Origin of the sequence: Nocardia exalbida NBRC 100660 (assembly GCF_000308575.1) — a bacterium.
GTDB classification, from domain to species: Bacteria; Actinomycetota; Actinomycetes; order Mycobacteriales; family Mycobacteriaceae; genus Nocardia; species Nocardia exalbida.
On record NZ_BAFZ01000062.1, the window covers coordinates 1 to 109389 of the forward strand.

81 protein-coding genes, 1 tRNA gene and 8 pseudogenes are annotated in these 109389 nt (G+C 66.2%); 41 read left to right on the forward strand and 49 right to left on the reverse strand.

Translation table 11 applies throughout. The features are described 5' to 3' along the window. The 3 genes from ON29_RS15205 to ON29_RS35840 form a co-directional block, all read right to left on the reverse strand. Positions 1 to 281: ABC transporter permease (locus tag ON29_RS15205; RefSeq protein ID WP_040866994.1), on the reverse strand; the 281-nt coding region annotated here is incomplete at its 3' end. 115 nt (positions 282 to 396) lie between these two features. Next, positions 397 to 555: a hypothetical protein gene (locus tag ON29_RS35835; RefSeq protein ID WP_157172787.1), complete on the reverse strand. Its 159-nt coding sequence runs from the start codon at positions 553 to 555 to the stop codon at positions 397 to 399. Between the two features lie 347 nt (positions 556 to 902). Further along, positions 903 to 1151, reverse strand: coding sequence for a hypothetical protein (locus ON29_RS35840; protein WP_051175232.1), 249 nt, complete (start codon positions 1149 to 1151; stop codon positions 903 to 905). Between the two features lie 56 nt (positions 1152 to 1207). Here ON29_RS35840 and ON29_RS15215 point away from each other — a divergent pair. The 4 genes and pseudogenes from ON29_RS15215 to ON29_RS15225 all read left to right on the forward strand — a co-directional run. Then, positions 1208 to 1603: pseudogene (locus ON29_RS15215) on the forward strand (ABC transporter ATP-binding protein); the annotation flags it as partial. A gap of 314 nt (positions 1604 to 1917) precedes the next feature. Further along, positions 1918 to 2013, forward strand: a pseudogene (locus ON29_RS37765) (zf-HC2 domain-containing protein); the annotation flags it as partial. Positions 2014 to 2046: 33 nt separating this feature from the next. Continuing rightward, positions 2047 to 2658, forward strand: coding sequence for a hypothetical protein (locus ON29_RS15220; RefSeq protein WP_245548968.1), 612 nt, complete (start codon positions 2047 to 2049; stop codon positions 2656 to 2658). 14 nt (positions 2659 to 2672) lie between these two features. After that, positions 2673 to 4931, forward strand: coding sequence for a heavy metal translocating P-type ATPase (locus ON29_RS15225; protein ID WP_040866995.1), 2259 nt, complete (start codon positions 2673 to 2675; stop codon positions 4929 to 4931). Positions 4932 to 4967: 36 nt separating this feature from the next. Here ON29_RS15225 and ON29_RS15230 read toward each other — a convergent pair whose 3' ends face one another. After that, positions 4968 to 6920, reverse strand: a complete 1953-nt coding sequence (locus ON29_RS15230; protein ID WP_051175235.1) for a cytochrome c oxidase assembly protein — start codon at positions 6918 to 6920, stop codon at positions 4968 to 4970. 244 nt (positions 6921 to 7164) lie between these two features. Here ON29_RS15230 and ON29_RS15235 point away from each other — a divergent pair, with 244 nt between their 5' ends. Both ON29_RS15235 and ON29_RS15240 read left to right on the forward strand, forming a co-directional pair. Beyond that, positions 7165 to 8391, forward strand: a complete 1227-nt coding sequence (locus tag ON29_RS15235) for an MFS transporter (RefSeq protein ID WP_217999175.1) — start codon at positions 7165 to 7167, stop codon at positions 8389 to 8391. Between the two features lie 5 nt (positions 8392 to 8396). Next, complete coding sequence (locus tag ON29_RS15240; protein ID WP_217999176.1) at positions 8397 to 9557, forward strand: hypothetical protein; 1161 nt, start codon at positions 8397 to 8399, stop codon at positions 9555 to 9557. A gap of 7 nt (positions 9558 to 9564) precedes the next feature. Here ON29_RS15240 and ON29_RS15245 read toward each other — a convergent pair whose 3' ends face one another. Further along, positions 9565 to 10740 carry an acyl-CoA dehydrogenase family protein gene (locus ON29_RS15245; protein ID WP_051175236.1) on the reverse strand — a complete coding sequence of 392 codons (1176 nt, stop codon included), beginning with the start codon at positions 10738 to 10740 and terminating at the stop codon, positions 9565 to 9567. A 122-nt stretch (positions 10741 to 10862) separates the two neighbouring features. Between ON29_RS15245 and ON29_RS15250 the strand changes: the two genes are divergently transcribed. Both ON29_RS15250 and ON29_RS15255 read left to right on the forward strand, forming a co-directional pair. Then, positions 10863 to 12662, forward strand: coding sequence for a CoA transferase (locus ON29_RS15250; RefSeq protein WP_040866945.1), 1800 nt, complete (start codon positions 10863 to 10865; stop codon positions 12660 to 12662). Continuing rightward, positions 12659 to 14296 carry a class I adenylate-forming enzyme family protein gene (locus ON29_RS15255; protein ID WP_040866946.1) on the forward strand — a complete coding sequence of 546 codons (1638 nt, stop codon included), beginning with the start codon at positions 12659 to 12661 and terminating at the stop codon, positions 14294 to 14296. The genes ON29_RS15250 and ON29_RS15255 overlap by 4 nt, the downstream gene beginning before the upstream one ends. Positions 14297 to 14347: 51 nt before the next feature. Here the strand turns inward: ON29_RS15255 and ON29_RS15260 are convergent, their stop codons facing one another. From ON29_RS15260 to ON29_RS15290, 7 genes and pseudogenes are all read right to left on the reverse strand, one after another. After that, positions 14348 to 15103 carry a metal ABC transporter solute-binding protein, Zn/Mn family gene (locus ON29_RS15260; protein ID WP_217999177.1) on the reverse strand — a complete coding sequence of 252 codons (756 nt, stop codon included), beginning with the start codon at positions 15101 to 15103 and terminating at the stop codon, positions 14348 to 14350. Positions 15104 to 15129: 26 nt separating this feature from the next. Next, positions 15130 to 15972, reverse strand: a complete 843-nt coding sequence (locus ON29_RS15265) for a metal ABC transporter permease (protein ID WP_040866948.1) — start codon at positions 15970 to 15972, stop codon at positions 15130 to 15132. Further along, positions 15969 to 16604 (reverse strand): ABC transporter ATP-binding protein, encoded by a 636-nt coding sequence (locus tag ON29_RS15270; RefSeq protein WP_040866998.1) that lies wholly within the window; start codon positions 16602 to 16604, stop codon positions 15969 to 15971. The genes ON29_RS15265 and ON29_RS15270 overlap by 4 nt, the downstream gene beginning before the upstream one ends. Positions 16605 to 16702: 98 nt before the next feature. Next, positions 16703 to 17263 (reverse strand): annotated as a pseudogene (gene sigC / locus ON29_RS15275) (RNA polymerase sigma factor SigC); the annotation flags it as partial. A 392-nt stretch (positions 17264 to 17655) separates the two neighbouring features. Next, complete coding sequence (locus tag ON29_RS15280) at positions 17656 to 18225, reverse strand: hypothetical protein (RefSeq protein WP_157172788.1); 570 nt, start codon at positions 18223 to 18225, stop codon at positions 17656 to 17658. Between the two features lie 111 nt (positions 18226 to 18336). Then, a complete protein-coding gene (locus ON29_RS15285; protein ID WP_040866949.1) occupies positions 18337 to 18999 on the reverse strand; it encodes a YcnI family copper-binding membrane protein in 663 nt (220 codons plus the stop codon). Between the two features lie 180 nt (positions 19000 to 19179). Next, a complete protein-coding gene (locus tag ON29_RS15290; protein ID WP_083863533.1) occupies positions 19180 to 19815 on the reverse strand; it encodes a DUF8020 domain-containing protein in 636 nt (211 codons plus the stop codon). Positions 19816 to 19961: 146 nt separating this feature from the next. Between ON29_RS15290 and ON29_RS15295 the strand changes: the two genes are divergently transcribed. Then, positions 19962 to 20447 (forward strand): TSUP family transporter, encoded by a 486-nt coding sequence (locus ON29_RS15295; protein ID WP_051175240.1) that lies wholly within the window; start codon positions 19962 to 19964, stop codon positions 20445 to 20447. Between the two features lie 515 nt (positions 20448 to 20962). After that, positions 20963 to 21688 (forward strand): MobF family relaxase, encoded by a 726-nt coding sequence (gene mobF / locus ON29_RS37075; RefSeq protein WP_373283879.1) that lies wholly within the window; start codon positions 20963 to 20965, stop codon positions 21686 to 21688. Between the two features lie 21 nt (positions 21689 to 21709). Here mobF and ON29_RS15305 read toward each other — a convergent pair whose 3' ends face one another. Together ON29_RS15305 and ON29_RS15310 are read right to left on the reverse strand one after the other, a co-directional pair. Next, complete coding sequence (locus tag ON29_RS15305) at positions 21710 to 22399, reverse strand: response regulator transcription factor (RefSeq protein ID WP_040866952.1); 690 nt, start codon at positions 22397 to 22399, stop codon at positions 21710 to 21712. Continuing rightward, positions 22396 to 24171: a sensor histidine kinase gene (locus ON29_RS15310; protein WP_040866953.1), complete on the reverse strand. Its 1776-nt coding sequence runs from the start codon at positions 24169 to 24171 to the stop codon at positions 22396 to 22398. Before ON29_RS15310 ends, ON29_RS15305 begins: the two co-directional genes overlap by 4 nt. Positions 24172 to 24366: 195 nt before the next feature. On the opposite strand from ON29_RS15310, the gene ON29_RS15315 reads away from it, so the two are divergent. The 7 genes from ON29_RS15315 to ON29_RS15345 all read left to right on the forward strand — a co-directional run bounded on the left by ON29_RS15315 (position 24367) and on the right by ON29_RS15345 (position 47883). Beyond that, positions 24367 to 24993, forward strand: coding sequence for a twin-arginine translocation signal domain-containing protein (locus tag ON29_RS15315; protein ID WP_040866954.1), 627 nt, complete (start codon positions 24367 to 24369; stop codon positions 24991 to 24993). Continuing rightward, positions 24990 to 26981 carry a protein kinase domain-containing protein gene (locus tag ON29_RS15320; RefSeq protein WP_040866955.1) on the forward strand — a complete coding sequence of 664 codons (1992 nt, stop codon included), beginning with the start codon at positions 24990 to 24992 and terminating at the stop codon, positions 26979 to 26981. The genes ON29_RS15315 and ON29_RS15320 overlap by 4 nt, the downstream gene beginning before the upstream one ends. A gap of 2 nt (positions 26982 to 26983) precedes the next feature. Beyond that, positions 26984 to 28108 carry a caspase family protein gene (locus tag ON29_RS15325; protein ID WP_051175241.1) on the forward strand — a complete coding sequence of 375 codons (1125 nt, stop codon included), beginning with the start codon at positions 26984 to 26986 and terminating at the stop codon, positions 28106 to 28108. Next, a complete protein-coding gene (locus ON29_RS15330; RefSeq protein ID WP_051175242.1) occupies positions 28105 to 28491 on the forward strand; it encodes an effector-associated constant component EACC1 in 387 nt (128 codons plus the stop codon). The genes ON29_RS15325 and ON29_RS15330 overlap by 4 nt, the downstream gene beginning before the upstream one ends. A 327-nt stretch (positions 28492 to 28818) precedes the next feature. Continuing rightward, positions 28819 to 30213 (forward strand): hypothetical protein, encoded by a 1395-nt coding sequence (locus tag ON29_RS15335; protein ID WP_051175243.1) that lies wholly within the window; start codon positions 28819 to 28821, stop codon positions 30211 to 30213. An 18-nt stretch (positions 30214 to 30231) separates the two neighbouring features. Beyond that, entirely contained in the window at positions 30232 to 31836 is a 1605-nt protein-coding gene (locus ON29_RS35845) for a hypothetical protein (protein ID WP_157172791.1), read from the forward strand. A gap of 9 nt (positions 31837 to 31845) precedes the next feature. After that, positions 31846 to 47883 (forward strand): helix-turn-helix domain-containing protein, encoded by a 16038-nt coding sequence (locus tag ON29_RS15345; protein ID WP_040866957.1) that lies wholly within the window; start codon positions 31846 to 31848, stop codon positions 47881 to 47883. Here ON29_RS15345 and ON29_RS35850 read toward each other — a convergent pair. The 5 genes and pseudogenes from ON29_RS35850 to ON29_RS15370 form a co-directional block, all read right to left on the reverse strand. Further along, entirely contained in the window at positions 47770 to 48615 is an 846-nt protein-coding gene (locus tag ON29_RS35850) for a phytoene desaturase family protein (protein WP_157172792.1), read from the reverse strand. The two genes, ON29_RS15345 and ON29_RS35850, sit on opposite strands and share 114 nt — an antisense overlap. A 497-nt stretch (positions 48616 to 49112) precedes the next feature. Next, on the reverse strand, positions 49113 to 49520 hold the full coding sequence (locus ON29_RS15355; protein ID WP_040866959.1) for a protein-tyrosine phosphatase family protein: 408 nt from the start codon (positions 49518 to 49520) through the stop codon (positions 49113 to 49115). A 319-nt stretch (positions 49521 to 49839) separates the two neighbouring features. After that, positions 49840 to 49968, reverse strand: coding sequence for a hypothetical protein (locus ON29_RS37480; RefSeq protein ID WP_281032536.1), 129 nt, complete (start codon positions 49966 to 49968; stop codon positions 49840 to 49842). A 100-nt stretch (positions 49969 to 50068) separates the two neighbouring features. Further along, positions 50069 to 50868: pseudogene (locus ON29_RS15360) on the reverse strand (transposase); the annotation flags it as partial. A 294-nt stretch (positions 50869 to 51162) separates the two neighbouring features. Further along, positions 51163 to 51636, reverse strand: a complete 474-nt coding sequence (locus ON29_RS15370; protein ID WP_157172793.1) for a hypothetical protein — start codon at positions 51634 to 51636, stop codon at positions 51163 to 51165. A gap of 1322 nt (positions 51637 to 52958) precedes the next feature. Here ON29_RS15370 and ON29_RS15375 point away from each other — a divergent pair. The 4 genes and pseudogenes from ON29_RS15375 to ON29_RS37080 form a co-directional block, all read left to right on the forward strand. Then, positions 52959 to 54971 (forward strand): site-specific DNA-methyltransferase, encoded by a 2013-nt coding sequence (locus tag ON29_RS15375; protein ID WP_040867006.1) that lies wholly within the window; start codon positions 52959 to 52961, stop codon positions 54969 to 54971. Next, positions 54968 to 57511, forward strand: a complete 2544-nt coding sequence (locus tag ON29_RS15380; RefSeq protein WP_040866962.1) for a DEAD/DEAH box helicase — start codon at positions 54968 to 54970, stop codon at positions 57509 to 57511. Before ON29_RS15375 ends, ON29_RS15380 begins: the two co-directional genes overlap by 4 nt. Positions 57512 to 57631: 120 nt before the next feature. Next, complete coding sequence (locus ON29_RS15385; protein ID WP_157172794.1) at positions 57632 to 57964, forward strand: hypothetical protein; 333 nt, start codon at positions 57632 to 57634, stop codon at positions 57962 to 57964. A gap of 216 nt (positions 57965 to 58180) precedes the next feature. Continuing rightward, positions 58181 to 58927: pseudogene (locus tag ON29_RS37080) on the forward strand (DDE-type integrase/transposase/recombinase); the annotation flags it as partial. Positions 58928 to 59128: 201 nt separating this feature from the next. Here the strand turns inward: ON29_RS37080 and galE are convergent. From galE to ON29_RS15420, 5 genes are read right to left on the reverse strand one after another with little or no spacing between them, the layout of a single operon-like run. Continuing rightward, positions 59129 to 60109 (reverse strand): UDP-glucose 4-epimerase GalE, encoded by a 981-nt coding sequence (gene galE / locus ON29_RS15400; RefSeq protein WP_040866964.1) that lies wholly within the window; start codon positions 60107 to 60109, stop codon positions 59129 to 59131. Beyond that, the gene (locus ON29_RS35385) at positions 60106 to 61134 is read right to left on the reverse strand and encodes a hypothetical protein (protein WP_040866965.1); all 1029 of its coding nucleotides are present in this window, start codon (positions 61132 to 61134) and stop codon (positions 60106 to 60108) included. The genes galE and ON29_RS35385 overlap by 4 nt, the downstream gene beginning before the upstream one ends. Position 61135: 1 nt before the next feature. Next, on the reverse strand, positions 61136 to 62464 hold the full coding sequence (locus ON29_RS15410; RefSeq protein ID WP_040866966.1) for a phosphomethylpyrimidine synthase ThiC: 1329 nt from the start codon (positions 62462 to 62464) through the stop codon (positions 61136 to 61138). Positions 62465 to 62481: 17 nt separating this feature from the next. Beyond that, positions 62482 to 63024: a DUF4254 domain-containing protein gene (locus tag ON29_RS33860; protein WP_157172795.1), complete on the reverse strand. Its 543-nt coding sequence runs from the start codon at positions 63022 to 63024 to the stop codon at positions 62482 to 62484. Positions 63025 to 63031: 7 nt separating this feature from the next. After that, positions 63032 to 63211: a hypothetical protein gene (locus tag ON29_RS15420; protein ID WP_040866967.1), complete on the reverse strand. Its 180-nt coding sequence runs from the start codon at positions 63209 to 63211 to the stop codon at positions 63032 to 63034. A 311-nt stretch (positions 63212 to 63522) separates the two neighbouring features. Here ON29_RS15420 and ON29_RS33865 point away from each other — a divergent pair, with 311 nt between their 5' ends. Beyond that, entirely contained in the window at positions 63523 to 64932 is a 1410-nt protein-coding gene (locus ON29_RS33865) for an HsdM family class I SAM-dependent methyltransferase (protein WP_051175245.1), read from the forward strand. 431 nt (positions 64933 to 65363) lie between these two features. On the opposite strand, the gene ON29_RS15435 is transcribed toward ON29_RS33865, so the two are convergent. Then, positions 65364 to 66149: a hypothetical protein gene (locus tag ON29_RS15435; protein ID WP_040866968.1), complete on the reverse strand. Its 786-nt coding sequence runs from the start codon at positions 66147 to 66149 to the stop codon at positions 65364 to 65366. Positions 66150 to 67584: 1435 nt separating this feature from the next. Between ON29_RS15435 and ON29_RS35860 the strand changes: the two genes are divergently transcribed. Genes ON29_RS35860 through ON29_RS35875 form a run of 4 tightly spaced genes read left to right on the forward strand, consistent with a single transcriptional unit; the run spans position 67585 to position 71600 of the window. Next, entirely contained in the window at positions 67585 to 68580 is a 996-nt protein-coding gene (locus ON29_RS35860; RefSeq protein WP_157172796.1) for a hypothetical protein, read from the forward strand. Beyond that, positions 68577 to 69200: a hypothetical protein gene (locus ON29_RS35865; protein WP_157172797.1), complete on the forward strand. Its 624-nt coding sequence runs from the start codon at positions 68577 to 68579 to the stop codon at positions 69198 to 69200. The genes ON29_RS35860 and ON29_RS35865 overlap by 4 nt, the downstream gene beginning before the upstream one ends. Continuing rightward, positions 69187 to 71241 (forward strand): DNA recombination protein RecN, encoded by a 2055-nt coding sequence (locus ON29_RS35870; RefSeq protein WP_157172798.1) that lies wholly within the window; start codon positions 69187 to 69189, stop codon positions 71239 to 71241. The genes ON29_RS35865 and ON29_RS35870 overlap by 14 nt, the downstream gene beginning before the upstream one ends. Before the next feature lie 59 nt (positions 71242 to 71300). Beyond that, a complete protein-coding gene (locus tag ON29_RS35875; RefSeq protein WP_217999179.1) occupies positions 71301 to 71600 on the forward strand; it encodes a hypothetical protein in 300 nt (99 codons plus the stop codon). Between the two features lie 416 nt (positions 71601 to 72016). On the opposite strand, the pseudogene ON29_RS37085 reads toward ON29_RS35875, so the two are convergent. From ON29_RS37085 to ON29_RS15455, 4 genes and pseudogenes are all read right to left on the reverse strand, one after another. Continuing rightward, a pseudogene (locus ON29_RS37085) lies at positions 72017 to 72139 on the reverse strand (helicase HerA-like domain-containing protein); the annotation flags it as partial. 90 nt (positions 72140 to 72229) lie between these two features. After that, a pseudogene (locus ON29_RS37090) lies at positions 72230 to 72403 on the reverse strand (transposase); the annotation flags it as partial. A 344-nt stretch (positions 72404 to 72747) separates the two neighbouring features. Further along, positions 72748 to 73908, reverse strand: a complete 1161-nt coding sequence (locus tag ON29_RS15450; protein ID WP_083863540.1) for a tyrosine-type recombinase/integrase — start codon at positions 73906 to 73908, stop codon at positions 72748 to 72750. Then, entirely contained in the window at positions 73908 to 74354 is a 447-nt protein-coding gene (locus ON29_RS15455; protein WP_157172800.1) for a hypothetical protein, read from the reverse strand. Before ON29_RS15455 ends, ON29_RS15450 begins: the two co-directional genes overlap by 1 nt. 261 nt (positions 74355 to 74615) lie before the next feature. Here ON29_RS15455 and ON29_RS15460 point away from each other — a divergent pair, with 261 nt between their 5' ends. After that, entirely contained in the window at positions 74616 to 74876 is a 261-nt protein-coding gene (locus ON29_RS15460) for a helix-turn-helix domain-containing protein (RefSeq protein WP_040866972.1), read from the forward strand. A 230-nt stretch (positions 74877 to 75106) separates the two neighbouring features. On the opposite strand, the gene ON29_RS34745 is transcribed toward ON29_RS15460, so the two are convergent. The 8 genes and pseudogenes from ON29_RS34745 to ON29_RS15495 all read right to left on the reverse strand — a co-directional run bounded on the left by ON29_RS34745 (position 75107) and on the right by ON29_RS15495 (position 80843). Continuing rightward, positions 75107 to 75538: a YbaB/EbfC family nucleoid-associated protein gene (locus ON29_RS34745; RefSeq protein ID WP_083863543.1), complete on the reverse strand. Its 432-nt coding sequence runs from the start codon at positions 75536 to 75538 to the stop codon at positions 75107 to 75109. Further along, positions 75538 to 75819 (reverse strand): hypothetical protein, encoded by a 282-nt coding sequence (locus ON29_RS34750; RefSeq protein ID WP_083863544.1) that lies wholly within the window; start codon positions 75817 to 75819, stop codon positions 75538 to 75540. Before ON29_RS34750 ends, ON29_RS34745 begins: the two co-directional genes overlap by 1 nt. Beyond that, positions 75816 to 77225, reverse strand: a complete 1410-nt coding sequence (locus tag ON29_RS15475) for a WXG100-like domain-containing protein (RefSeq protein WP_040867011.1) — start codon at positions 77223 to 77225, stop codon at positions 75816 to 75818. The genes ON29_RS34750 and ON29_RS15475 overlap by 4 nt, the downstream gene beginning before the upstream one ends. Further along, positions 77225 to 77521 carry a WXG100 family type VII secretion target gene (locus ON29_RS15480; protein ID WP_040866975.1) on the reverse strand — a complete coding sequence of 99 codons (297 nt, stop codon included), beginning with the start codon at positions 77519 to 77521 and terminating at the stop codon, positions 77225 to 77227. The genes ON29_RS15475 and ON29_RS15480 overlap by 1 nt, the downstream gene beginning before the upstream one ends. 2 nt (positions 77522 to 77523) lie before the next feature. Beyond that, a complete protein-coding gene (locus ON29_RS15485; RefSeq protein WP_040866976.1) occupies positions 77524 to 77838 on the reverse strand; it encodes a WXG100 family type VII secretion target in 315 nt (104 codons plus the stop codon). 395 nt (positions 77839 to 78233) lie between these two features. Next, positions 78234 to 78542: pseudogene (locus ON29_RS37770) on the reverse strand (type IV secretory system conjugative DNA transfer family protein); the annotation flags it as partial. 118 nt (positions 78543 to 78660) lie between these two features. Then, positions 78661 to 79542, reverse strand: a complete 882-nt coding sequence (locus tag ON29_RS15490) for a phosphotransferase enzyme family protein (protein WP_040866977.1) — start codon at positions 79540 to 79542, stop codon at positions 78661 to 78663. Next, a complete protein-coding gene (locus ON29_RS15495) occupies positions 79539 to 80843 on the reverse strand; it encodes an NsdA family TPR-like regulatory protein (protein WP_040866978.1) in 1305 nt (434 codons plus the stop codon). Before ON29_RS15495 ends, ON29_RS15490 begins: the two co-directional genes overlap by 4 nt. A gap of 133 nt (positions 80844 to 80976) precedes the next feature. On the opposite strand from ON29_RS15495, the gene ON29_RS15500 reads away from it, so the two are divergent. The 5 genes from ON29_RS15500 (at position 80977) to ON29_RS35885 (ending at position 87067) form a co-directional block, all read left to right on the forward strand. Continuing rightward, the gene (locus ON29_RS15500; RefSeq protein WP_245548970.1) at positions 80977 to 82122 is read left to right on the forward strand and encodes a Gfo/Idh/MocA family protein; all 1146 of its coding nucleotides are present in this window, start codon (positions 80977 to 80979) and stop codon (positions 82120 to 82122) included. Further along, positions 82119 to 83372 (forward strand): DegT/DnrJ/EryC1/StrS family aminotransferase, encoded by a 1254-nt coding sequence (locus ON29_RS15505; protein ID WP_040866979.1) that lies wholly within the window; start codon positions 82119 to 82121, stop codon positions 83370 to 83372. The genes ON29_RS15500 and ON29_RS15505 overlap by 4 nt, the downstream gene beginning before the upstream one ends. 6 nt (positions 83373 to 83378) lie before the next feature. Beyond that, positions 83379 to 83819, forward strand: a complete 441-nt coding sequence (locus ON29_RS15510) for an NUDIX hydrolase (protein ID WP_040866980.1) — start codon at positions 83379 to 83381, stop codon at positions 83817 to 83819. A gap of 242 nt (positions 83820 to 84061) precedes the next feature. After that, positions 84062 to 86806, forward strand: a complete 2745-nt coding sequence (locus ON29_RS15515) for a tetratricopeptide repeat-containing protein (RefSeq protein ID WP_040866981.1) — start codon at positions 84062 to 84064, stop codon at positions 86804 to 86806. A gap of 114 nt (positions 86807 to 86920) precedes the next feature. Further along, on the forward strand, positions 86921 to 87067 hold the full coding sequence (locus ON29_RS35885) for a hypothetical protein (RefSeq protein ID WP_157172801.1): 147 nt from the start codon (positions 86921 to 86923) through the stop codon (positions 87065 to 87067). Positions 87068 to 87445: 378 nt separating this feature from the next. Here the strand turns inward: ON29_RS35885 and ON29_RS15520 are convergent, their stop codons facing one another. The 3 genes from ON29_RS15520 to ON29_RS15530 all read right to left on the reverse strand — a co-directional run bounded on the left by ON29_RS15520 (position 87446) and on the right by ON29_RS15530 (position 89451). Beyond that, positions 87446 to 88381 carry a site-specific integrase gene (locus ON29_RS15520; RefSeq protein ID WP_157172802.1) on the reverse strand — a complete coding sequence of 312 codons (936 nt, stop codon included), beginning with the start codon at positions 88379 to 88381 and terminating at the stop codon, positions 87446 to 87448. Positions 88382 to 88575: 194 nt separating this feature from the next. After that, positions 88576 to 89046: a hypothetical protein gene (locus ON29_RS34760; RefSeq protein ID WP_157172803.1), complete on the reverse strand. Its 471-nt coding sequence runs from the start codon at positions 89044 to 89046 to the stop codon at positions 88576 to 88578. A 320-nt stretch (positions 89047 to 89366) separates the two neighbouring features. Further along, a tRNA-Leu gene (locus ON29_RS15530) sits at positions 89367 to 89451 on the reverse strand. A 1170-nt stretch (positions 89452 to 90621) separates the two neighbouring features. On the opposite strand from ON29_RS15530, the gene ON29_RS15540 reads away from it, so the two are divergent. Beyond that, complete coding sequence (locus tag ON29_RS15540) at positions 90622 to 91095, forward strand: hypothetical protein (RefSeq protein WP_040866983.1); 474 nt, start codon at positions 90622 to 90624, stop codon at positions 91093 to 91095. After that, positions 91092 to 91742 carry a hypothetical protein gene (locus ON29_RS15545; RefSeq protein ID WP_157172804.1) on the forward strand — a complete coding sequence of 217 codons (651 nt, stop codon included), beginning with the start codon at positions 91092 to 91094 and terminating at the stop codon, positions 91740 to 91742. Before ON29_RS15540 ends, ON29_RS15545 begins: the two co-directional genes overlap by 4 nt. Before the next feature lie 161 nt (positions 91743 to 91903). Here the strand turns inward: ON29_RS15545 and ON29_RS15550 are convergent, their stop codons facing one another. Beyond that, entirely contained in the window at positions 91904 to 92848 is a 945-nt protein-coding gene (locus tag ON29_RS15550; protein ID WP_040866985.1) for a LysR substrate-binding domain-containing protein, read from the reverse strand. A gap of 11 nt (positions 92849 to 92859) precedes the next feature. Between ON29_RS15550 and ON29_RS15555 the strand changes: the two genes are divergently transcribed. After that, positions 92860 to 93927, forward strand: coding sequence for a YeiH family protein (locus tag ON29_RS15555; RefSeq protein ID WP_063825330.1), 1068 nt, complete (start codon positions 92860 to 92862; stop codon positions 93925 to 93927). Positions 93928 to 94071: 144 nt separating this feature from the next. On the opposite strand, the gene ON29_RS15560 is transcribed toward ON29_RS15555, so the two are convergent. Further along, positions 94072 to 94665, reverse strand: a complete 594-nt coding sequence (locus ON29_RS15560; protein ID WP_040866986.1) for a TetR/AcrR family transcriptional regulator — start codon at positions 94663 to 94665, stop codon at positions 94072 to 94074. 70 nt (positions 94666 to 94735) lie between these two features. On the opposite strand from ON29_RS15560, the gene ON29_RS15565 reads away from it, so the two are divergent. After that, entirely contained in the window at positions 94736 to 95560 is an 825-nt protein-coding gene (locus ON29_RS15565; RefSeq protein WP_040867016.1) for an SDR family NAD(P)-dependent oxidoreductase, read from the forward strand. Here ON29_RS15565 and ON29_RS35890 read toward each other — a convergent pair. The 4 genes from ON29_RS35890 to ON29_RS15580 form a co-directional block, all read right to left on the reverse strand. Continuing rightward, positions 95547 to 95966: a TraR/DksA family transcriptional regulator gene (locus ON29_RS35890; protein ID WP_157172805.1), complete on the reverse strand. Its 420-nt coding sequence runs from the start codon at positions 95964 to 95966 to the stop codon at positions 95547 to 95549. The genes ON29_RS15565 and ON29_RS35890 overlap by 14 nt on opposite strands. A gap of 48 nt (positions 95967 to 96014) precedes the next feature. Next, on the reverse strand, positions 96015 to 96602 hold the full coding sequence (locus ON29_RS15570) for a CBS domain-containing protein (protein ID WP_040867017.1): 588 nt from the start codon (positions 96600 to 96602) through the stop codon (positions 96015 to 96017). 294 nt (positions 96603 to 96896) lie between these two features. After that, positions 96897 to 98420, reverse strand: coding sequence for a PucR family transcriptional regulator (locus ON29_RS15575; RefSeq protein ID WP_040866987.1), 1524 nt, complete (start codon positions 98418 to 98420; stop codon positions 96897 to 96899). 449 nt (positions 98421 to 98869) lie between these two features. Next, positions 98870 to 99325 carry a MarR family winged helix-turn-helix transcriptional regulator gene (locus ON29_RS15580; RefSeq protein ID WP_040866988.1) on the reverse strand — a complete coding sequence of 152 codons (456 nt, stop codon included), beginning with the start codon at positions 99323 to 99325 and terminating at the stop codon, positions 98870 to 98872. A gap of 87 nt (positions 99326 to 99412) precedes the next feature. On the opposite strand from ON29_RS15580, the gene ON29_RS15585 reads away from it, so the two are divergent. The 3 genes from ON29_RS15585 (at position 99413) to ON29_RS33875 (ending at position 101399) form a co-directional block, all read left to right on the forward strand. After that, positions 99413 to 100360 (forward strand): quinone oxidoreductase family protein, encoded by a 948-nt coding sequence (locus ON29_RS15585; RefSeq protein WP_040866989.1) that lies wholly within the window; start codon positions 99413 to 99415, stop codon positions 100358 to 100360. Positions 100361 to 100727: 367 nt separating this feature from the next. Then, positions 100728 to 101204: a LysM peptidoglycan-binding domain-containing protein gene (locus tag ON29_RS15590; RefSeq protein WP_051175251.1), complete on the forward strand. Its 477-nt coding sequence runs from the start codon at positions 100728 to 100730 to the stop codon at positions 101202 to 101204. 9 nt (positions 101205 to 101213) lie between these two features. Further along, positions 101214 to 101399: a LysM peptidoglycan-binding domain-containing protein gene (locus tag ON29_RS33875; RefSeq protein WP_051175252.1), complete on the forward strand. Its 186-nt coding sequence runs from the start codon at positions 101214 to 101216 to the stop codon at positions 101397 to 101399. Here ON29_RS33875 and ON29_RS34765 read toward each other — a convergent pair. The 3 genes from ON29_RS34765 to ON29_RS15605 all read right to left on the reverse strand — a co-directional run bounded on the left by ON29_RS34765 (position 101396) and on the right by ON29_RS15605 (position 102827). Continuing rightward, complete coding sequence (locus ON29_RS34765) at positions 101396 to 101599, reverse strand: DUF3140 domain-containing protein (protein ID WP_083863549.1); 204 nt, start codon at positions 101597 to 101599, stop codon at positions 101396 to 101398. The genes ON29_RS33875 and ON29_RS34765 overlap by 4 nt on opposite strands. Positions 101600 to 101603: 4 nt before the next feature. After that, positions 101604 to 101822, reverse strand: a complete 219-nt coding sequence (locus ON29_RS15600; protein WP_040866990.1) for a hypervirulence associated TUDOR domain-containing protein — start codon at positions 101820 to 101822, stop codon at positions 101604 to 101606. 135 nt (positions 101823 to 101957) lie between these two features. Then, positions 101958 to 102827 carry an NAD(P)-dependent oxidoreductase gene (locus ON29_RS15605; protein ID WP_040866991.1) on the reverse strand — a complete coding sequence of 290 codons (870 nt, stop codon included), beginning with the start codon at positions 102825 to 102827 and terminating at the stop codon, positions 101958 to 101960. 143 nt (positions 102828 to 102970) lie between these two features. On the opposite strand from ON29_RS15605, the gene ON29_RS15610 reads away from it, so the two are divergent. Both ON29_RS15610 and ON29_RS15615 read left to right on the forward strand, forming a co-directional pair. Continuing rightward, positions 102971 to 103327: a winged helix-turn-helix transcriptional regulator gene (locus tag ON29_RS15610; protein ID WP_040866992.1), complete on the forward strand. Its 357-nt coding sequence runs from the start codon at positions 102971 to 102973 to the stop codon at positions 103325 to 103327. Positions 103328 to 103499: 172 nt separating this feature from the next. Continuing rightward, positions 103500 to 109389: type I polyketide synthase (locus tag ON29_RS15615; RefSeq protein WP_169332580.1), on the forward strand; the 5890-nt coding region annotated here is incomplete at its 3' end.

Sequence of the window (109389 nt, forward strand, 5' to 3'; positions counted from 1 at the left end):
AGCCACAGTCCCGACCAGCCGGCCGAGGACCGCTGCGCGGCGGTTGCCACCGCGGCGGCGAACATGACGGCCAGGACGAGCACCGCGGACCATAGCTGTGCCAGTGCCGCGGCCAGCACCAGCGCGACGATTCCGAGTTGTGCCGCGCCGCGTATCGCAGCGCGCGGAGCCACCGCCGCCGGTCCCAATCGCGCCACCCGATACCACGCGGCTGTCAGGGCCACCATGACCACGCACAGCACCGCCAGTTCGACGCCGGGCTCTACGGTCGCGTACACCAGCGCCCCTTCCTCGTGTCTCCGCGGCCTGCCGGGCATTCGTTGCCGTGCACCGGCGTGCGTGGGACGCCGACCGGCTTGGGCGATATGCGCAGCGGGTGGTGGGTACGCGGTGCCGTCAGCGGGTGTCGGCGGCGGTGACTGGTTGTGGTGTGGTGGTTGTCGAGGTCTTCCGGGTGTGACTGTAGGTGATTCCGGCGATGAGGATGGCCAACAGCGCGGCGGTGGCGCCCCAGGTGTCGAAGCCGAGTCCGCTTTTATCGTCGGGTTTGGACATGCGCGTCCCACACATTCCGCAGTATCTGCGTTTTGCTCAACGCCATGCCTTTGTGCCGTAACAGGAATTCCAGCAGACCGATTCTCTGGCAGTCAGCGATATCCCCGCGTCACCCTCGGCGCACGACGCGGCGGGCGGGATCGAGCACGAGATCACCCGCGGTCAGCGCTACGGCCGGCCGGGACCTACCCCCGACACCTCGCGCTGTATCCATCCGCCGCCGCCCCATGACTCTGTCGGCTGTTTGCGTTGAGCGACGGTCGGCACCCCACGCCGGTGCACGGCGTGGGGAACCGGTACCCGAACTCTGGATCGTCGCGATGAGCGTCGAACAGTGCATTGCCCCGCTACGCCTCCGCGACCTCACTCACGGTGACCGGCATGGCCAGCCACCGGTAGAACGGTTGGCGAGCGAACACCCGGCACGTCACCCCGACGCGAATCCCGTCGTCGGCGAGCTCCTTCACGAGCGGGTGAGCCTTTTCCCGCAGATGAGCTTGCGACAGATACACCGCCGCTCGGCGCAGGACCTCGTTCTCCTGCTCGAGCAGTTCGGTTGCGGCGCCGCAGTTCCCGCAACTCAGCAGACTCGGCACTGGTCGATCCGGGCTTGTTGCCCTCGTCGATGTCGGCTTGACGCATCCACGGTGAGGTGTCCGGCGGCGAGCGCCAACGCACCCAGATCGCACGAGCACTCGCCCAGCGACCGCACGAACTGCTACTGGACGAACCGACCAACCACCTCGACATCCGCCACCAACTCGACATCCTCGCCCTGGTCACGGCCCTCCCGATCACCAGCTACATCGCGTTGCACGACCTCAACCTCGCCGCGATGTTCTGCGACCGGCTACTGATCCTCGCCGAGGGCCGCATCGTCGCGATGGGATCACCCAGCGAGGTGATCACCACCGACCTGGTCGAACAGGTGTATCGCGTGCGGGCACAGATCACCACCGACCCCGAGCACGGCTACCCGGTCGTGTCGTTTCAACCCAACCTGCCCGACAAGCCGAGCAGATCGGACTTCACGCTCGAAGCGCCGTGATCCGCGAATCACTCACTTCTCCGCCGACGCCGACGCTGCAACCGTCAGGAACGGCGGGACCCGCTCCGAAGGGTCCGCGTTCCGGCTCTTCAAGCAGGTCGGTCAGGACGATTACACCGCATCCGACGACGCGCCAGGGCATGCGACTGGCTTCGTGCGCTACCGCATCACCGACGAAACGATTTACCAACTCTTGCACTGGATCGGCGTTACCCATGCCTCCGAGCCGAGTCAGCTCCGAGGCTTCGGTTCTCGCGGGACGGTAATCGCGGCCCTCGGGGAACTCGACTGCCGGAGTGGACGACAATCTGCACGTGGAGTGCGAAGTTTGCCGGACAGCACTGTCGGCTCGGATCGACGGTGAGCGCGAAGCCGTCCCCTCGGCGCGGGTGGATGAGCACCTGGAGCAGTGCAGAGAGTGCTGTTCCTGGTACCTCACGGCCGTGGAGATTTCGAAGCTCGTGCGCGGGAGCAGATCGCATGCACCCGACCTCACCGACGCGATCTTCGCCGCAGCCGAACTGCAACGGCCTAGGCGATCGATCTCCTCGACTTTGCGCGCAATCGTGCCGAACTCGCGGGCTGAGCTGGTGAGACTGCTGCTCGGCGCACTCGGTGTCGTGCAGCTCGGCCTCGCACTGGCCCAAATGGCAGGCCTCGACTTCGGGATGAGCCACCACGGTGCCGAAATGACTCGCCACCTCCTCAACGAGAGCACCGCCTGGAACCTGGCCATCGGGGTCGGACTGCTCGCCAGCGCGATACGTCCCTCGGCAGCCGCGGGAATGCTGCCCGTGCTCGCCGCAGTCGTGGCCGTACTCAGCGCCTTCGTTGTCGCCGACCTGCATTCCGGCGTGGTGCCGCTGCCGCGCGTCGTGTCGCACGGCGTATTGGTCGTCGCGCTCGCACTCGTCACCATCGTCCACCGCACGCGACGACCTGACACCTCTCCTCCGGTCGGCGACCGCGCACCCGCCGAACTCGTCCTGCCCACCGGCGCCCGACTGGGCAAACGCGCAGATCATCTCCGCTCGACCCAAGATCCTGCCGCTTAAAAAGAGGGACTCGCATGACCATCGAGCTGAACGCGACAACCCACGCGCCCAACCGGCTCTCTCTCGCGGTCACCGGAATGAGCTGCGCCGCATGCGCGAACCGAGTCGAACGCAGGCTGAACAAAGTCGACGGCGTCACCGCATCGGTGAACTACGCGACCGGAGTCGCCACAATCGATGCCGCCGGCGATGTCACCGCCGAAGACCTTTGCGCAGAAGTCGACGCCGCGGGATACAGCGCGATACCGATCACCGACCACGCCGAGGCGATCAGTGCCACCCCCGAGGACGCCGAGGTCAAGGACCTCCTACGCCGCTTGGTGGTCGCCCTGATGGCGTTCTTCCCGCTCGCCGACCTGTCGGTGATGTTCGCGACTCTGCCGTCCACCAGAATTCCCGGCTGGCAGTTCGTCCTCACCGCGCTGGCGCTGCCGGTAGTGCTGTGGTCGGCCGCGCCGTTCCACCGCCGCGCGTTCGCGGGCGCGAAAGTCGGCGCCGCGAGCATGGACACCCTGGTCTCGGTCGGCGTACTCACCGCCACGCTGTGGTCGCTGGACACGATGTATCTGCACCCATCCCGGACCGGAACCGCGCAGGAAGGCGTGTGGGCCGCGATCTGGGCCAGCGACGCCATCTATCTCGAAGTCGCGGCGGGCGTCACCGCGTTCGTACTCGCGGGGCGATACTTCGAGGCGAAGGCGAAGCGCTCGGCGGGCAGCGCATTGCGGGCACTGGCCGCACTCGGCGCCCGCGAGGTCACTGTGCTGACCCGCGACGACCGCGAGATGCGCATCCCGATCAGCGAACTCGTGGAAGGGCAGCGATTCGTGGTACGGCCAGGTGAGACGATCGCCACTGATGGACTGGTCGTGTCGGGCGAATCCAGCATCGACGCCTCGGCCATGACCGGCGAATCCCTTCCGGTCGACATCACGGTGGGTATGGCGGTGATCGGCGGCACCGCCGCGCTGACCGGGCGGCTGATCGTCGAGGCCGCCGCGGTCGGTGCCGACACCAAACTCTCGGGCATGATCCGGCTCGTCGAGCAGGCCCAGACCGGCAAGGCGCGCATGCAGCGCGTGGCCGACCGTGTGTCATCGGTCTTCGTGCCATGCGTATTTCTGCTCGCAGGCTCGACCTTCGGCGCGTGGTGGATGACCGGGAGCGGAGGCGAGCATGCGGCCGCGGCAGCGCTGGCGGTATTGGTCGTCGCCTGTCCGTGCGCGCTGGGCCTGGCCATACCCACCGCGCTGCTGGTGGCATCCGGCCGTGGTGCACAGCTGGGCATCTTCATCAAGGGTCATCAAGCGCTGGAAGCGACTCGCGACGTCGACACCGTGGTACTCGATAAAACCGGCACCCTCACCCACGGGGTGATGAGCGTCGTCGCCGTAACCGTCGAGGGCACGCGCACCGACGGCGAGGTGCTGCGTTTGGCCGGGGCCGTGGAATCGGCCTCCGAACATGCGGTCGCGGCCGCGATCACCCGGCATGCACGACAAATGCACGACACCCTGCCTATGGTCGAATCGTTCGAGGCACTACCGGGACTGGGTGCACGCGGCACCGTCGAAGGTGCGCAAGTGCACGTGGGTAGGCTCCGTCTCTTTCACCAACAGCGCATCGAGGTGCCCCAGGCCTTACTGCGGGAGCTTCGCCGTCAGGAACGAGTCGGCCGCACTGTGGTTCTGGTCGGGGTGGACCGGGTCGCCGTCGCGCTCGTCGCGGTGGCCGACACCGTGAAAGACAGCGCGGCCCCTGCTGTCGCCCGACTGCATCGACTCGGTCTGCGCGTGTTCATGTTCACCGGCGACAACGCGTATGCCGCGCAGTCCGTCGCCGACGAGATCGGCATCGACGAGGTGGTGGCCGAGCTACTGCCCGAAGGCAAGGTCGAGCTGATCGCGCAGATGCAGGAGCGCGGACATCGAGTCGCCATGATCGGCGACGGCATCAATGACGGCGCGGCGCTGGCCACCGCCGACCTCGGCATGGCGATCGGCGCGGGCACCGATGTCGCGATCACCGCCGCCGACGTCATCCTGGTGCGCGAAGATCTCGCCGCGGCCACCGACGCGATCGAGCTGGCGCACGCGACTTTGCGCACCATCAAAGGGAACTTGGTGTGGGCCTTCGGCTACAACATCGTCGCCATCCCGGTGGCCGCGCTGGGTTTACTGAACCCCCTGATCGCGGGAGCGGCGATGGCCTTTTCGTCGTTCTTCGTCGTCTCCAACAGCCTGCGCCTGCGCCGAGCACGTCTGGGCGGTTGATCGGGTGGGCATCGTTGTCAAACGGCTCGGGCAAGATCACCTACGGCTGCGGGCCAGCTGCTCCAGCATCGCGTTGTAGGCGGCGAGGTCGGAATCGCCGTACTCGTCGTCCTTGCGGTCGGTGCGCACCGCGGTGCGCCGATCCTGGGCCGCCCACTGCGTCAGCAACGCGCCGACCACCAGCAGAATCGGGACCTCACCGGACACCCAGGCGATGCCACCTCCGACGTGCTGATCCGCCAGCAGATCGATCGCCCACGGCAACTGAAGATTGCCGTAGAACCGCTGGCCCACAACTGAATTCATCGACATGATCGCGATGCCGAAGAACGCGTGGAACGGCATCACCGCGAACAGCATCCCCAGCCGTCCCAGATGAGGCAGCCTGCGCGGACCCGGATCGATGCCGATGATGCCCCAGTAGAACAGGTACCCGACGATCAGAAAGTGGACGTTCATCAGGACGTGGCCCCAGTGGTAGCGGATCAGGTTTTCGAACAGCGTCGTGAAATACAGCCCGTACAACGAGACGACGAACAGCGCGATCGCCGTGCCGGGGTAAGCCAGGACAGCGGTCGGCTTGGCATGCAACAGTGCCAGCACCCACTCGCGCGGCCCGTGCACCGCGCCCCGCGCCGCCGACGGCAGAGCCCGGAGCAACAGCGTCACCGGCGCGCCGAGCACAAGAAGCACCGGGACGAACATGTTCAAAGCCATATGCGTGATCATGTGCATGCTGAACATCGCGAGACCGTAGGTACCGATGCCCGAGGACGTGGCGATCAGTAGCGCCATACAACCACCCATCCATGACAGAGTGCGCCATCGCGACCAGCGGTCCCCACGACGACGCAGACGCCACACGCCGAGGACATACGCCACAACCGCGACCAACGCCGCCGTCGCGAGCACGAAATCGAAACGCCACGATGCCAGCAGCCGCCACAAGGTGGGCCGATCCGTCAGTTCGAAACCGAGGAATACCTCCTGCGCGGTGAACGACCGGTCGGCGAACGCGGGCGCCGGTTGCACCGCCATCGCCACCAGTACACTCAGTACCACCGCGGAAAGTGCTGCGCTCCAATTGAATACGATTCCTTCATCCGGCACCCGATTGCAGTAGGAGCGCCACAGCGTCCACCCCGCCGCGACGAGCGCCGCTGCCGCGAACAGAGCCAACCTGCCGTATCCGGTCGTGAGCACACACGACCACGGCAATAACACCCGCACGAGCACCAGCCCGCTGACCACTGCGGTCACCGTGCACAGCATCCCGATGACCACGGCGCGCCGAGCTGCGACCGCCGTGTCCGGGCCGCCGCGCCGCAGCTGCGCGGCCACACACCAGAACAACCCCGGCCCCACCGACACCGCGACCTGGAAGAGGATCATCGCGCCCGTGCCGTAATCGTGGTTCGGCCCTTCACCCGCGTTGCCGACCAACGCGGGCGGCAGCACGCCCACAGCCGCCACCAACGTCAGCCAGACCACGCCGATCCAGGACATCGTCAACCGTGCACCGAGACTCACCACAGCGGCCAGCACCGCGACGGCAACCCATGCCTTGGGTTTCTCGCTCGCATCCAGTAACGCCCCGAGCGCGCCCGCGCGCACCAGACCCGACAGACTCAACCCACCGACATCCGCTGCTGTGACCGGTATCAATACCAGCGCCGAGACGAACCAGACCAGGGCGGCACGCTCGGCTAGCCGCAAGCCCGCATAGCCGTCGACCAGAATCCGCCCCTGTGCGGAGACCCGCGTACAGCACACCGCGTAGACCAGAGAACCGAGCGCCACGGCGCCCGCGAGCGCGGCCACCGTCCGCAACAGCGCGTAGCCCAACGCGGACGCAAGCCCGGGATACGTCGTGCCGGCCGCGCGGTAAGGAACCTCACCCATCGCCAGCACGGCACCGGTGACGAGCGTCAGCGACATCACCACCGCGACGATCCGAATGCGACGGACATCTCCGCGATTCACGTCCACCGTTGGATCCACCCGACCTCCGACCAGAAAGTACTGCCCTCCAGGGGAAACAGCTCGCGCATAGTGGTCGGATCGCACGGACGAAAAGTTCCCGACATCAGCGAACCGGACGCCGCCGCGCCGACGACGCGGTGCGACCGGCCGTCCCCAGTCCGCCAGCTGACGGAACCGAACCCGCACGCCGCGCGACTATCTGACCTCAGGGCCGCTGATGGGCGGCGCGGCATGGTCTGGGAGGACGGCAGTGCAGACACACCCCGCGGTAGGACGGGACCGGCTGACGACAGCCTCGGTGACCGGCGTACTGACAGCAGCCATGGCCTTCTCCATGCTGCAATTGTTCGTCCTGGGCGCGCTGGGCCCGCGCCTCGTTCCGGATCTCGGGATCTCCACCACCGCATTGGGGTTGACGACCACCATGGGCTTCGGAACAGCCGCGCTGCTGTCGCCGCTGGCCGGTAGCGCGGTGGACCTGCTCGGTCCACGACGATGCCTGATCGCGCTGCTGCTCACCGTCACAGTGGCCCTCAGTGTCATCGCCGCCGCACCGGCCTACGGCGTCCTCCTCGCCGCGGTGGCCCTGGGCGGCGTGCCGCAGGCACTGGCCAACCCCGCGACGAACAAAGCGATCCTGGCGGCGATCCCGCCGGCCGATCGCGCAGGGGTGACCGGCGCCAAACAGTCCGGTGTCCAACTCGGCGCCATCGCCGCTGGATTGCCGCTCACCGCGCTGGCCGCTTCGGCGGGCTGGCGTACTGCGGTGTGGACGGCGGCGGGTTTCGCGCTGCTGGTAGCGCTGTGGGTGTGGCGTACCCTGCCCGCCGACCCGCCGCGACAGCATCACGGCACGTCCAGCTCGGGCATCGGTGACAAGCCGGAACCACGCGGGAACGACGGCGTCGTGTACTGGCTGGCCGTGTATTCCCTGTTTCTGGGAGCCGCCATGGCATCGATCAACACCTACTTGGCACTGTTCGGCGAACGACGGCTCGGCCTCGGCGCTGCGGCGGCGGGGACCCTCGTGGCCGTGCTCGGGGTTGCGGGCATCGCAGGCCGCATCGGCTGGGCTCGTGTGGCGGGGAACCCGCGCGCGGCCGTCGTCCTGCCCGCCGGATTGGCGTTCGGATCCGGCATCGCGGCGCTGCTGCTGGCCGCCTCCGCACTGATGACCGGGGTGGTGTGGATCGCGGTGATTGCCGTCGGCATCTTCGGCATGGCGGGCAACGCGGTGTCCATGGTGCTGGTGCTCCAGCGCTCGGCCCCTGGACGAGCCGGACGCAACTCGGCATTGGTCTCGGCCGGGTTCTTCGCCGGATTCGCGGTAGGCCCACCGCTTTTCGGCACCGTGGTGCCCTCGATCGGATACAGCAACAGCTGGTTGATCGTCGCGGCGGAATTCGCTGTCGCGGCGGCAGTCGCGGCGTTGTGGGCAGTGCGAGATCGTGAGGCCCGCGTCGAGGAGCGGGCGTGAGGACTATGCGCGACACGCGCTGCTATGAGTTCACGACACTTGCGCCTTCACAGCAGTTTTCATCACGTACAGCTCAAACAGCTGCATACGACGGAATGGGGCGGGGGCACAACACGGTGACGGATTGGGCGTGCGAGGCATTCGATGCCCTCATGAACCGCGTATCGAGCACACACGCCGCTGTGGGCACCCGGTTTCCGCTCTACGCCGGTATTTCCGGCGAATGGACCACCACCTCCCGTGGATCCTGGACCGGCGGCTTCTGGGCAGGCCTGCTGTGGCTGCGTGCATCAGCTAGCGGTCGGCACGAGCATCGCAACGCCGCCGCAGAAGCGACACAACGCCTGGCCGACTGGGTGACATCGGACACCTCCACCCGCGGGTTGATCCTCTGGTACGGAACGGCCCTGGCAGCCGGGCGCGGTGAAGACGCCCGCGCCTCAGCGCTCCGCGAGAGTGCCGCACGCCAGTGCCGTTCGGACTTCGATCACAATCTCCGTGTACTGCCATGGGGTTCAGCGTTCGGTGGCCCACGCCTCCTCGCTCGAGTGGACGGAATTCCCGGCCTGGTACCACTTCTGGCCACAGACAAAGACCCCCGCAGCCCGGATATCGCCCGTGAACATCTCTCAACACACCTGCACCTCTGGCGGACAACACCGATCGGTACCCCAGCATGGGCCTGGTCGGATGGCACATGGCTACCCTCGCCGCAACCGCAGCGAGGATGGAGCCGAGGCAGGGCCTGGCTCCTGCTCGCCCTGGCCGACGCCTGCCGGTACCTGTCCCCGGAATTCCTCGTCGATGCCTGCACACTCCTCGACGCCGACCAACCACTGGTACCCACCGCCGAAAACCATCCTGACGCGCCACCAGACACCTCGGCCGCCGCGATCGAGGCGGTAGCGCTGCTGAAACTTGCTGCAGCGCAAACGAGTACGGCACAATCCTCGGCGATGCGGCTGAGAGCCACCGAGATCACGCGACGGCTTGCCACGGACTTCCTGAACGGTCCCGGCACCCAGCAACCCGGGGGCAGGCTGGGTGGCGGATGCTACGACTTCGGCCGCGGGCTTGCCACCAACCACGAGCTGATCTGGGGCAATTTCTTCTTCGCCGCGGCTCTGGCCATGCAGACCGGGTTGATCGCTCCTTTCGACACCTGACGCGGCCTCAGCGCAACACCGACCTGGCCACGGAGGTGATATGCAGTTCGTCCGGACCATCCAGCAAGCGCGCCATCCGCCCCATTCGCAGCAGTCCCGGCAGCGCGGTATCCGGTCCCAGCCCGGCAGCCCCGTACACCTGGATCGCGGAATCAGCCACTTGTTGCAGCGTCCGCGCCGCGGCCACCTTCGCCAAACCGGATTCCACGCGAGCGTCATGACCTGCGTCGAGGAGCGCGGCCGCCTTGTGCACCAGCGGCCGGGTGCTCCGGATGGCCAGCAGTGACTCGAAAACATGCTGCTGCACCAGCTGGCGTTCGGCCAGCGTTCCCGATGACTGACCGCGCGTGCGAGCTCGCTCGCACATCAGGTCATAGGCCCGCTGCGCCTGGCCGAGCCAGCACAGGCAGCGCAACGTCCGGCCGAGCTGCAACCGCTGCCGCGCGATCGGCAACGCACGTCCCCGCTCGCCGATGAGATGGTCTTTCGGCAGCCGCACTCCGTCCAGGGCGATCTCCCACTGCCCACCCACTCCGAGGACCGGCAGCTCACGCACGAGCCGGAAGCCCGGAGCGTCCGTCGGCACCAGCAGCAACGACAACCCGTCCCGGTCCGGCGCCCGCCCGTCGGTGCGAGCCAGCACAGTGATCACATCGGCGTCCTGGGCGCCGCTGACGAACCATTTGCGACCGGACAGGACCCACGAACCGTCCGGAGCCTCCGCCGCTCGGGTGGCCGTCAACGTCGGATCGGTGCCTGGTGTGTCGGGTTCGGTCATCGCGTACGCCGCATGCAGTTCCCCGGAAACCAGTCGCTTCAGGTACGTCTCCCGAACGCGGTCACCGGCATGACGCTGCAACATCCGCACATCCAACAGCGAGGCCGAGCCGAGCACCGCAGGCCCATGGTCACTGGCGCCTTCGGCCTCGGCCAAGCACACGTACTCGGCGAACGAAAGACCCTGACCACCATGCTCCCTCGGCAGCGGCAACGCCCACAGCCCTTCCGCCCGCGCGGCGTCGGCCAACTGCGAACGGGCTGCCGCAGCAGCGGGGCCACCTGCGTCCAGCAGGATCTCTTGTGGCATCACTCGTTCTGCCACAAAGGCTTCCACACGCTCACGCAGCGACGTGCCGTCGACCCCGGCGGCGGACATACGGGTCTCGGATGCGTACGGGTCCATGCTTCTCCTCGTCTGCTGGGAACTCGACGTCCCCGCGCTGCGACTGCTGTTGTCCGCGGGAGTGGTCGGCGGCGATCGCCACCGAGTTCCCGCGGCGGTCACTCTGTTCGAGAAGGAGAGCCATGACACTCGGCGCAACGCGGACCTCCGACAACCAACTGACGGCGAAACCACTGCAGGGGGTGCAGGTCGAGACCGGCGGACCGCCGGGTCCGGTCTCGATCGCGGCGCAGCACCTGCGGTTGCTGGGCGCCGAACCTTGCGCGGCCGACTGTGACGCGCTGACTCTCACCGACCTCGACGGCGCGACAGTCGAAACCCGCCTGTCCTGGGGCAGGCCGGACAGCGAGGTATGCGATGAGGCGACCGCGCAGGCCGCCGCAGGACTGATGCTCGTGCACGGACGTCGCGACGGCTCACCCCGTGGACTGGCCGTGGACTACGTCTCGACCGCCTCCGGTGTGCTCGCCGTCCAAGGCCTGTTGGCCGCGCTCATCGGCCGCGCGAGGGGTACCTCGGTCACCTCGGCGGAAGTCTCGCTCGATCGCGTGGCGCTGCTGACCGTCTCGCAGTACCTCGCCGCCGCGTGCGCCGAGGACGACGAAGCCAGCCCACTGGCGCCCGGCGGGCCACCGTTCACCACTGCCGACGGCGTTCGATTCGAACTCGAAGCACTGGACGTCGCGGTGTGGGCCGAATTCTGGCAGGCCATGCGAGCGCCGATGCAGGCGGCACGAAAAGGCTGGCGGCCCTTCCAGTTCCGCTATGCCACGGCCTGCGCTCCGATTCCCGACGAGCTTCATCACACCACGCTGGGGGCCACGTGGACACAGGTACAGGCGGCCGCGGCCGAATCCGGTGCCGACGTCTGCCGATTACACACCCTGGTCGAACGCTCGGCGGAACTGCACAACGGCGGAGAATCGACGCTGCCCTGGGAACTGTCCCCGCATCCGAAACCCTCCGCGACGGTACCGGCACGCGGCCGATGTAGCGATGAGCGTCCTCTGGCAGGGTTCACTGTGCTCGAGGCAGGGCGTCGAGTCCAGGCCCCACTCGCCGCGCACCTGCTGGGGCTGCTCGGCGCGACCGTCGTGCGAATCGAGCCGCCAGGCGGTGACCCGCTGCGTGGCATGCCACCGACCTGCTCGGACATCTCCGCACGCTGGCTGGCCCTCAACCGGGGCAAGGACTCCGTCGAAATCGACATCAAGTCCCCCTCCGACCGCCGGCAGTTGCTCGAACTGGCAGCCGACGCCGACGTCTTCCTGCACAATTGGGCACCCGGCAAAGCCGAGCAACTCGGACTCGACGCCGACACGCTATCGGCCGCCAACCCGAGCCTGATCTACGCCTACACCAGCGGCTGGGCAGGACGGCTCCCCGGCGCCCCCATGGGCACCGACTTCATGGTGCAAGCCCGCACCGCAGTGGGAGAGGCGGCCCGCCCAGCCGACGAACCACCGACACCGTCACTGATGACCCTGCTGGACGTCCTCGGCGGCATGCTGGGCACCGAAGCGATTCTGGCCGGACTGCTCACCCGCGAACGCACCGGCCGCGGCGTGCGCGTGGAATCCTCACTCCTGGCCGCCGCGCAACTGCTGACCGCGCCGGCTCTACGTCGGGCGCATGACGGTCTTCCCCTACGTCACCCCGCCGGGTTCCGCCGCCCGTTGCCGACCGCTGACGGGCTCCTCGCACCCGCTGACGAGCACGCCGTCGCGGCGGCCGACACCGCGGCACAGGTGCGTGCGCTGTCCACCGACGACGCCTGGGCGATGCTCAGGGACCGAGGCATCATCACCACCCCAGTGACCACCGATCTGACGACCCTGCCCACCGATTCCCGGTTCGCGGGCGCCATGACCCGCGACGAACACGGCGCCGTCGCCGTGTCGTCGCCTTGGAGGTTCCGATGAGCGTCGCATTACACGATTTAGTCCCCCGCAAGCTACGCAGAACCTGGGCGACCGACGGCAGCTACCCCGACCTCGACCTGTATTCGCTATTCCGGGCACGCCGCTGCCAGCACCCGCACCGAACCGCATTGGTCGACAACGAAGGCGAGGTGAGCTACGCGGAAGTGGACGCTCTGGCGCGGCAGCTGGCCGCCGGTCTGGCCGCCCGAGGTGTACGAGCCGGCGATGTCGTCGGCATCCAGCTGCCGAATTGCCGCGCCGCTGTGATCGCAGACCTCGCTTTGGCCGCACTGGGCGCGGTAGCACTGCCGTTCCCCGCCGGCCGCGGCATGAGCGAGGCCGAGTCGCTGCTGCGGCGATCGGAAGCCGTCGGTGTCCTGGCCGCCGCCCAGTTCCGTGGACACCACCACGCCGCAGATCTCGCGCAGTTGCTCGGCCAATTGCCGACATTGCGTTTCGTCGTCGCCGTCGGTACCGACTTCGCGCCGGAAAGCTGTGTGCCTTTCGTGGAGTTGTTCCCTGGCGACTACGACGATTTCGTCCCGGATCGCCCCGATCCGGACGCGGCCGCTCGCATCCTGGTGTCCTCCGGGTCGGAGTCGGAACCGAAAATGGTCGCCTACTCCCACAACGCGCTGGCAGGCGGCCGCGGCAACTTCATGGCATCGCTGTTGACCGACGACCGACCGCCCCGCAGCCTGTTTCTCGTACCGCTCGCCACGGCCTTCGGCAGCAACGGCACGGCTGTGACGCTGGCCCGCCACGGCGGCGCGCTGATTCTGCTGGACCACTTCTCGCCGGTGGAAGCGTTGGCGTCGATCCAACAGCATCGTCCCACGCACGTGCTCGGCGTCCCCACCATGATCCGAATGATGCTCGACAACGGCGCAGTCGAGACCGACACCTCCGCACTGACGGCACTGGTGCTCGGTGGTTCGCAACTCGACGCCACGACCGCCCGGGAGGCACAACAAGCATTCGGATGCACGGTGGTGAACCTCTACGGGTCGGCCGACGGCGTCAACTGTCACACGGATATCGACGAAATCGATTCCGGCGACGAAAGTTCGGGAGTCCTGGTCGGGCGACCCGACCCGCGGGTGGCGCAGATCCGCATCGACCGGGTCGACACCGGCCGGACCGCGGCGCCAGGCGAAACCGGAGAAATAGTCGCCCGGGGCCCCATGACGCCGCTGTGCTACGTCGCGGACCCGCGATTGGACTCGCGATATCGCACGAGCGACGGCTGGGTACGCACCGGTGACCTCGGCGTCCTGGACCCCGCAGGCCGCCTGCACGTGGTCGGGCGGCTCAAGGAGATCGTCATCCGCGGTGGCGCGAACATCAGCCCCGCCGAGGTCGAACGCATGCTGGCCACGCATCCCGATGTCCGCGATGTGGCGTGCATCGGCGTCCCCCACGACGTGCTCGGTGAGCGACTCGCGGCCTGTGTCGTGCCGCGGCCGGGCAGCGTGCTCGACCTGGAAGGACTGTGTGCTCATCTGGCGGCCAACGGCATGGAGCGCGGCAAACACCCCGAATCGCTCCTGCTGCTCGATGCCCTGCCGTTGACCCCTGCGGGCAAACCCGACCGCGCGGCTCTGCAAACAAGGTTCACCACCGTCAGGCACTGAACACTGCGGGGCAGCCGTTTCCACGGCTGCCCCGCCTTACGATCCGCCGAGTCAGGACCCGGAGAGCGCCTTCTTCAACGCGGTTGCCGCACCCCGATAGACGGACAGAAGATCCTGGCCCTGCTCGGGATAGTTCACGATCGATACCTGTTCGACGCCCGAGTCCGGCAGCACGACGCCGGTTGACATGTGCGCGTTGTCGAGAACGAACTGCGGCTTCTTCGCACTCAACTCCGCCAGCTGACCGGGCGTGACGGGTTCAGGACCATAGGAGCCCACAATCTGCGCACCGGCCAGCTCGGCCGCCCACGTCGAAAACACCTGGGCGATGACCGTCGGCTGCTTACCACCCGGCCATGCCGAGCGGACGTCCCCGCTGAGCTTGTCGAACTCGGTGCTGAACGTCGCGGTCCACGCCTGCGCCGCCGCGGTGGTGCCGAAGCGCTCGCCCAGCGCCTGCACTTGGGCTTTCACCTTGGCCGCGGAGTTGTCCAGATCGACTTCGATCAATTCGGCCTTCGATCCCGCGGCTTCCTTGATCTTGGCCGCGAACGGCTCGAACGGTGCGTAGAGCACGAAGTCCGCTTCCGCCACCGCGGTCAGATCCGACGGTTTGGGGTCGTAGTCCGGAGCATGGTGGACCGATGGCGGCACGATGACTTTAACGTCCTCGGCGCCTGCGGCTTCGGCGAACGCAGCCTCCCAGGTGGTGGTCGCCACGACCACCGGGTGGGTGTGGCCGCGGTGGTCGTGCTGCTCGCTTTCGGAGCTGGCACACCCGCTCAGCAGCACGGTCGCCGCGACCACGCTTGTCGTCAGGCATATACCGGCGATCAATGGTCGAAAGCGCGCCATGAGAGTGTTCTCCGTTCAGGAATCAGATGGGCCGCGAAGGCGACTGCCCCCGCGGTGAGGACCAGCACCGGCCCAGGAGGAAGATCGAAGGCCAGCGCCAGCACGAATCCCACGGAATTCACCGCAACGCCGATACCGACAGCCCAGACGATGATCGAAATCAGTGAGCGGCCCAACCGCCGCGCGGCCAGCGCCGGGAGCAAGGTGAGCGCATCCACGAGCAGCGCACCGGTCAGCCGGATCGCCCCGGCCACCGCAACCGCGATCAGCACCAGCAGAATCAGCGTGAGCCGCCCCACCGCCACACCGGAAACCAACGCCAGCTCGCGATCATGCAGCAGCAGCGCCAAATCACGTCTTCGCCACCAGAACAGCGCAGGCACCACCACCGCCAGCGCCGCCAACACGACGACGTCCTGAACCCGGACCGCGAGAATCGAACCCCACAGCAGCGAAAACGCAGCCGAGGCATTCACTCCCGCCACCGCGAGCACCAGCAGCGCTGCCGCGACGGCCAGACTCATCAGCAAACCCATTGCACCGGAAAGTTTTTCCGGCGTGCGCGCCAGCGGACTGATCCCCGCCCCAGCAACGGCACACGCGAGCAGACCGCACAACGCCGGATCCCATCCGGTCAGCATGCCGACCGCAGCACCCAGCAGCGCTACGTGCATCATCGCGAACCGGACCGGGATGATATCCAGCCCCACGATGGCCACACCGACCACCGGCAGCCCGATCGAGCCCACCAACAGCGCCACACCGGCCCGCTGCACCGATCCCATTCCGAGCAGATCGAATACCTGCGCAGGCCCGTTCACGACAACTCCCGCAGTCGGCCCGCGGCCATCTCCAGCACTCGGTCGCAACGCCGCGCCATGGCGCGGTCATGGGTGACCACGACGAGGGTTACAGGCAGCTCCGTCAGGACGTCGGCGGCCTCCTCCTGTCCCGCGAAATCCAATGCAGCCGTGGGTTCGTCGGCCAGAACGACGCTCGCACCAGCTGCCACGCACCCCGCCGCTCGGGCTAGGTGCATACGCTGCAGCTGCCCACCCGAGAGCGTGTCGAGTGGTCGGCCGAGCAGCTCGCCCACACCCAGCCGTGTCGCCATCGCCTGCGCCTGACGGACGTCTCCGCTACTGGCCAAGAGCTCACCGGCCAGCAGCGGGAATCGGCCCGCGGCGGGCCGCTGGGGAATCCACCCGCACACCCGCCGCCGCCACGCATAGTCCGCCGATGTGCGGCCGCCACGGCCTCCGACGGAGATATCGCCGCGCACAGCCGCATGCAGGCCGATCACCGCGCGCAGTAGCGTCGTCTTGCCGGAGCCGTTGGTACCGGTCAATGCCACCCGTTGACCGGCAGATATGTCGAGGTCGACATCCCTGACCACGTCGACACGTCCGTGCCGGCACGACACCCCCCGCAAGCGCAGGTCTAGCCCTGCCATCACCCCACCTCCTTACCGGCCGTCACCCGCACGCCGACCGGTGTGCCCGGAAGTAGTCGCACCACCACGCCCATCGGTTCCGCGACATAATCGCCGTCGGCGGACCCGTCGCTTCCGCGCACCACCGAGACGAGGGTTTCGCGGGCACGCGCCACCCGAGAACGAATCGTGCCGACCGGACAACCCACCGTCTGCGCCGCCTCGGCGTAGGACATGCCCAAGACCTGGGTCAAGACGAACGCCTCGCGCCGCTCTTGGGGCAGACTGCACAGCAGGTCGTTCAGCGCCACCTCCTCGGCGAAATCCGGTGTACGCCGATCAGGCCGCTGCTCGAGAACCTGCGACCATTCCGGCACCTGCGTCGTCTTCGGACGAGCGGCGACACTGCGGAACCGGTCCACCACCACGCGGCGAGCGATCGACAGCAGCCAGGTTCGTGCGGTCGAATTCCCGGCGAACCGCGGCAGACTGCCCATGGCCCGCAAGAACGTCTCCTGGGTCAGGTCGTCAGCGGATTGGACATCGGTCAGGTGCGCGACGAAACGCCACACATCGCGCTGCGTCGATCGGATGAACTGCTCCAAAGCCTTTCGGTTGCCGGCACCGGCCGACAACGCCAGCGCGGTCAGGAGTTCGTCGGACATCCGCGGCCTCCACATCGACGCATCCGGCACACGAGAAAGCGCCCAGCGCTCAGAGCCGATCGAGGAGAAGGACCGTCGCCGCGGCAGGCAGCCGACAGCAGAAAAAGAGACAACATTCGCACGATTTCTTTTCGCGACACCACCATGCGGTGGTGCGGAGAGACCGGCAGCCGGACGCGCACAGTGCGCACACCGGCGTAGAGGACCGACTGCCGCTGGACGGGAAGCCGGGCGTGCGCACCGGCGTCGCGGCAGACCCTCACGGCTTGCTCACGCGCATAGATGACACGAGCGGCTACGTTCGCCCCCGGAATACCGGCAGCGCTGAATCGCGGCGATCGACGATCGACCGGGCAGCACTGCCTCCACCGGCAGCACAAGGCGTGGCTGCCTCCGATGGCGAACTCTCAGAACCGAACCGCGCCCACTGGAGGCCCACGCCGCGCCATGACGTGACGCAACACGCCTTCGCGCAACGTCTCGATGCGATGGTCGACTTCCACCACGGTTCGGGGCTCGCTGTCGACCGACGGATGCACCAGAACGAGAAGCAGAGGCGCCAGAATCCGTGTATACAGCGTCGCCAGTAGCGCGAAGAAGGCGACTTCCCCGCGCCACAGCCACACCGCGCACACCAGCGCGGCCGCCGCGTGCGCAGCGAACATGCCCGCATCACTGTGTGGATCAATGGTTTGGGAAGCGGCGTGAGCGGCCGACATCGACGATATGCCGAACCACATGTGCAAGACCGCCTGCATCACCGCAAGCCCACCGCCGATGGCGAAGAAGCCACGCTGACGATCGGCCAGCGCCCACGCCATCGAACCCGTCGCGGCAAATGCCACGATGAAAGCCGACAGCGACACGCTGTGCCCCGCCGAGGCCCCATGCCCCAGCGCCGACAACCACACCGCGATCCCCGCGAACACGATGGAACGGGCAGCCCGCGCGTTCTGGGGCGCGGGCACAGTGTTCATAACGCCGTCCATCATGACACTCGTATGCCGACACTGTCCCGCGGGGTTTCGATCACGGCCTCGCCGCAGGCTGCAAAACCGACGAACTGATCATCAAGCGGCCGAGCATGATCAGGACCTGCGACGAGCCACTCCCATACCGAGCGCCGCAAGCAGGCCCAGAGCGCCCAGAGCGATACCGATACCGCCGAGCCAGCGCGCGGTCGTATCGCTCGATGAACTAGAACTGGACGCCGCCGACTGGATGTCACCATGGTTGTCGACGCCACCGGACTGCTTGGCGGCCAACGTCAGCGAAGGAGCTGGACGCTCCGGCTCGGATCCATCACCGTCCGCGTTCTGGTCCCAGCGTACGACTTGACCATCCGCGTAGGTCTGCACCGCGGGGATCGTCACCGTCTCCGTGTCCGGCAACCCGTTCGCCAGCACGGAGAACTGCCCGAACTGACTCGGCCCGATGCCACCCCCGGCATCAGCCGTCCAGGTGATGTCGGTGACGTTCCGCGCAGCGTCTTTCCGCACTACCGCTTTCCATCCCGGCGCAGCTTCGGTATCCGCCGCCGTCACCCCCGGAATCTGCACCGCAACCTCGACCGTGGGGCTGCCAGTGCCCGATTCGTTCGGCACCCGGAAAACCAGGACCCCCGACCCGCCCCGAGACGCGTCAGGCCCAGAGACAGTGATGTGCGCAAGCGCGGGAGCGGCCGCCACAGTCGCCACGAAGGCCGCGGCAGCGCCTGCCGACGCGGCACGCACCAACCAAGAACTGTTCATCGTCGAGACCTCTCCTCACGGTGAGAAAACGAACGCAACAGATGCTCGCCGACGACGATATGCCACTACCGCGGCAGAACCGCGCATCTCCGGTCGCAGTCGTGGCGAAGACGGCGCACCGCGAGCTCGGCGTCGTGGAGGGTCCGGCACCCGACCACGACTTCCGGACCTACCGATTGCTCAGTGGGTGTCGTTCCAGAACTGGATACCGGCTGCGATCAACGCCGGGACGCCGACGATGACGGTGCCCGCGACCGCGCCCATGCCTGCCAGTGCGGCGCCGGTGATGAGGCAACCGCCGATCGCCGCCGGAACCGCGAGCAGACCGATCGACACCACACCCCCGGTCGCTCCACCGACGATGCCGCCGGCGACGCAGCCGATGCCGCCGCCGATCGCACTGCCCAGCAGGCTCCCGACAGTCGCCGCAGCCATCATCGACATGCTGAAGTTGCCAAGGGCCGCGTTGTAGTTCGGATGAGACAGTGCATCGATCTCCTGAGCTGTCGCTGCGCTGACCGGGCGCGCGTCGGCGGGATCGGTGCTCGGGGTCAACGTGACCATATCGCCGTCGAGCTGCGCGGCGATCGGCATCGCACTGCCGCCGTGGACGTAGGTCAGCGGAAGAGTCGCGACGGACGTTCCGCTCCGATCGATGAACTGCAGATGGTCATCGCTGATGGCGAGCGCCCCGGCATCCATCGTGAGCACAACCGAGCGGTCGACCACGTTGGCCTGGAAATGGACATCCGGAGTCTCCTGCGTGGGATCCGCCGTCGCGGTTCCCGCCGAGATACACAAAGCCGAGATAGCCATGGCGGCCACCGCAGCGCCCTTACGAAACATCACTGTCGTCTCAACTCTCGATTTCGTTGTGGCAGCGTGGGTACGCAGCCGACAAAAGGTCGGAGAAGTTGTCGAACCAGTTCCTGATGTGACGCACAACACATATCGATAGGGGTGTGCGATCTCCGGACGCCACCACGTTCAAGCTGATGGCCGCCGCCCCGCTGCTTCCCCTTGGTCTATGGCTGTGCATGCGCACCGCCCGTCCCGCAGTGGCCCACCACCCCCGCCCGTCCAGCCGGTTCATCACCAGTACGGCGCTGGCCGTCGGCGTCGTGGGCGGCATCGGGGGAGGCTCGCTACTTAGTCCGGTCCTCGCGGGCCGAGGCATTCCACTCGCCGAGGTCGCGCCCGCCGCGCTCACCTCGACTCTGCCCAGGTCGATCGTGGGCGCGGGCACCTACATCATGCTCGCTGCCATCACCGGGGAAGTCCACGTCGCTCCGGACTGGGCGATCGGTATTAGTTGCGGCACAGGCGGACTCGCCGGATGCTATCTCGGCGCACACTTGCAACCAGTCCTGCCGGAGTGGGCACTTCGATTCACCCTTGGCGGGTCGGCAGCTGCGACTGCGCTGGTCTACACAATCCAGGCGCTTTGATCCGGCCGCACCATCCATCTCGGGCTTCGCCATTCGGCGGGGACTGCCAACTGAGCCCAGACGCGACGGTAGCTGGCCACTCCAGTTCTTGTCGGCACCGCACGCGGGTGCGCCGCTGGTGGCCACTCCTATGGCGGACCGGTCACCACCAACCCTGCACTCCTCCATCGCCCCCCACACACACCTCCACCGCACCCCACCTCAACCCCCTCATTGCACCCGCCAAACCCCCACATCTCTCCATCATCCCGACCTCCTCTGCCGCCATTCACCAAGCACACCTCTTTCATCGAGGGTAACAATGTTATAACGACCAGGGATTTCATCGAATTCCACGCAAAATCAGACACGGAAACCCTTGGCAAGGATCGCGCAATGTGTGCTTGATGGATGTATGACCGCGACGATTCACAAAGTTGTGGCAGGCAATGGCTATCAGTACTATATTCGAGACACACAATATCTCACGCGGATCAGATCCGCATGACGCTATTCCTGATGTCGAACGGGCACGCATGCGCACTGCGGTGGCGACAAAAATGTTCACCGAAGAATACGGTCGCGCACCGATAGATGCGCGCGAGTTGTCCGGCTGGGTGGCGAAGAACTCACGCCCGAACACCGCCGCGGTGGCGGGTTTCGACATCACGTTCTCACCGGTGAAGTCGGTGTCGGTGCTGTGGGCGCTCGCGCCTCGCAGCGTTGCGGAGAAGATCGAGGCCGCCCACCGCGCCGCGATCGATGACGCCCTGGCGTGGATGGAACAGCACGCGGTCGTCACCCGTCTGGGTCGTAGCGGTGTTCGGCAGGTAGATGTCGAGGGCATCGTGGCCGCCCGGTTCACGCACCGCGATTCCCGTGCCGGCGACCCGGACCTGCACACCCACGTGCTGATCGCCAACAAGGGCTTTTCGTTGCTTGGGCCCCACGTCGGCCTACTAACCGGGTCATGTCTCCCGATCGACTCTCTCCGATCGTGCCTGGTAGGTCGTCGGGTCGGGCGTCATGTTCGCCGTGGCGACTGCATCAACACGGCGCGAGCAGCTCTCGCGGTGGCGACGCGGCGGCTGGCCCGGAGGATAGCGGCCAACGGGTTTGGACTCGTCCGCCTACAAGGGCCGCAACGTCGTCGAAGGGACCTTCAACAAACCGAGCACTGGCGTGGCGCCGCCACCCGATACGACAAACTCGCCACGACTACCGCGCCGGGTTCGTCATGGCATCGACGGATGAATGACTGAAGCTATTCGGTGCGCGGCGCCTCACTCCGGCGTCGAATTCGTGCTGCGCAGGAAGGTGAGGGCGGCCAGGACGCGCTGGTTGTAGAGCGAGCCGTGCCGGTTCAGCCCGGTGGTCTCCGGCAGCGCCAGTTTGCTGTTGATCGTGGACAATTGCTTCTCCACCGTGCTGATCTTGGTGTGCAGCGTCTGCGCGATGCCGCGGTTGGAGCGGCCCTCCGCGACCAGCGCGAGGATGCGCCGCTCGTGGGGCGTCAGCTTTTCCAGCGGATCGGTCACCCGATGGCGCGACATCAATTTGCTGATGATGTACGGGTCGATGACCACCTCACCTCGGACGATTCGGGTGAACGCGTCGATGAGCTCGTCCAGGTTGCCGAGTCGTTCCTTGCCGAGATAGCCGACGGCGCGGGGGATCTCCTCGATGCTGAGCAGACGCTCGGCGTACGCGGCCTCCAAGTAGTCCGAAAGCAGCAACAGACCGACGTCCGGATAATTCGCCCGGACGAGCTCGGCGATGTCCAGACCGTCGGTGTCGTGGAAGGCGGTGAGCCGGATGTCGAGCAGGGCGAGATCCGGTGCGTGCTCGTCGATCAGCGGCAGCGCCTCCGGCCGGGTCGATGCCTGGGCGAGTACGTCGATGCCGCGACCGCGCAAGGCGTCGGTGAGCAGATCCAGGAACAGGCCGCGATCTTCGACGATGACGATTTTCATGACGTCGCTCCAGTCTCAGGCGCCTCGGGAAGCCGAGCGCGTAATGTCGTTCCGCGACCGGCGTCACTGATGATGGCGAGTTCGCCGCCGACACCCTCCACGCGATGGCGTAAGCCGGTCAGGCCGTCGCCCGGGCGGGCGCCACCGTGGCCGTCGTCGGTGATTTCGATGACGAGATGCCGGTCGTCCTGGTGCGCTCGCACGTGCGCACTGGTCGCCCCGGAGTGCTTGTAGACGTTGGCGAGCGCTTCGCTGATCACGAAATAGGCTGTGATCTCCACGTGTTTCGGCCACCGTCGCGCGGTCAGCTGGAAAGTGACCGGCAGCGGGGCGCGATCGGCCAGGTTCTCGATCGCGGGGCCGAGGCCGTGTGCGATCAGGACGGTCGGATAGATGCCCTGGGTGAGGTCGCGCAAGGCGCGGATGGTGTCGGTGAGTTCGGCGTGTGCGGCCGAGACCGCGCGCTGCGCCTGCTCCGGTTCCGGTCCCTCGCCCGCGGCCAGCGCGCGGTGGGCGCTGTCGAGCAGCATGAGGATGCGGAAGAAGCGCTGCTGAGAGCCGTCGTGCAGATCCCGTTGGATGCGCCTGCGTTCGTCTAAGGCGGTCTGCGCCAATCGCAGGCGCGACAGGCGGAGCTGTTCCAGCTGCGCCTGCTGGGTGGCGTAGAGGCGCGCGTTGTCGATGGCCAGGGCGACGGCCGTGATCGCCGCGTCGGTGGCCTCCGCCTGCCTGTCAAGCGCGGCGTCGTGCTCGATGACCGCGATGGGGTCGCCGCGGCGGCGCACTGTCGTCACCGAGCGGGCCGGGGTGCGGTCGGTCACGGTTACGGGCTGGCCATGAATGTCCACGTACCGGCCGTCGCCCAAGACGTAGGCGATGGTCAGCGTGGGATCGCCGAGGGAGCGTCGCAGCGCGGCCTGCAGCGCCCCGGGATCGGAGATCGAGGCCAAGTCGCGTTCGATGTCGTTGAGCAGATCGACCACGCCTTGGTGGGCGAGCTTGCGCACCAGCCAGCGAACCAGATACAGCAGCGGGACGAGCACGATCACCGCGACGGTGAACACCGACGCGAGCACGGCTTTCGCCTGGACGGGCGCGGGTATCACGGTGACCACCGCCTCGGCGATCTTGATCGCCGCGGTCGCCCCGATGCCGATCCAGACCGGACCGGCAGGCCTGCGGCGCACCGGTGCGGCACCCGCCCAGCGCCGCACCACGATGGCAACAGCCGCGACGCCCATGACGACGCCGAGGACGCTGCCGGTCGCCCCCCAGAAGGTGACCGGGCGGTGGATACCGATCGCCCACGGCGGTTCCGGGTGATCGACGAAGTACCGCACGACCTGGGTGCCCGTCGCGATGACGTGCGAGGCGATCACGAAACCGCGGTCGAACCTGCTGCTCAATCGACCGGTGGGCCAGGCCAATAGGACGTGCGCCGCGATACCCATCCAGCTGTAGGCGAGGCAGAAGCCGATCGCGAACAGCACACCGTCGGTGGCCCTCAGGTACTGCAGGTAATACACGGTGGCGCCGAGCACCATCAACCGTCCGATGCGCGGCGAGGGCAGACGAACCCAGGCGACCACACCGGCCGCGATCACCACCGAACCCGCGCTCCGGGGCGGGATTTCCTGCCACCAGTCCGGCGTCCACACCGACCAGGAGACGGCCATGGTCCAGCACGTCACGCCCAGCGCCGCGATCCCGGCCACGGCCGCGGAGGCCCAGCGCGGCACTCGCGCCGGACCCGCATCGCTGTCCACAACCATGCCCCTCACCGCACGATCTCCTCGTTTCCCCCGCTGGCCCGATCATCCACGACCACACCGCAGACGCAACCAAGGTTTCCACCCGCCCGCGCCCGAGTTTTCCCTCGCGCGTGCGGCGGATCACCGGGACGGCGGACGCCACGCGGGCCACGACAATATCCCTGTCGGCACAGCCGAATTCGAGGGGAAGATGCCATGAACGAGTACTGTTCGAGTTTCCGTGCCGTGCGCCTGCGAGCGCGTCCGGTGGACCGCAGACGGTTTCTCACCCGAGCCGCGGCGGCGGGAGCCGGTCTTGCGCTCGGCGCGACGATGTCGCCCAGGACCGTCTCGGCCGGAACCAATTCGGGGTTCCGGTGGTGCAGCCGCTGCCAGAACATGTGGTTCGCGTCGGGCGACGACCAGGGCCACTGCCCCGTCTCCCACCTCTGGGACCACAGCCACTACCAGGACGGCAGCGCGGTCTATCGGTTCGTCGACGAACAGCCCGAGGTCGGCCAGGATCGCGCGGGCATGCTGGGCCTGAAATGGTGCCGCACCTGCAAAGCGGCGTACTTCTCCTTCGGACGGGGCGTCTGCCCGAACAACTCGGAGGGGCATACACCGTCGGCCGAGACCTATCGCGTCGAAACGGATCTGCAGCCACCGCTGTCGGACTTCCCGAAGCAGCCCGGCTGGAACCGCTGCGTCGAATGCCAAGTCCTGTACTTCGGCCCGAATTGGATCGACAGCCACTGCCCGGCGGGCGACCCGCACCACGGAGCGGCGGTCGACTCGGGTGCGGGATGGCGGTTCGAAGGCTACTTCCCGAGGATTCGATGAGCCACCGGACACCGCGTGACGACACCGGGACCGCGGGCGTGCTGCCTGCGGGGTTCTCGGCGGTCGAAATGCTGGACGACGACGTGGTCGCGACGGTGACGGCGATCGCCGACCGCGACGGCCACGAGGCCGTGCTGATCCTTGCCAAGGCGCCCGCGCCGGACCAGGGGCGCACGGCGTTCCGGCGGTGGGCGAAGGGACTGCTCGACATCTCCGGCCGCCCGCACGTCGCCCGGATGATCGCCGCCGACATCACCCCGGACGGACGCCCCTTCCTGATCGTCGAGAGCGGGCCCGTGCTCGCCGACCACCTCGACGAACACGGCCCGCTCTCGGTGCGCGCCATCCGCGATGTCGGCGTCGCCATCGCGGACGCGCTGGCCGCCGCGCACTCCGTCGACCTCCCGCACGGTGCGTTACAGCCCGCCACGATCCTCCTGAGGAACGACCGGGCGGCATTGGCGGGCTTCGGCATGAACGCTCCGGGCTTGGCGGTGGCCGCGGCCGTCGACGCCTACACCCCGCCCGAGGATCTGCCAGCGGCGCTGGCGGGCCGGATCGTGGCCGGGCCGGCGGGTGACGTGTACCGCCTCGGCGTCACCCTGTATGTGCTGCTGGGTGGCGAAATGCCCTGGCAAGAAGCGCTGTTCGACCTGGCGGCGCGCAGCGTCGCGCTGCCGGAGATACCGGGTGTCGCCGCCGAATTGGTGGCTTTGCTGCGGGCCGCGACCACGGCCGATCCGCTCGCCCGGCCGAGCGCGGCGCAATTGCGCGACTGGTTGGCGGGGATGGTCATCGATTCCGAGCACCGCGCGACCGGAGCCATCCCGCGTGAGCTCCTCACGGGCAGCGGAGTGCGCAAGGTCGGACGGCGCAGAGCGGCGTTGCTGGGCGCGACCGGCCTCGGGGCGGGGGCGGTGGCGGGCACCCTCGCCAGGCATGCGAGTCCGGGTACGCCCGCCGCGCCGGCACCCATCGCACTGCCGAATCTCGCGCCGGTGCTTCCCGCGGCGGCGACGGCCGCCACCGGTGGGCTGTCGTTCATCACCGTCGTGGTGATCACCGTCGTCACGGTGACGGTCGGCGTGGTCGGCGCGATCACCGCTCCCCGCATCCTGCCCGACGTCTTCGGCGGCGCGCAGCCGTGCGACTCGGTGGTCGGCGACCGTCCCTACCCCGATGTGCTGGCCGGCTCGGTGCAGTTCCTGAACGACAACGGCTACAACTTCGTCTTCAAGTTCGCCACCGAGGCCAACGCCCGCGGATCGGCCGACCTCCGGGCCCGCACCGCGGCCTTCGTCCTGGAACCACCGGGCAGATACCAGGGGGAAGTGCGCGTGGAAGGTGACGACCTCCTGCTCAGCGGACCGGTGGGCGGAACGGCTCCGGGCACCTGGACCCGGCGCTCCGTGGCGACCAACCCCATCGCCCGCGCCGTTCTCGGCGTGCCGGGAATCGCTGGCGAGACACTGCGCACGGCGGATCCCGTCGAGCGCGACGGATGCGACTTCACCGGGCAGGTGGACGTCGGCGCGCTGCGCGCCGCCACCGGGCAACCGGCCGGTACCGGCCGCGCCGCCTTCGAAGCCGGAATCCAGGACGGCACCGGTGAATTGCGCTACTTCAACATCCGCGCCGGTAATCCCGCGCAGGACATCGAGCTGAGAGTGGAGCGCTCCGCTTCCCCCGCGGCGCCGGGTGACCCGGGGCCGCGGAAATCACGCACCGATCTGTCCGGCAGGTGGACCAACAACGAGTACTCCTTCCTCACCAACGGCTCCGTCGCGGGGCTGATGATCGGCGACCAGCCCGCGTGCAAGTCGACGGCAGTGCGTTCCGCCGGGACCAGTATGGACATCGAGTTCGACTGCCTGCCCGGGACGCAGCTGCCGCGATCCGTCGCCGTGCACGCGGAGCTTCTCGACGACGAGCACCTCGCGCTCACCGGGAGCGCGGCGCTCAGCGGCACCTACCGGCTGGCGAGCTGACGATGACGCGGCTTCCCGATCCCCTTCGATCGCGCGCCGTCCTCGTCGGTGCGAGCAGTTATGCCGACCGAGACCTCGCCGACCTGCCCTCGGTGCGCGCCAACGTGACCGACCTCGCGGAGATCCTCACCTCCGATCGCGGCACCGACCTGCCCGCCGCGCACTGCACCGTGATCACCGAGGATCGGCCCATCGCCGACCTCGGCGCACGAGTCGAGCGAGCGGCCGAGGATGCGGAGGACCTGCTGCTGTTCTACTACGCGGGGCACGGTCTGCCGGACAACTCCGGCGGGCTGTATCTCACACTGCCGTCCACCCGGACGTCCACCTTGCGGTGGACAGGCCTTCCGTTCGAGACGATCCGGGAGGCGTTCGCCGAATCGAGGGCGCGCAATCGGGTGGTGATCCTGGACTGCTGTTACTCGGGACGCGCGATCGGAGGCAGAATGTCCGGCGGCGCAACGACTTTGGCCGGACAGCTGGACGTCGACGGCACCTTCACACTGACCTCCACCCCGCGCAACGAGCTGGCGATGGCGCCGCCGGGCGCGATCCACACGGCCTTCACCGGTGAATTGATCGCGCTGCTGACCGAAGGCGATCCGGAAGGACCCGAGATGCTCACCCTCGGGCACATCTACCAGCGGCTCCGGTGGACGATGGACCAGCGCGGCCTGCCCCTGCCCGAACGCTGCGGCACCCGGACGGCCGATCTGCTGGCGCTGGCGCCCAACCGGGGAAATCGCGGCGCGCCGACCTCGGCGACCGAGCGCTACGCCGAACAGGTCCGGCAGCGGACCGCGGCGCTCGGCCCCGACCACCTCGCGGTACTGGCGATGCGGGACCGGCACGCCTTCGCGGTCGGAGAATCCGGCGCTGCGGCGGAGGCAGCGCGCCTATACGCGGGCCTGGCCACCGATTTCGCCCGTCTGCTCGCCGCCGACCACCCGGAGACGCTGCGGGCGCGGGAACAGCACGCCCGGTGGACCGCCGCCGCGGGAGACCAGGCCCGAGCGGCGGAATTGCATGCCGGGCTGCTCGCCGACCGTACGGACGTCGGCCGAGCCGTGCGCAGCGGACCCCGGGCGGTCGGCCGGTCCCGCGTACCCCGGAAGGAGACCCCATGACCTCCCACCTCGCCCGCCTTCGGGTCGTCGTCGGCGACTACGACGACCTGCTGTCCCTGCGTTCCTGGCTGCGGGACGAGGACGCCCTGCGCGGCCGGGTGGACCTCGTCCGGGCCGCTGCCGCTCCCGACCGCATGGGTAGCCTGTCCGATGCTTTGATCATCGCGCTCGGTGCGGGCGGCACCCTCACGGTGCTGGCCCGCGCCATTCCCGACTGGCTGCTCGGCCATAAGAACGTCACCATCGAGATCACCGGTCCGCAGGGGAAATCCGTCACGATCTCCGCGACGGGCGTTCGCGATCCGCGTGCGCTGATCCGGGAAGTGCTCGCCCGCAACGAAATCGAGTCCACACGGCAGGGCCTGCCGGACGCGGATCAGTGATCCGCTCCGCCGATCATCCACGTGTTGAAGGCGCCTTCCAGCGCCGGGTTCGCTTCCGAATCGAGGGCATGCCGGGGCGATCGAGGCCGCGGCGAGTACATGAGCGTTCCACATCACCGGCCGGTGGACTTGCCATGGCTGGTGAATATAGGCATTGCGCCGGGGCGCGAAGTGCGAAATCTTCGCCTGAGTACATTTCGGATCCTGACGACGAACCGATTTCAGGCGATTTGTGGGAACTTCTCATGCACTGCTCGCAGTCGAGGTCGCGCGTTCGCGCCGCCGTGGCTTCGGCGCGTTCGTCGTCCCCGGAGCACGGAGAGTGCCGTGACGCGGGCCGGGGATGAGGATCTCGCCGGGTTGGTCGATCGGATCGCGGATGGGCTGCGTGCGATGGCCGTGCCCGGGTGGCAGCGGCTGGAGGCGTGGTTCGCGATGACCGTTGTCGCCGAATCGGCGGTGTTGACGGTCGAGGACGGTATCCGGTCGTTCCGGTGCCCGGTACCGGATGCGGTGTGGGATGCGGTGCGCCGGCATCGGCAGGTGTCGGCAAGGGCCGACAACGGGCCGTGGTGGCGGTTGCTGGTGCGCGTCGATGCCGACGGTGTAGAGGCCGCTGCCGATCACGGTGCCGTACCGTTCCCCGGCGAGCAGTTGTTCGCGCCGGCGGCCTATCTCGCCGACTTGGAACGTTATCCCCGGGATCGGCTGCCGGTGTGGCTGGCGGCCTACCTCGGACACGGAGAACGCCGAACGCGGACGCCACGCGCCGCCGCCGAGGCAGTGCGTGCGGACCAGCGTGCGGGGTTGCGCGCGGTGGCCGTGGATGGCGAACTGCCGGAGCTGGCTGTGTTGTGGGCGCGGTGGGCGGTGCTGGCGGCAGCCTTCGTGGCGGTCGGGTCGAGGCAGGGGCCGCGGATCGGTCCGTCGGTGGGCATATTCGAAGGCGCGGGGCGCAGCGGTTCGACGCTGACGCTCCTGCCCGGCGACCGTGCCGTGCTGTCGGGTGGTGTGTGGGATGCGCCGGTCCTGGACGCGGCGTACAACGGCGGTGCACCGATGCCGGAACTCTTTGCGGGAGCGCCCGAATGGGTGTCCGATCCGGTGCTCAATCCGCGGGTAGCAACCGGTCTGCTGTCGTTTTGTTACTGGTGGGAGTCCGGTCGGTGGTACCGGGGCGAGTCCGCGCCGGTGGCGGAGTGTGCGCCGGCGATGCCCGCGGTGTGGACGGTCGGCACCGTTGCGGGTGTCGTCGGCAGCCTGCTGGACGACCGGTCGGGTGGTATGTCCGACGCGGCCGAGTTGTTGGTGTCGGCCGCGCAGGCCGGCGCGGTGACGCGCGAGGCGATCGTGCAGGTCTTCGGTGACGGCACCGATATCGACATCGACGGAGCGATGTTCCAGTTCGTACTCGCGGATCTGGACGCCGGACACGCCGAGGGGATCGGCGAAGCTGATGCGCTCGACCTTGTCCGGGACCACGTCCTACGACAGGGATACGACACCACGGGATACCCGCTGTCGACGCTGCGGGCCGAACGCATCAGCGTGGGCTGGATGGTACGTTCGCCGGTGCCGAACGGCGAAATCGCCTTGGACCGTGCGATTTTCTATGTCGCCGATGACGGAGTGGTGGAGCGCTCGACCACGTCGGTGCCGTTGTCGGTGTTCGTCACCGGTTTCGAGCGGCGGTTCCGGTTGCGCGGTAACAGCCGAGCCTGACCGGAGGGGGATCGCGACGTGAACGGTGAAGTTCGGTTGGATCCGGACCGCATGCGCGAGCGGGGAGCGAGACTGGCCGAACTCGGGGATCGCGTAGGGCAGACCTATGCGGGACTGCGCACTTCGCTGGCGCACGCCGAGGGCACGTGGGGTGACGATGATCTGGGTGTCGCGTTCGCCAGGGAGTTCAAGCCGCATGCCGACCAGTTGCTGGCGAATCTGCGGGCAATGGAGGAGAGCCTGCACAGCACGGCCGCCGGGATAGTCGACGCCGCAAGCCACTTCCAATCGCAGGACCGGCTCGGCGCCAGCCGGGTCGCCACTTCCGCCGACGAGCTGAATCCGATCGGCGAGCCGGCGGCGCCCTGGGCGGACGGCAGCGCGGGCACGTCCTCGCCCGCGGGCGCGCAGCCACCCGTGACGTCCCAACCCGCTGCGACCTTTCCGGCAGGGGTAGACCCGGCGTCTTCCACGCCCCCGCCGTATCCAGCGAACCGGGCTGAGCCCTCACAGAGTGCTGACCCCGCCGAACGATCCATCCCCAGCGGGCCGCGGACACCGGACGCGTCGGCGGGGCGCACCACGCCGGAGGGTGGTCCGCATCGGGACCTTTCCGATCGGTCGGCAGGCCGTGAGGCGGCCCAGGGGGGAGGCGGCCCGGGCGGCGCCACCCCCGGCAAGCCCGCCGGAGATTCCGGTCGCCGTCCTCCGGCCTCCGCGGTGTTTCCGCCGGCCGCCACGCGGGACTCGCCCCGTGCCCCAGCCGGGCGGCAGGGAGGAGTCGGCCCACCGGGTGGTGTGGGACGGCGGGACACGCCGTGGTCCGGGCAGCCGCCGAGGACGGCCGGACCACCCGCCGGTGCCCAGCCGAGACCCCAAGGCTCGCGGTTCGGTGCCCCGCCGCGGACGCGCAACCCCGCCGCCGAATCACCGCGCGGGCGCGATCGGCGTCGCTCCGGCGCGCCCTCGGTCACCCATCCCGTGGTCGGCTGGCTGGCGCGGATGCTGACCGAGCGCCACGGCGTGCGGGTGACCGGCTTCGACACCCCTGGCCTGCAGGTACCGGTCGTGCGGAGATTCGTGGCCGCGGTGGACCGCGTGCTCACCGACTATCCGGTGATCGCTGTGGATGTCGTCGCGGTCGCGGAGTTCGATGCGGAATCGGGGCCGGTGTGGTGGAGTCCCGAACCGCGCGATACGCGCGGCACGGGCACCGGCCGGTCGATCACCCTCGACCAGCGGACCGCGCAGGAGTGCAGGCGAGCGACGGTAACCGCGGAGTCCGACGCCGAGGCGGCGGAGCCGGAGATCTACCTGGCGACACTCCGCGAATTCGGCAGGGCGCTCGATTTCGTCGGTGGCGGTCTCGCGCGCAGGCAGGCGCAGCGCGTCCTGATCGCGGAGTACCTGCGTCTGGAGGCGGGACGGACGAGCACACTCGCCGAGGTGGTCAGCGGATACCGGCGTTGGCGTGCCGAGCTGGCCGGGGACGCGGGAGAGTTCGATGCGAGCCGGGCCCTCGGCGTGGCATTGGCCGATGTCGTCCTGCGCGGGGACGAGGCGAGCCGCCAGGCGCGAGCACTGCACGCGGTGCTGGTCGATGCCGCGTCGCGGCGGGGGTAGGCGGTGCCAGTGGACGGTTCGTGGTCGCTGAACCCGGTCGTGGAGCTGCGCATGCTGTTCGAGAGTTTGCCCCCCGTGGCGCGGCGCCCGATCGAACTGGTGGTCTTCGGGGGAAATCTGCCGCGCGCCGATGTATCCGGAATGCGGTGGATGGCTGCGGAACTGAGGGCCAAGGCCGCCGCTATGAAGAATCACGGTGATGACGCGGAAAAGATTCTGGCACAGGAGGATTCGCTCGGCGCGCTGGGTGACCGGGTACGCGAGATATTGCATCTGCACCGCGAGGGCGCGGCCAGGCTTCGGGAGGAAGCGCTGGCCTTGGCCGATCAAGCGCACGCTGCCGCCAACGATGCGGAGAAGACGCTGTGCGTGATGTTCGCGTTCGGCATCGAGCTGGCCTGGCGCATCATCACGACGCTGTCGGCAGCCGCCGCTGCCGGTCCGGCCGGAGAGGTCGCGGCGGCTCCCGTGGTGGAGTCGATGCTGATCGAGGGCCGAGGCACGGTCGCGTTGATGCGCGCGGGCCTGGAGCAGGCCTACAAGGTGGGCGCGGCGAAGACGGTGGCCCGGCTGTCGGCGTTGGGGCCGTACCGGCTCGCGCTCGCGGTCGGCACGGCCGCCGCGGTGCCCGCGAGTGTGGATCTCGCGGCACAGCTCATGCAAGTCGTGTCCGGTGACCGGAATCCGACCGTCAAAGGCCCGAACGGGGAGAACCCGAGGGGTATCGATCTGCAGTCGATCGAAGCCGCAGGAGTGTCGGGCGCGGGTGGCGCGGTGGGCGGCCTGGCCGCGGGCAAGTTCGCGCCCAGAGTCGTTCCCCGTCTGGAGACCGGCCGCTCGGCGCTCGGACTGGTGCAGGGAGTCGCGGGCGCGGTGTCCGGTCTGGGTGCGGCGGCCTTGATCACCGGCTGGCCGGAACACTTCGAAGACGTCCTGGCGTCGCTGCTCAGCGGCGGATTCGCCGGAGTCGTGGATGTCCACGGCGGCGGCCACCCGGATCTCGGGTCCCCTGCCGGAAAAATGGTCGACGGCAGCGGGGCCTACGTTCCTCCGGACCCTTCCACCGTGAGTCTCAGCAAGGATGCCGTGATGCGGCTGGCGGGGGCTCCTCAGGACACGAAATCGCTGACGCCTGCTCTGGTGGACGGCAACGACGGCGCCACTCCGCAGCCCACGAACTCGGCTTCGCCCGGCCACCCCACGGACGCCGGAGTATCAGGTCCGCCCGGAGCGACGGGCGAGGGCCAGTACGAGCTGGGAGACTCGGCGCGGCGCCTCGTCGACTCGAGGTCGGGTGAACAGACTCCCGCGCTGGATGGCCACTCGAACGGTCAGGCGCGGGTGGACGGACAACCGGGAGACACCGATTCGCCTACGCGAGGAGGACACGGAGCGTCGGCAAATCTTCCCGGCGATCGAGCGCGCGGTGTAGACCTTCCCGCCGGTGGTGATGAAGCCTCCGGTGGCACTGCTCAGGCCGGTGAGTCTGCGCAGGGCCGCAGTGGCGATGCGCAGATCGCTGACCCCGCGTACCCCGGTGATCCTGCACCGGATAGCGCTGGAGCGCATGACCGTTCCGATGCCCATGACGGTGGCGCCCACCATGGCGGCGATGCCCAGAACGGCGGCGATGCGCGGGTCGGCGGCATCGACAACACGCGAGCCGGCGACGGCGGCCAGGCCGGTAGTGGCGGTGCGCACGGTGTCAACGCGCAGGCCGGTGGCGTTCCCGGTGCTGATGGGACTGCGCAGCTCGGGAAAAGTGTGGCTGCCGGTGCGGTCCTGTCCAGCGCGGACGGCGACCACTCCGGTTCGCCACAGCAGCGATCGGCAGATCACGGCGAGGACGGCGCGCATGTGGTCCACGGGCGGAGCGCTCGGGCGCCGATCGTCGACGGCGCCCCCGGTCATGAGCCGGCGGTTGCGCGGCCGACCCCGGGTTCGGCGAAGGTCGATCCGCCGGTAGGGGTGGGCGATGCGTCCGGCCGCCACGGTGGGGGCGGTGCTGGCCCGGCACGGGTTACGGCACCGAAACCGACGGAGGTACCGCCGGCACACGAGCCGCCGTCGGCGGCGCACTCCGAGAATGCCGCGCCCGCCGACGCTCGCCCGTCCATGCACGACGGACCCGAGCACCCGGCGGAGGGGCTGTCAGAGGCTCTGGCGGAACTGTCTTCGGCGGATCCGGCGACGAAGCAGGACCTCACCGCCGAGCAGCAGACGCAGTTCGAAGTCGCGGCGAAGAAAGCGCTGGCGTTGTATCGGCTGCGGCGAGAAGAGCTGGCCGGTGAGTCGTGGGAGCAGCGCAGGCACGTGATGGAGCACGGCGATCGGGTGGAGTCGCTGCTGCGCTACATCGACGCGATGCGCGAGGGCACCGGGAAGACGCCGCGGTGGAACCAGCTGCAGGCATTCCTGCTCGGCGAGCACGGGTTCATGCGTCAGATGGGCACGGGGCAGGGCAAATCCATGGTCGGTGCGCTGGATACGTTGTGGCAGTTGTCGCGTGGCGAGCCGGCGAGCGGTGATTCGGTGCGGGTGCATCACGTGATCACCACGACCGAAGTGCTGGCCAACGAGGGGGTCCGGGAATTCGCGCCGATGCTGCGAAGTCTCGGGTACGAGGTCGCGCGCTGGGATCCGCACGACCCACCGGGCGAGCCGGACCGACCGACCGTCTACTACATGACCTACGACGAGCGCGCGACCGCCGAACTGTTCGACCGGCCGCCGCCGGGGAAGACCGCGACCATCGACGAGGCGGACGCGGTACTGGTACACAACCAGACGGTGCACTACCAGTCCGAGGGGCAGCGGGAGCTCGCCTCGGACGTGGAGGCCGCCGGGGTGAAGCGGGTGCGTGACTTCTTGAAAGCCGTCCTGCGCAGCAGGATCACGGCGGCGAATGACCTGCCGGTGCATCTGGAAGAGGCACTCCATGATGGGCCGTTGACCGCGGAGGAGGCCGGGGCGGTGCGGTCGCTGTCGACGGAAGAGCTCGCAGCGGCACGAACTTTGACGGCACGGTTGCTGCGCGAGCAGCCCGAGCGATGCCTCGACACCGTGAGCCGGTTGTGGGAAGGCCACACCGGTCGGAAATTCACCGCCGAGGAAACCGAGATGGCCCGTGCTTTCCTGGACGTCAGGGCGGGCCGGTTGAAACTGAATCGGGATTTCCAGATATTCGGACAGGGTTCCGAGAAGAAGGTGCAGATTCTGGACGAGTACGGGAAGCCGCGAAGCGATCCGAAGATCGGCACCGAGAGCCGGTGGTTCGGAGGCCGCCACAAGATGGTGGAGGCCATGTTCGGCGCCCCGGTGTATTCCGATGGAACGGGATCGAAACAGGTCACCGTGGAGGACGTCCTCGCCGGTTACGAACATCTGCATCTGATGTCGGGCACGCTGGAGCGGACCGCGGCGGAGATCAAGGAGAACTTTCCGGTCGAGGGTGGTTTGGCGAAGGTGGAGGACTTCGGCCGGTCGAAACTGACGGGGGAGGAGGATCGGATCTTCCTGCGCGAACCGGATAAATTGCGGGACGCGGTGGGCCGGGTGCAGCAGTTGCAGGCCGAAGGACGGCCGGTGCTGGTGATCTGCCCGTTCAACGATCTGGCCCGCAAATTCTCGCTGATGCTGACCAAGGCGGGCGTGGAGCACAACGCGATCGACGCCCGATGGTTCGCGGAGCACCGCGACAACAATGCCGCAGAGGAGCACCTGCTGTCGGTCAAGGACGCCGCAGGTGTCCGGGGCGCGGTCACCGTCGGCACGGGGATGCTCGGCCGGGGTTTCGACGTGTCGATCAGCGACGAGGTCGATCAGCTGGGCGGGGTGCACGCGCACATGCTGGGGCGTTCGCCGACCAACCCGGACGAGGATCATCAGTGGTCGGCCCGCGCGGGCCGCAACGGCCGCAACGGCAGCTTCTGTTTCAACGTAGCCGCGTCCGACCGCCTCTACAGCGAAGCGCGACAGCACGGTGCGCAGGTCGCGGTTACCCACTATCGGACCGCGGTGGCCGAGCATGCCGAGGCCACCGCGCAATACATCGAAGCCGCTCGTCACGCGGGTGACACGAATCCCGCACGACCGGGGGAGGCCTTGCGGGCGGCGCGGACCAAGGTCGCGGCCACCGCGGCCGACGTGCACGCGGCCGAAAGGGAGATGCGCAGCCTCATATCTCCCCTGCAGAACAACGCGGCCGACCGCGCGTACCTGCAGCGTGCGATGCGTCGCGCGCACCAAGCTCACGCGCCCCCTACCGCAGACGTTTCCGCTGCGACGTCGGCGGTCTCACCACGGACCGCCATCGCTGCGAGCCTCCTCCAGACCGGGCCGGATACCGTCCACAACGCGACGGGTCTCGGGCAGGCCAGGACGGAACTCGACCGTGCCGCGATGGAAGCCGTGCACGCCGCGCCTGACGCCGTCCAACCCCACCTGCGGGGAGACCGGTTCGCGCGGCTGGCGGGGTGGCTGGGAATTCCCGCGTCGGTCCAGGCGGCCGCGGCGGTGTTCGACACCGGCGATGACGACGACCCGTTGAGCCGACTGCTGGAACGAGCAGGCGTCTCCTCCGCTGCCGTGGAAGCGCTGAACCAGCACCTCGACCACGCCCCACCCGCCGCGGTGCTGCGAACGGACGCCTTCACCGACGAGCAAGCGCTGAATCATCTAACGCCGCAACGCAATCGGCTGGCCGCCGAACTCGGCTGGGACCCCGCTCAGGTCGCCGGTGCGGAGGGTGTGCGCCAGGTCGGCGCCGCCGTCGAGCAGGCCCGGAAGGAACTGGCGGCCCTGTTGGAGATCGACGCCACCGCGGTGAACGCGGCCACCGCACGCGACGGGATCGCCGACGCGGTCGCCCGCCTGCTGGTCCGCGGCGAAACCACCGGCGACCCGGCCACCGAACGCCTCGTTCACGCCGCCTCCACCTTCTCGGCCATCACCGCACTGCTCGACCTCATCGTCGCTGTCCACCAGCGAAGTCCGAAGAGCTGCGTCAACAATGGTGTGACGATGATGCGGGTGCTGTACCCGGAGAACCAACAGGCCTACCGCATGCCCGACGACATGCCGCTGCGGGGTCACGACGCGCAGGACACCGAACAGGCCTTCGGCGGCGCCTTCCAGACCTTCGGTTCGCTGGACAAGGCCGCGGCATCGCTGAAGGACAGACCCGGAGGTAGCCAGGCGCTGGTCTACAAGTGGATGAACAAGGGGGAAGTCGAAAGCCACCTGGTGCTGCTGGTCAACGACAGTGACCGGGCGGATGCCCCGAACCTGGTCGTCCTGGACATCGCGGCCGCCCCCGGAGAGGCTCCGATCACGCCCGCCGATCTGGCCGGATCCCGCGCGCTGCTGAACAAAGCCGTGCCCTTCCAGCAGTGGCAGCGCGAACAGCAGCCGTTCATCGACCAGCTCGGCGAGGGAGACCGGGACGTATTCGCGATCGCATTCGACAGTGCGGGCGAACCTCTCGCCCGCCTGTCCACGGCACAGCGTCCGGTTGTCTCCGCCCGAAGCCCCGGTTTGTCCCCGCCATCAGTGTGGTCGAGTCGCGCCCCACCATTTCGACGGGACCAGTTCGCACTGGCAGGCCATCGCCTACCCCGTGACGGTCAGCCTCGGGACAGCATCCGCGCGGCCACTCCCACCCCCGATGCCCAGCGGGTAGCCGAGACTGTGTCGCGGCCGAGTCGAGACGTCGTTCCCATCGGTAGCAGACCATCGTCGGATCCTGAGGATGGCGCCGAACGGGAAACGCCGGATGCCGGTACGCCGGAACCGGCCCGGCCTATCGATGTCGGTGAACTCGGCAGGGCGCTGGCCGAGCACGGCGTCGTCGTGGGACGTGCCGCGGCGGCGCGGGTGATGGGTTCGGACTCGGCGGGTGGCCGAGATGTCATCGAACTGTCGGTTCCGGAGTGGCTGTACCGGCGGTGCGAGGCCGAAGGCTGGGCACAGGACGACGAACAGCGCTCGGTGTTGACGCGCGGCCGGTTCCGGGTGTCGGTAGGTTGGCCCGGTGCCGAAACCGGCATCGTGTCACACGAGGACCTGGCCGACCGGTCGTGGCAACCTGCCGGGGGCGGACCGCGGGTCGCTCTCTTGGCCGACGTCTATGCCTGGACACAGGAGACGCAGGACCTGGCTTCGGCCGACCGGATCAAGGATCACCTGCTGAGTCCGGCGTGTGTGCCGTTGCCCGCCGAGGTGATCGCGCGCGAGATCGAGGAGGTGACCGAGATCTTGCGGGCGCGGGTGTCGCCCGAACAGCTCGCCGATCCGGAGATCCGGCGCGGGATACGGCTGGCAGCCGAGGGGCTCTTCACCAATCGGACGCTGTACGGCCATCCCGACATCGGTCGCGCCAACCATCTCCACGACGACACCTTCGAACTGCGCGAGTTCGGGGTGGCCGCGCTGTACCACAACGGCATGAGCGTAGCCGAGGACGTGCGCCACATCGTGGACAACGGTGTCCTCCAGGGCGCGGACCTGCGCGAGATCGTCTTGGCGATAGCCGCCGACACATGGAGCGATCTCGTCTACGGCGGGGGGCGGCGCGGCGACAACCCCGAGGGCTACGACGAGTTGCGCTCGGCTCGATTGCTCCATGACCGCGCCTTGTCCCACGGCTGTGACGCCGGTACCGCCCGAACGCTCGGATTCGCCGTGAACGGCACCGGATTCGATGAGCGGACCGGAATCCAGATGATCGCCGCACCGGCGGCGGTCGAGGAGATGCGGCAGCGCTGGGGTGAGATGACCGACGGCGAATTTCACACGGCGACGCGAGTGGCCCGCTGGGTCGCCGCCGCGGACTTGCAGACGTTGTCGGAACCCGACGCGGTCGTACAGAGCATCGAATTGGCGCTCGAGGACCTGATGTCGCGCCGCTTCGACCCGGCACGTGTTTTCGGGCGAGTCCTGTCCGAATGGGGCGTTCGGGTCAACGCCGTCGGCGAAGCGCTGCGGCTCGCGGACCGGTTCGGGCGCCTGATGCCCGAACATTCTCACCTCACCGTTCGTCAAGCCCTGATCAACCGTCTCCGCGGCAGTGCCGACTTCGTACATCCCGACAGCGGACACCGTCCTCCCGACGGGTGGCTGCTGGGGAATCGGGACCTACGCCGGGAGCACGCCGCGAAGCTGCGGGAGATCGCCGACCGGTTGGCCGGCGACTCGGTCTACACGCCGATGGACGCCTATCGCGACGCTCGCACGCATGCGGCCGAGATGCGGGAGAAATACAGCGGTTTTCGTTGGCAGGTGGTCGTCGGGCCCGGCGCTCACCCGCGGGACCCCGCGATCCTGGCCGCCGCCGTCGCGGCTCGACTGCCCGAGCTGGACTCGTCGGGGATCTCGGAAGGCGTGATCGAGGCGATACCGCGGATCGCGGAGATCGCCCGCGCCCGGACAGGGGATGCCTCTGTGATCGTCGTGACTTCCTCGCAGGACACCGACGGCCGGCCGCGATTGGTCGCTCAGCTCGACTACACCCGGCCGGAGGCCATCGATCCGGATCCTGGTGTGACGTCGGAGGAACTGCGCCGCGAGCTGTCCGATGTGGACTGCCGCATCGACATCGAGACCGCTGATCCATTGCCTCAGGGCCGAGTCTGGCATCGTCTCCGGCTCGACTTCACCAGACAGCGGATTCTGGTGTGCTGCGGCCAGTGGGGGTTGGGCGGAACCGGCATGGCCACGTTGACCGTGTCGCTGTGCCAGGCACTGGCGAAGGCCGGGCATGCGGTGACGGTCCGGACAGGAGAGGTGGGGCGCGCTCCCCGGATCCCTGGTGTGAAGGTGATCGGCCCCCGCGAAAGCGGGTCGTTGGCGGTCACGCGTGAGCGGATGCTGTCCCACTGGGACGAACTGCCGGAATTGATGGATCTGGTGATCGTGCATGACTCGGGCGACGGTCTCGCCGCTGCGCTGGCCGCCGAGGAGCGGTACCCCGCAGCGAAACTCGTTCGCATCAACCATCTGACGCCGATGCTGTTTCACACCCTCGGCAACAACCCGGAACGGGGCCGAGCCAAACTCGCGGCCGATGTCTATTTGGCGCGGCGGGCACATCTGGTGGCGGGGCTGGGACCGGTGCTCGCTGCCGACGCGCTGTCCTCGGCGGTCATGGCAGGGCACGGCTCGGTGCACGAACTGCAACCGGGCCTGGTACCGGCCGCACAGCCGCCGGTCCCCGCGCCGGGTGCACCGGCCCGGATTCTGTTGTTCGGCCGTGCGGACGACCCGTTGAAGGGCGTCGCGGAGATCGCCCGCGCGGTGCGGCGGCTTCGGGCCGCAGGGCGAGACGTGCGGCTGATCGTGCGCGGCTATCCGAGACGCGGCCTCGCGTCGGCCCGCGCCGAGTTGGTCGCGCTGGTCGGCGATCCGGATGCGGTCGAGGTGGCGCCACGGACGTCGGATCGTGCGGCGCTGCAAGCGGATATCCGTTCGGCGACGGTCGTGGTGATGCCGTCGCGTGCCGAGGGATTCGGCTTGGTCGCCGCCGAGGCGATCGAACAGGGTGTGCCGGTCGTGGTGCCGTCGTCCAGCGGAGTGGGCAGGTTTCTCACCGAGTTGGACGAGTACCGCGAGCAGGCGGAACGGTTCAACATCGTCGAGCAGCATCTCGGGGCGGCGCCGGAGATCGAGACCTGGGCCGCTGCAGTCGGCTCGGTACTCGACGAAGTGCCTGCCGCCTGGGCTGCCGCCGGCCGGCTGCAGCGACTGCTGAAGCCGTTCACCCGCAAGCGCAGCGCGAAGATGCTCGTGCATGCCGCCCTGAACACCGATCTACGCCCTCGCCGGGACATCCGCCCCTCTCGCGCCCAGGTGACGCTCGAAAACGGGCATGTGGTGGTGCGCGGCGAAGGAACCGACTACGAACTGATCCTCGACGTGGCCGACGCGATGGAAACCGATCCCGCGGTACGGCGTGCCGTCATGGGCTACACGGTCGTGAAGTTCGCGCCGTCGCGGGACCCGCTGCCCATCCGGCTCGCCGCGGCGCGCGTGGACGAGTGGCTGTTCGATCCGTCCGCGGCAACCGCTGCGCGGAGTCACGGTTCACGGGCCGACATTCTGCGGGCGTTCGTGGCGGTGGTGTCGGTGCAGGGATTCGGCGCAACCACGATCGATGACGTCTGCCGGCGCGCGCGGATCCCTCGGGACGTCTTCCACGATCACTTCCCGACCACCTCCAGCGCCTTTGCCGATGCGCACCGGCAGGCCCGGCGCAATCTGAATCAACTGGTCGTCGACGAGTTGGGCGCCGCGCCGGCGCCCAACCGCGCGGCCCGTGTCACCACCGCGGTGAACACGTATGTGAGCGCCCTTGCCGCACGTCCGGCCACGGCCCGCCTACTGCTGGTCGAGGGATTCACCGCCGACCCGGGAGCGCGCGCCGAACTCACCGTGGGCATGATCGAGGAGATCGCCGCCACGCTCGCGACCGTGTTCGAGGAGTCGATCACGCCGACGCGGGAGCGCCGCGCCTCGGCGGCAGCGATCTACGGCGTCCTCGCCGACTGGGCCGTGACCGGCGACGCCACCGCCGTGCCCGCCCTCCGCCGAAATCTCGTCGATCTGCTTCGCAATGGCACGCCGACCCCCGCGGTGGGCTCGGCGGCCGACGTCCCGGCCGAGTCCGCGAACTCGTCTCGGGAACAGCGCAGCCGCTCGGCGCGACAGGCGGAACCCGAGGAGCGGGAACGGATCCTGACCGGTTTCGAGGCCGCGTACGCGGCAGCCGTCGAACGCCTGCGGACCGCCACCCGCGCCGCCATGCCGGAGGCCGCGGCCGACGATCTGCCGTCACGGCTGCGGGCCGCCATCAACGCCTACCTCACCGCCCTCGCAGCGCATCCGGAAGAGGCCCGCGTGCTGCACCTGAACCTGCTCGCACCCGGCCCCGGAGCGTACGGGCCGCACGACCGGCACCGGGCGATGCTGGCCACGCACTTCGGCGAGGTGGTCGGGGAGATCGACGCGCGCACCGCCCGGCTGCTCGCCTCCGCCGTCGCGGGGATCGTCACCGATCGCATCCTCTCCGGCCGCACCGGAAGCCGACGGTCCGCCGACGGCGAGTCCGAGCGGATCGCGACCCTGCCCGCATTCGCACCGATGGTGACGGCCACGGTCGGATCTCTCCTCCCCGGCAGCGGCGGGACGCGGGCTGCTGACAATGACGCTCCCGGCCACCGGTCCACCGGACCGAACCGGATCGACGGCTATATCGGCAGCCGTCCAGAGGAATTCGCGTCGCGGCCCGGCGGCCGGTCACGGAGTGAATCGGCCGTGTCGGCACCGGATATCTCCGGACAGCAGGTGCCCGCAACGGTGGCGCGGCGGCATGAAGAACGATCCGACAACCAACCCACGACAGGGCGGAGCGAAGGTCCGGCCGGCCTGATCGGTAGCCGGCCACGGGAAGAGAATCCGTCCGGCGGCGACGCGTCCGCCGGTCCGGAGTTCCAGGACCTGGTGCTCGCAGGCAGGGAATCCGGTACAGCGGAACGTTCGCCGGTAGAGGATGCGCCGGGAGTACGGGTCGATCGGGTGACCTTCGGCAACGGCACCCGAGTGTTCGCGGAGACCTACACCGATCCTGTCGTCGCTCTCGAGCAGGTACTGCAACGGAAGGTCGCCGCGATCATGGACGCGCCGGTAGCGCGTACCTGCCTGATCCTGGAGGACGACACCGTCTATCGGGAGATCGTTCCCGGGCGGCCGGGCGACAGCCCGCGGGCACTGGACCGCGAGATCCTCGACTCGGGCTCGGCCGCGCGACTCGGCCTTTTCGATGCGGTGACCAGGACCAACCGTGCCGCGCGAGACTGGAGTGTGGGTCCGGACAACGAGGTGAGAGGTGGTCGCGCCCCTTCCACGATCAACGCGACGCCGACCGGTGCATTCGCCGCGAAGTTCGTGCGGGAGATCGACGGGCGCGAGACGTGGCAGCACCACGGCATGACGAGGTCGGAACTGGCCGGCATTCGGGAACAGGTGGCCTACCTGCAATCGTGGATCTCGGATCTCCCGATACCCGACCAGTACAAGCCCGCGCTGCATCACATACACGGCCGGTACATGGACGCGCTGGCGGAGATCGAGTGGCACGCCGCGCGCACGCCGGGCGAGGTATTGCGCGACGCCGGGCTGGACGCCCGAGCGCAGGCCAAGGCGCGGTTGGTCGAGGCGTTCAATCTCGACTACCCACACATCACGATCGCCGGGTTCGAACATCCGGATGTTCCTGCCCACGTCATCGAGGAGATTCTCGGCGCGCTGGCCGAGATGTTCACCAGGTTTCCTGGCCGTACCAACATCAGAGGTCTGTGGATCGACCACCTGGGCAACGAGAACGCCGGAGCCGCGTCCTTCGCCCAGCGCGACTCCGAGTCGACGTTTCGAACCGTGGCAATACAGTTCAGTTTGCGCAATGCGAGCAGGCCGGAATGGACTGTCGAACGCGGTATCGAACTGCGCGAGCGCGGTTTCAATCCGGTCGGTGACCGACCGTTCCACCACGATGCGGTCCACGAATTCGTCCACGCGATCGATGCCACGGAGCTGCTGTCGGGCAGCCTGCGGCAGGTGCTGCAGGACAGCTGGTCCCGGCTCCACGAACTCGGCCTGATCCGCGAACCGGAGCAGACCTGGCTCGCGCGACTGCCGGTGTACGCCTTCGTCGACGAGACGAAAGCGACGCTGCGAGAATACGAGGCCCTTGCCGTCGGATTCGCCGAGACGGACATTCACGGCGCGGCGGTCGGCACGCCGCAGTGGGTGATCCACGAGTACGTCACCGCCGGTCGGCCACCACAGATCACCCCCGACCTCGTCGTCGATCTCCCCGCGCAGGAAAATCGACCCGGGAACCGGCCGGACCCGGGCAACCACGGATTCATCGGCAGCAGACTGTCGAAGTCCACCCCCGAGCGGCAGGATCGGGCGTTCACGAGCGATGCCCGTGTCCTCGACGACGAGGTGCGACCCGGGCAAGGACCGCTTCGTGGCGAGCATTTCCCGGTGCCGGGGTTGCGGATGAAGAGCAACGATCCCGGTAGGAACGCGGCCTTGCGCATGTTCTCGCTCTGGCAGGCGCATGTGGCCAATCGCGGATTGGGAAAGCTTGTCAGCCGGTGGGATTCGGTCGTGACTCCGGCCGGGGGCCGAAGGGCGCTGGCGGAGCTGTACTTCTGGATATCCCACCAGCGCTACCTGCGGCAGGTCTGGGCCGTCGAGCGTGACCCGAGCGTGGTGGGCGAACACGGGGAAAGCCATCCCGACTACTTCCGCACCAGGCTGGGCGACGACGCGCCCAACCTGGACATGGTCGGGCACCTGCCCGGTCTGCGCGCCGGGGTTCGCCGCGATCCACGAACCGGCAAGTGGCACGGCGGCGTCGGGACACCGGCGTTCTGGACCACGCTCGCGATCGGACGTCTCGTCCGAAGCCGGATGGACGTGGAGTCGCCGGGTGACACGGTGTTGCAGAACGTTGTGGAACTGCCCGGTGGCGAGCGCGTCGACGGGAATGTCCTGTGCGCGCTCGAGCGTGGCCGGTTCGTGATCGAGACGGCGCGGGCCGGCGACCAGCGGAGGATCTTCGATGCCGCCCTGGCCGAACTGGCCGCGGCTGTCGACCAGCGGTCGCCGGAACCGTCTGCCGATGTGCTGCGGCGTTTCGCGGACGCGGTCTATCTGCTGTTCCAGGCGCCGCTGATGACGCGGGGCAGCGACGCGACGATTCGGACGTTCGCGGCGACCGTGTTGACCTTCGCCTTCGGCCGGCCGATCCGCCTGCCGCACGACATCGATCTGCAGGCCATGTCGAGGCGGCAGTCGGACTTCGTCGAGTGGTTCGCCGCAGCGCTCGATCGAGGTCTGCGCGGGACCGGCGGATCGGACGCACCAGGCGAGACAGGGGACCGTCCGTCCGGCTTCATCGGGAGTCGGCCCGGGGAACAGTCCGATCCGTCGGTGGACGCCTCGCGGGGCGCGTGGCTGAAGGCGTTGCGGCTCGAACAGGGCAGGAAGCAGAAGGAGGTTGCGCAAGCGGCGGGTCTGACCAATGCCGCACTGTCCAATATCGAGAACGGGCGACGGACAACCCTCGGCACCTTCCAGCAGGTCTGCCGCGTGCTGGGAGTCGAGGGTGTGGAACTGGCCGAGGCCACTCGGCGGTTCTACCCGGACGTCGAGCTCGAAACCGATGCTGCGGCGCATGATTCGCCGGGTGGGTGGGTGGCCGCGCATCGCAACAACCGGGGCATGACGAAGACCGACCTCGCGCGTGCCGTCGGAGTGACGCCGACCCGGATCGGGGAGATCGAGAACGGGGACCGCCCGCCACCGAACGTGTTCTTCCGGATTGCTCGCGCATTGGGCGTGGAGCAGCAGGCGCTGGCGCAGGCCACGCGTAGCCTCTATCCGGATCTCGTGCTCGATCTCGACCCCACAGCGCACGATCCCGCCGCACCCGGTAACTGGATCATGGCGCTGCGGCACGCCAACGACTCGCCCCAGGCCGAGGTGGCACGAACCGCGGGCACATCGGCGGGATACCTCGCTGGAATCGAGGCCGGGGAATACACTCCCAGCTCGATCATCTTCCGGCGGCTCTGCCGGGCACTGGAAGTCGCGCCGGAACTTCTGCGCACGGCCACGCACCATTTCTACCCGGATCTCGTGCTCGGTGTCGGCCCGACGGCACACGATCCCGCGGCACCCGGCAGCTGGATCGTGGCTCTGCGTCACGACCGGGATATGACGAGGATCGATCTCGCGAACGCGATCGGGCCCGGCTGGGGTCATCTCGGCCATATCGAAAGCGGAAACTACGTGCCGAGATTCGCGGCTTTCCGGCGAATCTGCGAGGTTTTGGGGATAGATGACGAGTTGCTGCGGGTGGCAACCCGGCACTTCTATCCACACATCGATCTCGACCTGGAACCGGCGGCACACGACCTCGGCGGCTGGATCACCGCGCTGCGTAACGATCGGGACATGAGCCGCGCCGAACTCGCCCGCGTGTCCGGTCTGTCCACGAAGTACCTGGCACAGGTCGAGACCGAGAACCGGCGCCCGCTGTTCGGCACATTCCGGCGGATCTGCCGAGCGCTGGGCGTCTCGGGTGGCTTGCTGATCCAGGCGGTGCGGGACTTCTATTCGGATATCACCGCCGATATCGATCCCGCCGCACACGAATCGCTCGGGCGTTGGTTCGTTGCGCTACGTCACGACGAAGGAATATCGGCGACCGAGCTCGCGCGCCGAGCGCGGATGCCTCGCAGCACTCTTTCCAGTATCGAGAACAATCGCTATCTGCCACGGTTGAGAAAATTGCGGCAACTGTGTCGAGCGCAAGGCGTCGGCGGTGAATTGTTGCTGGAGATCGTCGAGCGATTCTATGCGGATCGATACGAGCGGTCCGGCCATCGAGACGAACAGGAACTGTTCGAACAGTATGTCGTGACTCGGGTGGGTTCGCCGGAAGAGAAAGCGGCCCAGGACAAGATTTTCGAGAGATTCGCGTGGGTGCCGAACGCGGTGGCGCGTCGCGAAGCTCCGGACATCCGTGACGACGCCGAACAGGCCGCCTGGATCGGAATGCTCAGCGCGATCAGCAACCACGTTCCGTCCGCCTCGTTCGCGGCTCATGCGTGGGCCAGTTGCCGCGGCGCGGTGTTCCGGTACCGTCTCGCGCTGCGATTCCCCGATCTCGACAACCGCACGCGGAAACTCGTGAGCACGGTGGAAGCGCAGATCCACAGGATGGTCGCCGCGGGTGCGGCGCTCGAGGACACCGAGATCGCGCGGGGAGCGGGAGTGAAGCCGGCCGATGTCGCGTTGGCCCGGGAGATCCTGGCCCGGCCCACGCTGCGGCTCGATGCGCCGATCAGCAGCGACGACGGGTCGCCTCGCCTGGAGGTGGCCGATCGGGTTCCTGCGGGGTTCCCCGACACCGACTTCGCGATGACGGTCCGCTCCGCGCTGGCCGACCTGGCCGACCCGGCCATCGCGGAGCGGCTGGTCATGCTCCATCTGGTCGAGGGCATGTCCTTGACTCGCGCCGCCGGGGGCCTGGGGTTGCCTGTCGCTGCCGCGGCAGACGTTCTCGCCGACGCGGTCGCCCGGTTGCGCGGTGCATTCGACCATCGTGAACCCGCCGACGTCTCCACGACCGAGCAGAATCGGCCGACGCCGTGGAGCAAGACGAAGGCCGAACCGGATCAGCCGCCGACTCCGCCGGTGTCGCAGGGTGATTCCGCGCCGGAGGAGGGCACGACCAAGCCGGGCGGATTCATCGGGAGCAGACCACCCGAACCGGGCGAGTCTTCTCGTAGGTCTGCATCGGGGCAGTCGCCGCGGACGACGCCATGGTCACGGGTCTCGGACGGTGACGCCCACGATGGTGTCGCCGGCCCGACCGAGGAGGTCGCCACCGATCCGCCCGACGGGGCCGCTCGAGCCGCGGCGTGGCCGACACCGAACGGCGCCGAGCCGTTCCGGCGGTGGTTGAAGGCTGCTCGCCTGGCTCGCGGACTGACCCAGTCCCGATTGGCCGCTCACATGGGCGTGGCGAATTCGGCGACATACATCGGTTCACTGGAGCGCGGCGTGGCGATCACCAGGGAGATGGCGGTGCGTCTGCTGGAAGGCTTGGACGCTCCCGACGAGGTGGCCGAGACAGTTCTCCGGGAGTATTTCCCGGACGAAGACGGCGAATTTCCCGATCCGCGGTCCGACCGGTTCCTCGACCCCAAGGACTGGATCATCGCCGCTCGTACGAGTAGGGGACTCTCGCGCGCGGAGTTGGCCGCACGAGCAGGCGTCGGCCTGACCGGATTGAGTCAGAAGGAGCGCGCGCACAACCCCCGAGGCGAATCCGGCATCAGCGCGAGTTACGCGCTGCGCCTACTCGCCGGACTGGACGCCCCGGGCGATATCGCCGCGGCGTTCATGAGTCGCTTCTATCCCGGCTGGGAAGGCGAAGCGGACCGGCGAAGAAGCTCCCCGATCTTCTCGTAGGGCCGCGACTGCGGCGTTGTATCCACTCATCCCGTGCGCTCCTGGTCCCGGTGGGACGGCGGCCGAGCAGATGAACATCCGGTCGGCTATATGGTAGGGGCGCCTGGTGATGCGTGGTCCGCCGAAGACCAGCTGGCGGACGTTCTTGTCGCCGGTGAGGATGTCTCCGGCGACATAGTTGGGGTTGTAGGCCTGCATGTCGGTGGGGCCCACCACGGTGGTGGCGAGGATCCGGTCTCGGAATCCCGGTGCGAACCGCTCTACCGCACCGAGCAGTACTTCGGTGATGTCCTCCGAATACCCGTGCGGGACATGAGCGTATAGGTCGATCGGGTGCACGTTCCCTCGTGAGCGTGTCGGATCGGCGAGGTACTGTTGTCCGACGACGATGAAAGGTCGGTCGGAGAGCCGACCTTGATGCACCGCGTGTTCGGCGCGGACCACGTCGGCCGCGCTGCCGCAGATGTGCAGACTTCCCGCCTTGCGTGCGTGGGGGTGGGTCCACGGGATGCCGCCTTCGACGGCCAGGCTGACCTTGTAGGCGGCGGGCCCGTGCCGGAATCGCCGGTACGCTCGAGAGACTCGCGGCGGCAGCCGGTCACCGGCGATGTCGGCGATCGCGGCCGGGGCGAGGTCGAATATCACGAGGTCGGTCGGCGGCAGTTGGTCGAGCGACTCGACCCAGAGGCCGGTCTCGATCTTTCCGCCCAGATCTGTCAATGCGGCCGCCATGGCGTCCGCGATTGACCTGGGACGAACTCGAGCTGACGGCGGCATGCCAAGGTGAGCCGATGCGGTGGGAGGCCAAACACGACCACGACGCGTTCAAAGAAGTGTGGCTGCTGTTCTGCGACCGATGCCGAGCGCCTTGCGCGTCGCATACAGGCCATCATTCGCTTCTTGATCCGACCGGTGAACGGCCCGAACCGCTCAGCTTCGTTTCTTGGACACAGCGGACCCCTCAGCGCCTGCGGCTTCCAACGTGATGATCGAGTGTCCGAAAACCGAACGATTTCCGACACGGGCGTGCAGGTGTGACTGACCGCGATATCTGTTCACCGAACGCGCGATGGACGATTCACGGGTGGTTGTCGGGCGCATAGGCCGGAAATCCGGCACTCGGGCCGGCCTCACATCAGCGAAGCCGGAACCAGTCTGCTGCTCACTGGAGCTGATGGGCCGAATTCCCACGCGGCAAGCCCGACAACCTACACCGCTACTTCACACTCTCACCGGCGTGTTTTGGCCTCGCCTCCATCAGTCGCCGATGAGACAAGTCCAAGCAAGCGGCTGACGTTGTTCGTACCGGCTGCCAGCGACACTTTACGAGTGTTCTTGAACGTCCAGCCGCCGCCGGACGTGAACTCCGTCAGCCACTTGAATCCGGAGAGGGTCGTTATCCACACCTCGTCGGTGTCCCAGAATTCCTCGCTGGTAGTGGCGCCGGAGTCCAGACCGAAAAGGTAACGATACTTACCGTCGGATCTCCGGAGGATCGCAATGCTGACGGGGTAATCGTTGTGGATCCTGGCTCGCGCCGCACGAGATGCGTCTGGTGTATCGGGCTCGTCCCCACCCATCTCCGACCACGGCACGAACAGATCCTCGCCTTGGCCTTCCAAGTCGAACTCAGTCACTTCGCCTCCCACGGTTGAGTGCTCTCGAACAAGGAATCAGCGGCGCGAACGCTGGCCGGATAGCGTGGAGCCGCGCCAGCTTGGTGGTGAACACCCGGCCGAACAAGTATGAGCCCGGCTCACACCCCAGCGGCCGTTTCGGTGAAATAGGGCACCAGCCCCCGGCGCCGACGATGCGAAGCTCGCCAAGATCGGAAGTAGCGGACCCTATACCGACCTTGCAGCCGATCATGCGCCTACTTGCGACGGGACTCCGGCGTGCCGGCTACGCCGCTCCGCGTGGCACCGAGTTCCAAAGAAATCCGACCGGGCACGGCGGCTAGGAGCCCATCACTCTGGGGCCGAGCACTCCACTGGTGGTCAACCGCCACTCGACGACCGGATCCACCGGCGGCAACTCGAGCATCGCGGCCCGGTCGGCCTGCCAGCGGACCGAAACCAGATCCACCGGACTATTCGACAGATACCGCCGACTACGGAGTTGGGTCTGTCCAGTCATCGGCTCTGTCCCACTTTCGGCTCTGTCCCACTTTCGGTGGTAGCCCTGGCTATCCGAGCAGGATGCGATGTCGGAGCAGGGGGAAGCCTGCGCGGCCGTACATTTGGCGTTTGATTAGCTTCGTCTTCGTGTTCACGCCCTCGGTAGGTCCGCTGCTGTAGGGCAGGGTCAGCCCGGCGACGACGGCGTCGTGGTCCTGGTCGAGGCCGGTGAGGAACGGTTCGAGCTCGATGAGACCAGCCTCTCGAACCTGCTTGATCCAGGCGTCGATCTCGGTGCCGCGACGTTCGGTCATCAGCTGCGCGAACTCGCGAACCAGATCGGCCAAGGCGGTCATCTCGGGGCAGGCGGCCAGCAGATCATCCAGGTGAGAGCGTCGTCCGTCGGGCAGGTTGTCCGGGCGGGTCAGAATCCAGCGGGTCACCCGCCGTGGCGACGGTGTGATCCGGTCGCCCTCGAGGCGACCCTGGTTGATGTACCGGTAGAGCAGGTTCTGGCCACCGGTGTAGCCGAGTTCGGTGATCTCGGCGAGCAGCCGCAGCACCGGGACGCCCGGCTCGGCGGCGCGGCGAGCGCGCAGGTGGTCGCGGTAGGGGTCGACCAGGCAGGCCCGGTACTGGGTTGGGCGGCGCAGCCGCTGCGGCTCGGGCACCCGGGAGTAGCGTTTGACCGTGTTCAGCGAAAGCCTCAGTCGCCGTGAGCAATCCAGCAACCCGACTCCCTGATCGAGAAGGTCGTGAATGGCATGCCAGCGTTGATGGTGCTTTCCTCCCGGACCAGCGACTGCCGCTTCGGGCCCGCGGCGGCCCAGCAACTCGAGTGCGCGGCGACCACCTTTTCGGCCGCCTCGCCCCACGCCTGTTCGACCAGCTTCCAGTAGCCGCTGTAGGTGTTGCGGGAGCCAGCGGGCACTGATGCCGAAACGTGGGCGATGTATTCGCGGATGGTCGGCGTGGGCCGTCGATCGTGCTTGCCGTGAAGGACGATATGTTCCAGTCGGTCGATGGTGCGTCGTAGGGGTTCGGGTAGCTCGTCGGGGTTCATGCTGTCCTGTGCCGTCGGTTCGGTCGCCTCAGCGGCGAGCTGTCGCCGGGACGAGTGTGCAGGTGGTGGCCGGCAGTTGCGTTGTCGAGGGAGCCCGGGTTAGGGGTTTCTGCGAGTCCACAGGTGTGGATGTTGGCGGTGGAGTATGAGATGCATGCTGGTGGGCGGGTAGAGCACCAGGAGTCGATGTTCGGGCGCGGCGACAGCCAATAGCCGGTCACCGGACTGGATGCGGTAGGAGCGGCGGACCTCAGCGGGCAGGTGCAGATGATGCTGGGATGTCACCGAATAGGGACCCTCGCTGCTCTCGGTCACGACGATCACCTCATCGACCACCTCGATCGACACAGCCTGATTCGGTCCCCAGCCAAGCTTTTTCAGCGGCGAGCTGTCGGCCAAGCGACCGTTGGCGCCGATGGTGGTAACGGTGTAGTACATCGCCGCAGCGCCCGCGGGCGCGACAGGTGGCCCAGGCTTGCGCAACGGGCGGAACACCGGCTGCTGGGCGGCGACGGGATCGGCGGGCTTGGAGCTGATGCCACCGTACATCCCGGAATCGACTGGCCAGTTCACGCATCTCCTCGTCGACCGAGATCATCGGATGAATCCCCCAGCGCTGCCACGGGTGCAGGCAGTGTTCTTCCAGCATCCACACGCCCGCCAGCGTGGTCAACCGATACAAACCCCCTTGAACACGGGCCCGACGCGGACAACCGCTGCCGACTTCACGGTCGTGTCCGGGCAAGTCTTCAAACACCCAAACGGGGCACCCATGCCCTGAAACAGGGCGAAAGACGTCCGAACATGTGCGAGGACACACACTGGAAGCAACAAAAAAACACGCATTCAGTGCATAAATGCACTGAATGCGTGTTTTGCGTGTCCGGAGGGGGAGTCGACCACTACGCACACGTGCTGTACCAGCGAAAACTACTGGTCGTGGAAGGCTGACTCTTGCAGGTTGGGACCCTTGGCGGGATACACAAACATGGGCAGCTGGGAAACGCCAGATCATCGCGGATTCCTAGTCGATCCGACGCCCACGGACCGCCGGGGCGGATAGGTCCCCGTTCGAGCTGGGAATTACGTTCCGGTCAACTGGTGGTTGAAGCTAACTTCGTTCTCGGATGAGACCTTAGCGCGGCTGGGGCCGCTTGTGCGGCAGGGTAGCCCGGCGGCGGCACTTTGCCATTGTTCGAGTGAGGTAGAAGCACGCGCCGCCGGGCTAGCCGCTACCCTACCTTCTCCTTGTCGATGTCGATGGTTCCGCCATGCCGTGTACGCACAGCAGTCCTGCCACTACCTTCCCGCGCGGTTAGACAAGGTTCTGATCACGCCGTCGTTGTTGGCTGGGCGTCATTCAGCTCTGGCGGGTTCAAGCTCTGAGCCACATTGGACTCACCATGACGCTCAGGGGCAGGGGCGAGTCAGCATCGTAGTAGTTTCGCGTTCACAGTCGGGACATGCCGGCCAGATCCAGATCACCGACCCATCAGGAACGGTGATGACGTGTACGTTCAATCTACGAGCAGGATGTTTGTTCAGACCGCCATAGGCCCCCTGGTCGATCCTTCCAGTTGGTCGGGGTGGATGTTGATGACAGGATGACAGTGGGTCGGTGATCCGCTCGGTGCGGATCACTGGTGGCGTCCACGCTCACATGCTCGCGCTCGGTCAGGTGCGCGGACTGCAAGACGCTGCCAAGGCGGCGTGCGCTCACGCTCTGATGTTGCAGCCCAAGACCTCCCAGGCCGCCCATCATGGCGGCTGGTCACACTCGCCGCCACTCCACGACTCGGAAACGATCAGCGACCGTGGTCGGCCTCTGTCCCAACGCCAGATAGGCTGCGTACCAAGGTCGCGAAAAGAGTCGGAAGTGCGGAGAGGTGCAGCGCGTGGCGGATGAGACCAACATCCTCGATCAGCTGATCGGTCGAGTTGGTGATGAATCCCTCCGAAACCGGATTGCTCGGGAGGTCGAGCTACTACGAGGGTCGCGCCGCTTCGGGCTGGTTTTTGATCGACACCTGCCTGAGTCCGTTCGGCTCACGAACTACAAACTCCGGAAGGGTGTCCGCGTCACCTGTCGGGATGAATCCACCACCGCCATCTGGACTGTTCTCGGCTTCACCGATCAGTCCAGAACAGTGGCGATCCTCGACGGAGAGGGTGGCGAGCGGCCAGTCGACGAGCTCGTGGTGGTTCGCGAGTTTGGGGAGCCGATCTACCCAGGGCTTCGATCACTCGAACGCATTGAACGCGGTGCGCAGGATGCCCCGTGGCATGTAGTCATCAATGGGGAGAACTTCCATGTGCTGCAGGCGCTTCGCGCGACCCATCGGCGGAAGGTTGATCTGATCTACATTGACCCTCCCTACAACACTGGTAACGAGGGGTGGGTGTATAACGACCGCTATGTGGACGCCAATGATCGTGGGAAGTCTTCAAAGTGGCTCTCCTTTCTGGAGCGCCGACTGCTAATCGCGCGCGATCTACTGAAGGCTACAGGGGTGATCATCGTAGCGATTGGTGATGAGGAGCACCACCGGCTTCGAATGCTCCTCGACCAGATTTTTGGTGATTCGAACTTCATCTCAGATGTAGTTTGGCAGGGCGGCCGTAAGAACGACTCCCGCTACGTCTCCAACGGTGCGGACTACATGTTGATCTATGCGCGGGACGAGTCTGCTTTGGCTGCCCGTGACACGCGCTGGCGCGAGCCTCGCAAAGCGCACGGTGAGATGCTGGCGGCAGCACGGGAGTGCTGGGAAAAGTCTAAGCATTGTCCAGAGCAGGCCACCAAGTTGATGAAGGCCTGGATCAGGTCTTTGCCGGATGGTCACGATGCAAAGGTAAACAACCGATTCTATGAGTTCGACGAGGACACTGGCCGGGTCTTTCGCAAGAAGGATGTCTCCTGGCCCGGAGGTGGCGGGCCTCGGTATGACGTCATGCACCCGAAAACCGGGCTTCCTGTTCGCGTCCCTAGTCGAGGTTGGGTATACGCGGATCCTGCGACGATGCAGTCTGAGATCGCGAAGGGAAACATTCTTTTCGGCGCTGATCACACGTCCTACATCAACCGCAAGTTGTACTTAGACGACGCAGACACCATGGCAGCAGAGTCAGTGTTCTTCAGCAAGCGAACGTCAGTCAGCAAACGCATGCAGGAACTTCTGGGAGATAAGCGTTTCCCTTTTCCGAAAGACCACGAGGTCCTTATGCGGTGGATTAGGCTTGCTGCACCGCAGGATGCTGTGGTTCTTGACTTTTTTGGAGGTTCCGGATCCACTACTGAAGCTGTTATGTGCCTGAACGCCGAGGACGGCGGCACTCGTCAATCAATTCTCGTCACCAACAATGAGGTCGGCGTGAAGGCAGCCAAGGAGATGCGTACCGCCGGATTTTATCCAGGGGACCCTGAGTGGGAGGCGCGTGGCGTCTTCGAATATGTCTGCCGTCCGCGTATCTCGACGGTAGTAACAGGCAAGCGTCCCGACGGTTCGAAATACTCGGAGGGATTGGAGGCGAACGTCGAGTTCTTCGCTCTGACCTATCTCGACCCAGGAAGGGTTCGCCGAGGTTCGGAGTACGAGGCAGTAGCTCCCCTGATGTGGCTCGAAGGTGGTGCTCGGGGCGATCGGATCGAGCAGATACCCGAGGCTGAGTGGGCTCTTACTGAGTCGTACGGAGTTCTGTTTTCTATCGACGCCCTGAAGCCGTTCGCTGCCGCAGTTGCAAAGGCAGCCACCGGTTCCCGTGTCCCGCTCGTCGTGTTCATCGTTACGGACTCGACGACGGAGTTTCAGATTGCGGTGGAGCAACTACCCGTCGGTATTGATACAGTGCAGCTATACGCGGACTACCTGAAAAACTACACCATCAACATCGACGGGAGGGCTCGATGAAGTTCACGCTGGAGGACTACCAGAGCCGGGCCGTTGAAAAAATTCTCGTCAGTCTGGGGAAAGCCCGTGCTGGCTATCTCGAGGACGGTGAATTGACGGCGGTCGGTTTGACTGCCCCGACCGGCGCGGGCAAGACCGTGATCGCGACTGCTGTACTCGAAGGGCTGTACCTTGGGACACCTGATCGTGAGCCGATTCCTAACCTGACCGTGCTTTGGGTCACCGATGACCGGGCGCTGAATGCCCAAACGATCGAGAAGATTACGAAGGCGTCGGGCGGCGACATTGACGTGAACAGAGTGAGATCTCTCGCTGAGACTGACGAGCGGACCCTCGAACCGGGCTACATCTACTTTGTGCACATCCAGGCACTGCAAAAGAACTCTACGCTGCATGCGGTACGTGCGGACGGAACTTCGAACGACAAGAGGACATTTGGTGCCTGGGACATGATCGCGAGTACCGTCAAGGAGCGTGGCGCAGACTTCCTGGTCATCTGGGATGAGGCGCATCGCGGATCTGGGACGACGAAGACTGAACGGAAGTCCATCGCTGGCACGATCGTCAATGGCGGGCCGACGAATATCGGCACGAACCAGCCTCCGGCGCCGGTTGTTCTGGGAATCTCGGCCACGCCGGACAAGTTCCACGCCTCCATGGCGGCGGCGGGCCGAACCCCTCGTCTTACCGAAGTACAGCCAGGCGAAGTCCGCGAGTCCGGCTTGCTGAAGGACCGCATCCTTCTAAAGAATATTGCCGAGTCACAGACCGCGGACAACACCATGCTGGGCCTAGCAGTCAAGGACCTTCGGGCGGCCGATCAGGCATGGAAGGCTCACCACGAAGCCACTGGTGATCGACTCGTCGAACCCCTGCTGGTCGTTCAGGTTGAAGCGAAAGTGACTGAATCGCGCCTGGCCGAAATCCTGTCGGTAATCGAAAGCGCATGGCCAGAACTGACCGATTACTCGGTTGCCCATGCCTTCGGCGATCCACACGGTCCACTGAAGGTCGGTGACCGACATATTCGCTATCTGCCGCCCGAAGCGATCGCCGGTGACGACAAGGCGAAGGTGGTGCTGTTCAAGTCCGCTCTGACGACCGGCTGGGACTGCCCGCGCGCAGAGGTACTAGTGTCGTTCCAGGGTAAGGAGTCCTATACCGAGATCGCGCAGCTGATCGGTCGGCTCGTGCGGACGCCCCTGGCGAAGCGCGTCGATGGCGGTGACGACCGCCTGAACGAAGTTGTGGCGTACCTTCCCGGTTTCAAGACCGAACACGTCGTACGGGTTGTCAACGCACTCACTGAGGACGAGACCGTCAAGGTCGAGATTATGATCACGCCCGAGGTGTGTGGGCGCTCCACGACGGTTCCGGGCGCGGTTTTCGACCTGCTAGACACGCTGCCATCGTTCACTCGCCCAAAGGCGACGTTCACGACACGCACAAAGCAGTTGCTGCGTCTTGCTGCGGCACTTAACGAACACGGCCTGGTGACGAGCGCCTCGGCTAAGGCGCGTGCCTGGGTGGTAGACCAGATGCGCGCCGCCGACAGCCAGCGTCAAGACGAAATCGACGCTCAAGTCAAGAACATCCTGGCGCTCACAGTCAATACCACCGCAGTGAGTTATGGCGACGCGATCATGCTCAGCGTGGGTGAGGAAGAAGCGGATACCTCCGAGCGTGATTTGGACGCCTATTTTACCCGCGCGGAACGGTTGATGCCGGATGGTTCAGCATCCTGGTACTTCAAGGACCTATGCGAACGCGGTTACGACGAGGTTGATGCCGGTGTTCGCGTGACCGCGGTGGCTCAGCTCGGCTTCAAGAACGTTGTGGAGGAGCGGGCTGCCGAATTGATCGAGACATGGAGAAGCGAGCACCTCGCCGCGGTGTCGCGGATGCCACGTACCGTTCGAGAATTAATCGAGCCACTGTGGTACCTGGGCACGTCACCGATGCACCCGACGACGGTCGAAGCTCGTGAGGTCTACCCAGCCTCGACCGAGAAGATCAAGGGCGACACTGTTGCGCCCATTCCGACGTATCCGCGCCACCTTTACGTCATCTCGGACGGGAAGCCCAACGCAGGACGATTCCCGGTTGATACATCGGTTTCCTCCTGGGAGGAGGCCGTGCTCAGGGCCGAACTTGAGGCCGACACACTCGTTGGGTGGTACCGAAATCCGTCGTCGGGGCGAAACGCCCTCGCCATACCGTATGAGTTTGGCGACAAGTACCTGCTCATGCATCCTGACTTCTTGTTCTGGCATGACGACGGCGACGGGGACTATGTCATGGACATTGTCGATCCGCACCGGCATGATCTGGCAGACACGTGTGCCAAGTGGGCGGCACTTGCACGCTACGCGCACGATCACGCGGACCGTGTCAGGCGATGCTTCGCGGTGATCAGGGTCGGCGACAACCTGCGTGCCTTGGACCTGACCGTGGCTGGCATCGCTGACCGGATCGGTGGTGCCACGAACAAGAGCCTGGTTGAAAAGATATTCGAGGCGGAGGGGATGGACTACAAGTAGGGCGCGGGATTCAATCGTTTACCAGCAGCGAACCTTCCGACACTGAGAACCACCACGTGTGGGTAGATCTCGTTTCTGAGTATTTCCACGGTGCCCAGCGCGGCGTCGGATGCTGATGTTATGACTCAAAACCGCTCCACCGGTTCCTCCGCAGATACGGTGATCGGAGCCGCCTTCCTGGTGCTGCTCTGCTTCGTCGCGAGCTCGGTCGGGTTGATGGCCGCATTCTTCGAACTTTCCAATACGACGTGCGGTCAGCGCGGCTGCTACACACCGTGGGTCAATCGCGGTGTGATGGTGGCTTGGGCAGGCGCTGAGGTGGCGATGATCGGCTCATTGATATTCTGGTTCGCGCTAGGTATCGCCAGGGGCTGGCGGGTCGGCTACGTACCCGTCGTCGGCGGTGTCGTTGTGGTCATCACCTACCTGGTTGATGCGGAAATCGCTACATGAGCTTGAGACGCGGGCCGCTGAGGTTGTCGCAGTCGCAATGATCGCTCTGTGGAAGCAGTTGTACAGGAGTCCATGCCGCCCGCCCATCGTCGGCACGAGCAAGCACGGACATGATGGCCACGGCTATGGGGGCCACGACTGGAGCCCTTTGAGCAGGTCCAGCGGTTGTGAGAGTTCCGATGCACCAGAATGGGTACAGGAGGAGACGATCACACCATGGCACGACGTCGGCACACGCCCGAGCAGATCAGCCGCAAGCTGCGCGAAGGTGAGAAGCTGCTGGGCGAGTACTTCTCGGTCGAGGACGTGTGCAAGCATCTCGAGATCGCCGAGGCGACATGACACTGGCAGAACCAGCACGGCGGCATGAAATCTGATGACGCCGAAAGCCTCAAAGAGTTGGAGAAGGAGAATGCGCGGCTGAAGAAGATGGTCGCCGAACAAGCCCTCGACATCGACATGCTCAAGGAACTGTCGCGGGGAAACTTGTGAGCCCCGACCGGCGCCGCAGGGCCGTCGTGGTGCTGCTGATCGGCCCCCGCCGTCATCAACGCTGCGGGCGTCGAGGCCGGATCAGATGTGGGCGTTGGATTTCCAGGTCGACGTCACCGTCGACGGTCGGCAGATCCGGTTCCTCGACATCGTCGACCAGTTCACCCGTGAAGCTCTCGCCATCAGAGCTTTCCGCTCCTGTACGGCCGATGCGCTGATCAACGTGCTCGACGAGATCATCGCGGCTACCGGGCGCAAACCCGAGCACGTCCGCATGGACAACGGCACCGAGATGACCGCCCACGAGATGACCGACTGGTGCCGATTCACCGGGGTCGATGCGGCGTTCGTCGAGCCGGGATCGCCGTGGCAGAACGGGTTTGCGAGTCGTTCAACGGGCGTTTCCGCGACGAATTCCTCGCCTGCGAGATATTCCATTCCCTGACCGCGGTCCAGGTCCCTGCCGAGGACTGACACATCGAATACAACAACTACCGGCCACACGGATCGCTGAGCTTCCTCAGCCCACCGCATTCCGGCAGCAATGGTCACCGACCGGGTTCAACCAACCACTGCAACTCACATGATCGGCGGACCTGCAATCGGGGCCCAGTCAGCCAGCGGCGCGCGATGCCAGCTCGGCGGGTTCCTCTGCGCGCCGACGCATTGGACCTAATGCATCGAATGCCGATTGTGGAACTTCCACGCATCGTGCACGATGTCGGTGATGTCTGGTTTCTGTGGTGTCCAGCCGAGTTCGCGTTGTGCAAGTTGGGAGGAGGCGTAGAGGGTTGCGGGGTCTCCGGGTCGTCGTGGTGCGGTTTCGACGTCGAGCGGTGTTCCGGTGACGTCGCGGATGGCTTGGATGACTTGGTGGTTGGAGTAGCCGATGCCGTTGCCGAGGTTGTAGATCTTGTGTTCGCCGGGGTGGATGTTGTTGAGGGCGAGGAGGTGGGCGTGGGCGAGGTCGGTGATGTGGATGTAGTCGCGGATGCAGGTGCCGTCGGGGGTGGGGTAGTCGTCGCCGTAGAGGGTGAGTTTGTCGCGGTGGTCGAGGGCGGTGTCGAGGGCGAGGGGGATGAGGTGGGTTTCGGGGTTGTGGCGTTCGCCGATCATGGTGCCGTCGCCGCAGTCGTGGGCGCCTGCGACGTTGAAGTAGCGCAGGGAGATCGCGCCGAGCGTGGAGGCGCGGGTGTAGGTGGTGATGGCCTTGTCGATGGCGAGTTTGGTGTCGCCGTAGGTGTTGACCGGGTTGGTGGGCGAGGATTCGACAAGGGGCAGATGGGTGGGTTCGCCGTAGACGGCAGCGGTGGAGGAGAAGACGAGTCGGCTGACGTCGGCGGTGCGCATGGCGTCGAGCAGGGCGAGGGAGGCGCGGGTGTTGTTGTCCCAGTGCCATTCGGGGTGGTGCATGGATTCGCCTGCGGCGATGAGGCCGGCGAAGTGCAGGACGGCGTCGTAGCCCGCTGCGGGGGTGAGAATTTGAGCGATGTCGTGGACGCGGAGTTTGATGAACTCGGCGTCGTGGGGAATCTGGCGGTCGTCGTTGCGGGAGAGGTCATCGATGACGGTGACCGTGTGTCCGGCGTCGAGGAGCAGTCGTGTGACGGTGGCTCCGACGAATCCTGCACCCCCGGTGACCAGGATTTTCATCTGACCTGCACTTTCATGGCGAGTAGGTGGTCGTGGATGGTCTGTTTGTGCGTCCGGAAATGGTCTTCGGGGCTTTCGCGGGGTGCGCTGCCGGTCCAGCAGGTGATGCGTTCCCAGGCGCGCTGCTTCACCGTAGTCAACGCGATCGGGTCGGGTGTGGTGTGCCATGCGTCGGCCATGGCGCGTGCGAGGGCGTGGACGGTTTGGTGGTGGCGGGCGACGATTCGACCGCTGCTGGTGACGGCGTAACGGGTGTAGTTGACCGCGTCGGGGCGGGGTTGTCCGAACTCGGTGTCGAACCGGGTGAAGGCGTGATGGAGGTAGGTCCAGAATCGTCCCGGATCCATCGGCGGCTGGTTGGGGTCGGCTCGCCAGCGCAGCTCGGCGCGCATCTGTTCGGCGAGGTGCGGCGCCATGCGACCGAAGTCGTGGTGGGCGTAAGCGCCGTCGAGCATGGCGGTAGCTCGCAGGATCTTCACGCACAGTCTGCTGACGAGCAGGTGGAAGTGTGTGGAGGCCGTTCCGGCGGACCATTGGTCGTGGAGGCCGAGCCAGAAGTAGGCCTGCGTGTAGTAGAGCAGTATTTCGTAGGCGTCGCGGACGTCGAGGGGGACGGGGTGGTGTTCGGGTAGGCCGCGGTCGGTGACGGGCAGGCCGAGGTTTTTGAAGTCGTGCCCGAGGGAGGTTTGGATGGCGCGGTAGTCGCTGAGCGGCAAGGTCATCAAATCCACTGTGGTGAAGTGTTTCTCGGCGAGGGACACGAGTTCGTGGATCTGGGTTGAGGGGTGGTCTCCGTAGTGGACGTAGAGGAGGTCGACGTCGCTGATCAGCAGCGGCTTGCCGTCGTGGCGGATGAAGGTGGGTTCGCCGCGGGCGAGGGAGCCGCCGACGATCAGCCAGTCGTCGGCGGGTACGCAGTTCCCGAGCGTGTGGAGGTCTTTGGCGATATCGAGGGCTTCCTGGGCGACGGCGCTGGCGTGGGGGAGTCGGGCGGTGATGCGTTCGGCCAAGGTGGTGGTGTCCATCTCATGCCTCCGGTTCGCTGGAAGGCGTGGGCATGGGCAGCAGGACGGGTCGGGGCTGGTGGGCGGGGACGGGTGTTTCCTCGTGGGTCTTTTTCGCGGTGATGTGTGGGCACAGTGAGCCGCAGATGGTGCAGGGCGCGCCTTTGCGCAGGCCGTGGGTGATGAACGCGTTGCCTGCCAGGCCGGGGTAGAGGGCGTGGCCTTGTTGGATGTCCCAGTCGTTGGCGCGGCGGGCCACGCTGATCGCGCGTTGCCGTGCGATTTCGGGTTCCCAGCCGCGTACGAGGTCGAGCGCTGTGATGGCGACACGGACCATGCGGATGGAGGTGGCGGTGTCGGGCGCGGTGGGCATGGCGTAGTGCTCGTTGTGGGTGATGGAGGCGAACATGTCGCCGCCGCACTGTCCGGCCGCGGCGACACCGAGGGCGTTGACGGTGTCGTCGAGGGTGACGCCGTTGTCGATGACCATTGGTCCGGCCAGCCACAGCGGCGCACCGCCGAGCGCTTCTTTGTAGGCGGGGATCAGTTCGGGAATGCGGTGCAGCGGCATGTGCCCGCCGCTTTCGCACAACACCTGCACCCCGGCGTTCAACGCGTCTTTGCGGAGTTCGGCCAGCAGTTGGATTTCGCGCCATTTCAGGTCGTCGCCCGCATCGGCGGTGGCACCGGGGCGGAAGATGTCGCCGAGGTCGAGGACGACTTCGTGGCGGCGGCAGATGTCGAGGATTCCGTCGAAGTACTCGATCAAGGGGTTGTCGCAGTGGTGGATGCGCATGTAGCGGGCCAGCAACCCGCCGCCTCGTGAGGTCGTGGGCATGATCCGGTCGGATTCCTCGCTCATCTGCGCGAGGGCGGGGTTGATGCCTGCGTGGATGAGGACGAAGTCGACGCCAGCGGCCAACCCGAGCTCGAATCGGTCCAGGAATTCGTTGCGGCTCAGCTTCTTCCGCGGGTCAGCGAACAGGTCGTATGTCAGGCATGCGCCGAGCGGCACGCCCATGACTTCCTTCAGATCCGCGCGCAGCGCCACCCCTTCGGGGTTGGTGGTCAGGTCCATGACAGCGTCGGGTCCAGCGGCGAGGATGACCGCCATGCTTTCCACGATGGTCTGCCTGTCGCGGTCACGCGGCCCCAGTCCGACGAGAGCGGCGACTTTGCGGCGGGTGTCCTCACCAACGAGCAGCGGTTTGAAGGCCGTCATGTGCCGGCTCGCGTGCGACCGCAGGAACACCAGGGTGCCGCTTTCGACCCGGCGGGCGGCGGTGTCAGAGTCGAGGTCTTCGGCCAGACAGGTGGCGATGAACTGAGGATCTGTTGCGAGGGTGAACATTTGGCGTGTCCTTTCGATCAGGGACGTATCGGAGTGGTGGGCCCGGTAGGCCGCGGTGCGGGCGGTTGGCCGTCGACGACTTCGGTAATCAGGTCAGCCCAGTCGACAGCCAGGGCACTGACGTGGATCCATGCCTCATGCACGGCGGGGTCGGACGCGTGCTCGGCAGCCGCCAACGTCAGTTCGGCATCGACGTACGCGGCGGCCAGCCCATCCACTGCCGGTCCTATGCGTTCGATGCCGCGTCGTGGCTGAATGTGGGTGCTAACCCAGTTGTCGATCAACGTGACGACATCCTCTCGGCGTCGGTCGACTTCGGCCGCGCGTTCGGAGATGACGCGGCGTGTGCGGTGCAGATGCGCCATCGCCTGCGCCCACCGCGTGATCAGATGGTCGCCCGGGTTGTGGCCCGTCACGCCGCGGAAAGCCGCGCAGAGCTGGTGCCAGTCCGGAATCCGAGGCAGCCGAGAATCCGGCCCGGAGAGCGAGACACCCTGTCGCACAGCCGCTGTCATCTGCGATGAACGCGCGAGTATGGATGTGGGGCGTTCGGTGCGCATGCTCGGGCTACACCTCGGTTCCGAACGAGTAGGCCATCGCCGCGAGGTAGGGAAGACATCCGCCGCCGTGGGCAGCGTGAGCGTGGAGAATGAAGCGGGCGCGGTCCAGATCCAAATCGATAGGTTCGACCGCGCAGTCGCGATACTGCACGGCCCACAGATCCCGTGTGTTCTGCGAAATTCTCACGACAGCTCCCTGACAGCCGGTGGGTGGGCACGCCGATGCCGGGCCCAGTCGCACAGCGTCCGAATCCGGCTCCGCCCGTCGCTGATTACTTCCGAAGGGCGGAACAGCCTCGACCGCATGCCCCGGCATCGGGTGCTGGTCCCAGATTCGCGGCTGCGCCTTGCCGTCCCAACGCCCGACGGGACTAGCCCCACTGGGGCTTGCGCATCGCACACAACTGGCTGGGATCAGGCGAAAGGATCATTTGTGCACGTAGAAGCCATCCACCGCATACTGTGAGACAAACTGCGGTCAACCGACTGAGGTGAGATATGAATACTGGGGGACGTATCTGCCGCACATGCCGCACGGCACTGCCCACAAAACACGCCGGAAACCTCTGCGCCGACTGCGCCTGCGCTGCCGGGTTCAAGCACGCGCTCACCGCCAACTTCTTCGACGATCCCACGATCCTCGCGGCGCTGGCAGACCACGACTTCAGCGTCGTGTTCACCTTGATTCGCGAAGCAACCGGCCTCTCACAACTTCAGCTGGCCGCGTTGCTCGACCTCACACAGTCCAGAATCTCAGCCGTCGAACGCGGAGAACGCCGTCTCACCAGCGCCAAGCTGGTCGCCAGAATCGCCGATACCTTCGAGATCCCCGCCTCGCTACTCGGGTTCGGCTCCGGAACTGCGAGTAATCTGGCCCGCGAGGAGGTGACGTGGGTGGAACGCAGAGACTTCATCACCCTGGCAACCGCAGCCGCACTCGGTTCCCATCTTCACCCGCAACTCGACCGGCTGGGCAGCATCCTCCCTGACCGACTCGAGCCAGTCACCCGACCACACATCGGATCCGCCGACATCGACGCCATCGAAGCCATCACCGAAGGATTCCGGCGATGGGACCTCGCGCACGGCGGCGGACTCTGCCGGACCGCGGCACTCACCCAACTGCACCAAGTCCGCGCCCTGGAAGGCGCCGCATGCACCACGGACGTTCGAACACGTCTGTGGATCGCCACCGCCGACCTGGCAAGCATGGCCGGCTGGCTGGCCTACGACATCGAAGAACACGACTCGGCCCGCAAACTATGGACATACGCCCTGCAAACCGCGCACCGCGGCCAAGTGGCCCAGCGGCCTCGCCAGCGAGTGTCACTAGTGTTGTCGGACCCTCCCTTCGGTGTGAAGCACGCCAGGCCGGTCGGATCCGAGGCGGTACAGCGGTCCGGCGGCGGCACAGCACCGCAGTGGTGGGTCGAGACGAGCAACCAGGCGCTGAACTTTGTGCAGCAGGTGTATTCGCTGCTGCGTATTGGCGGACGAGCAGCGGTTATCATTCCGGACAATGTGGTATTCGCGCGCGGTGTCGGCGAAACAGTGCGGCGATCACTGCTGCACGAGTGTGATGTACATACCATGCTCCGTCTACCTGCAGGCCTGTTCTATGGCGTCGGAATCAAGGCCAATGTCCTGTTCTTCGACAAGACAGGCCCCCGTGGCAAGTTCCCGGCTACCCGGAAATTGTGGGTCTACAATTTGCGCAGCAGCGCACTGTTCACCAAGGATCGGCCGTTGAGGCAATCGGATCTGGCCGATTTCGTCGAGGCATACAAGCCGGGCCAGCCCAGGGCATGCCGGTCCGAGTCGAACCAATTCCGTGTGTTGAATTACGACGAGCTGGCCGCCCGAGAGCATTTCAACCTCGATATCCTGTGGCCGGTTGGGCAGGGTTGACAACTGGAGTGCGCAGAGCCGCCGATGTCGCAGTATGCCTGGCGACAGCGCCGTCGGCCGCGAGAATTGTTGTCGGCCAGGAGGATATTTGCCGTCGGTGCATTGGCCGCTTGCTACTGACGGGACTCCGTCGATCCCTCGCGGTCGACCGATCCCTGGGGCATCGTCACGCATACAACTCGCGATGCTTGCCGATGAACCCCATCTGTGAGGCCGCGGAGTTGACGTCGATGACGCCGACCAGCGCATACAGCGACAGTCGGAGCAGAGATCAAGCCATTTCTGACCTAGCTAGTGTATTGAGTGGTTGTGTTCGGTGACGAGGAAATCGACATACAAGTCATGCGCTGTGGCATGAAGGAACAGCAGGGCCTGTCAGTGGATGGATGATTTCCACTTCGATGTCAGTTGTGAGGGTGAACCGGCCGCCCCTACCGGTTGTCCAGGTCCACGGGTTGGGTCGGGGCGCGGTTGGTCTTGAGGTACTCGTTGTTCAGGTAGACGACCTTGCGGGGGATGCGCTCGTTTCTCCAGCGGTCCGGCACGACCTTGGCGATCTCGGTGCGCACCAGGCGCAGTTCCTCGAGTTCCATTATCCCGCGCTGCCAGGTGTCGTCCTTGATCAGGTACTCGCGGCGATCGGAACGGCTGACGTGGGTGCCGACGTGGTCGTCCTTGCCTGCCAGGATCAGGCGAAGGATCAGGTAGACGAACAACGCACGCGCGGAGATCACCGCGATCCAGCCGTGGGACCAGAACTCAAGCGGCACAGTGATGTACGGGGCCCGCCCGGGCGGCAGGTGGGTGACCTCGATCTTGTAGCCCTTGCCAGGCTCGCGCACGCGAGTGACCCAGCGTGTGTTCGCAGTGGGCCCGCTGTCGGTCAGTCTGCGCATGGCGCGCTTGATCCGCTTGGTTCCGGCACCGGCGATCAGGCGGGTGTGGTCCTGCTCCTCGTATCCGAGCATTTCGGCCCAGTAGTGATCGGCGACCCTGTCGTGCAGGTCGTGGGGCTCCGCGCAGGTGAGCAGCACCAAGGTGAGGTACAGCTTCATCGGGGCCTCGCCGCCCTCGAACATCGCCGACAGCGGGGTCTGGGTCTGATCCGGGTCCACCTTGCGCACGAACCGCCCGGGCAGCTGCACTGTGGATCGCCTGCCCGAGCGCTTGACCGCGTCGCGCAGGAGGCGGTCGGCGGTGACCGTCCGTGTACCCATTACATCCCTTTCGAAGATTGCCGGACCCATTTGAGCGGACCACCGGTGTCCGGGGGTCCTGTGCTATTGGGGTCATGTACTGATGCCGAATCACCAGTTCAGAGCAGAATTCTTGGTGGCTCGAATGGGTACTGTCAACCGCTTATTCGGTATGTCGAATATGCCGTTATAGGTCACTGGCCTATGCCGAAACAGGTTTGAGGGCACCGCTGAAACGTCCCTCATGGCCGGTTGTTGGGAGGGGTTGCCCTGGGCTGTGATGAACGCATGACGCGATGACCTTGGCCGGGCTGCGCGTCCTACGTCCGGTACCCGATTCCCCAGGAAGGAGGTGATGCTCGTGAAGCGTGGATTTCGATTGACCGTTCGGTGGACCCGGGGGTCCTTGTCGATCACGCTCGAGCCCTACTAGCTGAGGGAGCCCTCGCTGCCCGTGCGGCGGGGGTCTCCCTCAGTGTGGACATCCCGGCGTCGCGGCCGCAACCCCGCGCTCGCCGCGCGCGCGGCCACGACACTCGGCGCGTAAGTGCGTGGCCGCGCACGACCCGGCCCGCGGGGTGCTCACTGTGCATCCCACGCCCATTACGGTTTCCGGGGCGCGCTGGCGCCGACACTCTGGCCGCGCTGGGCCGCTGCCTGCGACCAACCTCGCCGGAGCAGGTGGCCAGTACCGAGCCGGCGTCACGGGCGGTGCTGGCCTGGATCCGCGCCGACCGGATCCGGCACCTGGTGGTGCTTCGCGCGCACAGTCTCACCGCCGATCAACTCGCCTGGCTGCTTCGGCTGCGCCGGTCCAGCAGTCTGCGCCTGTCCTCGTCTGGCACTCGCCACGCCCAATCTGGTGGGGACCTGTCGGGCTCGGCGAGTTGCCGCATCGCCTCACCGACGACGTCGGCGAAATCCTCGCCGCGCTGGCCAGATCCAGGCCCAGCAACTCGGACACCGCCGCGGACGAGGACACCGACCTGCCGCCGGTGCCCGAGACCGACGCCCGCAGTTCCTCACCAATGCTACGTCGCAGCCGTCGCTGGTGGTCACGGCACATTCGATACGAAATGCTGCTCCTCACCAGCGAGTTGCGGCAACGAGGTAGCCCAGCAGGAAAGGTTTGCTCGAGCCCGGTGGCGCTCGGCCCAAAACCCCAACTACTGCTTGACAGAGGAGCAATCCACAGTCTCGCCAGTTGGGGTCGTCCTCGTGTTCGGATTGGTGTGCCGCTCGATCTGTCGCTCAGATTCCCTCTTGTCGCGAGATCGCGGTGGGTGTGCGGCTTTGCGCACGCCGGTTATGAGCCTGGCCTCGTGCCTGACTGCACGCAAGGTTGTCAGTCTCCGACATGTCAGTCGGCGATCGATCGCTCACTACATCGGAAGTCCCACGGATCCCGTCTTCCTCGAATAGGGTTATGGGTCGTGCATGTGGGGTGGTGGTGCTTATGATGCCGTCGTCGGATGTACTGTTCCGTCAGCTGGAGTTCAACGCCGGGACGGTGGCTGGCGCTCGTGTGGTGTTCCAGTCTCTCGTCACCGAGCTGATCGCTCTCCGCCATCCTGCGGCAGACGAAGTGAGTGGACCGGGTGGCGGAGACTGGGGGATCGATACCTACGTCGGTCGCCTGGATCAGTCGGTGGTTGTCTGGCAGTCGAAGTTCTTTCTCTCGTGGACCGGTGAGGATCAGCGCGGGCAGGTTCGAGACTCGTTCAAGCAGGTGAACGAGAAGGCCAAAGCCGAAGGGTTCCGGTTGGCCGCTTGGATACTGTGCGTCCCATGTGTTCTTGGGCCCGCGGAGCAGAAGTGGTGGGACGGCTGGGCGGCCCGCCAAAGCCGTAGCACCAAAGTCAAGATAACCCTGTGGAACGGCGTGAAACTACGGCGGCAGCTCATGCAACCAGACGCCAACGTCGTGTACCGGACCTTTTTTGGCGACGGGACGACATCACCTGTTTCCCGCCCAGTCCAGACCCACGATGACGTCAGCGGATTCAACGACGCGCTCTTCGTTCGTCAGCTTGAAGAAGCTGGCATGGCAGAAACGGATGCAGCGCGCGGCTTGTTCTTTGCGGCGGAGGCATTGGCGCGAGATCTGGCATCGGGAGGCAACCGGGTCGGTATTGCGGCGTTGAAAGAGTTACATCTTGAGGTGCATGCGCTGTGGGAGACACACTTCAACGCTCGCGTTGGCGCCGCCGATCCAGATGGCCGCATCGCCAGGCTCGTCGAAGACGTAATGCTCGCCGCAGCGGCATGTGCCGATCCAGACGAGCTTCGACTGAGACCAGCGCATCGGAAGGGAATCGTGCACCGTCTCGTCGAAGACTCGCGTGCTGGCTGGGTACGCCACTGGCGAGACATCGCTGAATCTCACCGAGGGCGACCTGCAGGCGAGGTGGCCAAAGCGATTCTTGCCGGGGTAGAAGACGGAGGATCGTGACCGAATCCGAACGAGAAAGTTTTCACGAGTCACGGCCCCTGTCCGCGGCCGTACCGGACGGGCCCGACGATTCACAGGTGTTTCGTCTTGCCCAACTAACCTTGCTGCTCGAGACAGCTGACATCGAAGAAGTTCCCGTCCGTACGGTCGACCGTCTTGGGTTCTACGACTTCTTCTCAGCGAATCCGTTCGTCGTCACTGCCGGCGAGGACGAACGCGATGCCGCTGATCGACTTGCACTGAGGCTGGCAGGATTCAGCGACCGCCAACTATCCTACGCATCAACCGGCCAGCGATTCGTCAGTCGGCGACGACGACTCCAACACGACCTGGCTCGGTTGGTCGCGTACGGACTGGTACGCATCGATAGCCAGGGCTATGGACTCACCGCATCGGGCCGCGAGTTGGCCGCCGGACTGACCTCCATCTATGCGGAGGCGTACCGAGAGGCCGCTGGAGTGGTGCTACGACGGTTGAAACGACTTTCAGACCGGCAGCTGACCCAAAACGCAGAGACCTGGTTGGGGCGGTCGTGGTTGTTGATCGACCTATTCGACGACGTTGCAGAAACAACACCCCGCACCGCACACACCCGAAGGAGACACCGTGGCCACCAGTGATGCGAATCGGGGTATCCGGCTGGCCGAATTGCGACTCGGCGGTCTTGCTGCGACGAGTCGCTCCTACCAGGTGGACTTCCGGGACAGTGACCGCGTCTCATGGCGCCCCCTGTCGGTAATCGCGGGTCCTAGCCAGACGGGAAAGACCTCCGTCATAGACTTCGTCCGGTATTGCATGGGCGACACCGAGCATCCGCAACATCCTGAAGTGCTCGCAGCCGTGCGCGCGGCACTTTTGGAGACGAGCCTCGCAGGTCGACCGGTCACCATCGAACGAGCTGCTACCGGTCCCGCATCGAAGTTCGCATCGGTCTGGCAAGCTTCGCTCGATAGTCTCACCGATACAACCGAACTGCGCCTTCCGATAGAGCCTACTTCGGAGCCCAGTGGCTTGTCCCAATTTCTCTTGGCTGCATGCGGTTTGGACAATGTGGAGCTTCCTACGTCGCCTAAGCAACCAGAGTCGGCAACACAGATGCTGAGCATTCGTGACCTATTTCGCGTCATGTGGCTGCCGAACGAGCGCCTGGACAGCAAGAACCTGCTTTTCGAGCACTCGAACTTCGTAGTGCGCCAGAAGCTTCAGCAGACCATCGATGTCATGTTCGATGTCCACGACGCCGACGGCAACGATCTTGCGTCGCGGCTGAAGATGGCAACCGATGCCGCACGTGAAGCTGACCGCGCCGCGAGTGCCCTTCGCGCCATCGTCCAGGACGAGCATCCGCTGGGACCACTCGTTCTCGAAACCGACCGAGAGAGAGCAAAGCGTGAAGCCCAGGCGATAAGCGCTCAACTCGCCCAACTCGATCGCAGCCATACGGCGCGAGGGGAAGGCATCACCGAGCTACGCCAGGCCTTGGCCGAAGCACAGGTAGCTGCCCGCGACGCAGCTGTACGTGTCCGCAATCGTGAGAGCCTGATGGAGCGGCTGGCTGCCCTTCGGGGCCAGTATGCCGACGACAAGAAGAAGCTGACGTTCCTCAAAGAGGCAGAGCGTCTATTCGACCCGCTGCAGGTCAGCGTCTGTCCTGTATGTCTGTCCGAGTTGGAGAACGGCCCAGTCATCGTCGATGGGGCATGCAGTCTCTGCGGGCACAATCTGCCGGACGGGGACAGTGCACAGAGAGCCCCCAGTGTTGGATTGGCGACAACGGGTCACGAGGATGTCGGCAGCGATACCGGTGGGAGGAGCTTCGGTGCGACTGCGGTGCTCGAGGCGGAGCTCAAGGCCACGACTCGCCGCCTAGACGAACTGAACGACTACTGGAATCGTTTGGATCGGGATCTATCGGCACTTCGGTCAGCACAGGAGATAGCGAACTCTGCCGCACAGATGGCATCGGCCGCGGTCGACAGAATAATTGACACGCCGGCCCCCTACCTTGCAGTTCGTGATGATCTAGGCCGCCGACGTTCAGACGCACTACTTCGAGAACAAGAAGCGGCGGCGGGGCTGCGTTTGTGGGAACGGGTTCGTCGAGCCGAAGAGGTAGCAGAGCGGCTTGCGGGGCAAGCTGCCAGGCTACGGGCGGAACGGTCAGCGACCATTGCACGCCCGGATCGAACTGCTGTCGTACAGCAACTGTCGGCTCGATTCGGTGAAGTCCTTGCAGCAATCGGCTACCCAAAACTCAGCGACCCGAGGCTCGATGAGCGACTGACACCCTATGTGCGAGGTCTTCCGTATACGGCGGCCAGTAGTGGCGGCCTGGTTTTGATAAGCCTGGCATGGTATCTGGCTCTGTGGGAAGTGGCCTACGAAACAGGTGCCCGTGCACCTGGACTGCTCATTATCGATAGCCCGCAGAAGAACCTTGGCCACGGAGCCCATCCGGATGAACCCGATTTCGCTGATACGCGCCTAGTGGAAAACTTCTATCGCCACGTCAAAGACTGGCTTTCAGGACCGGGCGCGGGCGCCCAGTTGGTCGTCGTGGACAACAGCCCACCGGACTTGGTCGCAGAAGACGTGGTAGTCCGCTACTCCCGCAACCACGCAGTGCCTCCATACGGTCTGATTGATGATGCCATTGACTGACGATGCAACAAGAAATACCGGTTGGCTGCGGAAACGCTAAGTTGCTGGCAGGAGTCACGGTGGATGGCTTTGCCTTCCATTACTCGTTCTTCGCGGGTGTCGGATCGGGACGTCGGGATACGCTGCTGGCGATCACGCACAATCGCTGGATGGCGTCGATCGACTGGTCAAGGATTTTCCGTCTCCAATCTCGCAGGAGAAGAAGGAATGAAAGAGACTTTCGACGACAAAACCGGACGGTAGCAACACGGTTCGACAAGCTCGCCGTCCGCTACCTGGCCATGATCAACATCGCAGCCATCAACCTATGGCTCCGAGACGAGCGATGGTGGCACAGCCCGCAGCGCGCCTGGTGTTGATCACGAACGTCCCGCCCCGCAACACCTAGCGGACGCGGAGCGCCGTCCCGGTCTGGGTACAGCATGGCGCTTCCTTGCTGGACCGGGCCTACGTATTCGCGCCCTCGCGTCGGTGCCGATCCTGCGTGGCGACCGGGCGGTAGGTGATGCTCGCCGACAGCGTTGCCGATGTCGAGTTCCAAGCCGTTCGGCCGCCGGTACCTCCCGTTGCCGCAACTGAGCCGCGCGCCGGGTGATGTTTGCGCTACGGCGAGGGGGATTTGGCGTCGTCACGGGTTCGCAGCGGGGCTACGCGGCAGGACTTTCGCTGAACAAGTGCCAGGGCGCTGGCTGCTCCGAGCGCTGCATGACGACACACTGACGACGTGGGACGTCCCCGCAGGCGTCTACCACGGCACCTATCGAGTTCGACCTTGTCATTTTGCCAGCCACGGCAGGCTGGCGGCGTGCAGGCCTTCGAGAACATGGCGCACGGTTTGCGATTTGCCGGATCCGGTTGCTCCGGCAACGAAGCCGTGCCGGTTGAGGGTGTCGAGGCTTACTGGTGTGACAGCCTGGTGGGTTGCTGGGCTCGGTTCTTAGCGTAATGGGCGCCCTCCATCTCGGCGGGTGGTATGCCCCCGCAGTATCAGAATTGCGTTGGCGCACTCAAGTTCTGAGTCCTCCTGCCGCAACCATTTCAGCTCCGGGGACTCGTCAGAAGTGACGCCCGGGCGGTTACCGGCGTCGATCTGGGCCTGACGCACCCACGTCCGGACCGTTTTCGGATGCATGACTCCCAGCAGTTCCGCGACCGCCCGCATCGCGGCCCACTCCGACGGGTGCTGGGCCCGTCGCGCAGAAGCGTTCCGCAAGGCCGCAATGGACTCTGCGATCGCCTTCGGCTTTCGGACGCCACTATCGGGCCGATTTGGGATCGGTAGACGGTCGCCGCGGAACCAGGGAGCATCCATTGATGGGGCCAACTTGCCTGGATGTGGCGGCTCCGCTCCTATTCGGCGCCGACCCGTAGATGAGATACGCTGCGCACGTCTCTGCGGCTTGCCTAGCGTGTCGCTCACGAGCAGCATCTGGAGTACTCCAAACAGTTTGGCCGGCAGGCCACCCGGTTCATGACGAAAAGCCGCGTAGACGGCTCGCCCGATACTCACCGTGCACCTGTGCTGTTGGACCATGGGTGCCGGTTGTGGATCGCGGATTGGGTAGGTGCTTGTGTGGATGCGCGGGCGAGGGGGTGGGGTTCGTTGGTGAGTGCGGCGAGTGCGCGGGCGACTTCTTCGTGGGTGGCGCGGATGTAGGTGGTGGTGGGTGTGGTGTCACTGGCGCTGTCGGTGTGGCCGGCATAGGCGCGGGCGACGGCGTAGCCGAAGTTGCGTTCCACCCATGTGAGGGTGGTGTGGCGCAGCCAGTGAGCACTGACGTTGTAGGCGGCGACCCAGGGGAGGTGTTCGCCGATACGGTTCCAGAGGTTGTCGTAGCGGCGGTCGGTGAGGCGTCGACCATTTTGGTAGCGCAAGACGGATGCGTCCTCCGGCTTGCCGGACCGAGCGGTCTGGTGCGGTGGGCGTTGACGGGTGTGGTCTTGCAGGTGGTGCATGAGGGTGGGTGAGATCGGTTGCCAACGGGCGGTTTCGCCCTTTTCGCGGAGGTAGATCTGGCTGTAGTGCGGGTCGAGGTCGCGGATTCGGAGGGCGAGGGCTCCGCCGCGGCGGCAGGCGGTTTCGATGTGCAGGCGCAGGATGAGCGCGTCGAGCTCGCGGTCATTGCCGGTGGTGGTCGCGGTGTGGAAGATTTCGGAGAGTTGCTGGTCGTTGAGGGCGTAGCGGGTGTTGGGTAGGCGTCGGGGTTTGGGGACGCGGAGGGCAGGGTTGTCGGTGAGGTAGCCGTCGTTGTGGGCGTGGCGGTAGACCCGCCGGATCGCGGCGAGCATGTGCTCTTGAGCGCTTCGTCCGCCGCGGGAGTTGCGTCGCACCACTGCGTGTTGTTTGGTGTGTTCGGTCAAGGCCTGGATCTCGAGGGCGGTGGGTTCGGTGATCAACCGATCGCCCCATGCCTGGACAAGCCGCCGCCAGTACGGCCCATAGTTCCGCCGCGAACCCGCAGACGCGGCTGCCTCGACCAATGCCACGTAGGCAGCGAAGGTCGGCACCGTCTGGGCCGTCGGCTTGCCGGCCAGTGTTGGCGTGGCACTGGTCAGCGCGTTGGAATGCGGTGAGCTCGTTGTGTTTGCGGTATCGAGGAGGTGTTCAGGGCGAACACCGAGCTGGTTGAGAAGCAGACGCGCAGCAGCCAGCGCAGACTCATCCATCACCTCGACACCTCCGTCGCTTCACCGCCGTGAGCCGCGAGGATGGCCGCGAGTAGGTGCGGGGGATAGATACAAACCGATGACCGAGTCACGGACCCGACCAGCAGCACATCGTCGCCGGGATTCAACAGGCACCCTCGGCGGATGTCGATCGGCAGGAATACCCAGCCGTCGCGGGCGGTCACCGATCGCGGCGTCGGACCTGCGGTGAAGACGACCGTCCCGGCGTTGACAGTAGCAGCCAGTGAGCGCAGATCAGACCAGCCAAGTTCGTCGAACATCCGTTTCATGCAGACGCGACCATGGGTGTTCATCCTGGATACGGCATAGTGCTGGCGCTCGCCACGGATCGGTGCCAATGCAGCCAAATCCGGCAGTGGGATCGGCGAGATCACCGGCCGCACCGCAACTGCGATCGCGCCTGGGGGCCGGGCGATGGGTGTCACGCAGCCTCCTCGGGGGCGGCGCCCACTGTGTGCATCTCGAGCTCCGATCTCGTCGTCGGGAACGGACGTGCATCTACTGCAAGGTTGCCAAGAAGTCGCCGCAGGAGGGCGGTGAGTCGAGAAGGCGCCCACACGAAGAACTCTCGTCGAGGTGCGTGTGGCCGCGGTCGAGGATTATAGGACGGTTACGCATGGGATGGAAGTGGATAGGACGATTACGCTCTGGATCAATACGCGTGGGACGTATGTGCTTGGGCGTACATGTCCAGGCCAGGCAAGCCCGCGCTCAATCCGACCGCTGCGGCGTTCGGGGCACGGCTGCGCGCCCGTCGCACCGAACTGGGCTGGAGCCAGGAGGCCGCCGCCCATGCCTGCGGCGTCCATTGGACATATCTCGGTCAGGTCGAACGCGGGCAACGCAGTCCACGGGTCGAGAACATCATGAAGTTTGCTGCGGGTCTGCAGACAACCCCGGGACGGCTGATGGACGAGCTGCCCATCCCCGCCGACGATCTGACATAGCAGTCCCAGACCGACCATGCTGACCACAGCGCCCTGCCGTCGGCTTTTCAGCGCGTTCGAGGACGGCAGTGAGAGGATGCTTGTCGCGGTGACGCGACCGCGTTGGCGATGAGCTATGCGGCGTGTTGCGGTCGAAGATGGTGAGTCCTTCCGGGACCCGACGTATGCGGCGCGAGCAGCAGTCTGGGCAGTGACGCGTGGTCTCCTCGGATCTTGGTGTGGCTATGCCCTTACGTGGGCCAGCCCTGGCGGTTCATGCGCTCGAAGTATGCGTCGTCGGCGGCTTGGATTTCTGCTTCAGTCATCGCTGGGCGTCGTTCAGTCGGCTCGGCCTCAGTCACGTTCCGTAACTGTTGTAGCTGGGCTTTGATCCGAGGATCAACCGGGTGGGCTACTCTTTTGGCTTTGGCTGCCGCGTCCGCTTGTGCCTTTTGGTGGCACTCCATCAGGGTATTGGTTAGCTGCGTACTGGACCATCGCATCGCGCCTGGCGCTATGTGCAGGCTAGTGATATCGCCTTTCACGTTGACTTCGATGGTTACGCCGTGCGCTTCGCAGCGGCCCCGCACGGCCTCGATGGCTCGAGCTGCGCGCTGGCCGTTGCGGCGGAGTTCGGCGAGTTCGTGCTGGAGTTGCTGCTCCCAATGCTGCAGATCGGCCATCAGTTCTCGGTGCCTTGTCGTGGAGTGTTGGTAGGGTCGACCAGTCGTTGACCGATTCGAACGTGATCAGCGTCGCGCCGGTCCACAACGAGGGTGAATTCTCCTGGTTCACGGCTGCCGTGGAACTCGAGACCGAGTATTCGCACGGTGGCTCCGCTGGCGGAGTCCTGGAGGACGTCTCCAGGGCCGACGGTTCCGGAGGTGAGTCGGCCGGTCACCAGGAGGCCGCCGCGGTGTGGCAGGTCCCAGAGGTGGGTGACTGTGAAATCGACGGGCGTCATCGCTGCGCTCCTCTGAATCGGGCGAGGGGGCCGGCTTCGCTGGCGTAGGCTTCGGCTTCGACATCGCGCAGGGTCTGGGAGTTGATCGTCAACCCTTCACGGATTTGTCGGGTATGGGTCACTTCGTGCGCGATGGTGGCGACCATGGTTTCCTCGTCCATGAATGAGGCTGGGCCGAAGATGATCTGGCGTCCGCCCAATTCATGCGGAGTCTGCGCGCACGCGTCCCAGTAATCGAAGTAGCGGGCGGTTTCGGCGTCTCTGGCGACGACGATCTCTACTCCGGTCAGGTCGATCCCAGCGCGCTCGGCGAGCGATCTGACTGCGTCCTCGGTCATCGGGACCAGGTTGTCGCCCTTTTCCAGGACTTCGATGTTGGTGCGTGCGGCGCTGCGGGAGAACAGTTGGGGCGCGGCTTCACCGCTGCGCCAGATCTTGGCCACTGCCTGGTCGAGCCACCGCCCGAGTCGGGAAAACATAGCCTTGAGCGTGGTGCCGATAGCACCGGTTACCCGCCGAGCGACCGCGGCGGCTTTGGTGGCCAGTTCGGTGATGATTCTGCCGATCCGCGCGGTGTACATGCTGATTCGCGCGACAACACCGACGTTGCCCAGTTCGGACAGTCCGGCGGTGAAGAACGCTCCGACCTGGATGGCCGCTTCGACAGCCGCGGTTTCGATGAGCATCTTGCGGAGCTCGTCGAGGATCTCGTGGTGAGCGTCATCGAGATGTTGCGCGTACTCACCGCACGCATCGCCGATCGACCGGAACGAGGCTGCCAACTGGCCGAGGTCGACGCCCATCTCGTTGCAGGTACGGACAGCGTTGGGGATCTCCGGTGATTGCTGATTTTCCAGCATGCCAACTGCGTAGGTGATCGGAGCGGCGGAGTCGGCGAGTGCGGCGGCCGCGTCGTACCAGACTGTCTTGGCGGCTCTGAGTTGGTCTTGGTGACCGTCGGGCCACACCAACCCTGCCACCGCTTTGACCAGCGACCACCCAAAAGGCTCCGGCCCGGCGGTCCCGGAGGATGATGGGACGAAGAGCGCGAGACAGGGCTCGAAACCCAATGTTGGTGTCGGTGGCGGAGTTACCGAGGAGGGATTGGCGGCAGCCTCGCCAGAGGCGTGGTTGTAGGCACCTGCGGTGAGAAGGTCGCCGGTGCGTGCACACGCCGACACCAGTTTGGCCGAGGTCTGCAGGGCCATCCCTGCGGCCTCGTCGTAGGCCTTGGCCCATTCGTGGCCTGCGTCGTCGGTACCGGCCATCCCGCCGTAGCCGGTCAGCGTTCGGACCAGCGCGGAGTGAACTTCGGTGCTGCCGTCTCGGATCGAAGCGAAAGACTCACCGGCCGAGTGGTACTCCTGATGGCGACACACAATTATGGGAAATGTGGGTGGGGCCATCAGGGCCACATTCCCAAGTTCGTTTGAGCGACTCCGGTATAGCTGGTGTGGGCGCGGCGGGCTACCTCACGTAGTTCATCGAGGTTTTCTCGCATCTCTGCCGCGCCGGCGACCCATCGGTCGTGGGCGGCTTGCTGAGCTTGGGCTGCCTGGCTCGACCAGGACAGGTGCAGATCGGCAATGTGCTGATCGACCTCCTGTAACCAGCCCTCGACCTCTCTGCCGAACTTCTCCATCATCGTGATCGCGTCGTCGAGCTGCTGGAGGTCGACCCGATAGCTGTAGTCGTCAGCCATGGCTACACCTGGTTTCTCAATTGGGTGATCGCATCACGGTTGGTGGTATCGCGCTGCTCATACCGGTTGGCGGCGTCGGCGAGATTCGTCGCCGAGGTCTCGAGTGCTGCGACGATATCGTCGGCGCCTCGCTTCCATTCGACCCATGACTCGTCATAGGCCGATGCCGCTCTACCACGCCAGCCGTCGGCAAGGAGTTCTTTGCCGATCGTATTGTCGAGTTGGGTAATCCGATCCCGGATGACCTGCGCCTTATCGGCGATGAACCGCGAGGCATCGCGCAGGCGATCGACCTCGACCTGGAGTTCATCGGACATGCCATCTCCCCTCGTACCGACATCTGCAGATCGCCTCTGGACTATAGGACGCACGACGCCCGCGGCTGGTTCCATCCCCACACAGCACTCAGAATCGGGTAGGCCCCCGAGCTGCTGAGCAGCGGCCGAGTGGTCGCTGGCTGTCAGTCGCCTGCCCTCCTGCAGGAGGGTCGCCCATGCAAGCACCCGAGGACTTCGGCGCGCTGGCCGCTCACCACGTCTACGTGAACTTGATGCGGATAACACCGTCCAGCCGTTTGCCTCCGGTGTCACGCTGCTGCCGCCCCCGCCAGAGACGAGTGACCTGAACGAAATCCGCCGCCTGGCTCGCGAGCGTTACGGCCAGCCGCTGGACGAGATAGAGGCCGGATTCGCCGAACTGCTTGATCAGGTCAGCGGCGACACGCGTTATTTTGGAATGCGTCCAGCATCGGCGTGGGCTCTCTTCTGGTACTGGTGCGCCATGTGGAACCCGGCGCGCAGGCTGCGCGCGGTGGCGAGCGCGTCGCCGAGGTCGGTCGGCAGCCGTAGGTAGTCCTGCACCTCGTCGATGTAGACCATGACCGGGGTGCGGGTGTCCTCCGCCGGCCCGTTCCCGGATCGCCTGCCACAACTCAGCGAGCACGATCGCGCCGAGTAACTGCGCCGCCTCCGGCTCGATGACGCCCTAACGGCACCAGCAACACTTTGTTCTCGCGCAGCACAAATTCCGACATGAGCTGGATCGGGAACGACTGTGGAAACGTGAGTAGAGGCGGACAGTTGTCCAACGCGTGGTGAGCGGTGTCACCAGGATGGGGCTACCGAACCCTCCGCCTCCGCTTATAGCGCCTCCCACCGCCATGGCCGCGTTACCTCACCGCGCAGGCACTCAATCCGATGCTTTGCCTGTTGTGCAGCTGCCTCGCTGGCTCCGGCTTGTCCGATGGCAAAACCCACCCACCGAAGCTCCTGGATGTCGGCGAAAAGGCGAAAGAACGACCATGTCGTGACGTCGTAGCCGCCATAGGCATTCACGAAAGAGAGGTAGTCAGCTTCGGGGACTCGCGCGAAATCCGTGTAGTCGACCGCGAGTTGAATGAGATCCCATTCCGGTCGGCCAAGCGACACCTTGTCGAGATCCAGCACCGTCGGAATACCTGACGGCGGCACGACCAGGTTGCCTTGCCAGGCATCACCATGAACCACCGCGAGCCGTAGGGGATCCGGCAGCTTGTCATATTGCTGGCGTAGCTCGTCGTAGCGCGTCAGCAGCCACGTTCGGTCACCGTCGTCCGCCGTGCCCGCAGTCGCCAACCGGGCAGGAAGATCACCGAACGGGTCGTATCTCGGCAGGTCGGAATCGGCCGGCGGTGGCAACGAATGGAGTGCTCGGAGCATGGCTCCGAGCTCGGCAGGCGTGGCTGGCCGATGGTCCGGGATGAGGCGCCACCAGGTGACGGGTCGGCCGTCGACAACTATCGGCTGAGGCAGCTCCGATACCGCCTCCACCGTTTGGATGCCGGAACTGTTGAGCCACTGCGACACTCGCAGCTCCCGTTCGGCATCCTTCAGGCTGCCGCGCCTTCCGATCCGCGCGACGATGTCACCAACCCGGTAAATGGCGTGGGATCCTTCGCGGATCACCTCCGGGTGATGCAGCTCAAGCCCGGCTTGTTGGGCGGCCCTCGCCAGTACTTCCTTAGATGCCGTCGTGGCGGTCATAGTGCTGCTTTCGCCGCAGATCGGCGGGTGATGACCTCGCGTAGTTCGACGACGTCGCTCATTCGCCGATGAGGTGACGAAGCAGCGGCCAATCGCTGCAGTTCGTTGTGGATGCGATGGGAATCAAGCTGGCCTGCCTGTGTGGCAGCACGGATTCCAAGGGCCACTGCTTCCTTCGGATCGCCAAGCTGCATGGTCAAGGTAGCCAGTCGCGTGAGCGAAAACGTTTGGGAACGAGGGTATTCCGCAGCCTGAAGCTCAACGGCTTGCCGAATCCTGGGTGCCGCCAATTCGATTCGGTGCCGAGTGTGTGCGATCGGGATCAGTGCCTTGCCGGTGCTGCCGAGGTGCTCCGCCTCGTCGTAGAAGCACAGCCAGGGAGCGTCGGTGGCGGGGCTGCGCTGGGCGAAGTATTCGTCGGCGCGTGCCACCTCGAAGAGTGCTTCGTCGGGTCGTTTCATGGCGGCCAAGTATTGGGCGCGTAGGGCACTGAGCATGGCGCGGGTTGTGGCGGACAGCCGGTCAGACCGCACCTGCGCCAACTCGATAAGCGACAATCCGCCATCAGCGTTGCCGATATATGCCATCTTGCGCGCCATGTCGGCGAGCGCGCTGGCACGCAGCTCCCAGGATCCGGCGGTATCGGCGCACCACAGAGCGAGCCGGAACCTCCGCTCGGCCGCCGTGTGGTCACCGATGTCGAACGCGGCATATCCGGCGACGCTGCCGAAGTTGCCAATCGCTTCGAGTAGGGCCCGGCGGGTCCCTGGCGATGCCTTTCCGTCGAGTAGCCGGATGAAGCAACCAAGTTGTCTGCCCGCGACAAGGCTGATCGAGCCGCCACCACGCAGGTTCTCCGCCGACGCGATGGTGCGTGTTGCCGTTTGCACGTCGATGACCTCGGTCCTGCCGACACGGCCGATCGGCTTGTTGTCGGAGTACCGGCCGATGTAGTCGGCAGGACCGATACCGGGATCGAATGGGCTGAACAGGTTTATTGCTAGCGTGCTATCCGCCTGCGCCGCTTCGCGCCGCCGTCGATCCGGTATGAAGCCCAGTTCACTGTCGGTGGCCTGCAGGATGGCGCGGAACGCTTCCCGGTAGAGCCCGTTGGGCCAGCGGACAGCGCCACGCTCGTAGCGGGCGATGGTGCGGGCATCGAGTTCGCGCCGCTGACCGTGCTGGCGCCAGATGTAGGCGTTGACGGCCTCCGCCAGCTCGGCGCGGCCCATTACCTGACCAGGTGTCACCCGCGACGGTGTGGCTTCCCGTCGCTGCTGGAGTTGCACGTTCGGTTGCATGCGTCCCCTCGCCGATATCGGTCGGTTCAGTCTATCCAGCAGCACCGGCGCTGGGTCGGGGCAGACGATCTGCCCCGCAACTTGCCCTCTTCTAGAAGCGCCGCGTGCGTGAGTCTGGGACGACGGCTCCGATATGCAGGGCCGTCTGCACAACGATCAGTTGGGGGATCGAATGAGACACTGTGAATCGGTCCGAGGCGCGCTCGGTGCAGCACCGCTGTCGCGCATCGCCCGCCCGGACATTGAATCCGGATGGCGCACATCGCGCCGTGTCGCTGACCGCAGCACAACACTGCGAGCCGGTGTAGTGGGCCTCGGGCGCCAAGCAATCAACGATCACCTACCAGCACTTGTGGCCTCGCACCACGTCGAGCTGGCCGCCGTCTGTGATGAGGACGCGAGTGTCGTGCGCGAGCAGGAAACACTGCATCAGGTGCCTGGCTTCGCCGATTACCGCGAAATGTTCGAAGCCGAGGCCCTTGACCTTGTAGTGGTCTGCGTGCCGCATGATGTCGGCCGGGCGGTGATCGAGTCTGCCGCGGAGCACAAGGTCCACGTCCTCAAGGAGAAGCCGTTCGCCACCGACTTGATTGAGGCGATCGAACTGGCGGAGTTGTGCGAACGATCCGGCATCAAGCTGATGGTCACGCTGCAACGGCGATTCAATCCGATCTATACGAGCTTCCCGCAGCTCGCTGATCAGATCGGCACCCCGTTTCTGATCGACGCCCGCTACACGGTGCATGTCGATGACCCTTCTGAGGGTTGGCGCGGGCAGACCGCCAAGGCGGGCGGTGGCTGCGTGATCGACATGGGCTACCACCTCATCGACCTGCTCCTGTGGTACTTCGGATTGCCCGACAGCATGACAGGCGAGCTGTCGGTCGGCGCGCGACCGGACCGGCGTTACGACGCCGAAGACACTGCGCTTATTCACTTCTCGTACGACAGCGGCCTCTACGGCTCGTTGCTGCTCTCGCGGTTCATCGGGCCGAAGACCGAAGAGATCCGGCTCGTCGGGTCCGACGGCGTCGTGCATCTGGAACGTGGCCGCATCCGCCGACTCACCAACAGCGGCGAGGTCATCGAGTCGCTGCATCGTGAACAAGCCTGGCCCTCAGCCGCAGCCTGCCAGATCGACTACTTCCACCGCGTCATCGACGGCACCCGCCCCAACCTCAGCGGTCCCGCCGAGAACCTCGCTCACATGGCCTTCGTCGCCGCCTGCTACGAGGCCGCCCGCACCCACACCCACGTCAATCCCAAGGAGCTGTTGTGACCTCACCACTGGCGCTGCTCGGCGGCCCACCCGTCATAGCTGAGGCAGCGCCGCATTTTTCATGGCCGCCACTGACCGAGGCCACCAGCATCGCCATCCTCGATCAGCTCGATGAGGGCATCTCGATCTACGACCGCTCCGGTGTCATCGCCCGACTCGAAGACGCACTTCAGCACTACTTCGGTGCCCGCTACGCCATCCTCACCAGCTCAGGCACCGCTGCGCTGTATTCGATGTACGCTGCCTGCGGAATCGGGCCAGGTGACGAGGTGATTGTGCCCGCCTACACCTTCTTCGCCACCGCCACACCACTGCTGCACCTGGGCGCGACCCCTGTCCTAGCCGATTGCGACACCAGCGGCAACCTCGATCCGGCCGACGTGCCGCGACGCCTCACCGGACGCACCAAAGCCATTGTGGTAACGCATATGTGGGGGATGCCAGCTCAGGTTCGACGCCTGAAAGCCGTGGCGGATGCTCATGGCGTGCTGCTGCTCGAAGACGCTTCCCATGCTCACGGGGCAAGCATCGGTGAGCAGAAGCTCGGCACGTTCGGGCGGGCTGCCGCTTTCAGCATGAACGGGCCGAAACCGCTGTCGGCAGGGGAGGGCGGATTCGTTCTCACCGATGACGAGGAGGTGTACCACCGCGTCTTGCTGCACGGCCAGTACAACAAGCGTTGCCGAAACGAAATCCCAGCGCGTTCCATCCTTAGTCGCTACGCCGTGACGGGAATGGGGCTCAAGCATCGCATTCACCCGCTGGCCGCAGCCTGTGCGCTGGAACAGCTTTCACGTCTGGATGACTACCTCACAGGGCGTCAGCGCATCGCCGGGTACATCCACGATGAACTTCAACGAGAGCCGGGTCTGACTGTCTCTTGGCACGAAGCGCAGACGCGACCAGCCTGGTACGGATTCACGATTCGCTACGACAGTGAATTCTTCGATGACGTGCCGGTCGAGCGCTTCCACGCCGCCTTGCAGGCCGAGGGCTGCAGCGAGTTCGACCGGCCAGGATCAACCTGCCCCCTCAATCACCTGCCGCTCTTCCAAGAGCCAGGGCCACTGTTCCCGGCCTTCACTGGCAAGCTGGCCTACGCCCCCGGTGACTACCCGCGGGCCGAAGCGCTGCACCACGCAACTCTCAAGCTCCCCGTTTGGCATCGAGACGAGGACCTGCCGCTCGTCGACCGCTACATCGAAGCGCTCTACAAAGTGATCACCCACCACGCGGACCTGAAAGGATAGGGCTCGATGATCGAGACAACACTGCTGGAGAAGTTGACTCTGGAAGCCGACCGGGACGAGGTACAACAACTCGTCGTCGGTGCCGTCGTCCAGCACGGCGGCAAAGTCCTTCTGCTGCAACGCCCCGCCGAAGATTTCATGGGTGGAATCTGGGAACTTCCGAGCGGCAAGGCCGATCCGGGTGAAGCCATCGACCAAGCCCTGATCCGGGAAGTCAAGGAAGAGACCGGCCTCGACGTCACCGCCATCACGAACTACCTCGGCGAGTTCGACTACCAGTCCGGCAGCGGTAAGAAAAGCCGACAGTTCAACTTCGCCGTCGAGGTCGGTCATGCCGAGCCTGTGAAACTGACCGAACACGACGCATACACCTGGACCAGTCTGGCCGAGGAACCGCCTGTCACGGATGCCGTAAGGCAGGTTCTGGCGCGGTACCGGGAGAGCTGACGGGCACAATCGATTCGGCCCCGCACCGACGGATAGAACTGAAAGCCTCCGCAATGTCAATAGCCCGCTCCCGAAACGGAGCGGGCTATGTTGATGGTGCAGTTCTGGGTCGCGGCCGAGGCGTGGTGGGCGTAACGTCCTGGTGCCTGTCGGCGACGGGGAGGGGGCAAAGGCACTGCTGCACCACACAGGTAAGTCGGTGCGTAATCGAAGGTGCGGGAATCCGAGGTGACGGAGGCAGAGTGACGAGTGACGGTGGCGCAGTCGCCGCGTTTGGATTCCGATTCCAATATCTCGTCACGGTCGAAGAGTTCCTTCGCACCGTGACCGAGTACTCGGGTGATTTGGGTGCCGTCGTTCTGATCGTAGAGCCGACACGACACGACATCGGGGTCGGCAACGACGATGACGTCATCGACTTTGCGATCGAGCGAGACGGACGAGTCGAACGCCATGTGCAGGTCAAATCGTCGGTGGTGCCGTCCGAGTCGAACACGCTCGGATATGCCGAGGTTGACAAGATCTTCACCAGAATGGGCAGTGAGGGGGAGGAGGCAGCCGTCCTGACGAACAGGCCGCTAGCGCCGAAACTCGTCGGTGCCTGCGGCACAGCGTCGAGGTCGGCGGACGGCAGACTGGTCTATCCTGTCACGGCTGCGGAACTCACACAGGGCGAGCCGTCGCCGCGCAGGATGGTCATGCGGGATGATCGCGGCACCGTGGCAATCAAGGAATCGATTCTGGCGTTGATCCGTGGGATCCGACGCGACCGTGCGCTCGGTCAAGGCGAGAGTACTGCGGGGTTGCTTGCCGCGCTGCTGATGGATGCCGTGTTCGATTCGGCCGCGGACCTGGCCGCACGCCGGATCAGCACCGCTGACATCATTGATCTGGTGTGTACCCCGGATGCACGAATTGCGCATGCGCTGCGTCGCTTCGACTGGGGTGTGCCATTGCTTGAGGTTCCACGCCTTGTGTCCCCGGTGGCGCGGACAGCGGAACTGATGGAGCTGACCGCCTTGTTCACCGACAGCGTCGCGTCGCGGTATCCGCGCGCTGCGGTGCTGACTGGTGTGACGGGGTTCGGTAAGAGCACGATAGCCGCCGATTTCTGTCACCTGAATCGGCATTTCTACGAGCACGTCTGCTGGATCGACTGCCGCACACAGGGATTGATGGAAGCCAAGGCGAAGACCATCCTCGTCGCCGTGGGAGTCGACGTGGAAGCGATCGAAGATCTCGCGGCAGCCTTTCGATCCGAGATGGCCCGCCTCGGTGGTCCGTTCGTCCTGGTCTTCGACGGTGTCGGCACACGGCAGGAAATAGAGCCGTATCTCCCGTCGAGCGGATGCGGGTTCGTCATCGTCACGTCCACCAACAGCACTGGATGGTGGAGCGCAGCAACGCAGCTGCAGATCGACGTATTTACGCAAGAGGAAGCGGTCGCGTGCTTCGAGGCATTCGCTCAGCTCGAGTCAGGTGCCCACAGGCCCGCGATCATCGAGATCGTCGAGCGGCTAGGCCGGGTGCCCCTGGCGATCGCGATGGCCGCGTCGTACTTCCGCAATGCGGACGAGGACGTCTCCCAGCTGTCGGGACAATACTTCGCACGGCTCGACGCGCTGTCCGAAGCGACGGCAGTGCCCGAGGGTTATGACAAGACCGCGTTCGCGGCCATCCGATTCGCTGTCGCGCAGTTGGGGGTCGGCTCGAGCCCCGAGCGCAGGAATGAGACACGGGCGCTGATCTACCATGCCGCTTTCATGGCACCTGAGCTCATCCCGGTGAACCTACTGCTGCAAACCGTGTCCGAGACGACGACGATCAACCTGCTGGATCCCCCCACACCGGAGATCGCTGATCAAGCACGCCGCAACGGGGTGCTCACTAATCTCCGGACTCAATCGATCGCCCAGCGACGCCACTACGTGGACTCCTCCACGGTCGCCAATCCGGCCAGCGACACCATTAATATCCACCCACTCGTTCACGAGATCCTCCGGGAGATCCACCGGCGAAGCGCGCCGAACGAGTACGTGGTGGATCTGCTTGGGCTCCTGATGACTTGCACGATGGGATGGATCGGGGCACTCCGTTCCAAAGGTCAGTTCTTCGCCTTGGAACAGCTTATGGTGCACGCACGGTGGATTTTGGAGCTTGTTTCGACAGTTCCGCTGCCCAGCACTGCCGCCCCCGGGAGGGTCTATGTATTTCGATGCGCGAGGTTGTTTCTCCGATACGAGATCGCAACCACGCACGGATCCCGCGGTCACTACGACAAGAGTGTGAGCGAGATCGAGTTCGCGCTCGACGAGGTCAGCGATCTGAGCTTGAGCCGTGGTGCTCAGCACCTTGCCGCTACGGCGGCGTGCGCGGCACTCACTGACACCGTGCTGGGCAGCCTGAGCCAACAGCGCTGCGCGATGTGGGCCGATCGGGCGCTGGCGGAGTTGATCAAGTTCGATGCGGTGGGCGGACCGGAACGCGGTGATCTGGTGGTCCGGCTGGCGATCCAAGCCGCGCAGTCCATCGGCCGGTCACATATCGAGTGCAAGCAGGACCTCATTGACAAGTTCGGCGAAATAGCTTGCCGTCAGCGTGTTTCGGCGGTTCCCGAGGCAACGCAGATTGCGAGACTTCAAGAGCTTGTCGTCCGGGGCGAGTTTGCAGCGGTTCTCGAACTCGTGCAGCAGATGCGGGGTTCGGAGCCATCTGCCGACGAGCAGGTCATGTACGACCACTTCGACGCCATTGCGTACCTTCATCTCGGCCGATTCTCGGACGCCGAACAGGCAATCGACCGAATCCTGCAACTTGCGGGAGGATGGTCGTACCTCCATACGTCACTGAAACTGGCGAGCAATGCGATCAACAGAGCATTGCTGCAAACATGGCCGGAATGGCAAGCTCAATCAGCTCGACTTCAAATCCAGCACGTTGCGTTGCAGCAACTCCTGGATCGCCTGTCCGCCGAGAATGCGTCCTAGTGCCGCGTCCAGGAAGGTTGATGCTTTGACCGTGACCGTGACCGTGACCTTGACCGGGGTGGCGGGTTGATCATCGACGGGTGAGCGGCAATGCTGCCGGTGGAGGGGATGCCGGTGGCTCGGAAGCCGGATGTGTTCATCGGAGCGGTGACCCCGCAGGAGGGCGGCAAGCTGGCCCAGCTCGCCCGGCCGGGCAGGCAGCCGGTGCGGATGCGGCGGGCAGTGGTGGTGGCATCGGCGCAGCATCAGTCGGTGGTTTGATCGCGAAGCTGCTGCAGGAGTCGGAATCGTATGTGCGGCAGGTGCTTCACGACTTCAACGAGAAGGTTTCGACGCGCTGGACCCAAAATGGAGAAGAGGGAAATTGGTGAAGACCTATTGACGGGACCCCATTGATCGGTCCAGAGAATCTGGGCCCTGCTGGTGGGTTCCGCTCGGGACTGTGGATTAACGGTACCTCTCTGCTATTCGAGGCTTGACACAGAGATGAGCCGTTAGATCCACTCTCCCTCGGCGTCGACGTATCGGGAATCTCGGCACCGATCCCATGATCTGGGTGTTGTGCTGGTCGCAGTCCCGGACTTCCTCGTACGAGTAGGAGCCGCAGGACCAAGCTATCTCGGCGCTTGCGTGTCGCTGTTATCGCTCGGAGAGCCCAGGAAATGGGCCGCGTGCGAGGGGGTGTTCTTCTCCGGTGAGGGATTGCAGTGCTCGGGCGACGTCGTAGATGCCGGGGCGGTTGTAGGGGAAGAGGGTGTTTCTGCCGGTGCGGCGGTGGTGGCCGCCGTAGGCGTGGGAGACTGCTTTGCCGAACTGTCGTTCCACGTAGTTCAGTGTGGTGTAGCGGATTCGGGTGACGGTGAGGTGTTGTTCGGCAGCCCAGGGAAGATGCTTGCGGTATCGGCTGTGGAGGTTGTCGTAGCGGCGGTCGGTTACTGGCTGGCCTGTGTGGTCGCGCAGGACCTGGGTTGTGGTGCGGGAGCCGCCCCGGGCGTCGATGTGTTCGAGCAGATGCTGCAGGAGGGTGGGGGAGATGGGTTGCCAGCGCAGGTCGCCTGATTCCTCGCGAAGGCGAAGGGTGCAGTCGTCGCGGATGATGTCGTGGATGTGCAGGTGTAGGACACTGCGGCGGTGACAGGCTGTTTCCATGTGCAGGCGCACGATGAGTCCGTCGAGTTCGCGGTCGTTGCCTGTTGTTTCCGCGACGTCGGCGAGTTCGTGGAGTTGCTCGATGCTCAGCGGAAGTTTGGATCGGCGCGATTGCGGTGGCCGGGGGACTTTGCGGGCGGAGTTGTCCGAGGGGTCGATCAGGCCGTCGTACTCGGCGTAGCGGTAGAGGCAGTGCAGGGCGTCGATCAGTCCGCCGGCGCCACGGGCCTGGGTTGCGTTGATTCTGGGAGCAGCGCGGCGTTGGTGCTGCTTCACCAGGTCGGTGATCTCTGCGGTCGAGGGCTCGTTGAGGCGCCGGTCGCCCCATGCCTGTTCCACCACCCTCCAGTAGCCGCTGTAGGTGTTTAGGGTGCCGTCGGGCACTATTGCGGATATCCGCGCGATGTACTCGCGCACCGTCGGCATGGGCCACCGGCTGTGCCCGCCGCGGTGCACGACCAGCTCCAGTCGCTCGATGGTTTGTCGTAGGGATTCAGGTAGCTCGTCGGTGTTTATGCTGTCCTCCGCCGTCGGTTCGGTCCCCCCGAGCGGCGAGCTGTCGCCGGGGCGGTGAGCGTGCAGGTGGTAATGGAAGTTGCGTGGGTCAGGGGAATTCCAGCTCATGGTTTTCGAGTCCACAGATGTGGGTGTTGACGGTGCAGCATGAGATGCAGGCTGGTGGGCGGGTACAGCGCCAGGAGCCGTTGCTCAGGTGCGGCGACAGCCAGTAGCCGGTCACCGGCCTGGATGCGGAACGAGCGGCGGACCTCGGCGGGCAGGTGCAGATGATGTTGGGATGTCACCGCGTAGGGGCCGTCGCGGCACTCGGTCACGACGATCACCTCATCGGTCGTCTCGATCGCCAGGGCCTGATTTGGTTCCCAGCCAAGCTTTTTCAGTGGCGAGCTGTCCGATAACCGCCCGTTGCCGCCGATGGTGGTGACCGAGCAGTACATCGCCCGGGCGTGCTCGGGCACAGCGGGTGGTCCCGGCTTGCGGAACGGGCGGAACACAGGCTGCTGGGCAGCGACGGGATCGGAGCGCTTCGGGCTCGCGCCACCGAACATTCCAGAATCGACTGGCCAGTTCACACGTCTCCTCGTTGGCCGAGATCATTGGATGAATCCCCCACTGCGCCGCCTCCGACAGGCAGCGTTCCTTCCAGCATCCAGGCCACCGACAGCCTGGTCAACCGATACAAACCCCGATCCGCCCCATCCCCGAGCAGGCTGGATGCCGACAACAGCTTCCTGATTGCCCACACGTGTCCGGACTCGACTTCAACCACACGAATAGGGCACCCATGCCCTAGATCAGGGCAGGAATGCACCGTACCGGTGCGAAAAGGCCCACCTGAAGCAACAAAAAACGCGCATTCAGTGCATAGATGCACTGAATGCGCGTTTTTACGTGTCCGGAGGGGGACTTGAACCCCCACGCCCGATAAAGGGCACTAGCACCTCAAGCTAGCGCGTCTGCCATTCCGCCACCCGGACCGGTGTGCTCAGCAAGATTATCGGATCACTCCGCGTGGACCAAATCGCGGCTGGACCTGCGGATTCTCGAGCATGTCGGGATGGGTGGTCGGATGATTATCCGTGCGGGCGGGAGGCCGATGAGGCGCCGTTCGGTTTGGTGCGTCGCCGGCGTGTCGGGCTACGCGATGGAGCTGCTGACGTGTGGCTCGACCGCGCGGCCGAGGGTACCGAGGGTGACCGGGATGCCCGTCCGCGTGATCGCTCGCTGGTCGGACCCGTTGTGCTGCAGATACGAGTAGCCGGCACTCGGTCCCTCGCTGCCATGGGCCCAATGCTCGCCTCGGCCGAAGGCGCGTCAGCCAGCACGGACCGATGGGCGAGCTGCTCGGGAAACACCGCGCCTGTGCACAAGCGAACGGTGAATGCCAGCTATTCGCCTGCTCTGATCGGCCAGCGCGAGACGGGTCGGGGAGGGTGATGCCGTACCGAGTTGAGGAGGCGTCGCTAGCAAACAAAAACCCTCTGAGCTGGTCCAATGATGGGCTCTTCGGTGAGCTGATCCTTCCTGGGGCGACTATCGAGGGGCCGAAGCCGTAGAGGATCGCAGGGAATCAGGTAGGTAGCTACTCGCGTCACGAGGAAGATGTGCGCCCACACTCGACTGGATCCTCGAGGGCATACCGGCCTCGGGGGGAGGTGATCATGAGAAACGACTCGCAAGCACTTCTTGTCGCGGTGGCCATAGCAGGCCTGTTCGGCGCCGTGCCGGTATCCGTCGCGGCGCCGGAGCCGATTCCCACCGTGCCCGTCCCGCCCAGCACGGCGGGGCCGGTGTGGCCGGTGAGCACGCCGACAGATAGCACGCCGCCTTCGACTGGGGAAACGGAGCCGCAGACCACCACCAAGACGCCCGATCCCACGGCCACGGGGACGAATCCTGAGCCGACAACCACGACGACCGGGCCGAATCCGCCGACCACCACAAGCGAACCGCTCCGGACAACTGCGCGACCATCGAGTGCCGGCCCGACCCCCGTACCGTCCGAGAGTCCCGCGCCCGCGCTCGTCGCTCCGGCCACCGCAGAACTCGGCACCGCTATCACCGTGCGGGGCGAGCGCTGGCCCTGTGACCTGGTGCGGGCCTTTCCGGACTGGTCCGGATCGGTGACTGCCCAGGTACGAGGTGGCGTGTTCGATGTGCGCGTCGATGTGCCCGAAGGGGTCCAGCTGGGTTCGCACGCCATTTCCGCCGCGTGCGTCGGAGCCTCCCAGGGCGTTGCCGCGCGGACATCCATCGAGATGATCCACGCGCGGCTGGTCACCACTACCGACGAGCGCGCGAACACAGAGCCGTCCGGCGAGCGTCCACCGTCGCCGGGGCAAGCCGAGGACAGGGATCAGGACACCGGCATCGGCGACATACTCGGCCTCGGAGGGTTCCTTCTCCTCCTCGGCGCCGCGGCGCTGGTTGTACGCGGTCGCCGGAAACGCCCGAATGAGGCGCCGCGCAAAAAGGATCCGCGTCTTCCGCAGGTACACGTGCGGGTGGTCGCGGACGTCCCCCCGATGATCCACGTTCGCCAGGTCACCCGTGCTCCGGACGTGCGGGTACGGCTGCGGGCCTGCGAACCGTGGCTGAACGTCAAGGAGGTGCTCGGATGACGAGTCCAGCGTCGATGAGTGCTCGGTCGGTTCTTTTCCACAACGCCCCGCATGATGTCGAGGTGGGTGAGCTGGCCGAGCGCCTGCACGAAAGGGGCGCCGAACACCTGGCCCTGCGCCGGGCGCCGGCCGTGGCCCCGACACTGGGGTCGGTGGCGCTGCACGAGGTGGCCGAGACCATCGATGGACTGCTCGAGGTCGACCTGGGCAGTGTCGCGATCGGGGGTTGGCGCCGCTACGACCGGTTGCGCTCGGCGGCGATGCGAACCCGCGCCGGTGGAACCGAACAGGTCACGCTGTTCGAGCACGAGATCACCCAGACCTACAGTCCGTGCCTGGACGTCACCATCGACGGAAATTCGGTCGGGGAGTTCACGATAGAATTCTGCGTCGCGATACTGCTCCAGCCGCTCGCCGCCACCGTCCGCAACGGGATGCTGGCGGCACTGGGCCCCGGTGACTGCACGGTGGCGGTTTCGATCGGCGCGCCGGAACTCGGGCCGATCATGCGGCGCGAACGCAGACTGCACACGGCGACGATGATCGACCTTCGACGGCCCATACCCCTCGTCGAGCTGCCTTCGACCTTGCCCGTCGGGCGAGTATCCACGGCGCGCCCACCGCAAGCACGGTGGGCCGGTGGGTGAGTTCGACCGACTCCTCGCGGTCGGTGAGGAGCTGCGCAGTGTGGCGGTGGCCAGTGCCGTGCATTCGGCGCTGTTTCCGGCCGTCAGGAACCGAGCCCGTTCACGCGTCTTCTACTCGAGGTTTCCCGCGGTGCGCGGATACGAGCGCCGAGTAGTTCAGATCACCGATGCGGGGGAACGGGAAGGACCCCGCGGGCCCGCTCGATCCGCTCCGCGCATCGCACGAGAACTTCCACCGCGTCCGTTGGAGGGGTCTCCCGCCGCCAGATGGCGCGGAACCGGCGGGTGAGCAGTGCGGCGTCCGCGACGGGCACCCGCGCTACCCGGCCTGCGGTCAGCTCGGGTCCGGCGATCAGAGCGCTGAGCACCGCGGGCGCCATCGCGCCTCGGACCGCGCCGAGAATGGCTGCGGCGGAACCGAGTTCCGCGGCCGGGGGAGCGGGCGTGCAGTGCGCGGCGAGCATCTCCCACACCGTATCGCGAGTGCCGGACCCCGGCTCTCGCCACAGCAGCGGGGTGGCGGCCAGTTCGCGCAGCGTGACCGGCTCGGTGCGCCGCGCCCACGGATGGTCCGGCCCCACGATGACGACCAGGTCGTCGGTGCCCAACACCCGGCCGCTCAGACCGGCTGGTGGGTGTGGGCCCTCGACGAAACCGATGTCCGCAGCGCCCTCGCGCACCATGGCCTCCACCTGACGGCTGTTGCCGACCTCCAGCGCCACCACGGCGTCCGGCCGGACTGTCCGCAGGGCCGCCAGCCACTGTGGAATACGGTGATCGGCGATAGTTTTGGAGGCAGCGATGCGCGCCCGCGGAGCCCGCTCGGCATGCAGACCCGCGACGGCGTTCGTGAACACCTCCGCTGCCGCGAGCACCGTCCGCGCGTGCTCGACCACGGTGCGGCCCGCGTCGGTGAGCGCCGAACCGGTCGGGCCGCGATCGAGCAGCCGCAGCCGTAACCGGCGCTCCAGCGAACTGATCCGCATGCTGGCCGCCGGCTGGCTGATCCCCTGCCTGCGCGCGGCCGCGCCCAGACTGCCTGTCTCCGCTACCGAGACCAGCAGGTCCAGCACGGTGAGATCGGGAGTTTCTGGGCTCAAGGTCATAAGCCGAGCTTATGATGTCGGTGGTAATCGCGGTCTACCAGGCGGGCGCCGCTGCGGCCACCATCGGGCAGGTGAACACGCTGCACCGATTCGTCCCGGGCCTGGCGCTGGCCGCGTTCCTCGCTACTCTGTCCACCGTCGCCGGGCGCCTCGTTCCAGTGGTCGGCGCGCCGGTGACCGCCCTCACCGCCGGCATCCTCGTCGGCGCGCTCGCGCGCGGCGGGGGCACCGACACCGGGCGGTTCGCGCCCGGCCTGGCGTTCACCCGCGATCGCGTGCTCGCCTGCGCCGTCGTGCTGCTCGGTCTGGACCTGCCCGTCGACGCGGTACTCACCGTCGGCCGCGACACCGCGGTCGTGCTACTGGGCACGCTGCTGGCAGGCGCGGTCGCGGCGGTGTTCGTGGGCCGATTACTCGCACTGCACCGCGAGTCGGAGATCCTGATCGCGGCGGGCACCACCATCTGCGGAGCATCCGCCATCGCGGCGGTCACCGCGGTCATCGCGCCCGCACGGGACCGGGTGGCGTACGCGCTCGGCACCATCTTCGTCTTCAATATCGTCGCGGTGCTGGTCTATCCGCCACTGGGTCGGATGCTCGGCCTCTCGCAGCAGGCGTTCGGTCTGTGGGCGGGCACCGCGATCAACGACACCTCCTCGGTGCTCGCCGCCGGTGTGGCGTTCGGACCGGTGGCCGCGTCGTTCGCGGTGATCGTCAAACTGACGCGCAGCCTCATGATCGTGCCGCTGTGCATCGGGCTGCACTTCACCGAGTGCCGGCTGCCCCGCCCGGACGCCGCTGGAACAGCGCCGATGTGGCGCACCATTCCGCTGTTCGTTGTGCTGTTCCTCGCCGCCTCGGTGATCGCCGGAACCGGGGTGCTACCCGAGGGATGGACTGTCGCGTCCACCACGGTGAGCGGCTGGCTGGTCGCAGCGGTGCTGGCCGCCGTCGGCGCCTCGCTGGACTGGCGGCGCATGCGTGCCACCGGCCCGCGCCCGCTGCTCTACGGCGGCATCCTCGGCCTGGTGCTCGCCATCTCCGCCCTGCTGCTGCTCGCGGCGACCGGATGGACCTGATCACGTATACGGCCCTTCGGGCGAAGTTCGACGGCGAGAACTCGACGGCCTCGGCTCGAGAACGGGGTAGTGGGCCGGCGTGTCCCGGCTGCCGTCGACTCCGCCACCCGTCGATATGCCCCGCTGATGTACGAGCAGGCGGATTCACCTTCGGAGTACGGGGGTCAGCAGCGCTATGATCCGATCGGCGTATGCCGGGTCGAGTTGCGCGCCGCTGACGAGCAGCCGGTAGTAAAGAGCCCCATAGATCAGGTCGATGACGGCGTCGGTGTCGAGATCGTCCGGGAGTTCGCCATTGTCGATTCCGGCGGCGATGAGCACGCCCACGTCGGCGCGCCGGCCGTCGAGGAACCGTTCGCGTAATGCCGTGGCCAGTTCGGGGTCGTGCTGAGCGGCTGCGATCAAGGCGACGAACGGGCGCCTGGCCTCGGGGGTGTTCATCAACTGCGCCACGCGCCGGAGCTGGATCCGCAACCGGGTCAGGGCATCGCCGTCGGCGGGAGCCTCCATCCGGTCGGCGAAGGCGTCGGTGAAGGCATCCATCAGCACCGCAGCCTTGGTCGGCCACCACCGATAGATGGTGTTCTTGCTGACACCGGCCCGCGCGGCGATGTCGTCCATGCTCAGCCCGGGCAGCCCTCGGTCGGTCAGTAGTTCCCGCGCCGCGGTCAGTACCGCTGTGCGTGATCGCTCACTGCGTGGCCGTCCCGGCCCGCGTGCAACCTTCTGCTCTGCCACGGCGCAATCATATACTTTCAAATACGATATGGTCAGTATCGTAAATATGAGATGGTGAGGAGTGATGATCATGAGTGATCGAGTGTGGTTGGTGACCGGTGCGTCATCGGGATTCGGCTATGCGATATGCCAGGCCGTGGCGACGGGCGGTGGCCGGGTGGTCGCGACGGCACGCACCCCCGAGCGGTCGCAATCCCTGCAAGAACTGGCGGCCGCCCATCCCGGTCGCGTTCTCGTCACGCCGCTGGATGTCACCGACGGCGAACAGGGGCGGCGGGCGGTGGCGCAGGCGGTGGAGGCGTTCGGGCGCCTGGATGTGGTGGTGAACAACGCCGGTTACGGCGTCTTCGGCGCGCTGGAAGAGATCCCCGACAGCGCGGTGCGGGGCGCCTTCGAGACGAACGTGTTCGGATCACTGAACATGATTCGCGCATGCCTGCCGGTGCTGAGGGAGCGCAAGCGCGGCCATATCGTGCAGATCTCATCGGTGGCGGGTGTCGCGGCCCCCTCACCGGGCTTGGGTCTCTACGCGGCCACCAAGTTCGCCGTGGAAGGTATGAACGAAGGCCTGTCCAAAGAAGTCGCCCACCTGGGTATCGGCGTCACGATCGTCGAACCCGGCATGTTCGGCACGAATTTCGTTGCCGCACTTGATATCACCTCCGTCCAGCACCCCGACTACGCCGCCAGCGTCGAGGCGGCGCGCGAACGTCTGGCCGACCTCGACCCGAATGTGTACGGGGATCCCGTCCATGCGGCACAGCAGATCATCGCCGCCGTCGAATCTCCCACGCCCCCGTTGCGGCTGCCGCTGGGCCGGGACGCGGTCGCCGCGATCCATGCCAAACTGACCGAACAACTCGCCGAACTGCCCGAACCGGTCACTGTCGCCTGATCCTCGGCGGCCGGGTACCGCCCCTGCGTCGCAGCGAGCGGGAACCGTCGAAGGCAGACAGATGCCGTCGGCAATCCAGGCACCACTGGGTAGTGGGAATCACTCGAAGTAGGTGGATCGAGATCTCGCTGTCGCAGCCGCGGCAGCGGCCGTAGCGGCCTGAGGTGATGAGGCTGATGGTTCCATCGATGTCGGCCAACGCGTGCCGTGCGGCGACGGCCAATTTCTCGGCGACCTGCCGCCTGGCCATTTCCGCCGCGTCGGTGGGTTCGGCCGCACGATCGATCTCGGCTTCGAGTTCGGCCAGTTGTCGCACTCGGAAGCGACGTTGCTGATCCAGTCCGGCTCGCAGCGCCGGTAGGTGATCGGATAGGCGTTCGGGTGAGGCGGTGGGTGCGGAAGTCATCCGGGTCTCCAGGGCTCGTGGTTCGGAATGTGCTGGGCCGAGTCGGTGTCAGTGCGCGCCGGCGGCCGCAGCGGCCCGTCCGGCAGCGACGGTCACGGCGCGGATCCCGGGCACCGTACGGGTCAGGGCGAGGGCGATGCGCCGTTCGGATTCGTCGGCGAACCGGCCGGAGACGGTGGCGTCACCCTCCTCGACAGTGACCTGCCAGCGCCGTGCGCCGGTGTACTGGTCGAGCAGCGTCTGGGCATCGGCCGCGAGTGCGTCGTCGGGGGTGAGCATGATTCGTAACGCGTCGCCGCGGCTGAACATCCCGACCACGCGGCCGTCGGCATCGACGACCGGCAGACTGCGCAGTCCGGGACCCACCAGCCTGCTCATCACCTCGGCCAGCGCCGCGGCGCCGGGGATCGACACCGCCGGCGTGGTCATCACCGCACCGACCGTGTCGTCGAGTTCGCCTGCCCGCAAGAGATCACCGCTGGTGATCACCCCGATGAGGCGATCGGCCTGGTCGAGAACCGGCAACGCCTCGTAGCCCAGTTCGGCGAGCATCAGCGCCGCGGCGCGTGCCGGATCGTCATGCCGCACAGCAATGATCGGCCGTTGCATGACCTCACATACCTGCATGTTCCTCATGCCGTTCAACTCCGCTTCAGCTAGTACCGGTTCGGCTCCGAAGTCGGAACCGTTGTCGCTCCCGGCCGGGTGGGAAGTGTCGTCAGGGACGGGCCGAGCCGGCGCCGCCCCTGACGACGCGCAGGCCCTGGTGCAGGGCTGGTCTCAGTCGCTCGGACCTACCGGCATCGCCGACTCGACTCTTCCTGCCTTGCGACTGCTGCTCGATTCCATGATCGTTCGGTGTCGAGAAGTTCGGTTGCGCTGATCCGACAATCGAGGAGCCGGGATTTGTGGCGGCAGGACAGCGCGGACTCAGGCGTGGTCGGTGACGGCGAGTTCGATCATCATGGCAAGCCGTTTGCGGGGGTCGTCCAATCCGAGGTCGGTCACCTCGGCCATCTTGCGCAGCCGGTTACGCACGGTGTTCTCGTGCACGCCCAGTTGCGCACCCGCCTCTGCCGGGTCGCCTTGCGCCTGCAACCAGGCGCGCAGCGTCGCCACATATCGGGTGGAGTTCGTGCGGTCGTGGCGCCGCAACTCCGAAATCGGCCCCCGCGTGGGGGCGTGCCCGGAAAGCCCTGCGGTGCGCAACCGTTGGAGCAGGATTTCGTCCCATGACTCGTCGTAGGCGGGGGGCGCAGCACCCGATGATCGGGCCTCGTGCAGCGCCAGGCATTCGTCGGCCTCTCGGCGTGCCGAGGCCAATTCTATGGCCCGGGCAACACCGCTGATCCCGGCCAGCACCGTCATCTGGGTGGGCAGTGCCGCTTGTCGCTCGCTTATCCAGCGGCGTGCCGTCGCCGCCTGACCTGCGGGCAGCACGGTGTAGATGACGTCACCGACCAAGGCGCTGCGGCTCGAACGCGACCAGCCGAATCCGGATGTCGCTCGCTCGAAGATCAACAGCAGCGCGGCGTGCTGCTCGTCTGCGATCCGGCCCCGCAGCGCGAGCACCCGCAAACCCTCCGGCGCCAACCCCAGCCTGCTGGCCACCGTCGCCGCGTCCGCGGCGCCTTCCAATAAACGGATCACCAATTCGGATTCCACCTGACGTTCCAGGTCCGCGCTGGCCCGCGACCGCAGCAGATGCAGGGCCACCGTGCGCGCGCCGTCGGTCAGCGCCTGGTGTCGAGCCCCGTGTAACGGCGCGGGGCATGACACCCATACCGAGCCCAGCAGTTGCCGGCCCACGCGCACGGCCACGACCATCCGCCCCGTCATCGCGCGATCTTCCTGCGCGGGCACGAACAACGGTTCCGTCGAATCCGCCAAATGTGCGAAGACACCCTGCGTTTCGAACACCGCGCGCAACCACTGTGGCATCTGCCGCCCCAGGATCGTCTCCACCCGCGCGGGATCGAGGGGCTGCTGCGGCCGTGAATACGCCAGCACCCGAGACAGGCGGTCCTCGATCGTCACTGCTCCGCCGACCGCGTCGGCCAGGCTGTCGGCCAAGGCGAACAAATCGGTCGGACCGCGACCGGCTTCGGTCTCGCGTCCTTCCAGCACCAACCCGTAGACCACCGCGGCCACCTCACTCCAGGCCACCGCGGGGTCGATCACCAGCACGGCGACCCCCTCGATCTTCGGCTCGTCGTCGGTTTGCTCATCCCCGCGGAAGAGCACGACGACAGCCCGCGCCGCCACCGCCCAGTCCACCACCTCCGATACCGAGCGCGCCCCGATCCCCAGCAGCACGTCGCCCGCTTCCATCGGGTCATGCTCTGCTCCGTGAATCACCACACTGCGTAGGGGGGTGGACCGGGCAACCGAACCCAACCGCACACGGACCCCATAACCACCCAACACGTTCGCCAACCGGTCCAACGTCACCATGAGCCCCTCCGATCTCGAACTCGGCGCGACTGGTGGAAGGTCGTGGACGCGCAAGCCGGACCGCTCCCTCGGCCGGTGCATCGCCGTGAGCGCCGACGCGCGCCGGTGCAGGCGACCGACGCCCCGCCGACAGCGGCGAATACGGCCACGTCGCCGATGTCGGCGTTATCGGTGCCGGTCAGCAACGCGAGGGTGCTTCGGTCGGCTGGTTCGAACCCGTGGGTGCGCACGGCAGCACTGCCCGGTGCGGTCGGACCGTCGCGGTCGGCGGCGGATTCGTCGAACGATCGCGGATCGTGGCCGTACCGAGCGCGCGGGCCGACAGAGTCTCAGCGCAAACAGCGCCGGCACGAGCCCTTGCCACATATCGAACGGTACGCCTGCCAGGAGACCCAGCTGGTGAGATCACCTACTCCGCTCTTCGGTTCCGGCCTGCCGGTATGGCCGGGTCAGCCGCCGTGACCGGTCGAGGTTTGTTCGACGAGGGTTGCGGTGGCACGGTCGAGGAACTCGCAGAACCTTCTGTGCTCGTCGGGGGTGAAGCGGTCGGTGAGGGCGCGTTCGAGCACGATGACTTCCTGGTAGGCACGGTCGAGCAGGCCATGGCCTGCCGGGGTGAGAGTGGCGATGAGGACTTTGGCGTGCACCGGGGACGGTTGCCGGTCGATGAGTCCTTTGTTCTGCATGCCGGTCAGGACGGTGGCCATGCTCTGCTGGGTGACTCCGCACGCGCGAGCCAGTTGGGCGCCGGACATGGCGTCCTCGCGGGACAGAGTGAGCAGCACCGTGTATTGGGTCATGGTCAGCCCGTAGCCGCGCAGCACCGCCTCGTGGTGGGCCATGAGCGCTTGCTCCGCGCGGCGTAGCCGGGTGCACACGTATTCCTCGACAGGCACATCGGCCATGACACAACTCCCTAAGTTGACTCAGGTATCTGATAGTGACTAGATTCCTATGTCAGGATACTGAGTCAACACAGAAAGTTGTATGTCATGAAGGCTGTTGTGCTGGACACCGATGACACTTTCCGGATCTCGGAGATCGATGAGCCTGTGGCCGGACGGGGTGAGGTCGCCATCCGCGTTGCCTATGCGGGCGTGCAGTACGGCGACGTGCTGGTGCGCACGGGGCATTTCCCGATTCCGCGCCCGTTCGTGCCGGGCTTCGAAGTCGCGGGCGAGATCATCGCGGTGGGGGAGGGCGTGGACGACGACAGGATCGGCGAGCAGGTCGTGGCGCTGGTGGGCGGGGGCGGTTACGCCGAGGTCGTGACCGCGCCGGCGGTACTGGCGATCAATGCCTCGGGCGTCGACGCACGCACCGCGGGCGCGTTCGGCTGGGTGACTCCGACCGCGTACGACCTGGTCGATACCGTCGCACGAGTACGGAAGGGGGACAGCGTCCTGATCCATGCCGCCGCCGGTGGTGTCGGGTCGCTGGCTGGGCAATTCGCCGCCGCCGCGGGCGCGAAGAGGATTGTCGGAGTCGTCGGCAACGCCGGTCAGCTCGATTACGCGCGCCGGTTCGGCTATCACGAGGTGCTCGAACGTGAACAATTCCCCGACGCCTTGGGCGAGGAGAGCTTCGACGTGATCCTCGACCCGATCGGCGGGCCCACTCGGGTCGCGAGCCTCGCCCGGCTCGCGGCGCACGGCCGGATCGTGGTCTACGGCAACATCGCCACCTTCGAGCCGGTCACCGTGTCGGCCAACGATCTGCTGATGCATGGTCAGTCGCTGATGACCTACAACAGCAATCTGGCCGGCCAGACCCACCCGCAGCGGCTCGCCGACAGTGCCGCTCGCGCGATGGCGCTGGTCGCCGACGGGTCGGTGCGCGTGGATGTCACCGCCGAATACACCCTCGCCGACGTCGAGACCGCGATCGCGAACCTGGCCGGCGGAGTGACTCACGGCAAGAGCATCGTCCGCATCGAATGAATCGCGTCCCCGATCCGGCCGGGACACTCCTCAACGATCCCGCGTCGGATCGGCGCCGTGCCGTCCGGCCACCGCATAGGGCCCTCTTGATCAAGCCGGCGGGTGAGCGTAGTCCACTACTCATTTGCGCGCTTACGCCTCGCGTCGCGCCGTGCGGAAAACGCTTACCGAGTAATACCGGCACCGCCGCCGCGCAGAATGACTCGGTGAGCGAGTAGGGAACTACCTGAATTCCAACTTATCGGACCGAGTACTTCGATTATCGTCGTGCCGACTGTACGCTGAGATCGTCGATCCGGAATCCGGCGTCATTCGCCGAATTCTCGACATTCCTACGAAATCCGCAGTTGCACGAGAGGGTCACTCGATGATCAATACACACAAGGTAGCCGCAGGAGACACTCTCTCCGCGATTGCGAAGAGATTCTACGGTCAGGCAGCGCTTTTCGAGCTCATCGCCGTGGCCAGCGGCGTTCCGGATCCCGATTCGATACGGGTCGGGACGGTGCTGATCATCCCCGAGGTGAACCGCAAGCACACGGTGGTGCGAGGCGAAACACTGTCTGGATTGGCAGGGCATTTCTATCGCCCGCAGAACTCGCATCTGTTCCCGTTGATCGCCGCGGCGAACGGGATCGACGCTTCCGGCCAGATCCACCCTGGTCAGGTACTGATCATTCCCGGCATCTCGTACGAAGTCGTTTCCGGCGACACGCTGTCCAAGCTCGCCAAGCGCTTCTACGGTGATGCCACGCTGTTCCCGCTGATCGCCGATGCGAACGAGATCCTGGACCCCGACGTGATTCACGTCGGCCGAGAATTGATCATTCCCCCGAAGAACTAGGAGAAAACCATGGCAGCCGAATGGCATACGGTCGTCGCAGGCGAGACCCTGTCGGGAATCGTCAAGAAGAAGTACGGCGATCTGCGATTCTTGCAGAGGATTGCCGACATCAACGGCATCGAGAACCCCGACTTCATCAGAGTCGGCCAGCAGATCATGCTCCCTTTGCGGTCCATCCTCGCCTCGGCGGGCTAGACCGGATGCCGAGTCGTCCTCGAAATCGCGGCGGCCTCCGATCGCTCACCTCGGGACAGCAAGGGCCACTCGCCGCCGCCGTCCGATTTCTGTCCCACCGATTTCGACTCGTCGGTGTGGAGCCAACGACGTAGTTCTTTGGCCGTCATATTGACGATGTTGTCGAATTCCGCACGCGTGCCCTTTTTGTCTGTCGTCATGATTTCAATCGTCCTGCCGATGAAGAGCGTCGGGTTTGTGCACCGCGTCACGACCGCTTTTCGCACTGCGCACGCGGTACTGCGGATCTTCCTCGGATGCCCGGACGGTCCGGCCGGCAGCTTCGGTGTCGGATGTGATCACCTCTTCCACCTCGCCTTCGGCGGTACTGCCGTGGCTCTTCCATTCCACTTTGTCACCTTTGCTGAAGGATCGCTTGCTCATGGCAGATTCCTTACCTATTCCCGCTTCCGACGTGCATGCGGTACCCCCGCTGGGACGCCGCAAACCGATAGCTGAAGCGATGCTGCATCGTTTGGGCGCGGGAGGAATCGCGGAATTCGAAGCCTGACGTGCGGGTCAGAGGAGTTCTTCAAATGTTCGTTCGAATCCCAGCGCGCCGCGACCGTCGGCGACCTGACGGTCGAGAAGGTTTTTCAACGGGGCGACGAAGTCGAGGGTGACGTTCGCGTCGCGGCTGGCGCGGCTGATCGCGTCCATTGCGGCTTTGTGGAACGCGATGGATTGGACCGGGTCGGTGTAGGCGGCGGTGTCGATGACGGCCCCCTGATGTGGCAAGGACTGGGCCATGGCGCCGACCCACGCGGCGGCTCGTCGGCCGAATTCGGCGGCGGGGACACCGACGGAGCGCATCATGGCCGCGCCGTGCAGGAAGCCGCCGAACATGGCGTACATGGTGGCGAGCAGGGCGAAGTCGTAGGTCGAGGCGAAGCCCGCGTCTTCGCCGAAGTATTCCGCGGCAGCGAGCAATTCGAGGGTTTCGCGGTGTGCGTCGAAGACCGTCCGGGAGCCGCTGTAGAGAATGGAGGCGCCGGGTTGGCCGATCATGGGTGGCACCGCCATGATTCCGCCGTCGAGGTAGTCGCAGTCGTGTCCGGCCGCCCAGGCGGCGAGTTCGCGAGCTTCGCCGGGGGCGGTGCTGGTCAGGTTGATCAATTGTCGGCCGGCCAGTCGCGCGGCGACCGGGTCGAGGGTGGCGCGCACCGAGGCGTGGTCGAGCAGTACGGCGATGATCGGGCCGTCGGCGCCGATCGCCTCGGTGACGGTCGCGGCGGTGGCGGCTCCGGCCGCGACGAGTTCGGCGTCTTTGCCGCGGGTGCGGTTCCAGACGGTTGTCGGCACGCCGGCCTTCAGGAATGCGGCGGCCAGCGCCTGGCCCATCGCACCGAGGCCCAGGATGGTCACCGGGGTCTTCGTGGTCTCCGCCATTGCGGGTTCAACTCCTTGGGTTCGAGAAACGTCCTGGTCAGCGCGCTGTGACCAAGAGTGCTCGTTGCCCGGCGGAGAGGCAAGTACCTACTATTTTGTCCGGTACTTACCAATTGGTTTGTGAGCAGGTAGCGAGGTGGACGGTGGGTGCGAAGCGATCGGGGCCGTACTTCTGCGGTATCGATGCCGCGATGGATGTGGTCGGCGGCAAGTGGAAGGCGCTGATTCTCTGGGAGCTGGATAACCACGGCGTGCGGCGCTTCGGCGAGCTGCGCAAGGGGCTGCCGGGAGTCTCGGAGAAGATGCTGATCCAGCAGCTGCGGGAGCTGGAGGAGGACGGGATCGTGAGCAGGACCGTCTACCGCGAAGTGCCGCCGCGCGTGGAGTACCGGCTGACCGAGATCGGCGTCGCGCTCAACGCGGCACTGGAGCCGCTGGGCGCCTGGGGACGGGACCGGATCGATCGGATCGGGGCGCCGCGAGTACATCAGGAGCCCTGAGGTGAATCCTTCAAAAGTGAATGTTTCACCCGGGCAACATCGTTCAGCGGAAGATCAAGCTACTAGTTGGTAACTTTGGTTACTTTCGTGCACACCCTGTGCAATTGACGCATAACCGAGCCCGTCGTATGTTCCACGTCACAACTTTTGCAAGATGTGGGTGGCAGCGCAGATGTCGGATGATGGGTATGACCTACGGGTCTTGCTGACGCGGGCGCTCCGCCGGATACAGGAGTTGGAGGCGCGGCCGCAGCGCGAGCCGATCGCCATCGTGGGTATCGGCTGCCGTTTTCCCGGCGGTGCGGAAACACCGCGGCAGTACTGGGAACTGCTGTCCTCGGGCCGCGACGCGATCATCGAGGCGCCGCAAAGCCGTTGGGCGGTAGCGGATTCGGCTCCGCGGCGAGCGCGGCGGCGGGCGGGCCTGCTGACCGGTCCCATCGATGCCATCGATGTCGAGTTCCTCGGCATCGCGCCACGCGAAGCGGCGTCGATGGATCCGCAGCAGCGGCTGGCGCTCGAAGTCGCCTGGGAGGCAATGGAAGACGCGGCGCTGGCACCGGACACTCCGGCAGCGGCCCGCACCGGTGTCTTCCTGGGCGTCAGCTGGCAGGAGTATCAGCGCACGATCACACCGGATTGGGTGAGTTCGGTGGACGCGCACACGCTCACCGGGACGATGTCGAGCATCGTCGCCGGGCGGGTGTCCTATGTGCTGGGGTTGCGCGGTCCCGCCGTGGCGATCGACACGGCGTGTTCGTCATCGCTGGTGGCGGTGCATCAGGCATGTCGCAGCCTGCGGGCGGGGGAGTGCGAGGTGGCGTTGGCGGGCGGGGTCAATCTGCTGCAGTCCGAACTCACGTCGGAGGCGCTGGCCCGCATGGGTGCGCTTTCCCCGGACGGGCACTGTCGTCCTTTCGACGCTCGCGCCAACGGGTATGTGCGCGGCGAGGGCGCGGGAATCGTTGTCCTGAAGACGCTTTCGCGAGCGATCGCCGACGGCGACGCGATCAGGGCGCTCATCCGCGGCTCGAGTGTGAACCACGACGGTCGTTCCATGGGGTTGACCGCGCCGAACCCGACGGCCCAGCGCGAACTGCTGCGCGACGCGCTGACCGACGCCGGATGTGCCGCCGACGAGATCGGTTACGTGGAGGCGCACGGCACCGGTACGCCGCTGGGCGATCCGATCGAGATCGAGGCGCTGTCGCGGGTTCTCGGTGCGCCGCGGGCGGATGGGTCGGTGTGCCTGCTGGGGTCGGTGAAGTCGCAGATCGGTCACCTCGAGGCCGCCGCGGGCGTCGCCGGGCTGATCAAGGTGGTGCTGCAACTCGAGCACGAACGCGTTCCGCGTCAGCACGATTTCGCCACGATGAATCCCAAGATCACGCTCGACGGCACGGCGCTGGCGCTGCCGACCCGCGATGTCATCTGGCCGCGCACGGAGCGGACGCGGCTGGCGGGCGTGAGCTCGTTCGGTTTCGCGGGCACCAACGCGCATGTGGTACTGGAGCAGGCGCCCGCACCGCAGCCGCGTGCGGACCCGGAAGGACCGGCGCTGCTCGCCCTTTCGGCGCGCACCCCGTCCGCGCTCGACATCCTGTCTCGCCGCTACGCCGAGCAGTTGGAGCGACCGGAGGTGCCGCTCGCCGATGCCGCCGCCACCGCGGCGCTGGGACGCACGCATTTCGTGCACCGTCGCGCGGTCGTGGCGCGAACGGCCGAGGAGGCCGCGCGCCGGCTCGCAGAACCTTCACCTCGATCGACGGACTCGATTGCGGGCAAGCCGCGGATCGCGATGCTGTTCACCGGACAAGGCGCACAGTATGCGGGGATGGGTGCGGCACTCGACCGCAGATATCCGGCTTTCCGCGCGGCGCTCGACCGTTGTGACGAGTTGCTCGGACCGCTTCCGGGCGGAATCCGTCTGCGGCCGCTGCTGTTCGAGGCGAACGAGGAGAAGCTGACCCGCACCGAGTACGCGCAACCGGCTCTGTTCGCCATCGAGTGGGCGTGCACCGAACTGTGGGCGGCGTTCGGCATTCGACCCGATGTCGTGCTGGGACACAGCCTCGGTGAACTGGTCGCGGCGACGGTCGCGGGGGTGTTCGACCTCGACGCCGGGTTGCGACTGGCCGCCGAACGCGGTCGGTTGATGCAAGCGGTGCCCCAGGGCGGGGCGATGGCGGCGGTCTTCGCCGCACCCGAGGAATTCGGAACGCTGTGGGAGGAACTCGCGGCGAGTGTGTCGGTGGCCGCGGTCAACAGCCCCGGACAATTCGTCGTCTCCGGAGCGGCGGACGCGGTGGAGCGGGTGATGCGAGCCGCCGAGGAACGGTCGATCCGCACGGTGCGGTTGCCCGGCACGACGGCGTTCCACTCGCCGCTGTTGGAGCCGATGCTGGCGGACTTCGAGTCCCGGGTTGCCGAGTTGGTGCCCGCCCCGCGCGTGGCGGCGATTCCGCTGGTGTCGAACGTGACCGGCGCGCGGCTCGAAGGCCCTCTGGATGCCGCGTACTGGCGTGCGCACGCTCGCGGCACCGTCCGTTTCGCCGAGGGCGTGCGCGCGGCCGCCGAGTTGGGCGTGGACGCTTACCTCGAGGTGGGACCGCATCCGGTGCTGCTGGAATTCGGGCGGCACGCCGATCCTGACGCCTTGTGGCTGCCGAGTATGCGCCGCGCGGCCACCGACGATGAGGTGCTGCTGACCGGTCTCGGCGCGCTGTACTGCGCCGGCGCGGAGGTCGAGTGGACCTCGGTGGTGCCCCCGGACGCGCGGCGGCGCAACGGTCTGCCCACCTATCCTTTCGAGCGAGAGCGGGTCACTGTGCCGATCGCGGGCACCTCTGCGCGCACCGGATACCTTGCCGAGCACCGGTTTCGGGACCGGGCGGTGGTGCCCGCGGCGGAACTGGCGCTGCGCGCGCTGCGCGCGGCCGGAGGCGCCGACGACGAGCTGATCGATTTCGTCGCCGCCCGGCCGGTGCCGCTGGAGGAACTGGCCGAGCCGCACGTGTCCGTCGCGGGTGACCGCACCGAAGTGCGCTTTCACGTCGACAACGGCAGTGTCACCGCGGTATCCGCAGCGGTTCGCGCCGTCGCGGGTGAAACGCGCGACCCCGGCGAACTGTCCGCGGCGCGGCTCGCGCCGACCACCGAATGGGATGTCGAAGACTTCTACCGTCGCTGCGCGGACGCCGGATTGACGTTCGGTCCACGATTTCGCTGGCTTTCGCGGTTGCAGCTGGGCGAGGGCAGCGTGCTGGCCGAATTGAAACGCCCGGCGGCACTGGCCGACGAACCAGACGCCTGGCTGCCCTGTCTGCTGGATGCCGCGGTGCAGACCGGTCTCGCGTTGGTGTCCAGGGACAGCGATACGGCTCGACTGCCGATTGGTATCGGCCGTTTGCGTTTGTCCAGCGTGAACGCGGGCGCCACTGCGTGGGCGCTGGCCGAGCGCACCGACCGCACGGTTCGTATCAGTGTTTTCGATACCGCCGGCGCGGTGGTCTGCGATATCGAAGACGTATGGTTCGCCGAGTCCGGCACTGCCGGGCAGTCCCAGGATCGGGATCGCATGTCCGGCCTCACTCACCGCCCGCTCTGGGAACCCGCCGTGGTGTCGCCGACCGGACCGGGCCCTGCCGCCGTGTTGGTGATCGGCGTCGGGCAACAGGCCGACCGGCTCGCCGCCGCCTTGCGTGCCGCGGGCACCGATGCGGTGGCAGTGGAGCGCACGACCGATCCGGCCCGGTGGCCCGCCGACGAGCGGGCAGTGATCTACCTGTCCGATGCCGATGCGGACGACACTGCCGAAGCGGCGCGTGTGGAAACGCGATTCGCTTTGAATGCTGTGCAGCGGATGGCTCGGGCAGTCACCGACGCGCCGCTGTACCTGGTGACCGTCGGGGCAACCGGAGCACTGTCCGGCGAATCCGTGCGCCCGGCCGCCGCGACCATGTGGGGACTGGGCGCGGTGGTGCGCACCGAGCTTCCCGAGTTGCGCTGTCGCCTGATCGATCTGCCCGACGGCGCGCGCTGCGACGACCACCGCCTGGTGAGCGAAATCCGTTCCGATGCGGCGGACTTCGCGATTGCTCTGCGCGGACGCCACCGCTACACGATGCGGATGCGGCCCTCCGATGAGTTCGGGGCAGTGCCTCAGCTGGATCGCGGCGGGGCGTATCTGATCACGGGCGGTCGTGGTGCGCTGGGGTCGACCGCCGCGCGCATCCTGGCGGAGGCCGGTGCGGGCATGGTCGTGCTCGCCGGTCGCAGCGCCCCTGGCCCGGAAGACGAGCAGGAGATGGCGCGGATCGCGGCCTCGGGGGCGGATGTCGAGACCGCGGTGGTCGACGTAGAAGACCGGGAGGCGTTGTCCCGGCTGATCGCTCGCTTCGGTCGCGAGCTTCCGAGGCTGGCCGGGGTGGTGCATTGCGCGGGTGTTCTGGACGACGCCCTGCTGATCGAGCAGACCCCGGGCCACATCGATCGGGTCTTCGCGGGAAAGGTCGGCGGCGCTTGGCACCTGCACGAGCTGACCGCGGACAGGTCGCCGGATCTGTTCGTGCTGTTCTCCTCGGTCAGCGCCGTGGTGGGCACGGCCGGGCAGGGCAACTACGCCGCGGCGAACGCGTATCTCGATGGCCTCGCCCGCCTGCGTGCGGCGCAAGGGCTGCCTGCGGTGAGCATCGCGTGGGGTCCGTGGGCGGGTACCGGCATGGCCGCAGGACTGAGCGACACGGCCCGCCGAGCGTGGGCACGCCACGGCGTCGCCGAACTGGCGGCCGAGGACGGTGTTCGAGCGCTGCGCTCGCTGCTGTCGGCCGAAGGAGTCGTCGCGGTATTCCCCACCGTCACGGACGTTCCGGCGGAGCGGGAGGCGATCGACCAGGGCGACTCGCAGGATGTTCGAACCTCGCGTGAGCCCGGCGAGCTGCTCGATCTGGTGCGCACCCACGCCATGACCGCACTCGGCCGAACGACAGCCGTTTCCGACCGCACGCCCCTGCGGGAACTCGGGCTGGATTCGATGATGGCCGTCGAGCTGCGCAACGCGCTCTCCGCTGATCTGGGAGTACGTCTTCCGGCGACCCTGCTGTTCGATCATCCGACCGTCGCCGCGGTGTCCGAGGAGATCGCCCGGCTCGATGCGAAGTCAGCGCCGGCGCCCGGTCGCACGGGTCGAGCGCAAGCCGCACAGCGACCGACCACGCGCACCTCTGAGCAGCTCACGCCCCCGGTATACCCACCCGAACTTCCGGTTACACCTAGTACACCGAACGTGGCGCAGCTCACAGCGCGCGAAACGAGCGCTGCCGCCGACGATTACGCCGACGCCATCGCGATCATCGGCATGGGCTGCCGCTATCCCGGTGGCGTGCGCGGCCCTGGCGACCTGTGGCACTTGCTCACTACCGAAACCGACGCGGTGACCGAGGTGCCCGCCCAGCGCTGGGATGTGAACGCCGTCTTCGATCCGGACCCGGACGCCGAGGGCAAGACCTACACGCGGTGGGGCGGCTTCGTCGACGGTGTCGAGGATTTCGATGCCGGATTCTTCGACATCTCCGTCGGCGAGGCGCGGATGCTCGACCCGCAGCAGCGGCTGCTGCTCGAAACGTCGTGGGAGGCCTTGGAACATGCCGGTTATCCCGCGAGCCGACTGGAAGGCAGCCGGACCGGCGTCTTCGTCGGTCTGATGTCCAATGACTACGCCGAACGGATGGCGCGAGCCGGTGTCGCGCCCGACGCCTGGTTCGGCACCGGCAATCTGTCCAGCGTCGCCTCCGGGCGGCTGTCGTACTTCCTCGGCGTGAACGGTCCGAGCCTCACCATCGACACCGCGTGCTCCTCGTCGCTGGTGACGGTGCATGCGGCGGTGCGCAGTCTGCGCAGCGGCGAATGCGATCTGGCGTTGGCCGGCGGTGCCACCGTAGTGCTCACGCCCTCGCTCGACATCTACTTCGCGCGGGCGCGCGGCCTGGCCGCCGACGGCCGGTGCAAGACCTTCGACGCGCGTGCCGACGGGGTGGTCTGGAGTGACGGGGCGGGGATGCTCG

Bases quoted from the DNA above. Each gene is read 5' to 3' on its own strand.
- ON29_RS35835 (WP_157172787.1), bottom strand. From the start codon at position 555: ATGTCCAAACCCGACGATAAAAGCGGACTCGGCTTCGACACCTGGGGC.
- ON29_RS15225 (WP_040866995.1), top strand. From the start codon at position 2,673: ATGACCATCGAGCTGAACGCGACAACCCACGCGCCCAACCGGCTCTCT.
- ON29_RS15240 (WP_217999176.1), top strand. From the start codon at position 8,397: ATGCGCGACACGCGCTGCTATGAGTTCACGACACTTGCGCCTTCACAG.
- ON29_RS15245 (WP_051175236.1), bottom strand. From the start codon at position 10,740: ATGGACCCGTACGCATCCGAGACCCGTATGTCCGCCGCCGGGGTCGAC.
- ON29_RS15250 (WP_040866945.1), top strand. From the start codon at position 10,863: ATGACACTCGGCGCAACGCGGACCTCCGACAACCAACTGACGGCGAAA.
- ON29_RS15255 (WP_040866946.1), top strand. From the start codon at position 12,659: ATGAGCGTCGCATTACACGATTTAGTCCCCCGCAAGCTACGCAGAACC.
- ON29_RS15270 (WP_040866998.1), bottom strand. From the start codon at position 16,604: ATGGCAGGGCTAGACCTGCGCTTGCGGGGGGTGTCGTGCCGGCACGGA.
- ON29_RS15280 (WP_157172788.1), bottom strand. From the start codon at position 18,225: ATGAACACTGTGCCCGCGCCCCAGAACGCGCGGGCTGCCCGTTCCATC.
- ON29_RS15285 (WP_040866949.1), bottom strand. From the start codon at position 18,999: ATGAACAGTTCTTGGTTGGTGCGTGCCGCGTCGGCAGGCGCTGCCGCG.
- ON29_RS15290 (WP_083863533.1), bottom strand. From the start codon at position 19,815: ATGGCTATCTCGGCTTTGTGTATCTCGGCGGGAACCGCGACGGCGGAT.
- mobF (WP_373283879.1), top strand. From the start codon at position 20,963: ATGCGCACTGCGGTGGCGACAAAAATGTTCACCGAAGAATACGGTCGC.
- ON29_RS15305 (WP_040866952.1), bottom strand. From the start codon at position 22,399: ATGAAAATCGTCATCGTCGAAGATCGCGGCCTGTTCCTGGATCTGCTC.
- ON29_RS15310 (WP_040866953.1), bottom strand. From the start codon at position 24,171: ATGGTTGTGGACAGCGATGCGGGTCCGGCGCGAGTGCCGCGCTGGGCC.
- ON29_RS15315 (WP_040866954.1), top strand. From the start codon at position 24,367: ATGAACGAGTACTGTTCGAGTTTCCGTGCCGTGCGCCTGCGAGCGCGT.
- ON29_RS15320 (WP_040866955.1), top strand. From the start codon at position 24,990: ATGAGCCACCGGACACCGCGTGACGACACCGGGACCGCGGGCGTGCTG.
- ON29_RS15325 (WP_051175241.1), top strand. From the start codon at position 26,984: ATGACGCGGCTTCCCGATCCCCTTCGATCGCGCGCCGTCCTCGTCGGT.
- ON29_RS15330 (WP_051175242.1), top strand. From the start codon at position 28,105: ATGACCTCCCACCTCGCCCGCCTTCGGGTCGTCGTCGGCGACTACGAC.
- ON29_RS35850 (WP_157172792.1), bottom strand. From the start codon at position 48,615: ATGGCGGCCGCATTGACAGATCTGGGCGGAAAGATCGAGACCGGCCTC.
- ON29_RS15380 (WP_040866962.1), top strand. From the start codon at position 54,968: ATGAAGTTCACGCTGGAGGACTACCAGAGCCGGGCCGTTGAAAAAATT.
- ON29_RS15385 (WP_157172794.1), top strand. From the start codon at position 57,632: ATGACTCAAAACCGCTCCACCGGTTCCTCCGCAGATACGGTGATCGGA.
- galE (WP_040866964.1), bottom strand. From the start codon at position 60,109: ATGAAAATCCTGGTCACCGGGGGTGCAGGATTCGTCGGAGCCACCGTC.
- ON29_RS35385 (WP_040866965.1), bottom strand. From the start codon at position 61,134: ATGGACACCACCACCTTGGCCGAACGCATCACCGCCCGACTCCCCCAC.
- ON29_RS15410 (WP_040866966.1), bottom strand. From the start codon at position 62,464: ATGTTCACCCTCGCAACAGATCCTCAGTTCATCGCCACCTGTCTGGCC.
- ON29_RS33860 (WP_157172795.1), bottom strand. From the start codon at position 63,024: ATGCGCACCGAACGCCCCACATCCATACTCGCGCGTTCATCGCAGATG.
- ON29_RS33865 (WP_051175245.1), top strand. From the start codon at position 63,523: ATGAATACTGGGGGACGTATCTGCCGCACATGCCGCACGGCACTGCCC.
- ON29_RS15435 (WP_040866968.1), bottom strand. From the start codon at position 66,149: ATGGGTACACGGACGGTCACCGCCGACCGCCTCCTGCGCGACGCGGTC.
- ON29_RS35860 (WP_157172796.1), top strand. From the start codon at position 67,585: ATGATGCCGTCGTCGGATGTACTGTTCCGTCAGCTGGAGTTCAACGCC.
- ON29_RS15450 (WP_083863540.1), bottom strand. From the start codon at position 73,908: ATGGATGAGTCTGCGCTGGCTGCTGCGCGTCTGCTTCTCAACCAGCTC.
- ON29_RS15460 (WP_040866972.1), top strand. From the start codon at position 74,616: ATGTCCAGGCCAGGCAAGCCCGCGCTCAATCCGACCGCTGCGGCGTTC.
- ON29_RS34745 (WP_083863543.1), bottom strand. From the start codon at position 75,538: ATGGCCGATCTGCAGCATTGGGAGCAGCAACTCCAGCACGAACTCGCC.
- ON29_RS34750 (WP_083863544.1), bottom strand. From the start codon at position 75,819: ATGACGCCCGTCGATTTCACAGTCACCCACCTCTGGGACCTGCCACAC.
- ON29_RS15475 (WP_040867011.1), bottom strand. From the start codon at position 77,225: ATGGCCCCACCCACATTTCCCATAATTGTGTGTCGCCATCAGGAGTAC.
- ON29_RS15480 (WP_040866975.1), bottom strand. From the start codon at position 77,521: ATGGCTGACGACTACAGCTATCGGGTCGACCTCCAGCAGCTCGACGAC.
- ON29_RS15485 (WP_040866976.1), bottom strand. From the start codon at position 77,838: ATGTCCGATGAACTCCAGGTCGAGGTCGATCGCCTGCGCGATGCCTCG.
- ON29_RS15490 (WP_040866977.1), bottom strand. From the start codon at position 79,542: ATGACCGCCACGACGGCATCTAAGGAAGTACTGGCGAGGGCCGCCCAA.
- ON29_RS15495 (WP_040866978.1), bottom strand. From the start codon at position 80,843: ATGCAACCGAACGTGCAACTCCAGCAGCGACGGGAAGCCACACCGTCG.
- ON29_RS15500 (WP_245548970.1), top strand. From the start codon at position 80,977: ATGCAGGGCCGTCTGCACAACGATCAGTTGGGGGATCGAATGAGACAC.
- ON29_RS15510 (WP_040866980.1), top strand. From the start codon at position 83,379: ATGATCGAGACAACACTGCTGGAGAAGTTGACTCTGGAAGCCGACCGG.
- ON29_RS15520 (WP_157172802.1), bottom strand. From the start codon at position 88,381: ATGCCGACGGTGCGCGAGTACATCGCGCGGATATCCGCAATAGTGCCC.
- ON29_RS15545 (WP_157172804.1), top strand. From the start codon at position 91,092: ATGACGAGTCCAGCGTCGATGAGTGCTCGGTCGGTTCTTTTCCACAAC.
- ON29_RS15550 (WP_040866985.1), bottom strand. From the start codon at position 92,848: ATGACCTTGAGCCCAGAAACTCCCGATCTCACCGTGCTGGACCTGCTG.
- ON29_RS15555 (WP_063825330.1), top strand. From the start codon at position 92,860: ATGATGTCGGTGGTAATCGCGGTCTACCAGGCGGGCGCCGCTGCGGCC.
- ON29_RS15565 (WP_040867016.1), top strand. From the start codon at position 94,736: ATGAGTGATCGAGTGTGGTTGGTGACCGGTGCGTCATCGGGATTCGGC.
- ON29_RS35890 (WP_157172805.1), bottom strand. From the start codon at position 95,966: ATGACTTCCGCACCCACCGCCTCACCCGAACGCCTATCCGATCACCTA.
- ON29_RS15570 (WP_040867017.1), bottom strand. From the start codon at position 96,602: ATGAGGAACATGCAGGTATGTGAGGTCATGCAACGGCCGATCATTGCT.
- ON29_RS15575 (WP_040866987.1), bottom strand. From the start codon at position 98,420: ATGGTGACGTTGGACCGGTTGGCGAACGTGTTGGGTGGTTATGGGGTC.
- ON29_RS15580 (WP_040866988.1), bottom strand. From the start codon at position 99,325: ATGGCCGATGTGCCTGTCGAGGAATACGTGTGCACCCGGCTACGCCGC.
- ON29_RS15585 (WP_040866989.1), top strand. From the start codon at position 99,413: ATGAAGGCTGTTGTGCTGGACACCGATGACACTTTCCGGATCTCGGAG.
- ON29_RS15590 (WP_051175251.1), top strand. From the start codon at position 100,728: ATGATCAATACACACAAGGTAGCCGCAGGAGACACTCTCTCCGCGATT.
- ON29_RS33875 (WP_051175252.1), top strand. From the start codon at position 101,214: ATGGCAGCCGAATGGCATACGGTCGTCGCAGGCGAGACCCTGTCGGGA.
- ON29_RS34765 (WP_083863549.1), bottom strand. From the start codon at position 101,599: ATGACGACAGACAAAAAGGGCACGCGTGCGGAATTCGACAACATCGTC.
- ON29_RS15600 (WP_040866990.1), bottom strand. From the start codon at position 101,822: ATGAGCAAGCGATCCTTCAGCAAAGGTGACAAAGTGGAATGGAAGAGC.
- ON29_RS15605 (WP_040866991.1), bottom strand. From the start codon at position 102,827: ATGGCGGAGACCACGAAGACCCCGGTGACCATCCTGGGCCTCGGTGCG.